At 67.5% G+C, this 96,595-nt stretch carries 89 protein-coding genes (1 of these 89 only partly in view); 42 read left to right on the top strand and 47 right to left on the bottom strand.

Translation table 11 applies throughout. The features are described from left to right. Positions 1 to 232 precede the first annotated feature (232 nt). Positions 233 to 403 carry a DUF1674 domain-containing protein gene (locus tag ACE3P6_RS05990; RefSeq protein ID WP_374392678.1) on the bottom strand — a complete coding sequence of 57 codons (171 nt, stop codon included), beginning with the start codon at positions 401 to 403 and terminating at the stop codon, positions 233 to 235. Positions 404 to 472: 69 nt separating this feature from the next. On the opposite strand from ACE3P6_RS05990, the gene ACE3P6_RS05985 reads away from it, so the two are divergent. Beyond that, positions 473 to 1,705, top strand: coding sequence for an RsmB/NOP family class I SAM-dependent RNA methyltransferase (locus tag ACE3P6_RS05985; protein WP_374392675.1), 1,233 nt, complete (start codon positions 473 to 475; stop codon positions 1,703 to 1,705). 319 nt (positions 1,706 to 2,024) lie between these two features. Here ACE3P6_RS05985 and ACE3P6_RS05980 read toward each other — a convergent pair whose 3' ends face one another. The 8 genes from ACE3P6_RS05980 to ACE3P6_RS05945 form a co-directional block, all read right to left on the bottom strand. Further along, on the bottom strand, positions 2,025 to 3,287 hold the full coding sequence (locus ACE3P6_RS05980; protein WP_374392672.1) for a lytic murein transglycosylase: 1,263 nt from the start codon (positions 3,285 to 3,287) through the stop codon (positions 2,025 to 2,027). Beyond that, positions 3,284 to 5,515, bottom strand: a complete 2,232-nt coding sequence (rnr, locus tag ACE3P6_RS05975) for a ribonuclease R (RefSeq protein WP_374392669.1) — start codon at positions 5,513 to 5,515, stop codon at positions 3,284 to 3,286. The genes ACE3P6_RS05980 and rnr overlap by 4 nt, the downstream gene beginning before the upstream one ends. 179 nt (positions 5,516 to 5,694) lie before the next feature. Further along, entirely contained in the window at positions 5,695 to 6,129 is a 435-nt protein-coding gene (locus tag ACE3P6_RS05970; RefSeq protein WP_374392667.1) for a GNAT family N-acetyltransferase, read from the bottom strand. Continuing rightward, a complete protein-coding gene (dapE, locus tag ACE3P6_RS05965; RefSeq protein ID WP_374392664.1) occupies positions 6,126 to 7,277 on the bottom strand; it encodes a succinyl-diaminopimelate desuccinylase in 1,152 nt (383 codons plus the stop codon). The genes ACE3P6_RS05970 and dapE overlap by 4 nt, the downstream gene beginning before the upstream one ends. A gap of 91 nt (positions 7,278 to 7,368) precedes the next feature. After that, entirely contained in the window at positions 7,369 to 7,710 is a 342-nt protein-coding gene (locus tag ACE3P6_RS05960; protein ID WP_374392661.1) for a hypothetical protein, read from the bottom strand. 5 nt (positions 7,711 to 7,715) lie between these two features. Continuing rightward, on the bottom strand, positions 7,716 to 8,540 hold the full coding sequence (dapD, locus tag ACE3P6_RS05955; protein WP_374392658.1) for a 2,3,4,5-tetrahydropyridine-2,6-dicarboxylate N-succinyltransferase: 825 nt from the start codon (positions 8,538 to 8,540) through the stop codon (positions 7,716 to 7,718). Between the two features lie 83 nt (positions 8,541 to 8,623). Then, positions 8,624 to 9,391, bottom strand: coding sequence for a hypothetical protein (locus ACE3P6_RS05950; protein WP_374392655.1), 768 nt, complete (start codon positions 9,389 to 9,391; stop codon positions 8,624 to 8,626). A 9-nt stretch (positions 9,392 to 9,400) separates the two neighbouring features. Beyond that, positions 9,401 to 10,033 carry a hypothetical protein gene (locus ACE3P6_RS05945; protein WP_374392653.1) on the bottom strand — a complete coding sequence of 211 codons (633 nt, stop codon included), beginning with the start codon at positions 10,031 to 10,033 and terminating at the stop codon, positions 9,401 to 9,403. 155 nt (positions 10,034 to 10,188) lie between these two features. Here ACE3P6_RS05945 and ACE3P6_RS05940 point away from each other — a divergent pair, with 155 nt between their 5' ends. Further along, positions 10,189 to 11,010, top strand: a complete 822-nt coding sequence (locus tag ACE3P6_RS05940) for an LOG family protein (protein WP_374392651.1) — start codon at positions 10,189 to 10,191, stop codon at positions 11,008 to 11,010. Between the two features lie 13 nt (positions 11,011 to 11,023). Here ACE3P6_RS05940 and ACE3P6_RS05935 read toward each other — a convergent pair whose 3' ends face one another. Then, positions 11,024 to 11,563, bottom strand: coding sequence for a hypothetical protein (locus tag ACE3P6_RS05935; RefSeq protein ID WP_374392648.1), 540 nt, complete (start codon positions 11,561 to 11,563; stop codon positions 11,024 to 11,026). Positions 11,564 to 11,807: 244 nt separating this feature from the next. Further along, entirely contained in the window at positions 11,808 to 13,016 is a 1,209-nt protein-coding gene (locus tag ACE3P6_RS05930) for a winged helix-turn-helix domain-containing protein (RefSeq protein ID WP_374392646.1), read from the bottom strand. A gap of 184 nt (positions 13,017 to 13,200) precedes the next feature. Between ACE3P6_RS05930 and ACE3P6_RS05925 the strand changes: the two genes are divergently transcribed. Beyond that, on the top strand, positions 13,201 to 14,574 hold the full coding sequence (locus ACE3P6_RS05925; protein WP_374392643.1) for a cation:proton antiporter: 1,374 nt from the start codon (positions 13,201 to 13,203) through the stop codon (positions 14,572 to 14,574). On the opposite strand, the gene ACE3P6_RS05920 is transcribed toward ACE3P6_RS05925, so the two are convergent. Next, a complete protein-coding gene (locus ACE3P6_RS05920; protein WP_374392641.1) occupies positions 14,510 to 15,739 on the bottom strand; it encodes an FAD-dependent monooxygenase in 1,230 nt (409 codons plus the stop codon). The two genes, ACE3P6_RS05925 and ACE3P6_RS05920, sit on opposite strands and share 65 nt — an antisense overlap. A 76-nt stretch (positions 15,740 to 15,815) precedes the next feature. Between ACE3P6_RS05920 and ACE3P6_RS05915 the strand changes: the two genes are divergently transcribed. Next, positions 15,816 to 17,147: an amidase gene (locus ACE3P6_RS05915; RefSeq protein ID WP_374392639.1), complete on the top strand. Its 1,332-nt coding sequence runs from the start codon at positions 15,816 to 15,818 to the stop codon at positions 17,145 to 17,147. Between the two features lie 75 nt (positions 17,148 to 17,222). Here the strand turns inward: ACE3P6_RS05915 and rlmH are convergent, their stop codons facing one another. From rlmH to ACE3P6_RS05900, 3 genes are all read right to left on the bottom strand, one after another. Then, positions 17,223 to 17,693, bottom strand: a complete 471-nt coding sequence (gene rlmH / locus ACE3P6_RS05910; protein ID WP_374392637.1) for a 23S rRNA (pseudouridine(1915)-N(3))-methyltransferase RlmH — start codon at positions 17,691 to 17,693, stop codon at positions 17,223 to 17,225. Next, positions 17,693 to 18,022 (bottom strand): ribosome silencing factor, encoded by a 330-nt coding sequence (gene rsfS, locus ACE3P6_RS05905; RefSeq protein ID WP_374374599.1) that lies wholly within the window; start codon positions 18,020 to 18,022, stop codon positions 17,693 to 17,695. Before rsfS ends, rlmH begins: the two co-directional genes overlap by 1 nt. Before the next feature lie 200 nt (positions 18,023 to 18,222). Continuing rightward, complete coding sequence (locus ACE3P6_RS05900) at positions 18,223 to 18,777, bottom strand: hypothetical protein (protein ID WP_374392635.1); 555 nt, start codon at positions 18,775 to 18,777, stop codon at positions 18,223 to 18,225. A gap of 69 nt (positions 18,778 to 18,846) precedes the next feature. Between ACE3P6_RS05900 and ACE3P6_RS05895 the strand changes: the two genes are divergently transcribed. Continuing rightward, the gene (locus ACE3P6_RS05895; protein ID WP_374392633.1) at positions 18,847 to 19,377 is read left to right on the top strand and encodes a DUF2975 domain-containing protein; all 531 of its coding nucleotides are present in this window, start codon (positions 18,847 to 18,849) and stop codon (positions 19,375 to 19,377) included. Further along, on the top strand, positions 19,377 to 19,586 hold the full coding sequence (locus ACE3P6_RS05890) for a helix-turn-helix domain-containing protein (RefSeq protein ID WP_374392631.1): 210 nt from the start codon (positions 19,377 to 19,379) through the stop codon (positions 19,584 to 19,586). Before ACE3P6_RS05895 ends, ACE3P6_RS05890 begins: the two co-directional genes overlap by 1 nt. Here ACE3P6_RS05890 and mnmD read toward each other — a convergent pair. Then, positions 19,547 to 20,248 carry a tRNA (5-methylaminomethyl-2-thiouridine)(34)-methyltransferase MnmD gene (gene mnmD, locus ACE3P6_RS05885; protein WP_374392628.1) on the bottom strand — a complete coding sequence of 234 codons (702 nt, stop codon included), beginning with the start codon at positions 20,246 to 20,248 and terminating at the stop codon, positions 19,547 to 19,549. The genes ACE3P6_RS05890 and mnmD overlap by 40 nt on opposite strands. A 45-nt stretch (positions 20,249 to 20,293) precedes the next feature. On the opposite strand from mnmD, the gene ACE3P6_RS05880 reads away from it, so the two are divergent. Then, the gene (locus ACE3P6_RS05880) at positions 20,294 to 21,349 is read left to right on the top strand and encodes an NAD(P)/FAD-dependent oxidoreductase (RefSeq protein ID WP_374392625.1); all 1,056 of its coding nucleotides are present in this window, start codon (positions 20,294 to 20,296) and stop codon (positions 21,347 to 21,349) included. Here the strand turns inward: ACE3P6_RS05880 and ACE3P6_RS05875 are convergent. Then, positions 21,328 to 21,786, bottom strand: coding sequence for a GNAT family N-acetyltransferase (locus ACE3P6_RS05875; RefSeq protein ID WP_374392622.1), 459 nt, complete (start codon positions 21,784 to 21,786; stop codon positions 21,328 to 21,330). The genes ACE3P6_RS05880 and ACE3P6_RS05875 overlap by 22 nt on opposite strands. Before the next feature lie 179 nt (positions 21,787 to 21,965). Between ACE3P6_RS05875 and smc the strand changes: the two genes are divergently transcribed. The 7 genes from smc to ACE3P6_RS05840 all read left to right on the top strand — a co-directional run bounded on the left by smc (position 21,966) and on the right by ACE3P6_RS05840 (position 31,802). Beyond that, a complete protein-coding gene (smc, locus tag ACE3P6_RS05870; RefSeq protein WP_374392619.1) occupies positions 21,966 to 25,421 on the top strand; it encodes a chromosome segregation protein SMC in 3,456 nt (1,151 codons plus the stop codon). 377 nt (positions 25,422 to 25,798) lie between these two features. Further along, positions 25,799 to 25,921, top strand: coding sequence for a hypothetical protein (locus ACE3P6_RS05865; protein ID WP_374392617.1), 123 nt, complete (start codon positions 25,799 to 25,801; stop codon positions 25,919 to 25,921). Positions 25,922 to 26,027: 106 nt separating this feature from the next. Further along, positions 26,028 to 27,278 (top strand): sarcosine oxidase subunit beta family protein, encoded by a 1,251-nt coding sequence (locus tag ACE3P6_RS05860; RefSeq protein WP_374392614.1) that lies wholly within the window; start codon positions 26,028 to 26,030, stop codon positions 27,276 to 27,278. Positions 27,279 to 27,291: 13 nt separating this feature from the next. Further along, positions 27,292 to 27,576: a sarcosine oxidase subunit delta gene (locus ACE3P6_RS05855; protein WP_374392612.1), complete on the top strand. Its 285-nt coding sequence runs from the start codon at positions 27,292 to 27,294 to the stop codon at positions 27,574 to 27,576. Next, positions 27,573 to 30,515 (top strand): sarcosine oxidase subunit alpha family protein, encoded by a 2,943-nt coding sequence (locus ACE3P6_RS05850; protein ID WP_374392609.1) that lies wholly within the window; start codon positions 27,573 to 27,575, stop codon positions 30,513 to 30,515. The genes ACE3P6_RS05855 and ACE3P6_RS05850 overlap by 4 nt, the downstream gene beginning before the upstream one ends. Further along, positions 30,508 to 31,068, top strand: coding sequence for a sarcosine oxidase subunit gamma (locus ACE3P6_RS05845; RefSeq protein WP_374392606.1), 561 nt, complete (start codon positions 30,508 to 30,510; stop codon positions 31,066 to 31,068). Before ACE3P6_RS05850 ends, ACE3P6_RS05845 begins: the two co-directional genes overlap by 8 nt. A 74-nt stretch (positions 31,069 to 31,142) precedes the next feature. After that, entirely contained in the window at positions 31,143 to 31,802 is a 660-nt protein-coding gene (locus tag ACE3P6_RS05840) for a helix-turn-helix domain-containing protein (protein WP_374392604.1), read from the top strand. Here ACE3P6_RS05840 and ACE3P6_RS05835 read toward each other — a convergent pair. After that, positions 31,799 to 32,440 (bottom strand): YceI family protein, encoded by a 642-nt coding sequence (locus ACE3P6_RS05835; RefSeq protein ID WP_374392602.1) that lies wholly within the window; start codon positions 32,438 to 32,440, stop codon positions 31,799 to 31,801. The genes ACE3P6_RS05840 and ACE3P6_RS05835 overlap by 4 nt on opposite strands. Positions 32,441 to 32,554: 114 nt before the next feature. On the opposite strand from ACE3P6_RS05835, the gene ACE3P6_RS05830 reads away from it, so the two are divergent. Continuing rightward, entirely contained in the window at positions 32,555 to 33,964 is a 1,410-nt protein-coding gene (locus ACE3P6_RS05830; protein ID WP_374392601.1) for an FAD-binding oxidoreductase, read from the top strand. A 37-nt stretch (positions 33,965 to 34,001) separates the two neighbouring features. Further along, positions 34,002 to 35,192 (top strand): MFS transporter, encoded by a 1,191-nt coding sequence (locus ACE3P6_RS05825; RefSeq protein ID WP_374392598.1) that lies wholly within the window; start codon positions 34,002 to 34,004, stop codon positions 35,190 to 35,192. A 60-nt stretch (positions 35,193 to 35,252) separates the two neighbouring features. Here ACE3P6_RS05825 and ACE3P6_RS05820 read toward each other — a convergent pair whose 3' ends face one another. Together ACE3P6_RS05820 and ACE3P6_RS05815 are read right to left on the bottom strand one after the other, a co-directional pair. Further along, complete coding sequence (locus ACE3P6_RS05820; protein WP_374392596.1) at positions 35,253 to 37,325, bottom strand: caspase domain-containing protein; 2,073 nt, start codon at positions 37,323 to 37,325, stop codon at positions 35,253 to 35,255. Next, positions 37,325 to 37,939 carry a hypothetical protein gene (locus ACE3P6_RS05815; protein ID WP_374392594.1) on the bottom strand — a complete coding sequence of 205 codons (615 nt, stop codon included), beginning with the start codon at positions 37,937 to 37,939 and terminating at the stop codon, positions 37,325 to 37,327. The genes ACE3P6_RS05820 and ACE3P6_RS05815 overlap by 1 nt, the downstream gene beginning before the upstream one ends. 152 nt (positions 37,940 to 38,091) lie before the next feature. On the opposite strand from ACE3P6_RS05815, the gene ACE3P6_RS05810 reads away from it, so the two are divergent. The 6 genes from ACE3P6_RS05810 (at position 38,092) to ACE3P6_RS05785 (ending at position 46,019) form a co-directional block, all read left to right on the top strand. Then, a complete protein-coding gene (locus ACE3P6_RS05810) occupies positions 38,092 to 39,402 on the top strand; it encodes a trypsin-like peptidase domain-containing protein (protein ID WP_374392592.1) in 1,311 nt (436 codons plus the stop codon). 11 nt (positions 39,403 to 39,413) lie between these two features. Next, positions 39,414 to 40,103: a response regulator transcription factor gene (locus ACE3P6_RS05805; protein WP_374392589.1), complete on the top strand. Its 690-nt coding sequence runs from the start codon at positions 39,414 to 39,416 to the stop codon at positions 40,101 to 40,103. Further along, positions 40,100 to 41,461, top strand: coding sequence for an ATP-binding protein (locus ACE3P6_RS05800; protein WP_374392585.1), 1,362 nt, complete (start codon positions 40,100 to 40,102; stop codon positions 41,459 to 41,461). The genes ACE3P6_RS05805 and ACE3P6_RS05800 overlap by 4 nt, the downstream gene beginning before the upstream one ends. Positions 41,462 to 41,476: 15 nt before the next feature. After that, positions 41,477 to 42,916, top strand: coding sequence for a patatin-like phospholipase family protein (locus tag ACE3P6_RS05795; RefSeq protein ID WP_374392582.1), 1,440 nt, complete (start codon positions 41,477 to 41,479; stop codon positions 42,914 to 42,916). A 95-nt stretch (positions 42,917 to 43,011) separates the two neighbouring features. Next, positions 43,012 to 44,967: a caspase family protein gene (locus tag ACE3P6_RS05790; RefSeq protein WP_374392578.1), complete on the top strand. Its 1,956-nt coding sequence runs from the start codon at positions 43,012 to 43,014 to the stop codon at positions 44,965 to 44,967. Positions 44,968 to 44,969: 2 nt separating this feature from the next. Continuing rightward, on the top strand, positions 44,970 to 46,019 hold the full coding sequence (locus ACE3P6_RS05785; protein ID WP_374392576.1) for a serine protease: 1,050 nt from the start codon (positions 44,970 to 44,972) through the stop codon (positions 46,017 to 46,019). 180 nt (positions 46,020 to 46,199) lie between these two features. Here the strand turns inward: ACE3P6_RS05785 and ACE3P6_RS05780 are convergent, their stop codons facing one another. Both ACE3P6_RS05780 and ACE3P6_RS05775 read right to left on the bottom strand, forming a co-directional pair. Continuing rightward, positions 46,200 to 48,176, bottom strand: a complete 1,977-nt coding sequence (locus ACE3P6_RS05780; protein WP_374392573.1) for an FAD-dependent oxidoreductase — start codon at positions 48,174 to 48,176, stop codon at positions 46,200 to 46,202. 143 nt (positions 48,177 to 48,319) lie between these two features. After that, entirely contained in the window at positions 48,320 to 49,765 is a 1,446-nt protein-coding gene (locus ACE3P6_RS05775) for an aldehyde dehydrogenase family protein (RefSeq protein ID WP_374392570.1), read from the bottom strand. A gap of 510 nt (positions 49,766 to 50,275) precedes the next feature. On the opposite strand from ACE3P6_RS05775, the gene ACE3P6_RS05770 reads away from it, so the two are divergent. From ACE3P6_RS05770 to ACE3P6_RS05735, 8 genes are all read left to right on the top strand, one after another. After that, entirely contained in the window at positions 50,276 to 51,133 is an 858-nt protein-coding gene (locus tag ACE3P6_RS05770; RefSeq protein ID WP_374392568.1) for a cyanophycinase, read from the top strand. A gap of 30 nt (positions 51,134 to 51,163) precedes the next feature. Then, a complete protein-coding gene (gene cphA, locus ACE3P6_RS05765; RefSeq protein ID WP_374392566.1) occupies positions 51,164 to 53,968 on the top strand; it encodes a cyanophycin synthetase in 2,805 nt (934 codons plus the stop codon). A gap of 177 nt (positions 53,969 to 54,145) precedes the next feature. Continuing rightward, complete coding sequence (locus tag ACE3P6_RS05760) at positions 54,146 to 55,723, top strand: Mur ligase family protein (protein WP_374392563.1); 1,578 nt, start codon at positions 54,146 to 54,148, stop codon at positions 55,721 to 55,723. 370 nt (positions 55,724 to 56,093) lie between these two features. Then, positions 56,094 to 57,518, top strand: a complete 1,425-nt coding sequence (locus ACE3P6_RS05755; protein WP_374392560.1) for a M20 family metallopeptidase — start codon at positions 56,094 to 56,096, stop codon at positions 57,516 to 57,518. 29 nt (positions 57,519 to 57,547) lie between these two features. Then, complete coding sequence (locus tag ACE3P6_RS05750) at positions 57,548 to 58,267, top strand: ABC transporter permease (RefSeq protein ID WP_374392557.1); 720 nt, start codon at positions 57,548 to 57,550, stop codon at positions 58,265 to 58,267. Continuing rightward, complete coding sequence (locus tag ACE3P6_RS05745; RefSeq protein ID WP_374392555.1) at positions 58,267 to 58,989, top strand: ABC transporter permease; 723 nt, start codon at positions 58,267 to 58,269, stop codon at positions 58,987 to 58,989. The genes ACE3P6_RS05750 and ACE3P6_RS05745 overlap by 1 nt, the downstream gene beginning before the upstream one ends. Further along, the gene (locus tag ACE3P6_RS05740; RefSeq protein ID WP_374392553.1) at positions 58,986 to 59,765 is read left to right on the top strand and encodes an ABC transporter ATP-binding protein; all 780 of its coding nucleotides are present in this window, start codon (positions 58,986 to 58,988) and stop codon (positions 59,763 to 59,765) included. Before ACE3P6_RS05745 ends, ACE3P6_RS05740 begins: the two co-directional genes overlap by 4 nt. Before the next feature lie 51 nt (positions 59,766 to 59,816). Continuing rightward, complete coding sequence (locus ACE3P6_RS05735) at positions 59,817 to 60,668, top strand: transporter substrate-binding domain-containing protein (RefSeq protein ID WP_374392551.1); 852 nt, start codon at positions 59,817 to 59,819, stop codon at positions 60,666 to 60,668. Positions 60,669 to 60,728: 60 nt separating this feature from the next. On the opposite strand, the gene ACE3P6_RS05730 is transcribed toward ACE3P6_RS05735, so the two are convergent. The 10 genes from ACE3P6_RS05730 to ACE3P6_RS05685 form a co-directional block, all read right to left on the bottom strand. Beyond that, a complete protein-coding gene (locus ACE3P6_RS05730; protein ID WP_374392548.1) occupies positions 60,729 to 61,358 on the bottom strand; it encodes a GntR family transcriptional regulator in 630 nt (209 codons plus the stop codon). Positions 61,359 to 61,914: 556 nt separating this feature from the next. Next, positions 61,915 to 62,511, bottom strand: coding sequence for a GNAT family N-acetyltransferase (locus ACE3P6_RS05725; RefSeq protein WP_374392545.1), 597 nt, complete (start codon positions 62,509 to 62,511; stop codon positions 61,915 to 61,917). Next, a complete protein-coding gene (locus tag ACE3P6_RS05720; RefSeq protein ID WP_374392543.1) occupies positions 62,502 to 63,356 on the bottom strand; it encodes a molybdopterin guanine dinucleotide synthesis in 855 nt (284 codons plus the stop codon). Before ACE3P6_RS05720 ends, ACE3P6_RS05725 begins: the two co-directional genes overlap by 10 nt. A 4-nt stretch (positions 63,357 to 63,360) precedes the next feature. Then, complete coding sequence (gene mobB, locus ACE3P6_RS05715; RefSeq protein WP_374376165.1) at positions 63,361 to 63,852, bottom strand: molybdopterin-guanine dinucleotide biosynthesis protein B; 492 nt, start codon at positions 63,850 to 63,852, stop codon at positions 63,361 to 63,363. Further along, the gene (gene mobA, locus ACE3P6_RS05710) at positions 63,849 to 64,439 is read right to left on the bottom strand and encodes a molybdenum cofactor guanylyltransferase MobA (RefSeq protein ID WP_374392541.1); all 591 of its coding nucleotides are present in this window, start codon (positions 64,437 to 64,439) and stop codon (positions 63,849 to 63,851) included. Before mobA ends, mobB begins: the two co-directional genes overlap by 4 nt. Before the next feature lie 62 nt (positions 64,440 to 64,501). Beyond that, positions 64,502 to 65,107 (bottom strand): hypothetical protein, encoded by a 606-nt coding sequence (locus ACE3P6_RS05705; RefSeq protein ID WP_374392539.1) that lies wholly within the window; start codon positions 65,105 to 65,107, stop codon positions 64,502 to 64,504. Between the two features lie 26 nt (positions 65,108 to 65,133). Next, positions 65,134 to 65,283, bottom strand: a complete 150-nt coding sequence (locus tag ACE3P6_RS05700) for an aa3-type cytochrome c oxidase subunit IV (protein ID WP_374376171.1) — start codon at positions 65,281 to 65,283, stop codon at positions 65,134 to 65,136. A 73-nt stretch (positions 65,284 to 65,356) separates the two neighbouring features. Next, a complete protein-coding gene (locus tag ACE3P6_RS05695; protein ID WP_374392536.1) occupies positions 65,357 to 65,812 on the bottom strand; it encodes a DUF6173 family protein in 456 nt (151 codons plus the stop codon). A gap of 63 nt (positions 65,813 to 65,875) precedes the next feature. Beyond that, positions 65,876 to 67,057, bottom strand: a complete 1,182-nt coding sequence (gene rlmN / locus ACE3P6_RS05690) for a 23S rRNA (adenine(2503)-C(2))-methyltransferase RlmN (protein ID WP_374392689.1) — start codon at positions 67,055 to 67,057, stop codon at positions 65,876 to 65,878. A gap of 113 nt (positions 67,058 to 67,170) precedes the next feature. Beyond that, positions 67,171 to 67,701, bottom strand: coding sequence for an invasion associated locus B family protein (locus ACE3P6_RS05685; RefSeq protein WP_374392534.1), 531 nt, complete (start codon positions 67,699 to 67,701; stop codon positions 67,171 to 67,173). A 179-nt stretch (positions 67,702 to 67,880) separates the two neighbouring features. On the opposite strand from ACE3P6_RS05685, the gene ACE3P6_RS05680 reads away from it, so the two are divergent. Both ACE3P6_RS05680 and ACE3P6_RS05675 read left to right on the top strand, forming a co-directional pair. Beyond that, on the top strand, positions 67,881 to 68,888 hold the full coding sequence (locus ACE3P6_RS05680) for an asparaginase (protein ID WP_374392532.1): 1,008 nt from the start codon (positions 67,881 to 67,883) through the stop codon (positions 68,886 to 68,888). A gap of 43 nt (positions 68,889 to 68,931) precedes the next feature. Next, positions 68,932 to 69,276 (top strand): DUF2794 domain-containing protein, encoded by a 345-nt coding sequence (locus ACE3P6_RS05675; RefSeq protein ID WP_374392530.1) that lies wholly within the window; start codon positions 68,932 to 68,934, stop codon positions 69,274 to 69,276. A gap of 88 nt (positions 69,277 to 69,364) precedes the next feature. On the opposite strand, the gene ACE3P6_RS05670 is transcribed toward ACE3P6_RS05675, so the two are convergent. The 3 genes from ACE3P6_RS05670 to ACE3P6_RS05660 form a co-directional block, all read right to left on the bottom strand. Then, on the bottom strand, positions 69,365 to 70,180 hold the full coding sequence (locus ACE3P6_RS05670) for an NlpC/P60 family protein (protein WP_374392528.1): 816 nt from the start codon (positions 70,178 to 70,180) through the stop codon (positions 69,365 to 69,367). A 72-nt stretch (positions 70,181 to 70,252) separates the two neighbouring features. Further along, on the bottom strand, positions 70,253 to 71,653 hold the full coding sequence (locus ACE3P6_RS05665) for a M17 family metallopeptidase (protein ID WP_374392526.1): 1,401 nt from the start codon (positions 71,651 to 71,653) through the stop codon (positions 70,253 to 70,255). A gap of 223 nt (positions 71,654 to 71,876) precedes the next feature. Then, positions 71,877 to 72,221: a hypothetical protein gene (locus tag ACE3P6_RS05660; protein WP_374392524.1), complete on the bottom strand. Its 345-nt coding sequence runs from the start codon at positions 72,219 to 72,221 to the stop codon at positions 71,877 to 71,879. 186 nt (positions 72,222 to 72,407) lie between these two features. On the opposite strand from ACE3P6_RS05660, the gene ACE3P6_RS05655 reads away from it, so the two are divergent. Further along, the gene (locus ACE3P6_RS05655; protein ID WP_374392521.1) at positions 72,408 to 73,055 is read left to right on the top strand and encodes a carbonic anhydrase; all 648 of its coding nucleotides are present in this window, start codon (positions 72,408 to 72,410) and stop codon (positions 73,053 to 73,055) included. A 46-nt stretch (positions 73,056 to 73,101) separates the two neighbouring features. On the opposite strand, the gene ACE3P6_RS05650 is transcribed toward ACE3P6_RS05655, so the two are convergent. The 7 genes from ACE3P6_RS05650 to ACE3P6_RS05620 form a co-directional block, all read right to left on the bottom strand. Continuing rightward, the gene (locus ACE3P6_RS05650; protein WP_374392520.1) at positions 73,102 to 73,890 is read right to left on the bottom strand and encodes a xanthine dehydrogenase family protein subunit M; all 789 of its coding nucleotides are present in this window, start codon (positions 73,888 to 73,890) and stop codon (positions 73,102 to 73,104) included. A 12-nt stretch (positions 73,891 to 73,902) separates the two neighbouring features. Continuing rightward, the gene (locus ACE3P6_RS05645; RefSeq protein ID WP_374392517.1) at positions 73,903 to 76,281 is read right to left on the bottom strand and encodes a xanthine dehydrogenase family protein molybdopterin-binding subunit; all 2,379 of its coding nucleotides are present in this window, start codon (positions 76,279 to 76,281) and stop codon (positions 73,903 to 73,905) included. A 9-nt stretch (positions 76,282 to 76,290) separates the two neighbouring features. After that, on the bottom strand, positions 76,291 to 76,776 hold the full coding sequence (locus ACE3P6_RS05640) for a (2Fe-2S)-binding protein (protein WP_374392514.1): 486 nt from the start codon (positions 76,774 to 76,776) through the stop codon (positions 76,291 to 76,293). Positions 76,777 to 76,814: 38 nt separating this feature from the next. Beyond that, positions 76,815 to 77,336, bottom strand: coding sequence for a CoxG family protein (locus ACE3P6_RS05635; protein WP_374392512.1), 522 nt, complete (start codon positions 77,334 to 77,336; stop codon positions 76,815 to 76,817). Positions 77,337 to 77,445: 109 nt separating this feature from the next. Further along, positions 77,446 to 79,647, bottom strand: a complete 2,202-nt coding sequence (locus ACE3P6_RS05630; protein ID WP_374392509.1) for a PAS-domain containing protein — start codon at positions 79,645 to 79,647, stop codon at positions 77,446 to 77,448. Next, positions 79,644 to 80,816, bottom strand: a complete 1,173-nt coding sequence (locus ACE3P6_RS05625) for an FIST N-terminal domain-containing protein (protein WP_374392506.1) — start codon at positions 80,814 to 80,816, stop codon at positions 79,644 to 79,646. The genes ACE3P6_RS05630 and ACE3P6_RS05625 overlap by 4 nt, the downstream gene beginning before the upstream one ends. 65 nt (positions 80,817 to 80,881) lie before the next feature. Further along, positions 80,882 to 81,580 (bottom strand): response regulator transcription factor, encoded by a 699-nt coding sequence (locus ACE3P6_RS05620; protein ID WP_374392504.1) that lies wholly within the window; start codon positions 81,578 to 81,580, stop codon positions 80,882 to 80,884. Between the two features lie 273 nt (positions 81,581 to 81,853). Here ACE3P6_RS05620 and ACE3P6_RS05615 point away from each other — a divergent pair, with 273 nt between their 5' ends. Further along, on the top strand, positions 81,854 to 82,744 hold the full coding sequence (locus ACE3P6_RS05615) for a hypothetical protein (protein ID WP_374392501.1): 891 nt from the start codon (positions 81,854 to 81,856) through the stop codon (positions 82,742 to 82,744). Here the strand turns inward: ACE3P6_RS05615 and gshB are convergent. The 3 genes from gshB to rsmI are packed head-to-tail and all read right to left on the bottom strand — an operon-like array spanning position 82,741 to position 85,032. Further along, positions 82,741 to 83,685 (bottom strand): glutathione synthase, encoded by a 945-nt coding sequence (gene gshB, locus ACE3P6_RS05610; RefSeq protein WP_374392498.1) that lies wholly within the window; start codon positions 83,683 to 83,685, stop codon positions 82,741 to 82,743. The genes ACE3P6_RS05615 and gshB overlap by 4 nt on opposite strands. 54 nt (positions 83,686 to 83,739) lie before the next feature. Then, positions 83,740 to 84,093, bottom strand: a complete 354-nt coding sequence (locus ACE3P6_RS05605) for a YraN family protein (protein ID WP_374392687.1) — start codon at positions 84,091 to 84,093, stop codon at positions 83,740 to 83,742. A gap of 48 nt (positions 84,094 to 84,141) precedes the next feature. Beyond that, a complete protein-coding gene (rsmI, locus tag ACE3P6_RS05600) occupies positions 84,142 to 85,032 on the bottom strand; it encodes a 16S rRNA (cytidine(1402)-2'-O)-methyltransferase (protein ID WP_374392495.1) in 891 nt (296 codons plus the stop codon). 71 nt (positions 85,033 to 85,103) lie between these two features. Between rsmI and ACE3P6_RS05595 the strand changes: the two genes are divergently transcribed. The 3 genes from ACE3P6_RS05595 to murJ are packed head-to-tail and all read left to right on the top strand — an operon-like array spanning position 85,104 to position 90,603. Then, a complete protein-coding gene (locus tag ACE3P6_RS05595) occupies positions 85,104 to 86,276 on the top strand; it encodes a penicillin-binding protein activator (protein ID WP_374392493.1) in 1,173 nt (390 codons plus the stop codon). Between the two features lie 17 nt (positions 86,277 to 86,293). Continuing rightward, positions 86,294 to 89,062: a [protein-PII] uridylyltransferase gene (locus ACE3P6_RS05590; RefSeq protein ID WP_374392490.1), complete on the top strand. Its 2,769-nt coding sequence runs from the start codon at positions 86,294 to 86,296 to the stop codon at positions 89,060 to 89,062. Further along, positions 89,059 to 90,603 (top strand): murein biosynthesis integral membrane protein MurJ, encoded by a 1,545-nt coding sequence (gene murJ, locus ACE3P6_RS05585; RefSeq protein WP_374392487.1) that lies wholly within the window; start codon positions 89,059 to 89,061, stop codon positions 90,601 to 90,603. The genes ACE3P6_RS05590 and murJ overlap by 4 nt, the downstream gene beginning before the upstream one ends. Here the strand turns inward: murJ and ACE3P6_RS05580 are convergent. Next, positions 90,594 to 91,283, bottom strand: a complete 690-nt coding sequence (locus ACE3P6_RS05580; protein ID WP_374392485.1) for a rhomboid family intramembrane serine protease — start codon at positions 91,281 to 91,283, stop codon at positions 90,594 to 90,596. The genes murJ and ACE3P6_RS05580 overlap by 10 nt on opposite strands. Positions 91,284 to 91,362: 79 nt before the next feature. On the opposite strand from ACE3P6_RS05580, the gene trpS reads away from it, so the two are divergent. The 5 genes from trpS (at position 91,363) to ACE3P6_RS05555 (ending at position 95,433) form a co-directional block, all read left to right on the top strand. Continuing rightward, positions 91,363 to 92,418 carry a tryptophan--tRNA ligase gene (trpS, locus tag ACE3P6_RS05575; RefSeq protein ID WP_374392483.1) on the top strand — a complete coding sequence of 352 codons (1,056 nt, stop codon included), beginning with the start codon at positions 91,363 to 91,365 and terminating at the stop codon, positions 92,416 to 92,418. Between the two features lie 383 nt (positions 92,419 to 92,801). After that, on the top strand, positions 92,802 to 93,305 hold the full coding sequence (locus tag ACE3P6_RS05570; protein WP_374392480.1) for a YbjN domain-containing protein: 504 nt from the start codon (positions 92,802 to 92,804) through the stop codon (positions 93,303 to 93,305). 27 nt (positions 93,306 to 93,332) lie between these two features. Beyond that, a complete protein-coding gene (gene proC / locus ACE3P6_RS05565; RefSeq protein WP_374392477.1) occupies positions 93,333 to 94,145 on the top strand; it encodes a pyrroline-5-carboxylate reductase in 813 nt (270 codons plus the stop codon). Then, the gene (locus ACE3P6_RS05560) at positions 94,142 to 94,477 is read left to right on the top strand and encodes a tRNA-binding protein (protein ID WP_374392475.1); all 336 of its coding nucleotides are present in this window, start codon (positions 94,142 to 94,144) and stop codon (positions 94,475 to 94,477) included. Before proC ends, ACE3P6_RS05560 begins: the two co-directional genes overlap by 4 nt. Next, the gene (locus ACE3P6_RS05555) at positions 94,477 to 95,433 is read left to right on the top strand and encodes a 2-hydroxyacid dehydrogenase (RefSeq protein WP_374392473.1); all 957 of its coding nucleotides are present in this window, start codon (positions 94,477 to 94,479) and stop codon (positions 95,431 to 95,433) included. Before ACE3P6_RS05560 ends, ACE3P6_RS05555 begins: the two co-directional genes overlap by 1 nt. A 140-nt stretch (positions 95,434 to 95,573) precedes the next feature. Here ACE3P6_RS05555 and ACE3P6_RS05550 read toward each other — a convergent pair whose 3' ends face one another. Beyond that, on the bottom strand, positions 95,574 to 96,595 hold the final stretch of the coding sequence (locus ACE3P6_RS05550) for a 3-hydroxyacyl-CoA dehydrogenase NAD-binding domain-containing protein (RefSeq protein ID WP_374392471.1). Its footprint extends 1,168 nt past the window's final position; 1,022 of the gene's 2,190 nt are visible here — the last part of the coding sequence; the start codon falls outside the window, past its right edge; it ends in the stop codon at positions 95,574 to 95,576.

Below are 96,595 nucleotides of genomic sequence, written 5' to 3'. Positions count from 1 at the left end.
TGTTCAGGTTTGACAATGGTCGGCAGACGAGCCCCAAGCTACGCGACGGGCTCAAACGCCCAAGGGTGGGTCGGGGTCTCGTCTGCCTCCTTCATCTTCCCACAGATCAAAGAGACAAGGGTGGGTGCCAACCCACCATCCCACCTGTCCACTCTCGCAGAACGGTGGGTTTCACCCACCCTACAGATGACCGGTAGGGTGCGTGTTTCCACACACCACCCGCGAGCACCCCTCAAAAATCGACCGCGAGGCCCTTCTTCTCCCAGTCGCCATAGCGCACCGGCTCCGGCCCGTCCCTTCCGCCCAGTTCCGGCGGCAAGGGCGCCTTGCCCTCGGCAACCTTCCGGCGCGCCTCGGCCTCGGCCAAAGCGCGTTTCGCGGCAGGTGGCAGATCGTCGTCCATGACCGACCCTTCCTTGTGTGGCACTCCACGGTGATATAACCCGCATCCCGAAGCAGCAAGGGGACCGCAATGGCCGAAGGCGTCGTGGCGCGCGCCACCGCAGTGGCAATTCTGGACGGGGTTCTGGGCGAAGGCCGGATGCTCTCCGACTTCTCGGGCGAGGGGCTGGCCCCCGCCGACCGCGCCCGCGCCCTGCGGCTGGCGGAAACCACGCTGCGCCACCTGGAACCGGCGGACAGGCTCCTCGACAAGCACCTCCGCAAATCCCCCCCGCTGACTGTCCGCAACACTCTCCGCCTCGCCGTCACCGAACGCGCCGAAGGTGCCCCCGCCCACGGTGTCGTCAACGCGGCGGTGGAGATCACCCGCAAGGGCGGCAAGCGCAGCCAGCATCTTGCGGGCCTCGTCAACGCCGTCCTCCGCGCGCTGCCCGATCCCGTCACCCTCGCGCCGCAGAAACTGCCCCGCTGGCTCCGCCAACCCCTCGTACACAGCTACGGTCGCGACATCGTCACCGCCATCGAAGCCGTCCAGGCTCAGGAACCCCCGCTCGACCTCACCCTGCGCGAAGGTTTCCCGCACCCGGAAGGCGACCTCCTCCCCACCGGCAGCCTCCGCCTCCGCAGCCCCGGCCAGCTTTCCGCCCTGCCGGGCTATGCCGAGGGCGGCTGGTGGGTCCAGGACGCCGCCGCCGCCCTCCCCGCCAAACTCCTGCAACCCATGCCGGGAGAACGCATCCTCGACCTCTGCGCCGCCCCCGGCGGCAAGACCCTGCAACTCGCCGCCGCCGGAGCACAGGTCACCGCCCTCGACATCTCCGCTCCCCGCATGGCCCGCCTGCAAGCGAACCTCGCCCGCACCGGCCTGACCGCTAGCCTCGTCACCGCCGACGCGCTGCACTGGCAACCCGACGCCCCCTTCGATGCCATCCTCCTTGACGCCCCCTGTTCGGCCAGCGGCACCATCCGCCGCCACCCCGACCTGCCCTTCGTCAAGGACGGCAGCGAACTCCCTTCCCTCACCGTCCTGCAAACCGCCCTGATCGACCGTGCGCTCACCTGGCTGAAGCCGGGGGGCCGCCTCGTCTTCTCCACCTGCTCGCTTTTCCCCGAGGAAGGCGAGGCGCAACTCACCGCCGCGCTCGCCCGGCACCCCAGCCTCACCGTCGACCGCCCCGATCTCTCCGGGCTCGACCCCGCCTGGTGGACCCCGGAAGGCGCCCTCCGCCTCCGCCCCGATCACTGGGCCGAACGGGGCGGCATGGACGGCTTCTTCCTCGCCCGCCTGAGAAAGCCGGGCTGACTGCCGAGCTAAACCTGCTCCATTCACATTTGCCCAAATATCCTCGGGGGTTTGGGGGTGGAAAACCCCCAACTGCCCGAGCCGGTTGCGCGTTCTTCACGCGCAGAGGCGAGACAAAGGCTTGCGCGTCAGCGCTCGATTCAGCAACCGCCCCTACCTGCGCAACGCTGTACCTCCCGGACCTGCCGGATCACCCTGCTCCCCCTCTCCCCGCAGAGGGGGGCCGGGGAGGGGCCTACATCAAAGACTAAGAAATCCCTAACGTCCGCAATCAACCCCTTGAATTCATTTAGTCGAAAAATCTGTCCACCGTGGACACCTACCGCAGCAGCCCCAGCACCTCCAGGCTCGGATAGCCGTCGGCGACCAGCCCCCGCGCCTTCTGGAAGGCCTTCACTGCCGCCACCGTCTTCGGTCCCATCCGCCCGTCGACGCCCCCCGGATCGAACCCGGCCCGCCCCAGCCGCTCCTGCAACTCCCGCCGCTCCTCCAGCGTCAGCGCCCGCAGCTCGCGCGGCCAGCCGTGCTGGATCGCCGGGCCCCCGGCAAGCCGGTCCGACAGCGACCCGATCGCCACCACATAGGCATCCGCCGTGTTGTATTTCTCGATCACCTGGAAATTCGGCCAGATCAGGAAGGCCGCCCCCCGATACCCCCCCGGCAAGAGGATCGACCCCGGCCCATGCTCCGGCAGGTCCGCCCCGCCGACCAGCCGCACTCCCAGCGCCTGCCAGTCGCTGACCGGCTTCACCACCCGCTCGGTGGTCTGGTCATAGTCGAACCCCTCCGGCAGCGCCACCTCCACCCCCCAGGGCTGCCCCTTGGTCCAGCCCCAGTGCCGCAGGTAATTCGCGGTCGAGGCCAGAGCATCCGCCGGATCATCGCCCCAGAGGTTCTTCTTCCCATCCCCGTCGAAATCGACTGCAAACTTCTCCCAGCTGGACGGCATGAACTGGGTGTGCCCGCTCGCTCCCGCCCAGGACCCCGCGAACTGCTCAACATGCCCGCCCTGAACGATCTTCAGGGCCGCGATCAGCTCCGCCTCGAAGAAGGCCCGCCGCCGCCCCTCATAGGCCAGCGTCGCCAGCGACCCCAGCACCGGCAGGTCGCCCCGGTAGGTGCCATAGGCGCTCTCCAGCCCCCAGACCGCCGCGACGACCTCCTTCTCCACCCCGTATTCCGCCTCGATCCGCTCCAGCAACGCCCGGTTCCGCTCGATGGCCTTCAGCCCCAAAGCCACCCGGTCCTCGGATACGGCGGTGTCCAGGTAATCCCAGATCGTCTTCGAAAACTCGTTCTGGTTCCGGTCGCGCTCCACCACCTTCGGGTCGAAAACCACCCCCCGCAGCGCCGCATCGAAGGTCGAGGCCTGCACCCCCGCCGCCAACGCCCGGGGCCGGAAGCCCTCCACCCAGGCGTCCAGCCCGGCCTGCGATCCCATGTCAACCTCCACGCCCGGTTCTGGATCAGGCAGGATCGTCTGCGCCTGCGCTGCAAGACCCAGCACCATGCCCGCCGCAAGAGCCACCAAAATCCTTCGAAGGATAAGCCACGACTTTTCGAAAAGTCTTGCGCCCCTCATCGCCGCTTGCGCACCAGCCGCCGTTTCGCCGCCGCCTGCGCGGGACGCCTCGGCTGATATTTCCCGCCCTTCCGCCGCGGCGGCCGCACCACCGCCCCCTCCACCGACAAAAGCTCCAGGATCAGCCCGCCGGTCACCGGCACCGCCTCGGAGAGCCGCACCACGACCTTCTGCCCGATCCCCAGCGTCAACCCTGTCTCGGCCCCCATCAGCGTCTGGCTGGCCTCGTCGTAGTTGAAATATTCCCGCCCCAAGGCCCGGACCGGGATCAGCCCGTCCGCCCCGGTCTCGTCCAGCCGGACGAAGACCCCGAAGCGCTGCACCCCGGAAATCCGCCCCGCGAACTCCGCCCCCACCCGGTCCGCCAGATAGGCCGCCAGATAGCGGTCCGTCGTATCCCGCTCCGCCGCCATGCTGCGCCGCTCGGCTTCCGAGATCAGCTTGCCCGTCTCCTCCAGGTTCTCCTCGTCCCAGGCCGACAGCCCGTCCTTGCCCCAGCCATGCCCCGAAATCAGCGCCCTATGCACGATCAGGTCGGAATAGCGCCGGATCGGCGAGGTGAAATGCGCATAGTTCCGCAACGCGAGGCCGAAATGCCCGAAATTCTCCGGGTGGTAATAGGCCTGGGTCATCGACCGCAGGGTGGAGAGGTTGATCAGCTCGTCGAACTCGGTCCCCTGCGCCTGCGCCAGCAGCCGGTTCAGGTGCTTCGTCTGCAACACCTGCCCCTTGGCCAGCGTCAGCCCCGCGCCTTCCGCCACCTCGCGCAAGCCTTCCAGCTTCAGGGGCGAGGGCTCCTCGTGCACCCGGAACAGCAGGGGCCGCTTCAGCCGGATCAGCTCTTCCGCCGCCGCTACATTGGCGAGGATCATCATCTCCTCGATCAGCTTGTGCGCCTCGAGCCGCTCCTTGAACGCGACCGACACCACCCGCCCCTCGGCGTCCAGCTCGATCCTGCGCTCGGGCAGCTCCAGGTCCAGCGGCTGCCGCGCCTCGCGCGCCCGCTTCAACGCGGCATAGGCGGCGTAGAGCGGCTTCAGCACCGGCTCGACCAAGGGCGCGGTCTTCTCGTCCGGCGCTCCGTCCACCGCCGCCTGCACCTGCGCATAGTGCAGCGACCCGACCGAGCGCATCATCCCCCGCACGAAACGGTGGTTGCGCTTGTGGCCTTCGTGGTCGATCACCATCCGCACGGCGAGGCAGGCGCGGTCCACCCCCTCGTGCAAGCTGCACAGGTCGCCCGAGAGGATATCCGGCAGCATCGGCACCACCCGGTCGGGGAAATAGGTCGAATTGCCCCGGCGACGCGCCTCGCGGTCCAGCGCCGAGCCCGGCGTCACATAATGCGCCACATCGGCAATTGCGACCCAGATCACGAAGCCGCCGATATTGCCGGGATCGCTGTCCGCTTCCGCGAAGACCGCATCGTCGCGGTCGCGCGCATCCACCGGGTCGATGGTCGCCAGCGGCAGGCCCCGCAGATCCTCGCGCCCCGCCATGCCCACCGGCTCGGCCCGGTCCGCCTCAAGGATCACCGCATCCGGGAAGACATCCGGGATGCCATGCTGGTGGATGGCGATGAGCGAAGCCGCCCTTGACCCCGCCGGATCGCCCAGCCGCGCCACGACCTGCGCCGCAGGCAGGCCCAGCCGCCGCCCGCCCACCGCCTCGGCCTCGACCAGCTCGCCATCCTTCGCGCCCATCGTCATGTCGGACGAGACACGCCATTCCTTGTCGTCGCCCTTCTCGATCGGCACGATCCGCCCGCCCTGCGCGCCCAGCCGGAACACCCCCAGCACCTTGCGCGGGTTCGACCCCAGCCGCCGGATCAGCCGCGCCTCATAGGCGTAATCGTCCAGATCGACCTTGCTGAGCCGCGCCAGAATCCGGTCCCCCGCGCCCAAAGCCGGATCGCCCTTCTTCGGGATGACCAGGATGCGCGGCCCCTCGTCCACGCCTTCCTCCAGCGGTTTCGCGTAGAGGTCCCCTGCCGCATCCGGCGCCAGCACCTGCAACACCGCGACCGGCGGCAACACTCCCGGCTCGCGGAAGCGGCGGGCGCTCTTCTCCACCACGCCTTCGCTTTCCAGCTCGCGCAGCAGCGCCTTAAGCTCGATCCGCGCGTCCCCCTTGATGCCGAAGGCCTTGGCAATGTCGCGCTTGGCCGAAAGGCCGGGGTTCTCGGAAATCCACTGCCGGATTTCATCCTTGGAGGGCAAAGCTTTCATGGCCGAAGACCTAGCACGCCGGACGGGCCAAGACTACCCGACAGGCCCTTTCACCTGGCAGCAAATATCCTCGGGGGGTTTGGGGGGCGAAGCGCCCCCAACGGCCGAGGAGGAGGGCGGTCAGTCCCGACGACGAGACAAAAGACTTGCGCGCCAGCGCTCAATTCAAAGGCCGCCCCTCACAAGGCGCGGCGCATGTGCCGGTGCAGGATGCCGGCGTCCAGGAATTCCTCGCCTTCCACGGCGAAGCCCAGCTTTTCGTAGAACCCGGTGGCATGGCTTTGCGAGCCGAGATAGGCCTCGCTGATCCCCGACTGCCGCCGCAACTCCTCCAGCGCGGCAAGGATCAGCGCCTCGCCGAGGCCGATGCCCCGCGCTTCCGGCAGCACGCAGACCCGGCCGATCTTGCCCACGCCGCCGTTCATCAGGATCCGCGCCGTGCCGACCGGGCAATCCCCGTCCCAGGCCAGAAGGTGAATGGCCTTGCCGTCCAGCCCGTCCACCTCCTCCGCCAGGCTCACGCCCTGCTCGTCGATGAACACCACCTTGCGCAGGGCCTGGCAGGTCGGGATGTCGCGCGTAACCTCGATGCGGATCGAATCGGGGCACGTCATGCGAAATAGTCCTGCAGGACCCGGGTATAGATCGCCTTCAGCTGGTCGATCTGCTCCACCGCCACCCGCTCGTTGACCTGGTGCATGGTCTTGCCGACCAGCCCGAACTCGATCACCGGGCAATGGTCCTTGATGAAGCGCGCATCCGAGGTGCCGCCAGAGGTCGAGGCCACCGGCTTCCGCCCGGTTTCCGCCTGCACCGCCTTGGCAACCATCGCCGACAACTCGCCCGGCGGGGTCAGGAAGCTTTCCCCCGCGACGCTGACCTTCAACCCGATGGTCGTTCCTGTCGCCTCGGCCACCGCTTCCGCCTCGTGGCGCAGCCAGGCCGACAGGGTGTCGCCGGAATGGGTGTCGTTGAAGCGGATGTTGATCCGCGCCGTGGCCCGCGCCGGAATCACGTTCCCTGCCGGGTTGCCGCAGTCGATGGTGGTGATGGCCAGCGTCGAAGGGTCGAAATGCTGCGTCCCCCGGTCCAGGGGCTCTGCCTCCAGCCGCGCCAGCAACTTCACCATCGCGGAAAGCGGGTTCTTCGCCCGGTGCGGATAGGCCGAATGGCCCTGCACCCCCTCGACCGTGATGTCGCAGGTCAAGGACCCGCGCCGCCCGATCTTCATCATGTCGCCCATTTCATGCGGGCAGGTCGGCTCGCCAACCAGGCAATGCGTCATCCGCTCGCCGTTGAAGGCCATCCAGTCCAGGATCGCCACCGTGCCGTCCTTGCCCTCGCCCTCCTCGTCGCCGGTGATCGCGATGATCACCGCGCCGTCGGGCGGGGTCTCGCGCACGAAATCCGCCGCCGCCGCGACAAAGGCCGCCACGCCGGATTTCATGTCGCAGGCACCCCGGCCATACATGAACCCGTCGCGGATCTCGGCCCCGAACGGGTCATAGGTCCAGGCCTCGGCATCGCCCACCGGCACCACATCGGTATGCCCGTTGAAGCCGAAGGCCTTGTTGGCCCCCGCCTTGCCCCAGCGTGCGTAAAGATTGGCGATCCCGCCCCGGTCGACCCGCGTGCAGCTGAAGCCCGCCTTGCCCAGCACGGTTTCCAGCAGCCTGATCGCCCCGCCCTCCTCCGGCGTGACAGAGGGGCAGCGGATCAGCTTGGCGGTCAGTTCCACCGGGTCAACGGGTTCGAAGGGCATCGTCGGGTCCAGAATTGCGCGCGAGACGATCCCTAACGGGTTGGACGCGCCCCTGCAACCGCAAGGCGTGCGGTGTCGCGCTGACCGGGCGTCAGTCGAAGAACGGCGTCATCTCGGCGACGATGACCGAATTCTCTTCCAGCGCCCGTTGCATCAGCGCCTGCTCGGCCTCGTCGATCTCGTCGCCCGCCTTCAGTCGTTCGTCCAGCGTGCCCAGGCCCTGCACCTCCAAGGGCGACAGGTCGGCTTCCTTCAGGATCGCCACCGTCTCGCGCACGGCTTCCGCCTCGTCCACGCCGGAGGCATAGCACAACAGCGCCGCGCCGGTGGCCTTCGGCGGCAGCCCGTCGCCCTCCTTGCGGCCGACCTCGACGATCAGCGAATAGACCTGTTGCGGGCGCTTGGGCTTGGCTTCACCTTCCGTTGCCGCCATCACTCTCAGTCCCGCAAAAGTTCGTTGATCGAGGTCTTCGACCGGGTCTGCGCATCGACCTTCTTCACGATCACCGCGCAGTAGAGGTTGATCCCCCCCTTCGACGGCATCGACCCCGCGACGACGACCGAACCCGGTGGAACCTCGCCATACATCACCTCGCCGGTTTCCCGGTCGACGATCTTGGTCGACTTGCCGATGAAGACCCCCATCCCCAGGACCGAGCCCTCGCGGATGATGCAGCCCTCCACCACTTCCGACCGCGCGCCGATGAAGCAGTTGTCCTCGATGATCGTCGGGCCCGCCTGCATCGGCTCCAGCACCCCGCCGATGCCCACACCGCCCGACAGATGCACGTTCTTGCCGATCTGCGCGCAGGAGCCGACCGTGGCCCAGCCGTCGACCATCGAGCCCTCATCGACATAGGCCCCGATGTTGACGAATGACGGCATAAGCACCACGCCCCTGGCGATATAGGCCGACCGCCGGACGATCGACCCGGGAACCGCCCGGAACCCGGCCTCGCGCCAGTCCTCGGCGGTCCAGCCCTGCCATTTCGACGGCACCTTGTCCCACCAGTTCGACCCGCCATTGCTGCCGGAAATCTCGTACATGTCGGTCAGCCGGAACGACAGAAGGACAGCCTTCTTCGCCCACTGGTTCACATGCCAGTCGTTGCCGCGCTTTTCCGCCACCCGCAGCGACCCGCCATCCAGCGCCGACAGCGTCGCCTCGATGGCGTCGCGCTGTTCGCCCCTCGTGGCAGGCGAAATCCCCTCGCGCGCCTCCCATGCGGCTTCGATGGCGGCTTCGAGTGCTGCGTTCGACATGGGCGGGCCTTTCCAGTGCAGATGGATCGGCTGAGCCTATAGCGGCAGGCGGCGCCACACACAATCACCGCCTGCCGCGCGCCTCATGCCGTCGCCTGCCGCCCGGCCCGCAGTGTCATCAGCCCCACGATCAGGGCGATGACCGCCAGGAAGATCGCGCTGGTGACGATGGTCCCGAACCCCAGCCCGCCATATTCCGGCGGCTGCGACAGGAGGTCCCCGAACGACGCCCCCAGCGGCCGGGTGAAGATGTAGGCCAGCCAGAAGCCCAGGATCGCGTCCAGCCCCATCAGATAGTAACCCACGGCCAGCGACAGGATGATCATCCCGAACAGGATGCCGGTCGCCAGGTAGCCCAGTCCGAACCGTTCGGCCATCAGGTCGCCCGCCGCAGTGCCAAGCGCGAAGGTGAACAGGATCGCCAGCCAGTAGTAGGCCTCGCGGCGGAAGGTCGTGACCTCGTGGATCGAGAGCGTTCCTTCCGCCCGGTACCAGGCCAGGAAGGTCGCGGCCAGCGCCAGGGTGAAGACGGCCGTGGTGACGGTCAGCGGCACGCCGAAATTGTCCACCAGGTTGTCCGTGACCAGGGTGCCCACGATGCTGATCATCACCACCGCCAGCCAGTAGGCCCAAGGCACATAACGCCTCTGCGCGAATTGCACGACCAGCACCACCACCAGCACCGCCGTCATCAGCAGCGACGTCGCGGTCAGCCCCAGGCCCAGGTTCACCGCCAGGTAGTCGGCGGCGGTTTCGCCCATCGTCACGGCCATCAGCTTGATCAGCCAGAAGTCCAGCGTGACCTCGGGCACCCGGTTCGCCGGGGCGTCGATCTGGGAAACAGTCATCATCCTACCTCGTCAGTTGCCGGACAGGGCCTGCAGCGCCTGCGCGCTGAAGCCGTCTGCGGTCTTGTCGTCGTCGGCGTTGCAGCGTTCGGTCGCCTTGGCGACCAGGTCGTCGATCTTCGCCACGGCCTCGGGCGCCAGCTTGACCACGTCACGCTTCGCCGTGATGTCCTTCAGCATCGCCTCGCAGGGCAGGGGATGCCCGCCCGCATCGGTCACGGCCACGCCGCCCACCATCTGCACCCCGCCGCCTGACCCCGAGGCAACTGGGTCCGCCAGCGCCACTTGCAACGCGGCCAGGGCCGTCTCGACCTCGCCCGCGTCGGGGGGCGCGGCCCGAAGCGCCGACAACGCGTCGTCCGCTGCCCCGTCGATCCGGCCCCAGGCCTCGGGGTCCCTGGGCTGCAACACCGGCTGGGCGTCATCCCAGGCGGTTTCCAGGTCCTTGATCCGCGCCTTGGCCTTGACCAGGTCGCCCGAGCTGGCGATGCCCTGCACGTCGGTCACGATGGCCGCCATCGCTGACAGGTCGCCCAGCGGGTTCGCCACAGCCGCAACCGGGGTCGGCACCAGATAGGCCCGGCCACCAAAGAAGGCCCCGACCGCTACCGCGATCAGCGCCGTCGCCAAAAGAAACTGCTTCACGTTGCATCCTTCTCGAGACTCGCCCCCGGAGCAGTGGGTTCGCCCGATATTCCCGAGCAATTCACTAAGGCGTGAGGGTGGGGAGTTTTGCGGAACTGGCCTCGGAAAGCGGGACAGGATAAGCCTGCGCTTACACCGGCAAGCCAAGGCATCCCATGAAAGACGAACCCCGCAGCCACCCGTTCCGCGACAGCGTCGAGGACATCGCCGCCGCCAAGCGTATCCCCGACACGCCGCAGACCCGTGCGCCCGCCTATCGCCTGGCCTTCGCCGACCGCGATTTCCTGACGCGCGAGGAACTGCGCCCGGTCCGGCTCCAGCTCGAACTCCTGAAGCCGCAGCTGATCATGGACGAACGCGGGATCGAGACGACCATCGTCATGTTCGGCGGCGCGCGCATCCCCGCGCCCGAACACCGCGACACCGCGCGCACCAGGGCGCTGGCCGACCTGTCGCACTACTACGAGGAAGCCCGCCGCTTCGCCCGGATCATGACCGAGCGTTCCCTGGAAAGCTACGGGCGCGAGAATGTCATCTGCCCCGGCGGCGGCCCCGGCGTGATGGAGGCCGGCAACCGCGGTGCCGACGAGGCCGGGGGGCAATCCATCGGGTTGAACATCGTCCTGCCGCACGAACAGGCGCCGAACATCTATGTGACGCCGGACCTGTCGTTCAACTTCCACTACTTCGCGATCCGCAAGATGCATTTCCTGATGCGGGCGAAAGCCGTCTGCGTCTTCCCCGGCGGCTTCGGCACGCTGGACGAGATGTTCGAGAGCCTGACCCTGATCCAGACCGGCCGGATGAAGAAGATCCCCTTCTTGCTCTTCGGCCGGGAATGGTGGGAGACGGTGGTGAACTGGAACCACCTTGCCGAGGCCGGAGTGATCTCGCCAGAGGACCTGACGCTGTTTGCAATGGTGGAAACGGCGGAGGAGGCGGTGTCGGTGATCGACGGGTGGCAAGTGCCGGAGTGACTCGTAGGGTGCGCTACAACGCACCTTCCTTTGCCGCCTCGACGGGCCGCAAGTCCTGCAACCACAGCGTGCCGTCGCGCATTCCGCCCCGGATCAGGAACCCGGGCTCCAACACCTCCGGGTGCGCCACGGCCCAATCCCGGTAACGGTCGTTGGTCACGATCCGCACCCCGAACTCCCGCGCGGTCTCCAGCAGGTAGGTGTCGGCCTGCGTCCCCTTCGGCACCACCAGCACCTGCCGGGTCTCCAGCCCGAGCAACCGGGCAAGATCGCCATCGTGCAGATAGCGCCCGGCCAGCTTCCAGCCTGCATTCGCGTCGAAGACCACGCCGGGCACATAACCCAGTTCTTTCAGCCGCCCGATCACTTCGGTCAGCGGGGCCAGAGCCACGACCCCGTCCTGCCAGTGCATGACGTTCGATCCGTCGATCAGGACCCAGGCTTCGTCCCGGGTCGTGACCACGGCCACCCGTGGCCGCCACGCCCAAAGGACAAGGAAGACGACCGCGAGAGCAACCGCAACCAGCATCAGGAAAACCGTCGTGTCGTCCATCAAATCGATTGATCCAATTGCGCTGTCCGTGAAAGACTATCGAGCCGCAGGCTGGGTGCAACCCACCTCGCAGGATGGAAGCGGGTTGGTGGGTTGGCACCCACCGTACTACTCCCCCGATTCGCCCCGCAGGGTTAACGCCCTCCCATCTCCACGCGCGTATGTACGGTTTCCATACGCACTCCATACCGAAAACATACGCCCATTCTTGCCGCGGACTGTCCAACTACCCCAGCGTTCCCAGTCACTTGGCGACCCGGATCGTCTCCCTCTCCCACCCGTCCAGAAACTCCACCCGCTCGCACCCCGCGAACCGCGCCAGCCGGTCCAGCTCTGCCTCCAGCTTCCCGCGCCGGGCCTTGGTCAGCCTCGCCCCGACCTCGGGCCAGAAGGCCTTGACCCGCAGGGCCCCGGCATCGCGGAAGGCCTTCACGTCGATCCGGCCCACCAGCCTTTCGCCCTCCAGAACCGGGAAGACATAGTAGCCCCAGACCCGCTTCGGCTCGGGCACGAAGACCTCGATCCGGTAGTAGAAGCCGAACAGGAACTCTGCCCGGTCGCGGTCGCGCAACGCCGGGTCGAAAGGCGACAGGATGCGCAGGCGGGGGGTGGGTTCGGGCGGCTCCTTGTCCAGACTCTCCGGGAAGATGAAGACCTTGCGGTGTTGACCCAAGGCGCCCTCGACTTCCGCCTCGATGATCTCGCCCCGCGCCAAAGCCTCCCGGCACCACAGCTTCGCCGCCTCCGGCCCGACGGCATTCCAGTAGGCCGCGATCTCTCCGCTCGTCCCGAACCCCAACTGCCGCAAGGCCGAACGGCAGGCCCACTCCGCCACCTCCTCCACCGGCACCGGCGCGCGGTGGGCCTCGGGGATCACCCGTTCCGTCAGGTCGTAGATCTTCGCGAAGCCATCCCGCCGCGTCACCGCGATCCGCCCCGTCCGCCACAGCCATTCCAGCGCGGTCTTCGAGGGATGCCAGTCCCACCAGCCGCCCTTGCCGCGCACCTCGCCCTCGCCGACATCCGCCGTTCCCACCGGCCCATCCTTGGCTATCCGGTTGAGAATGTTGTCGAATTGCGCCTCATAGCCCTCGCGGAACCAACGCTTCCAGTTCTTGTGCAGCCGATCTTCATCGCGCTTGAACCGATGCTGCCAGACCCCGTGCAACCGCGCCGGCAGGATCGAGGCGTCATGCGTCCAGTGCTCCCAGAGGCTGCGGTCCCGCTCCAGCAGCCGCTTCAGCGCCGGCGGCCGGAAGGCCTGCCGCCGCGACCACAGGATCATCTCATGCGCCCGCGCCACGGTGTTGATGCTGTCCACCTGCACGAAGCCGATCCGCTCGATCAGGTCATGCAAGGCCTGCCCGGTGGCCTGGCCCGAGGGTGTCTCGGACAGGGCGTGACGGTCCAGGAACAGGCGGCGGGCGCGGGGGTTGGGGATCAGCGGAAGCATCGCCAAGCGGTAACATTACAAAGTGTTTCCACGAAAGTCGGAAAAGTGACCAAATGCGTCAGCCCGCCCGGTTGCAAACCGAGAATCAGTGCCTACTATCCCCTTGTCTCCTGACACTTTTCTTCGATTACGCTTGGGCGCACCCGCAGGGCTGGGGGTGTGAGCCGGAAAGGATAATGAAGCATTGCCCCACGAAACGCCCCTGATCAGCATCCTTGTCGCCGGGTTCGGTCTGGCCTTCCTTTTCGGCCTTCTGGCGCAACGGCTGAAACTGCCGCTGATCGCGGGCTACCTCTTGGCGGGCGTGGTCATCGGCCCCTTCACGCCGGGCTATGTCGCCGACATGGGGCTGGCCACCGAACTGGCCGAGCTGGGCGTGATCCTGCTGATGTTCGGGGTCGGGCTGCACTTCTCGCCGCGCGACCTGATGGCGGTCAAGGCCATCGCGGTGCCGGGGGCGCTGGGACAGATCGCGGTGGCCACCATCTTCGGTACCGCGATGGGCTGGTTCCTGGGCTGGGGCCTCGGCGCCGCGCTGATCTTCGGCCTTGCGCTGTCGGTCGCTTCGACCGTGGTCCTGCTGCGGGCCTTGCAGGACCGCGACCTCGTCACCACCGACAAGGGCCGCGTGGCGGTCGGCTGGCTGATCGTCGAAGACCTGGTCATGGTCCTGTCATTGGTGCTGATCCCGCCGCTCGCCGGGCTTCTGGGCGGCACGGCCATGCCGGTGGCGGAAGAGGCCGAGGCGGTGGCCGAAGTCACCAGCACCATCGGTATGGGTCCCATCGCCGCGACAGTGCTGATCACGCTCGCCAAGGCCGCAGCCTTCGTCGCGCTGATGCTGGTCGTCGGCCAGCGCGTCATCCCCTGGGTGCTGCACCTGGTCTCGCAGACCCGCTCGCGCGAACTGTTCCGCCTCGCGGTTCTTGCCATCGCGCTGGGGGTCGCCTACGGCGCGACGCATTTCTTCGGCGTCTCCTTCGCGCTGGGGGCCTTCTTCGCCGGGATGGTGATGTCGTCCTCGACCCTGTCGCAGCAAGCCATGCGCGAGACGCTGCCCTTGCGCGACGCCTTCGCCGTGCTGTTCTTCGTCTCTGTCGGCATGCTGTTCAACCCCGGTGTCATCCTGGCCTCGCCGCTGGCGCTGATCGGGACGGTCGTGATCATCCTGTTCGTGAAGTCGGTGGCGGCCTACTACATCGTGAGGGCCTTCGGACGCTCGCACGACCAGGCGCTGACCATCGCGGCCAGCCTGGCGCAGATCGGGGAATTCTCGTTCATTCTCATCAGCATGGGGGTGACGCTGGACATCGTGCCTGCCGAAGCGCGCGATCTGGTCGTGGCGGGGGCGATGCTGTCGATCCTGGCGAACCCGCTGCTGTTCCACCTTCTTGACCGGCGCGAGGCGCGCAAGGCGGAAGCACTTCGTTCGACTTCGTCTCCTCATCGCGAGGACGGCGCGACGAGTGACAACGTCATCGAGGAGCAGACCGCTAGACCGGCCGACCCGTCAGCAGTTTCGGCAGCTCTCCCGTCAACCCCGCCGCCTGCCGGATGAAGCCACGTCGCAGGCCGGGCAGCGCGTTCACCACGCCCATCCCGAGGTCGCGCCCCAGACGCAGCAGCGGATTGTCGCTGGAAAACAGCCGGTTGACCGTGTCCATGCCCAAGGCAAGCGCGGTGGAATCGAACCGCCGCCAGCGCTGGTATTCCTCCAGCGCGGTCGGGCTGCCGGGTTCCTCGCCCCGGCGACGGGCCAGGATCAGTACCTCCGCCAGCGCCGCCACATCGCGCAGGCCCAGGTTCAGGCCCTGCCCGGCGATCGGGTGGACGCCATGCGCCGCGTCGCCCACCAGAGCCACGCGGGGGGCGATGAAGCGCTCAGCCAGGGACAGCGACAGGGGATAGGTGAAGCGGTCGCCCGCAAGGCTGATCTCGCCCAGGAAGTCGCCGAAGCGGGGCCGCAGCGCCTCCAGGTATTCCGCGTCCGGCAGCGCCTGGATCGCGGCGGCGGCGGCGTCGGTCTCGCTCCAGACGATGCTGGAATGATGCCCGCCCTTCAGCGGCAGTATCGCCAGCGGGCCGGAGGGCATGAAGAACTGGTGCGCGATACCTTCGTGGTCGCGCTCATGCCGGATCGCCGTCACCAGCGCGGTCTGGCCATAGCCCCAGCCGATCCGCCGGATGCCCGCCCGCGCCGCCACGCCCGAGCCGCGCCCGTCGCAGCCGACCAGCAGCCCGGCGGTAAGCCTGCGCCCCGAGGCCAGCGTCACCGTCACGCCGGAGGGGCCAACTTCTTGCGCCTGCACGGTTTCCCCGGACAGGAGCGTGATCCCCGGCGCTGCCGCCATCGCGTCGAGGAAGGCCGCATAGAGGTGCCGGTCCTCCAGCATGTGCCCCATCGGGCCTTCCTCGATCTCGGCGGCGTCGAAATGCAGGAAGAAGGGGGCAGCACCTTCGCCCGCGTGACCGTCCGAGGCCTTGATCTGCAGCATCGGCTGCGCCTGATCGGCGACACGCGGCCAGACCCCGATGGCGGTCAGCAGCCGCACCGAGGCGATGGCCAGCGCATAGGCCCTTCCGTCGAACCCCGCCTCGGCGCGGGCGCGGGCGGGGCGGGCATCGACCACGGTCACCCGGAATCCGCCCTGCGCCAGCGCCAACGCCAGCGCCGGGCCGTTCAGGCCCCCTCCAGCGATCAGGATGTCGGTGTCCCAGGTCATCCCCTCTTCTTAGTCCGCCGCGACGGATTGTCCATGCGTCGGCAAGCCGCTACCGTTCGGGAAAACGGGGGGCGGGATGAGCGGAACCTGGGCACATATGACGGCGGCGGACCTTGGCCGGGGGATCGGCGCGGGAAAGATCAACCCGGTCGAGCTGGCCGAGGCCTTTCTCGATCGGATCGAGAGCCACCCGCTCGCCCCCCGCATCTACGCCCGCGCCACGGCGGCAAGGGCACGGGGCGAGGCGATGGCGGCGGCCGCGCGGGCCAAGACGGGATTGCGCAAGGGCCTGTTGGACGGGGTGCCGGTCAGCTGGAAGGACCTGTTCGATACGGCGGGCGTGGCGACCGAGGCGGGTTCGGCGCTTCTGAAGGGCCGCACGCCGGGGCGCGACGCGGCGGTGCTGGAAACCGCGACGCTGCAGGGGCTGGTCTGCCTGGGCAAGACGCATATGTCGGAACTTGCCTTCTCGGGCCTTGGACTGAACCCGGTGACGGCGACGCCGCCGAACCTGAACGACGACAAGGCGGTGCCGGGCGGATCGTCCTCGGGCGCGGCGGCCTCGGTGGCCTTCGGGCTGGCGCCCGCCGCCATCGGGTCGGACACCGGCGGCTCGGTGCGGATTCCGGCGGCGTGGAATGATCTGGTGGGGCTGAAGACCACCGCCGGAAGCCTGCCGATGGCGGGAACGGTCCCCTTGTGCGAGCGCTTCGACACCATCGGACCGCTGGCCCATTCGGTCGAGGACTGTGCGCTGCTGCTGGCCGCGCTCAGCGGCGATCCGGTGGCGGACCTCGCGGGCGCGGACCTGTCGGGCACCCGGCTGGCCGTGCTGGAAACCGTGGCGCTGGACGAGTTGCGCGACCGCCCGGCGCAGGGCTTCGAGGATGCGGTCGCGCGGCTGGGCCGGGCCGGGGCGCGGGTCACCCGGATCACTGTCCCGGAAGTGGCCGAGGCGATGGCGCTGGCGGGGGTCCTTTTCACCTCGGAAGCCTATGGCATCTGGCGCGAGGTGATCGAGGCCGCGCCGCAGAAGATGTTCCCGCGCATCCTGGAACGCTTCCGCTCGGGCGCCGCGATCCCGGCGGTGGACTATGTCGCGGCCTGGCGGAGGCTGGAGGCGATCCGCCAGCTCTGGGCGGCGCGGACGGCGGTCTTTGATGCAGTCCTGCTGCCGACCTCTCCGATCCTGCCGCCCGACGCGAACCGGCTGATGACCGACGACCAGTATTATGTGACCGAGAACCTGCTGGCGCTGCGCAACACGCGGATCGGCAACCTGATGGGGGTCTGCGCGCTGACCCTGCCGACCTCGCAACCCTCCTGCGGGATCACGCTGATGGGTGGGGCCGGGCAGGAAGCGCGGCTTTTGCGGCTGGGATCGGCGGCGGAAACGGCGCTGCGCTAGGGGCTGCTCGTCGAAGCCCTTCGGGCACTCCTCGCCGGGGCGGCACCCGAGGAGCGACCGAAGGAAGCGACGAGGCTACACCCGATGATAGGGCGACCCGGCCAGGATCGTCGCCGCACGGTACAGCTGTTCGGCCAGCATCACCCGCACCAGCATATGCGGCCAGACCATCCGCCCGAAGCTGATCGCCAGATCGGCGCGGGCGCGAAGCGACGGGTCCACCCCGTCCGCCCCGCCGATGACAAACGCTGCATCCTGCCGCCCGCCATCGCGCCACTGGGCCAGCACTTGCGCGAATTCGGGGCTGGACAGCGTCTTGCCGCGCTCATCCAGCACGCAGAGGGCCGCGCCCTCCGGGACTGCGCGGGCCAGCAACAGGCCCTCCGCCGTCATCCCGCCGCCTTTCCTGTCCTCGACCTCATGCTCGGTCGCGGGGCCAAGGCCCAGCGGCCTGCCGGTCCGGTCCAGCCGTTGCAGATAGTCGTCCACCAGATCGCGCTCCGGCCCTGCCCGCAGGCGGCCCACGGCGCAGAGGTGCAGGCGCATCAGGCCTTGGCGGCGCGGGTCGCCCCCGCCGGGAGCCACATCTTCTCAAGCTGGTAGAACTCGCGCACTTCCGGGCGGAAGACGTGGACGATCACGTCACCCGCGTCGATCAGCACCCAGTCGCCGGTTTCCTTGCCCTCCATGCGGACCGAAATCCGCATCTCCTGCTTCAGCCGGTCGGCGAGCTTTTCGGAAATAGCCGCGACCTGGCGCGAGGACCGGCCCGAACAGATCACCATGTAGTCGGCCACATCCGACCGGCCGCGCAGGTCGATCTCGACGATGTCCTCGGCCTTGTCGTCGTCCACCGACTTCAGGACCAGGGCCAGGACGTCCTCGGAGCGATGCTCGCCTTCGGCGGTGTCAGGGGTTTTCGGGCGCGGACCGACGGGCAGGCCGGTGGCGGGATCAGAATGCGACAGGAGCTTGTCCTCCAGGAAAGCGCGGACAAGAGGCCCCCGCGCCGGGCCTTGCGGCCAAGCCTAGCACCGGGGCGGCGCAATCTCAACCGAAGGCGGGCCGTTACGCGCTATTCGGCGGCTTGGCAAGGCTGGATCGCCGCCAGCACCTTGGCGCCGAGCAGATCGGCCAGCCTGCCATCGGCGATCAGCGGCAGGAAGGGGCCGCCCTCGCGCACACGGATCAGCACCGATCCGGTGGCGTCCGGGGCGGGGCCATTGCCGATGGCGCAGCCGCCGATGCCAAGCCCCAGCGACCCCTTGGCCGCACCGGTGGCTTTCCAACCGGCGATCTCGGCCTGCAGGGCGCGCATCCGGGGCACATCGGTTTCGGCGATGACGAAGCCCCGCGCGGTCGCGCCCTTGGGCACCACGATGCCGGGCGCGGCATGGTCGGCCAGCTGGAAGCTGCCGCTGCGGTGTTCGGCACCCCGGTCGGCGGAAAGTGCCAGCTTCGCGCTGCCCGGGCTGACGGCAAGACCGGGTGGCAGGATCACCACCAGTTCGATCGCCGCAGGGTCGGCGGTCAGCGGGTCGAAACTGGCCAGCCGCGCGGCGGTGGAGGGGACGATGGCGGAACAGGCGGCCAGGGCCAGGCTGGCGGCAAGGGTCAGGGGGCGGAACATGCGAATCTCCTTTGACGGCGAAGATTTACTGTTATACAATAAATAATCATCACGAAAAGGGGTGACATCGTGCCAGACCACAACCGCCTGCAAAGCCTCTCCGGCCTGCTCTACTGGGTCGCACTGGCCCTGTCGGTCCTGCTGCCGATCATCGTGCTGGTCTATGCGGGGCAGGGCGTCAGCGATCCCGCCTCGCTCCTCTCGCGCGCGCCGATGGTCGCGGCGGGCACCCCCGTCACCACGGCGCAGGCCGGTTTGGTCGCGGCCGTAGCGCTGGTCTCGCTCCTCCCGATGGTCGCGGCCCTGCGCGGGATGGTCCGGCTCTTCGGCGCCTACCGCGCGGGCGAGGTGCTCAGCCGGGACAACGCCGACACCATCCTGCGGATCGGTCGCAACATGCTGCTGGTCGCGGCCTTCACCGTCCTGGTCCCGACGCTGCAGACCCTGATCCTCAGCTGGCACGCCAGCCAGAAGGTGCTTGCCATCGGGCTCGACACCGGCACGCTCGGCTTCCTGATGGCGGCGGGCCTTCTCACCGTGATCGGCTGGGCGATGCGCGAGGCCGCCGAGGTCAAGGCCGAGAACGAAGGGTTCGTCTGATGCAAATCGTCGTCCGCCTCGACGTGATGCTGGCCCGCCGCAAGATGCGCTCGCGCGAATTGGCCGAGCGGATCGGGATCACCGAACAGAACCTGTCGCTGCTGAAATCCGGCAAGGTGAAGGGCATCCGCTTCGACACCCTCGCCGCGATCTGCGCCGTGCTGGACTGTCAGCCGGGCGACCTGCTGGAGGCGGTATCCGAGGCCTGAAGCACGCCCACCGACATATGCCGCTTGCGCCCGAAGCCCGGCTGGCGGCTGACGGCGAACCCCGCCTCGGCCAGCGCCCGGCGGACATGGCCTGCAGCGGTGTAGGTGGCGAAGGTTCCCCCCGGCGCGGTGTGATGCGCCACTTCGGCCATCAGCTCCGCCGACCAAAGCTCCGGGTTCTTCGCCGGGGAGAAGCCGTCGAGGAACCAGGCGTCGGCGTTGCCCTCCCATCGGGCCAGCGTCTCGCGCGCGTCGCCCAGCACGATCTTTGCCGTCAGGTTCGGGAAATGCAGCGTGGTTTCGCCCGCTTCCCATTGCCGCAGGAAGGGCTCGGCCACCCCCAGGGCTTCGGGGAAGGCCGCAAGCGCCCTCGCGATGTCCGGCGCGGGCATCGGGTAGGCCTCGAAACTGGTGTAGGTCAGCTGCCCCGGCCCCCGGTGGGCCAACAGAACCGCCAGCAAATTCAGGCCCGTGCCGAACCCCAGCTCTGCGATCCGGAACCCGTCGCGGAACCGGTCCGGCAACCCGTTCCCGGTCAGGAACACATGCCGCGTCTCGTCCAGGCCCCCGGCCAGAGAGAAATACGGGTCGTCGAAGCGCTGCGAGACCGGGATCGTCTCGTCGCGCCAGTCGAGCGCGGGGGGCTGGTGGGGGCTGGTCATCGGGGGTAGTCCTTTGGCCGGATGTGATGGGCCTGGGGCAGCGGAATGGCAAGGGTAGACGTGACCGTGCGCGGCGGGGGGATCTTCGGCCTCTCGACCGCCTGGGCCTGCCTGAAGCGCGGTGCTGCGGTCCGGGTGGTGGAGGCCGTGGACTGGGGCGCCGGGTCTTCCGGCGGTCTGGTCGGCGCATTGTCGCCGCATGTGCCCGTGGCCTGGAATGCGAAGAAGGCCTTCCAGCTGGAAAGCCTGCTGCTGGCTGGCGACTGGTGGGCGGGGGTCGAGGCGGCTTCTGGCCTGCCTTCGGGTTATGCGCGGCTGGGGCGCCTGCAACCCTTGGCCGACGACCGCGCGGTGGAGGCTGCGCGGCGACGCGAGGGCGAGGCGGCAAGCCTTTGGCAGGGCAGGGCGGAATGGCGGGTGATCTGGGCAACGGGCGAAGCGTGGGAGCCGCAGACCCCCTCCGGCTGGCTGGTGCGCGATACGCTCTCGGCGCGGCTCTCGCCCCGGATGGGGCTGGCGGCCTTGCTTCAGGCGCTGAGGGCCAGAGGGGCCGAGTTGATCCTTGGCGACGGGCGCGACGAGGGCGCGGTCGTCCATGCCACCGGGGTCGCCGGTCTGGCCGATCTGACACAAGCCTTCGACCTGCCGCTCGGCTCTGGCGTGAAGGGTCAGGCCCTGTCCCTGCGCCACGACGCCCGCGACCAGCCGCAGCTGTTCGTCGACGGGCTGCACATCGTGCCCCATGCCGACGCGACGGTCGCCATCGGCTCAACCTCAGAGGCTACATGGACAGGGGACGGCCCCGACGCCCAACTCGACGCGCTGCTGGACAAGGCCATCGCTGCCCTCCCCGCCCTTGCCAAGGCCGAAGTCATCCAGCGCTGGGCCGGTATCCGCCCCAAGGCCGCCAGTCGTGCGCCGCTACTGGGTGCCTGGCCGGGGCGGGCAGGGCACTACGTCGCCAATGGCGGCTTCAAGATCGGCTTCGGCATGGCTCCGAAAGTGGCCGAGGTGATGGCCGATCTTGTACTGGAGGGGCGCGATACCATCCCGCCGGAATTCCGGCTGGACGCGCTGGTTCAGAAAACCGCCCGCCGGTAGGTGATCGAGGTCGGCCGGTCGTAACCGTCATGCGCCGTCCGCCCGACCTCCTCGAACCCCATCTTCTGAAAGGCGGTTTGGTTCTCCACCAGCTCGACCCGTGTCTCCAGTTCCAGCGCGGGAAGCCGCAGGGCGCGGGCGCGGTCCTCGGCGAGGTCGATCAAGCGCCGCGACAATCCCTGGCCCCGGTGGCTGGCCGCAACCGCCAGCTTGCCAAGATACAGCGCCCCCGGTTGCGGCGTCAGGAACACGCAGGCGACAGGTGCACCGATGATCCAGATTTCACCCGCGACCGCCTGCCGGGTCAGTGCCTCGGGCGTCAGCCTGCGCAGCGAGGAGGGCGGGTCGATCCGGCCCTCCATATAGGCAAAGGCCTCGTGCAGAAGCGCAAGGATCGGCGGCCAGAGGGCAGGGTCGGTGGCAAGCTGCGGGGTCATGACGCCAGACTGCGGCACGGCGCGTCCGGCGGCAAGAGTGAGTATTTGGACCAAGAGGAAGCCCGAGGCCCGCAACATCTTGGGGATAACGGGGCAGGGATCAGCCAGATACGGGGGGGCCGGGTTGACTCCGGCACCACCGGGCAGGAACATCGCGCACCCGACTCGTGAGTACCCGCGTGCGCCTGACCAAACTGCGTCTCAATGGCTTCAAAAGCTTCGTCGACCCCACGGATCTGGTGATCCACGAGGGGCTGACCGGCGTGGTCGGGCCCAATGGCTGCGGCAAGTCGAACCTGCTGGAAGCCCTGCGCTGGGTGATGGGCGAGAACCGCCCCAGCGCCATGCGCGGCGGCGGGATGGAGGACGTGATCTTCAACGGCGCCGCCACGCGGGGTGCCCGGCATTTCGCCGAAGTGGCCCTGGTGATGGACAACCAGGAGCGGCTCGCGCCCTCTGGCTTCAACGATTCGGACCAGATCGAGATCGTCCGTCGGATCACCCGCGACGCGGGGTCCGCCTATCGCTGCAACGCCAAGGATGTCCGCGCCCGCGACGTCCAGATGCTGTTCGCCGATGCCTCCACCGGCTCGCATTCCCCGGCTTTGGTGCGGCAGGGACAGATTTCCGAACTGATCAACGCCAAGCCCAAGGCGCGGCGCCGGGTGCTGGAAGAGGCTGCGGGGATCAGCGGGCTCTATGCCCGTCGGCACGAGGCCGAACTGAAGCTGGCCGGGACGGAGCAGAACCTGACCCGCGTCGATGACGTGCTGGAGCAACTGGCGCAGCAATTGTCGGTGCTGACCCGGCAGGCGAAACAGGCCGCTCGCTACCGCGAGATTTCCGAGGAGTTGCGGAAGTCGGAGGGGATGCTGCTCTGGCGGCGCTGGCGCGAGGCGGATGAGGCGCGGTCGGCAGCCGAAGGGGCCTTGCGGGAACGGCTGATCGCCCAGGGACAGGCCGAGGCGGCATCGCGGGGGGGCGGGAAGGCGCGGGAAGCGGCAGAGGATGCCCTGCCGCCGAAGCGCGAGGAGGAAGCGATTGCGTCCGCCATCCTGCAGCGGCTGGTCTTGCAACGCGATGCGTTGGGGGATCAAGAGGCGCGCGCCCTGGCGCAGATCGACGCCCTGCGCGGCCGTATCGACCAGCTTTCCCGCGACATGGAGCGCGAGGCCGGCCTCAACCGCGACGCGGGCGAGGTGATCGAGCGGCTGGACTGGGAGATCGAACAGCTTGCCCGCGCCCATGACGGGCACGAGGAGAAGCTCTCCGAAGCGGTGGAAGCCGCGCGCGAGGCTGGCGCGGTGCTGTCGGAGCGCGAAACCTCACTGTCGGAACTGACCGAGGATGCCGCGCGGCTGGCGGCGCGGCACCAGTCGACCCAGCGGATGCTGGCAGATTCGCGCTCGGTGCTGGACCGGGCGGAGGAGCAGGCTTCTGGCGCACGCGAGGCGGTGACGGCGGCTGCGGAAGCGGTGGAGGCGGCGGGTGAGGCCTTCGAGGCTTCGGAGGAGGCGCAAGAGGCGGCGCTGGCCGAGGGCGAGGCGACCGAAGCCGCGCTGGAAGCCGCCGAGGTCGCGCGGGCCGAGACGCAAGGGAGAGAGGCCGAGGCACGGGCGGCCCGGTCGTCTGCCGAGGGCGAGGCGAATGCGTTGCGGGCCGAAGTCGCCGCACTGGCCCGGCTGGTGGAGCGCGAGGCGCAGGCCGGGCACCAGTTGCTCGACCGGCTGGAGGTGGAGCCTGGCTACGAAAAGGCACTGGGCGCGGCCCTGGCCGACGACCTGCGCGCGCCCGAGGTCGGGGCCGCAGCGCGGTCGGGCTGGGCGGTGCTGCCGGGCTATGACGATCCGCAAGCCTTGCCGCAGGGGGCCGAGGCGCTGACCGCGCGGGTGAAGGCCCCGGCGGTGCTGGCGCGGCGGCTGTCGCAGATCGGGCTCGTCGGTCGTGAAAAAGGTTTTCAGCTGCAAGCTGCGCTACTCCCCGGTCAGCGCCTGGTCTCGGTCGAGGGCGACCTCTGGCGCTGGGACGGGTTCCGAGCCGGGGCCGAGGACGCGCCCTCTGCGGCTGCCCTGCGCTTGCAACAGCTGAATCGGCTGGTGCAGCTGAAGCGCGATCTGGAAGAGGTCGCCGCGCGGGCCGACGGTGCCCGGCAGGCGCATGAGGCGCTGCAGGCCCGGCTGGCGGAACTGGCGACGGCAGACCAGCGCGCCCGCGATGCCCGCCGTGCGGCGGATGCCCGGCTGGCCGAGGCGAACCGGGCGCTGGCGCGGGCCGAGGCCGATCGCTCCATCGCCGGGGGCAAGCTGGAGGCGGCGAAACTGGCGGTCAGCCGGTTCGAGGACGAGACGATGGCCGCCCGAGCCCGGCTGAAGGAGGCCGAGGCGGCGGTGACGGATCTTGGCGATCTGGACGCCGCGCGGGGCGCCGTGGAGGCGGCCAAGATCACGGTCGAAGCCGCGCGGATCACCATGATGACCCGCCGCTCGCATCAGGACGAGGTGCGCCGCGAGGGCGAGGCGCGGGTGCGTCGGCGGCAGGAGGCGGTGAAGGAACTGTCCGGCTGGAAGCACCGGCTGGAAACCGCCTCGCGCCGGACCGAGGAGCTGACCGAACGTCGGGCCGAGACCGGGGAGGAACTGGCCGAAGCGATGCTCGCGCCCGAGGAGATCGCCGCCAAGCGGGATGAGCTGGTCGAGGCGATCGAAGCCGCCGAGGCGCGTCGCCGCAAGGCGGCAGATGCCTTGGCAGAGGCCGAGGGTGCCCTGCGCGATGCCGCCTTGGCGGAACGCGAGGCCGAGCGGCTGGCGGGCGAAGCGCGCGAGGCGCGGGCAAGGGCCGAAGCGCGGCTGGACGCAGCGCGCGAAGGTGTCGCGCTGGCGGCGGAGCGGATTGCCGAGGAGGATGACCGCACGCCGGATGAGCTTCTCACGAGCCTCCGCACCGACCCCGACAAGATGCCCGATGCCGAGACGCTGGACCACGACGTCAGCCGCCTGAAACGCCAGCGCGAGGCCCTGGGCGCGGTGAACCTGCGGGCCGAGGAAGATGCGAAGGCGGTCGAGGCGGAATATGACGCGCTGGCCGCGGAGAAGGCCGATCTGGAAGAGGCGGTCAAGAAACTGCGCGCCGGGATCGCGGGCCTGAACAAGGAAGGCCGCGAACGCCTGCTGACCGCCTTCGAGCAGGTCAACGCCAACTTCTCCACTCTCTTCACCCACCTCTTCGGCGGCGGCGAAGCCCGTCTGGTACTGGTCGAATCCGACGACCCGCTGGAGGCCGGGCTGGAGATCCTCTGCCAGCCGCCGGGCAAGAAGCTGGCGACGCTCAGCCTGCTTTCCGGCGGCGAACAGACCCTGACCGCCCTGGCGCTGATCTTCGGCGTGTTCCTGGCGAACCCCGCCCCGATCTGCGTGCTGGACGAGGTCGACGCGCCCCTGGACGACGCCAACGTGACGCGTTTCTGCGACCTCCTGGACGAGATGACCCGGCGGACCGAGACCCGCTTCCTGATCATCACCCACCACGCCGTGACGATGGCGCGGATGGACCGCCTGTTCGGGGTGACGATGCAGGAGCAGGGGGTCAGCCAACTGGTCAGCGTCGACCTGAAGAAGGCCGAGGCGCTGGTCGCGTGAAGCACGCTATAGGTTTGTTAACCTCGAAGCCTCTACCAATGTCTTGCCGCAACCCTTTGCGGTGGACGGAGGTGAGGAAACTGAACGAAAAAGACTATCGTAAGTGGATGGTGCGGATAGCGGCGGGAACGCTTGCTGTCGCCGCCATCCGGCTTCTGATCGGGGGCTGACCCCGAAAAGAAAGGGACCCGGCGGAGCAGCAACTCCGCCGGGTCTTTTTCAAGGTGAGGACCCTGAACGATCAGAACTATCGCATGCCCAGAATGATGGGCATTCCCTACTAAATTGTAAAGCCCGAAGCGGGCGCATGGTTAACGGCTTGGCAAGCAGAATCAGCCAGAACAGGACGTGAACATACCGTTCTGCCGAGGCACCCCATGCAGATGCTTCTCTCCGCCACCACCATCCTCGTCCTCTTCGCCTGGGCGCAAGAACAGGTCGCAAAGCTCCCTCCCGCCTGGTCGCCCTTCGCCGCGGTCGAGGCTTCCTTCGCCCCCTGACCCCACGATCCTGCGCCGTGGCGAAAACCGCAGCGGCGATGGCGAAAACCGGCGACCCCCTCAGCCGCAACGGGCCTAGAACGGGCCCTGAAGCAGGAGGACCGCCGTGCGCTATTCTGGTTTCCGGGTCATTGCCGAGGCACTTACCGGCCACAAGGGCTGGAAGCCCGTCTGGCGCGACCCCACCCCCCAGGCCGAATATGACTACATCATCGTCGGTGGCGGCGGCCACGGCCTCGCCACGGCCTACTACCTTGCGAAGGAGTTCGGCCAGGCCCGTATCGCGGTGCTGGAGAAGGGCTACCTCGGTGGCGGCAACGTGGGCCGGAACACCACGATCATCCGCTCGAACTACCTCCTCGACGGCAACGAGCCGTTCTACGAATTCTCGCTGAAGCTCTGGGAGGGGCTGGAGCAGGACTTCAACTACAACGCGATGGTCAGCCAGCGCGGGATCATCAACCTCATCCACACCGACGCGCAGCGCGACGCCTTCACCCGGCGCGGCAACGGGATGATCATGCATGGCGCCGACGCGCGGCTTCTCTCCCGCGACGAGGTCCGCCAGATGTACCCCTGGCTCAACTTCGACAACGCCCGCTTCCCGATCAAGGGTGCGCTGATGCAGCCGCGCGGCGGCACGGTGCGGCACGATGCGGTGGCCTGGGGCTATGCCCGCGGCGCCGACCGGCGCGGGGTCGACCTGATCCAGAACTGCGAAGTCACCGGCATGCGGATCGAGAATGGCCGCATTCGCGGGGTCGAAACCTCACGCGGCTACATCGGCGCCAAGAAAGTCGGTGTGGCGGTGGCGGGGTCGTCCTCCAAGGTGATGGCCCATGCCGGGATGCGGCTGCCGATGGAAAGCCACGTCCTGCAAGCCTTCGTCTCCGAGGGGCTGAAGCCGCTGATCGACGGGGTGATGACCTTCGGGGCCGGGCATTTCTACGTCAGCCAGTCCGACAAGGGCGGCCTCGTCTTCGGCGGCGACATCGACGGCTACAACTCCTATGCCCAACGCGGCAACCTGCCGGTGATCGAGGACGTGGCCGAGGGCGGCATGGCCCTGATGCCCGCCATCGGGCGGGTGCGCCTGCTGCGGACCTGGGGCGGGATCATGGACATGTCGATGGACGGCTCGCCGATCATCGACAAGACCGGCATCGAAGGGCTCTATTTCAACGGCGGCTGGTGCTACGGCGGCTTCAAGGCCACCCCCGCAAGCGGCTGGGCCTTCGCGCATCTTCTGGCCAAGGACGCACCCCACAAGACCGCTACGGCCTATCGCTTCGACCGGTTCCTCAAGGGCCTGATGATCGACGAAAAGGGCCAGGGCGCCCAGCCGAACCTGCATTGACGGAAATTATCGAATGATCATTCACCATCCGATCCTCGGCCCCCGCGACGCGCAGGAATTCGTCTATCTCGGCGATGCTTCCCTCATCGACCGGCCCGATGGCATGACCGCGGGCGTCGAGGCGTTCCACGACTATCTCTACCAGCGGACAAACCCGGCGGGCGAACACCGCGAGCTTTGGTATCACGAACAGGGCGACCGGTCCTGGCTGGTTGTCACCCGCAACACGGTGACGCACGAGATCACCAAGGTCGAACTGGCGCGCGATGTGGCGCGCGGGAAGGGGCGGTCGAAATGACCCAGTCGCATCGGATCACAGGCGGCCAGATCGACCGCACCAAGACGCTCCGCTTCACCTTCGACGGCGTGCCCTATCAGGGTCATCCCGGCGACACGCTGGCCTCGGCGCTGTTGGCGAACGGCGTCCGTCTGATGGGCCGCAGCTTCAAGTATCACCGCCCGCGTGGGCCGATCTCCGCAGGCTCCGAAGAACCGAACGCGCTGGTCGAACTGCGCAGTGGCGGGCGGCAGGAGCCGAACACGCGGGCCACGGTGGCAGAACTCTTCGACGGGCTGGAAGCCAACAGCCAGAACCGCTGGCCCAGCCTCCGTTTCGACGCGATGGGGATCAACGACAAGCTCTCCACCTTCTTCGCGGCGGGCTTCTACTACAAGACCTTCATGTGGCCCAAGTCCTTCTGGGAAAAGCTTTATGAGCCGATCATCCGCCGCGCGGCGGGGCTTGGATCGCTGACCCGGCAAGAGGACCCCGACGAATATGACAAGGGCTTCCTGCATTGCGACCTGCTGGTGATCGGGGCCGGTCCCACCGGCCTGATGGCCGCGCTGACCGCCGGGCGGGCGGGCAAACGGGTGATCCTGGCGGACGAGGATTTCCGCATGGGCGGTCGCCTGAATGCCGAGACATTCGCTATCGGCCAGACGCAGGGCGCGGATTGGGCGGCGGGCGTTGTCGCCGAACTGGCCTCGCTGCCGAACGTCCGCCTGATGACCCGCACCACGGTGATCGGTGCCTTCGACCACGGCATCTATGGTGCGGTGGAACGCGTCAGCGACCACCTTGCCGTCCCCGCCAAGGGCAAGCCCCGGCAGATCCTGTGGCGCATCTACGCAGGCCGGGCGATCCTCGCCGCCGGGGCCACCGAACGCCCCGTGGCCTTCGAGAACAACGACCGTCCCGGCATCATGCTGGCGGGCGCGCTCCGCGCCTATGCGAACCGCTGGGGGGCGAAGGCCGGTGAGCGGGTCGCCGTCTTCACCAACAACGACGACGGCCTTCGCACCGCCAAGGACCTGCAGGCGAAGGGCGTCGACGTGGTCGCCGTGATCGACAGCCGCGAGGGTGGCGATCTGCTCCCCGGCGTCCGCCACCTGCGCGGGGCCGAGGTGATCGACAGCTCCGGCAAGCTCAATCTGAAGTCCGTCACCGTCCGCCAGGCGAATGGAAGTTCGGAAACGATTGCCGTCGATGCGCTGGGGATCTCGGGTGGCTGGAACCCGAATGTGAACATCCATTCGCATCATCGTTCCCGCCCACTCTATGACGAAACCATCGCCGCCTTCGTCCCAGGGCAGGACGGCCCGCCCGGCCTGTCCGTCGCCGGAGCCGCCGCCGGGGCTTTCTCCACCCATTCCGCTCTCAAGACCGGTCGCGATGCCGCCATTGCAGCGCTGAGCCTCACCGACACCGCGCCCGACCTGCCGGAAGCCGAGGACGCGCCGACCCGCGTCAGCCCGCTCTGGTTCGTCCACCACGGCAAGGGCCGCGCCTGGATCGACCAGCAGAACGACGTCACCGTCAAGGACGTGAAGCTGGCGCATCAGGAGAACTTCACCTCTGTCGAACACCTGAAGCGCTACACCACGCTCGGCATGGCCACCGACCAGGGCAAGACCGGCAACGTCATCGGCCTGGCCGTCATGGCGGAACTGACCGGTCGCTCGATCCCCGACACCGGCACCACGATCTACCGCCCGCCCTATACCCCCGTCGCCCTCGGCACGCTGGCTGGCCGCTCAAGAGGCAAGGAATTCAAACCCTTCCGTCTGACCCCCAGCCACCACTGGGCCAGCGAACAGGGCGCGATCTTCGTCGAAGTCGGCAACTGGCTGCGCACCCAATGGGTGCCGAAGGCGGGCGAAACCGAATGGCGGCAGTCGGTGGACCGCGAGGTGCTGGCAACCCGCAAGTCGGTCGGCATCTGCGACGTGACCACTTTGGGCAAGATCGACATCCAGGGCACCGACGCGGGCGCTTTCCTCGACCGCGTCTATGCCAACACCTTCAGCAGCCTCGCCGTCGGCAAATGCCGCTACGGGCTGATGCTGCGCGAGGACGGGATGGTCTTCGACGACGGCACCACCGCCCGGATGGGCGAGAACGAATACGTCATGACCACCACCACCGCCAACGCGGTCACGGTGTTCCGCCACCTGGAATTCTGCCGCCAATGCCTCTGGCCGGACATGGACGTGCAGCTCATCTCCACCACCGAGGCTTGGGCGCAGTTCTCGATCGCCGGGCCCAACGCGCGGAATCTGCTGGAGAAAGTCGTCGACCAGGACATCTCCGACGCCGCCTTCCCCTATATGGGCGCGGGCAACATCACCGTCTGCGGCGGCCTCCGCGCGCGGCTCTTCCGCATCAGCTTCTCGGGCGAACTGGCCTATGAAATCGCCGTCCCCACCCGCTACGGCGATGCGCTCCTTCGGGAAATGCTCGCCAAGGGCGCGGAATTCGACCCCATCGTCTACGGCACCGAGGCGCTTGGCGTCATGCGGATCGAAAAGGGCCATGTCGCAGGCGGAGAACTCAACGGCCAGTCCACCGCGCTGAACATGGGCCTTGGCAAGATGGTGTCGAAGAAGAAGGATGCCATCGGCATGGTTCTCAGCCAGCGCGAGGGGATGACCACCGACACCGGCTACCGCCTCGTTGGCGTGAAACCCGTGGACCCGCAGGCCAAGCTGACCGCAGGCAGCCATTTCCTTGAAAAAGGCGCGGCCCCGGTTGCGGCGAACGATGGCGGCTGGCTGACCTCCAAGGTCTACTCGCCGCATCTCGGCTGTGACATCGCGCTTGGCTACCTGAAAGCGGGCGATCAGAAGATCGGCCAGCGGATGCGGATCGTGAACCTGCTGGCGGGCCTCGATACCGAGGTCGAGATCATCTCGCCCCACATGTTCGACCCGGAAGGAGAGCGTCTCCGTGGTTAGTTTGCAGGCATTGACCGCGCTTGGCGCGCGCGGCGCGGCGGTGGTCGAGATCGGCCCGCTGCGCATCACCGAACGGACCGACCTGGCGCTCGCCTCCGTCGCCGCCCGGCGCGGGCGGAGGGCCGAGCTTGCCGCCGCTGCCGAAGCTGCAGGCGTGCCGCTACCCGACGCCGCCCGGCATCAGGCCGGTGCGCCCTACAGCGCCTTCTGGACCGCGCCCGAGATGTGGTTCGTCGAGGCCCCGTTCGGCAGCCACGAGCTGATTGCCGACCAGTTGAAAGCCGCCCTCGGCGATGCCGCCAGCGTCACCGAACAGACCGACGCCTGGGTCGTCTTCGACCTCGCCGCCGCCGACCTGGCGCCGGTGCTTGAACGACTCTGCAACGTCGATTTCCGTGCCGTGCCAAAGGGATACGCGACCCGCACGGTGATGGAACATCTGGGTATCTACCTCGTCAAGCTGGACCAGGGTGCCGTGCGGCTTTACGGCCCGCGCTCCTCGGCGCAAAGCCTGCTGCATGCGCTGGAGGGTGCGGCAGTTTCGACCGGCTAAGGCTTTCGCTTGATAGAGGCCATGTTTCCCGGTAGTGAAATCAATAGTATTGGTTTCATCCGGGATAGTTGTCCATGTCCGACGGCACCGAGATTCATTCGCTTCCGCGCGGCAAGCCTGCCTTCGATCAGGACCCGCACCGCGTCCGCGAGATCACCGAGCGCAATCTTGAAGCTGCCATCGGCCGCGAGGTCAGGAACTTCCGCCGCCAGCAGGGCATGACCGTTGCCGATCTGGCGAATGTCACCGGCCTCTCCATCGGGATGCTGTCGAAGATCGAGAACGGCAATACCTCGCCCTCGCTGACCACGCTGCAGGTGCTGAGCCACGCCTTCTCGGTCCCCGTCACCGCCTTCTTCCGCAGCTACGAGGAACGCCGCGAGGCGCAGCATGTCCGCGCCGGGGAACATGTCGAAATCGAACGCCGCGGCACCCGGGCGGGGCACCAGTACAACCTTCTCGGCCATATCGGATCGAACAATTCCGGCGTGGTGGTGGAGCCCTATATCATCACCCTGACCACCGAGAGCGACACTTTCCCCGCCTTCCAGCACGAGGGGCTGGAGCTTCTCTACATGCTGGAGGGCGAGGTCGACTACCGCCACGGCGACCAGGTCTATCCGCTGAAACCCGGCGACAGCCTGTTCTTCGACGCCGACGCCCCGCATGGGCCCGAAACGCTGGTCAAGCTGCCCGCGCGGTACATGTCGATCATCTGCTACCCGCAGGGCTAGGGTTTCGGCGCGTCCGGGTTGGTCATCTCGGTTTCGACGAAGATCTGCACCTCATCCCCCACGCCCATCTTGCTTCCCGGTTCGGGAATGCCGAAGTCGATCCCGAAGTCCGACCGCTTGATCGTGGTCGCCAGTGAAAACCCCGCCCGCGCGCCCATCGGATCCAGCGGCATGTGCCCCCAGCCGCCGTTATAGGTCGCGGCGAAGGTGGCCGGCCTGGTCACCCCGTTCAGCGTCAGGTCGCCGGTCACATTCGCCGTGTTCGCTCCCGTGACCTCCACTTTGGTCGATACGAACGTCGCTTCGGGATGTGCCGGTGCGTTCAGCAGGTCCACGCCCGAGACGATTGCGTTGAAGTCATAATCCGTCGCCGGGTTGTGCGTTTCCAGCGAGCCGACATCCACCACCGCCGTCACCGACATCGCCTCGGGATGATCCGGATCGAACTGCAAGGTGGCGTCGACCCTGGTGAACAGCGCCATGTATTTCGAGAACCCGAGATGATCGACGATGAACCACAGCCGGGTATGTGCCGGATCGGGCCGGTAGGTCCCGGCCGGAGGCTGGCCGAGGTCCATCTCCTCCTGCGCAAGGGCGGGAACGGCCAGGACGGCGGACAGGATCAGGGCGCGAAGCATGGGTGAACCTTTCGCCTGGAAAAGTTAGCAAGATAGCTAACCGATTTCCCTCCGTCAACCCGTTGCGGCCCCTCATGCAGGGTCATAGGCTGGCAGAAAGGGCAGGGGGGCACGATGGCACTGGTCGAAAGCTTGCAGGCTGCAGTGGGCGCGGCGAACGTGCTGACCGGCCCGGATATGACCCGCTACGCCCGGGACTGGATGGGTCGCTATGAAGGCCAACCCATCGCCGTCGTCCGCCCCGGCTCCACCGCCGAAGTCTCGACTTGCGTGAAGATTGCTGCGCAGCATGGCGTGCCCGTCGTCCCGATCTCGGGCAACACCGGCCTCGTCGGCGGCACCATGACGCGCGGGGGTCTGCTCCTCACTCTCGAACGGATGAACCGCATCCACAAGGTCAAGCGCGACGCCAGACTGGTCATTGCCGAGGCCGGGGTCATCCTCACCCGCCTGCACGAAGCCGCTGAAAGCGAAGGACTTTATTTCCCCCTCTGGTTCGGTGCCCGCGGCTCCGCCATGCTGGGCGGGGTGCTCTCGACCAACGCGGGCGGCTCCAACGTCCTGCGCTACGGCTCCACCCGCGGCCTCTGCCTGGGGCTGGAGGTCGTCCTCCCCGACGGGCGCATCCTCGACCTCATGTCGGAGCTGCACAAGGACAATTCCGGCTACGATCTGAAAAATCTTTTCATAGGCGCAGAGGGCACGCTCGGCATCATCACCGCCGCCGTGATGAAACTCGTCCCCGCGCCCAAGGCCCATGCCACCGCCACCCTCGCCACACGCTCGCTGTCGGATGCGCTGACCCTCCTCAACCGGATGCAGGAAGCCACCGGCAACCGGGTCGAGGCCTTCGAGTTCATGCCCCGCACCTATTCCGAACGCCTGCGCGAAGCGCGTCCCGATCTTGGCCTGCCGTTCGACCATATCCCCGAGGTCACCATCCTGATCGAGGCCGCCACCACCGTCCCCACCGAAGCCGCCCCCGACCCGACCGGCGAAATCCCCCTCGTGACCACGCTGGAAACCATCCTGTCAGAGATGATGGAGGCAGGCCTCGTCACCGACGCAATCCTCGCCCGCAGCGAGCAGCAGCGCCGGGCGATGTGGGCGCGGCGCGAGGCGGCGGCGGAAATCGGCGTCGGCCTGCACCCGGAAGTCGACACCGATGTCTGCCTGCCGCTCGACAAGGTGGAAACCTTCCTGACCGAGGCCCTGCGCCGCCTCGAAGCCCTCGACCCCGGCGCGCGCACCCTGACCGTCGCGCATCTGGGCGACGGCAACCTGCATTTCACCGCCTATCCGACCCGCGACGACAAGATTCTCAAGGACAAGGTGATGGAAACCATCGAAGATGTGGTGGCCGACCTGGGCGGCAGCTTCTCCGCCGAGCATGGCGTCGGGCTTTCCAAGCTGAACTCGATGGCCCGGCGCAAGGATCCGGCGGCGCTGGACGTCATGCGCGCCCTGAAAGCCGCGCTCGACCCCGACAACCGGATGAATCCCGGCAAGGTGATCCCCGGCTGACCTTGCGGCCCCCCGCCGCAGGGTTTAGCCAGTCGCCATGTCCGCCATCACCCTCTGCCTCCGCGACCCGGCCCTCCGCGCGGCTGGCCTCGTCCTTGCCCTGCAGGGCGCCATCGCCTGCTCTTTCGGCCCCTATGTCTCGACTCTCGCCGTCCACACCTTCGGCTTCGGCGACCGGGGCTATGCCACCCTGCTCGCGCTTTCCTCGCTGATCTCGGTCTCCGCCTCGGTCATCGGCGGCATCCGCGCCGACCAGACCGCCAACCGCAGGCAGGTGACGCTGCTCGCCGTGCTGTCGCTGATGCTCGGCACCTGCCTGATGACCGTGACCCCCGGCCCGCTGGTCTTCGCCCTGACCGCCGGGCTTCTGATTCCGGTCAGCAGCATCACCTTCGGCCAGGTCTTCGCACTGGCCCGCCTCGCCGCCACCCGCTACCCCGAGGACAGGCGCGACGGCATCATGGCCGTCATCCGCGCCCTTTTCGCCGCGCCCTTCGTGGTGGTGCTGCCGCTCTGGTCCCTTGCCTTCGCCGCCGGGGCCGAGATCACCCTGATCTTCCCCGTGGGCCTCCTCCTCTCCGCCATCATGCTGCTGGCTGTCCTCCGGCTCTGGCCCACCGACCGCGACGTCCCCTGGGACGACCGTCCCTCCGGCCTGACCTTCCGCGCCGCACTGGCCGAGATGGGCCACCCCCGCATCGCTGCCCGGGTCCTGGCACTGGGGGCCGTGACCGGGGCCTCGACGCTCTACATGGCGATCATCTCGCTGGTCATGGTCGCCGCCGTGGGGCGCGGAACGCAGGACGTGGCGCTCTATGTCGGCCTCGTCGCCGGGCTGGAGGTGCCCTTCATGCTCCTCCTCCCCAGCCTGACCCGGGGCATCCCCCGCACCCGGCTGATCCTGACGGGTGCCGCGCTTTACGGCATCCATGTCGCGCTCTTGCCCGTGCTGGCCGGATCGCCCCTCGTCTGGCTTCTGGTCCTGCCCGCCGCCGTGGGGGGCGCCGTGACCCTCACCGTGCCCATCGCCTACCTGCAAGACCTGCTCGCCGACCGGCCCGGGGCGGGGGCCTCGCTGATGGCGGTGCAGCGTCTGGCGGGCGACGTGATCGCCGCCACCTGCTTTGCCGCTGGTACCACGCTCGCAGGCTACGGTACCGTCGCGCTCCTTGGCGTTGCCGCCTCGCTGATCGGAGCCGCCGCGCTTTGGGCCGCCGACCGGCGCTGAATTGCTGCGCAGCGAAATGGTGAAAATGCTGCATCTTCGCTGCGCAGCAATACCGCAGTATCAATCCCTTACGGCCTGGTTCCCCGCCACCGTCCGCAACTCCAGCTGCAGGATCGCAGGCCCCGGCGCGCCCTCGTCCCCTGAATCATCCGTCAGCGCCACCGCGCCACGCGTCGTCTCGCCGAACCCGGCCTCGGCCAGCGCATCGTCGAAGGCCGTCGCCCCCACCTGCCGCGTCGTGTCCAGCGCGTCCTGCGCCAGATAGCTCAGGTCCTCCACCGGGCTCTGCGGCCTGGCGGGGGTCACCACCACCAGCATCCGCTCCTGCCCCAGCACATCCGCACTGATCTTGAACAACCCCTTCTTCAGCTCGTCCCCCGGCTGCAACCGGCCCGAGAACCAGTGGCTGATCGACCAGTCCGCCCCGATATACAACACATTCACGTCCACCGGCCCCTCGCCGTTGTTCTTCGCCAGCACATGCACCTCGTCCTCGGGGATCAGCACCGGCACCGGGGCGAAGGGCAGGGGGCGCAGGGTCCGGTCCTCGGGCGTGCGGGTCAGCAGCTCCACCTCGACATCCGGGCTCGAGGTGCCCACCGCCCCGGCCAGTTTCATCAGGTTCTGCGCCCGCGCCATCGTGGTCAGCGTATCCGCCAGCACCGCCGCCAGTTCCGCCCCGTCCTTGTCCCCGGTCGAGACCGAGGGCGTCGCCCCCAGGTCCTCGGCCAGCCCGGTCGCGGGCAGCACCCAGATCGCGTCCGGGCGCGGGCTGTCCGGCAGCACCGCGAGCCGCAGATCGGCCTCGGCCTCTGGCGCCACGAAGGCCAGCCGCGGGCCTGCCGCCTCGGTCAACGCGTCCAGCGCCGCCAGCAATTCATCCGCCGGGGCCGACCCCTCGGGCGGCAGCGCCACGGTCAGGGTGAAGTCCAGCGCCTCGTCCAGCTTGCGCAGCGTCACCCCCTTTGGCAGCTCGGCGGGCAGGGTCTTGCCGTCCTTCTCCACCGCCCGACCCACCGAAGAAAACGTCTCCACCGAGGTCAGTTCCACATATCCCAGCGCGTCGGAATCCGCATCCGCCGCCGATCCCATCACCGCCAGCACCGCGCCTTCCGACAATCCGTGCAAAGTCCCCGCCGGGATCACCAGCCCCGCCTCGGTCACTTCCGCCTGCCACTGCGAGACCCGCGCCCCACCCTCGCCACCGAAGACCACCTGATCCAGATCGCCCTCGAACAAGGGCGTCGATTTCGCCAGGTTCTTCACCGCATAGCGCCGCAGCACCTCCTGCCCGACCTGGCCGTAGGTCGCGTTCGGATATTCCGCCAGCACCTCCATCAGCGTCCAGGTGAACACGCCTTGCGGCTTCCGGCCCGGCTTGCCTTTAGGCAGGTTCTTCTCCGGCGTCACCTCGTTGGTCTGCGCCGCGAAGAAAGCCACGAACGACCCCTCGCCCTCGCCTTCATCGAAAGGCGCCTCCACGGCGCGCGGGTCCACCGACCGCGAGACCTCCACCGCATCGACGTCGATCCCCAGCGCCTCCGGCGGCAGTTGCCGCACCCGTACGTCGTCCTCCGCACTCTCCACCGCCCGCGTTGCCGTGCCCGAATGGCAGCTGTCGAACACCGCCCAGACATTCGCCCCCTTGGCGCGCAGCCCGTCGATCAGCGCCCCGATCTCGTCATCGACCAGCGCGTTCTGCACCTCGCCCACGGCGTCGGACCAAGGCCCGATGTCCACCGGCAGGAACAGCTCGTCCAGCCCGTCGAGTTCGGTGGAAGCGTCCTTCGCCGGGGCCTGCGTCCCGTGGCCCGAGAAATGCAGGTAGACGAAATCCCCAGGGCGAACCTCTGCGGTCAGATCGGCGAAGGCCCCCCGGATCGCCCCCAGGGTCGGCGCTTCCGCCCCCGCCACCCCGTCCGACAGCACCGTCACATGGTCCGCCGGAAACGGCACCGGCGCTTCGGTCGTAAGATAGGTCGCCACCAGCTGCACGTCATTCGCCGGGCCTTTCAGCCACCAGCGTTCCTCCAGCGACGGATACTGGTTCGCCCCGATCAGCAGGGCATAATTCTCGCGCGCGAAAGCGGGCAGGGCGGTCAGGCACAGGGCAATGGTGAAAAGTGTTTTCATCAGTTTGTCATCAACGCATAATCGGCCCCCACCGGGCCCTTGTTGTCCACCTTCAGCGTGAAGCTACCGCCCGTGGCCGGGGTCCAGCCGCAATAGGCGATAGGGCTGATATCGGTATCCGAACACACCAGCCGCCCCTTGTCGTCATAGACGCCAAGGTTCAGGTTCGTCGCCGCCTTCGCCTCGACATAGACCTCGGCATATTCCCCGCCCCGGAACTCGATTGGCGGATAGGTGTCGCCCTTGCCGTTGCTTAAGCTGCCGATGTTGTAGACCGGGCCAGAGGCGACGCCCTTGGTCGCCTCCACCTTCGCATCCTCGATCAGGCCCAGCAGCACGGCATCATCCCCCGCCAGCGCCTCGGCCGAGGCGAGCATCTCCTCCCACCCCAGCGGGGCACCCTCACCGGCCACCCCCTCCACCGCCGCCCGATCCCCCGCCACCGGCGCCAGCTCCTTGCGCAGCTTTGCCGCCGACAGGATCAGCAGCGGATCGCCCGCCTCCACCCCCGCCGCATAAAGCCGCGCTGACAGTTCGGCCACCTTCACGGGTGAGGGCGTTTCGGCGAAAGCGGGCAGGGTCATCAGGGCGGTGGCAAGCAGGAAACGGCGCATGGGGAAACTCGTCTGGCTTTTGTCAGCCCCGACCATGCGGCGCGGCTTCCCGCCTGTAAATGCAAGATTTCTTCATGACAGCCTTTGTCACGTGCCCCGCCAGACCCGCCCCGATACCAAGACCCCATCGAGGCAGTTCAAGGGTTTCACGAATGCAGGCGAAAGCAGAAAAGCGGCAAAGACCGCTCGTCATCGAGGCGCTGGCCGCGCTTCTGGTCCTGGTGCTGGCGGCGATTGTCAGCCCCGCCAGTGCCGCGCCGCTGGACGCGGCGATGGACAAGGTCTTCACCGTCCGCTCCAGTGACGCCGAGGACCGCTTCCTCGGCTCCGCCTTCGTCTGGACCGACGGCACCGTCGCCGTGACCAACGCGCATGTCGTGGGCCAAGCCGAGGAAGTCCGCCTGATCGACCGCCACGGCACCGAGACGACCGCCCTCGTCATCGCCCGCGACCCGGTGCGCGACGTGGCCGTCATCTCGCTGCCCACCGCCACGGCAGGCCTCCAACTCGCCTCTGACGCCCCGCAACTCGGCGACGAAGTCTTCGCCCTCGGCGCCCCCCTCGGCATCGAGTTCACCCTGACCGAAGGCCGCATCTCCACCCTCGCCCGTCAGACCGACATCGCCGTCCCCATGCTGATGCTGCAGCACGACGCCGCCGTGAACCCCGGCTCCTCCGGCGGCCCCCTGGTCGATGCCGAAGGCCGCCTTCTCGGCATGAACTCCCAGATCGCCGATGGCAGCCGGATGTTCGTCGGCATCGCCTATGCCATCCCGACCGCCGAGCTTGACCGCATCGTCAACGGCCTGATCGAGGAAACCCTGCCGCCCTTCCCGACCCTCGGCCTCACCGCCCGCCCGGTAGACCGCCAGATCGCCGAGGCACTGGGAACCGACGCCCAAGGCCTGCTGATCGACGCCGTCGCCCCCGGCGGCCTTGCCGAAACCTCCGGCCTGAAGCCGGGAGACATCATCACCCAGGCTTCCGGCACCACCTTCACCCAACCGGGAGACTTCGCCTTCGCCATCGAATCCGCCAGCGCCGACGGCGAGGCCACCCTCACCCTCCACCGCGCCGGGCAGGAACTGACCCTGACCCTCGCCCTCACCGCCCCCGAACCCACCGGCCTGCGCACCCGCGACATCGCCCGCGCCCCCGCCACCGTCGCCTCCTACACCCTCACAGCCCTTGGCGTGACGCTTGACCCGGCAGGCACCGTGACTGCCCTCACCGACAACTCCCCCGCGCTCCTGGCAGGCCTCGCGAAAGGCGACCGCATCCTCGCCATCAACGGCGCCCCGCAGGACCTTGCCGCCTACCAACTCACCGCCCCCGCCCTCCTCCTGCTGGAGGCACCCGGCGGCGCGACCCGCCACATCCGGCTCGACCCCTGGCACGCCCCCGAAGGCGTTCGCCCGGTCGGCGGGGCGAATGTGCTTGACCCCGACGTGGTCGTGTTTTGAATGGACCCGACATGGACCGCATCCTGATCATCGAGGACGACCCCGAGACCGCCGCCGCCGTCCGCGCCGAGGCCGAGGCGCTTGGCTGCGCCACCGACCACCGCGACACGCTGGACGCCGGGATCGAGGCCGCCACCTCCAGCCGCTACAACGTCATCGTCCTCGACCGCATGCTTCCCGGCGGCGACGGGGTGGACGCCATGGCCCGCATCCGCGCCGGGGGATCGACCGCGCTGATCCTGATCCTCTCGGCCCTCGGCCGGGCCGCGAACCGGGTCGAAGGGCTGGAAAAGGGTGCCGACGACTACCTGCCGAAACCCTTCGAGCCCGAGGAACTTCGCGCCCGCCTCCGTGCCTTGCTCAGAAGGGGCACGATCCAGGTCCTCGACAACGACCTTCTGGCCTTCGGTGACCTGGAAATCCGCATGAAGGCCCGCACTGTCCATGTGAAGCGCGCCCATGTCGCCGTCAGCCCCAAGGAATTCGAGCTGATCACCTATTTCGCCCGCAACGCAGGCCAGGTCGTCACCCGGATGCAGCTTCTGGAAAACGTCTGGAACCTGCATTTCGACCCCGGCACCAATGTGGTCGACGTCCATGTCGGTCGCCTGCGCCGCAAGCTGGAGGAAGCCGGATCGCAGGCGATCCAGACCGCGCGGGGCGAGGGCTACATCTTCGCCCCCCTCCCGGCCCCGGCGTGACCACGGCGAAACCTATCGCCGCCCGCGCCACCCTGCGCCTTGCCGCGGCGATGGCGCTGGCCGTGACCATCCTCTCCCTCGGCGCGATGGCCCTGCAATACCGGCTTGTCGAATCCCGCCTGATGGCCGCCCAACGCAGCCTCCTCGCCGCCGACCTCGACGGCCTCGCCGCCCTCTACGACCAGCGCCGGATCATCGCGCTGCGGCAAGCAATCGACTACCGCGCCACCGCCGCCACCGGCGACGAGATGCTGCTTCTGATGGACCGGACCGGCACAACCCTCGCCGGAACCCGGCAAGACTGGCCCGCCAACCTCGCCCCCGCAGGCGAAGGCTACACCAGCGACAACGCCACCACCTTCACCGAAGGCACGACCCGCTGGCTTGCCGTCGCCCGCACCCTGCCCGGCGGCTTCCCCCTCCTCGTCGCCCGCAGCCTCGCCCCGGTCGACGACACCCTCGCCGCCCTGCGCCGGGGAATGCTCGGCCTCCTCGGCGCGCTTCTCGTCGCTGGCGGCGTGGTCGGAGGCCTCGCCGCCCGCTCGGTCATGGCCCGCATCAACCGCATCAACGCCCTCGCCGACCGCGTGGCCGAAGGTCAACTGGACGCCCGCTTGCCGGGAGACCGCTCCGACGACGAATTCGGCCTCCTCGAAACCCATGTCCACGCGATGCTCGACCGCATCCAGAACCTGAACCGCGCCACGCATCGCCTCTCCGACACCATCGCCCACGAACTCCGCACCCCCCTGAACCGGATGCTGCAGAAGCTGTCGAAGATCGAAGGCCAACCCGACCTCACCGCCGACCTCAAGGCCGAGATGCGCCAGGCCATCCGCATGTTCGACTCGCTCCTCGACATCAGCCGCGCCGAGGCCGACCAGGGCACCGGCGGCGGCCTTGTCCCCGTCGACCTCTCCACCGTGGCCGCTGAAGTCTGGGACCTCTACGACGCCCTCGCCGAGGACAAGGGCCTGCAAACCGAAGCGCAGATCACCCCCGACCTGCAGATCCTCGGCGACCGCAACCTGATCGCGCAGGTCCTGTCGAACCTCCTCGACAACGCCATCAAATACTGCGCCCCCGACGACCGCCTGACCCTGACCGTCACCCCCGACGCCGACCGCATCCTGATGCGCGTCGCCGATACCGGGCCGGGCCTGCCCGACGCCCTCAAACCCGAAGCCTTCGACCGCTTCACCCGCGCCGAGCGCGACCGCAGCACCCCCGGCCACGGCCTCGGCCTCGCCCTCGTCCGCGCCATCGCCGCCCGCCACGGCGCCCGCCTCACCCTCCCCGAGACGCCGAAGGGTTTCGCGCTTGAAATCCGCTGGCCAAGGCTGCAGCAATCGGACTGAACCCCAGGACCCCAGATGCGCCGCGCCCTCCTTCCCTTCCTGTTCCTCCTAAGCTGCGCCCCCTGGAACCAGCCGCAGAACCAGCCCCTGCAGGGTGAGAACGCTGCCCTCGTCGAACCCCTCACCGCAGGCGACGGCGAGGTCTACATCGGCCTCGCCTTCTCCGGCGGGGGCATGCGCGCCACCGCCTTTGCCTATGGGATGCTCCAGGAACTCCGCGCCGCCGGGGTGGAGACCGGCACGCCAAACGGCCTTCTCGACCAGGTCCGCCTCGTCTCCGGCGTCTCCGGCGGCTCGGTGATGGCGGCGCAGCTTGGCCTCTACGGCCCCGAAGGCCTGACCGGCTTCCGCGAACGCTACCTGATCACCAATGCCGAAGCCTACATGACCACCTCGGCGTTGAATCCCCTGACCATCGTCAAGGGCATCTCCGGCGGGGTCAACGGGCGCGACACCTTCGGGCGCTACCTCGACGACACCCTCTTCCACGGCGCCACCTTCGCCGACCTCCGCCGCCACTCGCATATCAAGACCTGGATCAACGCCACCGACATGGCGAACAACACACCCTTCCTCTTCTCGCCCGAAACCTTCGACGCGCTCTGCTCCGATCTCTCCAAGGTCAAGCTTTCCGAAGCCGTCGCCGCCTCCGCCGCCTTCCCGTTGGCCTTCACCCCCATCGTGCTGGAAGCCCACCAGGGCGAATGCACCTACCGCGAGCCGGACTGGCTGACCGCCGCCCGCTACAACCCCGAAGCCACCGCCGCGATGCGCGCCCATGCCCGCGCGCTGGAAAGCTACACCCGGCCCGAGGAAGTGAAGTTCGTCAAACTCCTCGATGGCGGCATCACTGACAACTTCGGCACCACCGGTCTGGCCGTCGAACGCGCCCGCGCCCAGCAACCCTATGCGCCGCTCACCCCGGAAGAGGCGGTGAAGCTGAAGCGCATGCTCTTCCTCGTCGCCAATGCCGGGGTGGAAAAGGACTACGACTGGACGCAGAAGGTTGCCGGGCCGGGTGGCGTCAACCTCGCCATGTCCATTGCCACCTCCGCCATGTCCGCCGCCTCGCGCTCCGGCTACGATTCCATGCGCGGCGAGATGCGGCTGTGGGAAAGCGAACTCATCGAATGGCGCTGCGCCCTTCCCCTCTCCGAAGTCCGCCGCCTGCGCGGTACGACCGAGGGCTGGGACTGCAAGGACGTGAAGCTTCTGGTGGGCGAGGCCAGCTTCGCCGCGCTGCCCACCGACATGCGCGACAAGCTTGATGCCGTGCCCACCCGCCTGAAACTGCCGACCGATCAGGTCGACATGGTGATCGAGGCCGGTCGCATGGCCACCCGCCTCTCGCCCGAATTCAACGGCCTCCTCGCCTCGCTGACCGGCAACGACATCGACACCCGCATCCAGACCGGCATCGCCGCCGGAGGCCGCCGGGTCACGCCGCTGAACTGATCGACCGACCCGCCAGCCCCCGCCCGATGACAAATTCCGTCACTCGCTTGGGCCCCACTTGCCCCATGCCGAACCGGCAGTATCCTGCCGCCATCATGCGCACGGGCTTTCCCACACTCACCCTGACTCTGGCCCTCCTGGCCCCGCCCGCCCATGCCGAAATCCGCGCCGTGGTGGTGGGCGTCTCCGACTACCTCACCCTCGACGCCGACCTGAAAGGCCCCGCCAACGACGCCCGCCTGATGGCTGAAACCCTGATCGCCCGCGGCGTCGTTCCCGCCCGGATCACCGTCCTCACCTCCGACCCCACCGGCCTGCCCGAGGGCACGACCACCGGCCAACCCACCCACGACGCCATCCTCGCCGCCCTCGCCGCCGCCACCGAAGCCTCCGCCAAAGGCGATACCGTCGTCTTCACCTTCTCCGGCCACGGCGCGCAGGCCCCCGACCTGTCCGGTGACGAGGGCGGCGGCTATGACGAGCTTCTCCTGCCCGCCGACGCGACCGGCTGGAAAGGCGCCATCGGAGCCGTCGAGAACGCCCTCGTCGACGACGACCTGCAAGCCTGGGCCCAGACGGCGCTCGACAAGGGCGTGCAGGTGATCGGCCTGATCGACGCCTGCCACTCCGCCACTGGTTTCCGCGCGATCGGCGGGCAGGGCGTCCCCCGGGTGATCGACGAGGCGCAACTCGGCATCCCCGACGACATCACCCCCGTCGCAGGCACCCCCGCCCCGCCACTCTCCGGGGACTTCGTCTTCCTCTACTCCTCGCAATCCGACCAGCGCTCTTTCGAATATCCGATGGCGGATGGCAGCTGGCACGGCGAATTCACCCTCCGCCTTGCACAAACCCTGCGCGAGGCCCCCGAAGCCAGCTGGGCACAGGTCCTCGCCGCCACCACCGAGGCGATGGTGCAAGGCCCCGCTCGCCAGATGCCCGACGGCGAAGGTCCGCTCCTTTCCGCGCAAGTCTTCGGCACCGGTAGAACCACCGACCGCTTCCCCCTGAAGGACGGCAAACTCACCGCCGGTCTCCTCGAAGGCCTGAGCGAAGGCGCCGAACTCACCCTCTACGCCACCCCCGCCGGAGGCGACCCGCTCGCCACTCTGACCCTGACCAAAGTCACCGCCCGCGAGGCCACCTTCTCCGCCCCGCCCCCCGAAACCGCGCAATGGGCCGAACTCACCGCCGCCCCGCCTCCAGCCCCGCTGATCCTCGCCGCCCCGGTCCTCGCCGACCCCGCCGACGCCCATGACTACGCCGCCTGGACCGAAGCCCTCCAGCCCCCCGGCCCCAACCCCGACCTCGTCCCCATCCTCACCGACGGCACCATCGCCCTTGCGCAAGCCGACGGCACCCTCGACCCTCAAGGCCCCGGCTCCACCCCCCGCATCCGCCCCGAACCGGGCGAGACCCCTGCGCAAGCCGTTGCCCGCACGCTCGATCTGGCCGCCCACGGCCTCGCGCTCCGCAAGGTCCTCGCCGGGGCCACCGGCCGCAGCCTCACCGGCAAGGCCCCCCTTGCCATGACCATCGACCGCCGCCCCGCCGGGGCCGACTGCGCCAAGCCCGGCCCGGAAACCCCCTTCGACCCCGCAACCGCCGTCTCCCCCTGCGACCAGATCTGGCTCACCCTGACCAACACCTCCGGCACCGCGCAGGACGTCTCGGTCCTCTACTTCACCGCCGATTTCCGGGTGCAGCCGATCTTCCCGGCGCAGAACCTGTCGAACCGCCTCGCCCCCGGCGAATCCACCCGCGTCGGCCTCATGATCGAACCCGGCAGCACGGCGGGGCTTGAAGAAATCTGGGCTCTCGCCGTCCCCGCCGCAGCCGACACCCCCCGCGTCGACCTGACCCGCCTTGCCCCCCTGCAAGGCACCCGCGCCTATGCCGGGGCCTCCGACCCGATGACGCTCTGGCTGGAGGCCCGGATGGACCCGGACGCGCAAAGCCGGGGCTTTACACTGAAACCCGCGCCGCTGACGATGCTGCGCCAGGTCCTGCACCTGACCCCGGGGGCCACCCCCGCACCGATGGAGAACTGACGATGCCCCTCCGCCTCCTCCGCGCCGCCGCTGTCCTTGGCCTCCTCGCCGCCCCGTCGCTGGCGGAAGACACGGCCTTCCCCAAGGCCGGCGAAACCACCGCCTCGCCCTATCTCTACGCCAAATCCGGCGCCAAGGCCGAACGCGCCAGACATGCCGGAGAGGCCGGGGCCAAGGTCATCGGCGGCGAGCTTGCCGCCCCCGGCGCCTGGCCCTGGCAGGTCGCCCTCCTCGTCGGCGGCGCGCCCGTCAGCACCGATGCGCAATTCTGCGGCGGCAGCATGGTGATGGACCGCTGGGTCCTGACCGCCGCCCATTGCGTGCACATGCCGCAGGCGGACGGCAGCTTCGCCGATCTCAAACCCGAAGACGTCGCCGTCCTTGTCGGCACCAACACTCTCGCCCCCGGCCAGGGCGACCTGATCCCGGTCGAGGCTGTCTTCCGCCACCCCTCCTACTCCGGCACCCAGTTCGATTTCGACATCGCGCTGATCAAGCTCTCCCGCGCGCCGCAGGTGCCCTACCAGACCATCGAGGTCCCGGATGCCGAATACGGCGACCTTCTGAACAAGCAGGGCGTCACCACCATCGTCACCGGCTGGGGCCTGACCGAAGGCGCCACCCCCTCGCCCGACCTGCGCCAGGCCGAAATCCAGGTCCTCGACCGCGACCTCTGCAACACCGCCATGCTGGAAGCCAAGGCCGAGGACGCGGCGAACGGCTTCGGCTATGCCGTCCAGACCCTCGGTGTGGCCGAGCCCGACGCCTATGCGATCTGGGACGAGCTTATGGCCAAGGCCCCGAACCCGGTCAGCGAGAACATGATCTGCTCCGGCACCTTCGAGGGCGGCAAGACCTCGTGCAACGGCGATTCCGGCGGCCCGCTGGTCGTGCCGGTGGAAGGCGGCGGCTACATCCAGGCCGGCATCGTCAGCTGGGGCCTCTCCGCCAGCGCCGGCCAGGGCTGCGAGGAAACCGCGCTCTTCTCGGCCTATACCAACATCTCGAAATTCGTGCCGTGGCTGAACCAGACCATCGAGGCGAATCCCTAGAACAGAATGTGCCTTGTCGGGAATGGCGTGCCCGGCTGGCATCTTAAGAATTTTCTAGAAAATTCTTTGGCTTAACCCAGAGAAAGCGCACTCGATCTTGCCTCGACCGCGCTTCTTGCAAAGGCTCATCAGCCCTAGGCACCCGCTCGCCCGGCACGACGCGCCGGACGAGCCGCCGCCTCAAATCCCCAACCCCAGCTTCCGCCCCTCATGGAACGCATAGGCCGCCAGCCTCGGCGCCGTGCAATCGCCGATCCGGTGCATCACCTTCCCCGGCATCGTCTCCGGCAACAGATCGAAGGCCCGGTTCGTCGTCGCCATCACCAGCCCCGAGGCCGGAATCACCTCTTCCTCGCCGGTCAGGAACGACCGCACCGTCACCCCGTTGCCATGCCAGCGCACCAGCCGGTGCTCCGCCAGCATCCGCACCCCCAGCGCGCCCAGCCGCCGCCGCACCACACCATCGGCAGCCGTCCGCGCGATCTCTTTCCCGACGAAGGCCTCCGGCGTGACGATGGTCACGCGCTTGCCCTGCTCGGCCAAAGCCCAGGCCGTCCCGACCCCGCGCCAGTTCGAGCCCTCGTCATAGACCACCACCGCATCCCCCAGCCGCGCCTCGCGCCGCAGCACGGCTTCCGGGGACCACACGCCCCCCGCCTCGATCCCCGGCAGCGAGGCCTCCTGCGGGACCCAGCGCTGGAACCCGGTCTCGTCCGGCAGCGACCCCGTCGCCACCACCACGACCTCCGCCGGGTGATCCGCAATCTCCTGCTCGTCGAGGAACGTGTTCAGCCGCAGCCTGACCCCCAGCCTCCCGAACTGCCGCTCGTACCAGTCCATCAACTCCAGGATCTGCCCCCGCCGCGGCTGCATCCCCGCCAGCCGGAACTGCCCGCCCACCACCGGCAGCGCCTCGACCACCTCCACCCGATGCCCCCGCTCCGCCGCGACCCGCGCGGCCTCCAGCCCCGCCGGACCCGCCCCCACCACCAGCACGTCCTTCGGCGCCGGAGAGGCCACGAACCGGTCCCCGCCCCACTCGAACTCCCGCCCCGCAGACGGGTTGATCAGGCAGGAAATCCAGTAATCCCGCGACCGCCGCCCCCAGCACATCTGGTTGCAGGAGATGCAGCCCCGGACATCCTCCGCCCGCCCCTCGGCCACCTTCCGCGCCAGATGCGGGTCGGCGATCTGCCCCCGCACGATCGACACCAGATCGGCCAGCCCCGAGGCGATGATCGCCTCGCCATTCTCCGGCGTCCGCACCCCGGCCTCGGACGTCACCACCGCATGTTTCAGCACCCCCTTCAGGGCTTGCGTCAACGGAGTCGTCAGCTTCTCGGCATGGGTGAACGGCGGGATGATCGCCTCGAATTCCAGATAGGACCCGGCCCCGACCGTCACATAGTCCACATGACCCGTCCGGTCATGCAGCTCCAGGATTTCGCACAAGGCCTCGGCCCCCAAGGTCACCTCATAGGCCGTCGAATAGCTGACCGCGAGCCCGACGATGAACTCCTCGCCGCAAGCCCGCCGCACCCGCTCAATCAACTCGCGCGAGAACCGCGTCCGGCCCTCCAGCGACCCGCCCCACTGGTCCGTCCGGTGGTTCGACCAGGGCGTCCAGAACTGGTCGATCAGCGAGTGATAGGCCCCCCAGACCTCCACCCCCTGGAACCCCGCCGCCTTGGCCCGGATCGCCGCCGCGACATGGGCCTGCAACAGCTCCTCGACCTCCGCCCCCGTCATCGCGTGGCTACCGTCCGAGTCGTGGTAGGACGGCCCGCCCGAGGGCGACCAGTGCGGCGCGAAGCTCAGGTCGGAATCGCCATGCGCGCCGATGTGGTAAAGCTGCTGGATGATCACCGCGCCGGCATCCTTCACCTCGTCGGTGATGGTGCGATAGGCCGGGATCACCCGGTCGTCGGAATGCAGGATGTTGCCCCGGGTCAGCACCCCGGTCCGATGCACCGGCACCGGTTCGGCCACCACCATCGCTGCGCCCCCCAGCGCACGTTCCAGCAGGTATTTCCCGAAGCGGGGACCGGGCATGCCCTGGTCGGACATGTTGTTGGTATGCGCGCCAAAGACGATGCGGTTCCGCAATGTCTGGTCGCGCAGTTTCAGGGGGGACATCAGGCGTGGGTGCTGGGTCATGGCTGCCTCCGTTCGCCGCCATGCCAACAGGAATCGACACAGGTGTCAAGTTTCTCGCGCGGGTTCTGCGAGGCCCAATTTTCTTCGAAGAAAATTGCAAAACTCTTCGAAGAGTTTTGGCCCCCTTCCCGGCCGTGCCGCCCCTACTCCGCCGCCACGTCCCAGCCCGAGATCGCCTTGACCTCCAGGAACTCCTCGATCCCCCAGGCGCCACCTTCCCGCGCACGACCCGAGGCCTTCACGCCCCCGAACGGCGCACCGGCCCCGCGCGACTTGCCATTCATCTCCACCATCCCCGCCCGCAACGCCCTCGCCAGCCGGTTCCGCCGCGCGCCGTCCTGCGACTGGACATAGTTGGTGAGCCCGTAGGGCGTGTCATTGGCGATCCGCACCGCCTCGGCTTCCGAGTCGAAGGGGATCATGCACAGCACCGGCCCGAAGATTTCCTCGCGCTCGATGGTCATCCCCGGCACCACATCGGCGAACACCGTCGGGCGGACATAGAAGCCCTTGTTCATCCCCTCCGGCAACCCAAGGCCCCCCGCCACCAGCCGCGCGCCCTCGTCGATGCCGGTCTGGATATGGCCCTGGATCTGATCCCACTGCCGCTGGTTCACCACCGGCCCGATATGCCTGCCCGGCTCGCTGGCGGGGCCGACCTTGATCGACGACGCCACCTCCGCCGCAATCTCCACCGCCCGGTCGTAGAAGCCCCGCTCCACCAGCATCCGGCTCGGCGCATTGCAGGACTGGCCGGAGTTGTTCATCAGATGCCGCACCCCGCGTTCCACCGCCTTGGCATCGGCATCGGCGAAGACCAGGTTCGCCCCCTTGCCGCCCAGTTCCAGCGTGACCCGCTTCAGCGTCTCGGCCGCGGCCTTGGAAATCGCCCGCCCGGCCCGCGTGCTGCCGGTGAAGCTGATCATCTCGACATCCGGGTGGCTGGACAGCCGCGTGCCGACCCCCAGCCCGTCGCCGTTCACCAGGTTGAACACGCCCGGCGGTACGCCCGCGTCATGGCAGAATTCTGCAAAGAGCATGGAAGAAAGGGGGGATTCCTCCGACGGTTTCAGCACACAAGTGCAACCGGCCAGCAGCGCCGGGATCACCTTCAGCGTCACTTGGTTCATCGGCCAGTTCCAGGGCGTGATCAGGCCCACGACGCCAATCGGCTCCAGCGCGATCTTCGTATCCGGGGCATGGGGGCCAAGCGGCCTGATCCATTCGACATGATCGAAGGCCGTCAGGAAATTCCTCAGGTGCCAGGGCAGGCATTCGGCCTGGCTGTCCCGCGCCATGTCGATGGGTGCGCCCATCTCCAGGCTGATCGCCCGCGCCATCTCTTCCTTGCGCAGGAGGTACTGCTCAAGGATGCCTTCCACGGCTTTGCGGCGCTCCAAGGGATCGGTCGCCGCCCAGCCCGGAAACGCCGCCTTCGCCGCCGCCACCGCCCGGTCGGTATCGGCCTCGGACCCCAGCGAGATCACCGCGCAGACCTCTTCGGTCGAGGGGTCGATCACCGCACAGTCCCGCGCCTCCAGCGGCGCGACCCATTGACCGTCGATGTAGAATTCACGCTTCGTGATCATGGCTGGCCCCCCCGAGTGGAATTTGATCATATTCTGACAGGTGCCGCGCCGTCCGGCAAGGGCAGCGTGGTGTTGTTGATCAACCCGGAATGCTGCCGATCAGGCCGGAAGAGGCCGTCTGATGCCGGATGACCCCGGAAGGAACGCGATCAGGTGGGCGATTGGCCTTCCACCAGCGGCTGAGGGCGGACATGCGGGTCCGGCGCTTCGGCGGAAAGCATCCCGCGACCTCATCGCCACCGGCCCGCGCGATCCGCGCCCGGATCGGCCGAACCTCCTCTCCCGGGTGCCTTGCGCGCAGCGCGGTGTGCTGCGGAGGTAGGTGGTGGAACGGGTCCACAGCGGCCAGATGCAGCAAACTGCTTGCGGCAAATCAATTGCTTCGCCAGACTGCGGGGAAATCGGGGGGAGGCGCGCGATGCGAATGAATCGGTCGTGCGCCTTGGGGGGAAATGCCACACGCCTTTTGGCCACACACTAGAGTCGCCCCACGAAATGTGCCCTGCACCATTGCCTGACGAAGCATCCCGCGGCTTTATCATCCCGATCGGCGGCGGCGAGGATCGCGTCAAGGAACGCCAGATCCACCGCCGCTTCGTCGATCTTGCTGGCGGAAAAAGCGCCGACATCGTCGTCATCCCGACCGCATCCGAGCTGGAGACCACGGGCGCCGACTACAAGCGCATTTTCCAGGGCCTCGGCGCCTCGGCGGTGGATTTCCTGCCGATCACCAAGCGCGCCGATTGCGACAACCCGCGCTATGTCGACATGCTCGACAGCGCTACCGGCATCTTCCTGACGGGCGGCAACCAGCTTCGGTTGTCGACCATCCTCGGCGGCACCGGCATCGCGCAGAAGATCCGCCGTCGCAATGCCGCCGGTGTGCCCGTCGCGGGAACATCCGCCGGGGCCTCGATCATGTCGGAACACATGATCGCCGGCGGGGAAAGCAATTCGGCGCCGGTCGTCGGCTCCGTCAGTCTGGCGCCGGGCCTCGGACTGACCAATGCCGTGATCATCGACCAGCATTTCACCGAACGGAACCGGCTTGGGCGCCTCCTGACGGCATCATCCTACAATCCCTTCCTCATCGGTCTTGGCATGGACGAGGACACGGCAGCCTTCATCGGGCCGGATGGCGTGTTCGAGGTCGTCGGGTCGGGCACCGTCACGGTGGTCGATGCCTCGGGCCTGACCTATTCGTCGATGTGGGATGCGTCGCCGGGGCAGGCGCTGACGCTGCTGGGGCTGAAGGTCCATGTGCTTGGCGAAGGGTGCCGGTACGATCTGGTCGGCCGTCACGCCTATCCGCCGGATCAACACGCGGCGTTCTGCTCGCTGCCGGACGGTAAATCAAGAGTTGGCTGAAAAGTAAGCCGACAACAGGGGGGAAGCGCAATGAAGATCGTTTCAACGAATGTCTTTGTCGGCCCGAACGTCTGGGCGAGTTTTCCCGTCATCCGCCATGTCATCGACCTTGGCGTCCTGGAGGACTGGCCGTCGGCCCGTATCGGCGAGTCCTGGATCGAGGCGCTGGTCGAGGCGCTGCCGGGCCTGCGCGAACATGGCTGTTCCTACCGCGAGCCCGGCGGCTTCATCCGCCGCCTGCGCGAGGGTGAGGGGACGTGGCTTGGCCATGTTGCCGAACATGTCGCGCTTGAAATCCAGGGCGTTGCGGGATCGGACGTGACCTTTGGCCGGACCCGCTCGACCGGTGTTCCGGGGCAGTACAACCTCGTCTACGAATATCGCCAGCGCGATGTCGGGCTTGATGCGGGCAATCTTGCGATCCGCCTGTTGATGCATACCCTGCCAGAGAGCCTGAAGGCGCAGACAGGATACGAGTTCGACCCGGAGTTCGATTTTCCCGCCGAGCTGAAGGACTTTGTCCTCTCGGCGCAGCGGCGCGAGTTCGGGCCGTCGACCGCGTCGCTTGTCAAGGCGGCGGAAGAGCGGGATATCCCGTGGCTCCGGCTCAACAACAATTCGCTTGTGCAGTTCGGCCACGGCAAGTTCCAGCAGCGTATCCAGGCGACGATCACCAGCCAGACCAAGCATATTGCGGTCGAGATTTCCTGCGACAAGGAAGACACCCACAACATGCTGAACGACCTGGGCCTGCCGGTGCCCCAACAGCGTCTTGTCTATTCGCCGCGCGAGGCGGTGCGGGCGGCGCGGCGGATCGGCTATCCGGTCGTCGTCAAGCCGCTTGATGGCAACCACGGGCGCGGCGTCTCGATCAACCTCACCGACGACGCGGCGATCGAGACGGCGTTCCACGAGGCCAAGGCCCAGTCGAAAAGCCGGGGCATCCTGGTCGAACAGTTCATCACCGGGATGGATCACCGCATGCTGGTGGTCAACGGCGAGCTGGTCGCCGTGGCCAAGCGCGTGCCCGGCCATGTGATCGGCGACGGCAAGCACACCATCGCCCAGCTGATCGACATCGTGAACAGCGATCCCCGCCGCGGCATCGGCCACGAAAAGGTGCTGACCAACCTTGAACTGGACAGCCAGGCAGAGCGGTTGATGGCCGATGCCGGCCATAGCGCGGACACCGTGCTGCCGAAGGGCGAGACCTTCTTCCTGCGCTCGACCGCCAACCTGTCGACTGGCGGCACGGCCATCGACATGACCGATGTCTGCCATCCCGACAACAAGGACATGGCGGAGCGGACGATCAAGGCCGTCGGCCTCGATGTCGGTGGGGTGGACTTCCTGACCTCCGACATCACCTCAAGCTACAAGGATATCGGTGGCGCCATCGTCGAGGTGAACGCAGCACCAGGCTTTCGCATGCATGTCGCCCCCTCCGAGGGCAAGCCCCGCGATGTCGCCGGCAAGGTGATGGACATGCTCTTCCCGAAGGGCACGCAGTCGCGCATCCCCATCGCCGCGATCACCGGCACCAACGGCAAGACGACCACCTCGCGCATGATGGCCCATATCATGAAGTCTTCCGGCAAGATTGCCGGGCTGACCTCGACCGACGGGGTCTATGTCGATGGCAAGCTGACCGTGAAGGGCGACATGACGGGGCCCGCCTCGGCGCAGATGGTGCTGCGCGACCCTTCGGTCGATTTCGCGGTGATGGAGACGGCGCGTGGCGGGCTGGTCCGCGCGGGCCTTGGCTATCAGCGCTGCGATGTCGCTGCCTGCCTCAACGTCACGTCGGACCATCTCGGCATGGGCGGGATCAACACGCTGGAGGAGCTTGCCGTCGTCAAGCGCGTGGTGGTCGAAACCGCGACCGACACGGTGGTGCTGAATGCCGATGACCTCCTGTGCCTGCGCATGGCGGATTTCTGCCACGCCGCGCACATCTGCTATGTGACGACGAATTCGGATCACCCGCTGGTCAAGGAACACATCCGCGCCGGTGGGCGCGCGGTGGTTCTGGAAAAGGCGATGAACGGCGACATGATCACGATCTATGCCAACGGGCTGCACATGCCCGTGCTCTGGTCGCATCTCATCCCGGCCACGCTGGAAGGCAAGGCGCTCTACAACGTCCAGAACGCGATGTTCGCCTGTGCTATGGCGCATGCCTTCGGCCTTGACCTCGACAACATCCGCCACGGATTGCGGACCTTCGACACCTCCTTCTTCCAGGTGCCGGGCCGGACCAACGTCTATGACGAACATCCGTTCAAGGTCATCCTCGACTACGGCCACAATTCGGCGGCCATCGCCGCGATGGCGGGCCTTGCCGACCGGCTGGACGTGAAGGGGCGGCGTCTGGTGGTGGCGGCCATGCCGGGCGACCGGCGCGACGAGGATATCCTCGCCTCGGCGCGGGAACTTGCCGGCCATTTCGACCACTACTTCCTCAAGCCCGACGACGACCGGCGCGGGCGCGGCGAGATGGAAGTGCCGCAGATGCTCCGCGATGAACTCTTGAAGGCGGGCGTGCCTGCCGACCAGATCACGCTGGTGCCAAGCGAGATGGAGGCGATCGACCTCGCCCTGTCCAGCGCGCAGCCGAACGATCTTCTCGTCATCCTGGCGGATGAACTCGCGCGGTCCTGGAAGCAGATCATCTATTTCCAGAAGGCGGAACGCGAGGCCCTGTTGTCGGCCAAGCCAAAGCGGCCCGAACCGCAACCCGCCGGGTTCGAGGAGTTGCTCTCTGTCGGCGACCAGCTCATCCGCGACGAACGCGGCGTGAGGCTGGCGCGCGTCGAAGTCGAACAATCCGACTGACAGAGGCAGGCCTTGGCGCGATCCGATGAGCTTCAAGATGCGCTGGTCATTCCGGTTCCCGAAGATCCGGGGCTGATCCTTGACAGTTGCCGCCGCCTGCTTGGCCCGAACCTCTACGGTGTGGGGCCAGGGGCGGTTGGCGACTGTCTGGTCAACTCGCATGAACCGGCAGATGTCGTGGCCCTCTGGCGCGGCAATCTTGCCCCGATCCTCGACGCGCTGGGTCTTGCCGGGGCGGACATCCAGACGCGTCCCTTCGACGGCGGTGCCAGCCTTTTCGTTCCGGCGCCGATAGACCAGCTTTTCACGACGGCCTATGCAATCGAAGCGGCGTGGTACTTCACCGCGACCGGGCTTCTCGGCCAGGCGCAAACGCCCTTCGATGATCTGGCGGCCGCGTTGCGGAAGGTCAGCGCCCTTGAGCGCCAGCCCCGGCTTGTCTCCCTTGTGGCTGAGGCCGCGAAACGTGGTGTGGACCGTCTGCTTGACGATGACGCGCTGACGCTTGGCCACGGCGCAGGGTCCGAAACCTGGGCAACCGACCGGCTTCCCGAAGCGCCGGACTGGGCGCGCCTTCATGACATACCGCTCGCGCTCGTCACCGGAACCAACGGCAAGACGACAACGACACGCCTGATCGCCGCGATGGGCGCGGCGTCGGGCAAGGTCGCCGGCCTGTCCTCGACCGAGTTCGTCAAAGTCGGCGACGAAATCCTCGACCGCGGCGACTATTCCGGGCCCGCGGGCGCCCGGCTTCTGTTGCGCGACAAGCGTCTGGAACTTGGGGTGCTTGAGGTTGCGCGCGGCGGCATCCTGCGCCGGGGATTGCCGGTCAGCCGCGCGCGCGTGGCGGTTGTCACCAACGTCGCGGCGGACCATCTCGGCCAGTACGGGATCAATACCGTCCCCGATCTGGCGCAGGTCAAGCTCTCCGTTCGACGGGCGGTCGTTCCGGGCGGGCAGCTTGTCCTGAACGCGGACGACCCCGTTCTCGTGGCAGCGGCAGACCTGACGGACGCTCGCCCAATCTGGTTTTCGCTCGACGCCAGCGCGCCGCAGATCGTCCGCGCGCGGGCGCAAGGCGTGCCCTGCGGCTGGCTTGAGGACGGCCGGATCGTTCTTTCGGACGGAGCAGGAACAACATCGCTCGTGGCGGTCGGCGACGTGCCTCTCACTCTCGGCGGCGCCGCGCGCTACAATATCGAGAACGCGCTGGCCGCAGCACTGGCCGCACGCGGCCTCGGCTTGCCCGATGACGCGATCCGCAGCGTCCTCAGGAACTTCCGCAGCGATCCGGTCGACAATCCGGGACGCGCCAACGAGTTCTCCGTGAACGGCGCCCGCGTCTTCGTCGACTTTGCCCACAATCCGCATTCCATCGCGGCGGTTACCTCGGCGCTGGCTGCCCTGCCTGCCAGGCGCCGCTTCGCGCTGATCAGCCACGCGGGCGACCGCTCCGATGCCGACATCCGGGCGTTGACGCAGGGCCTTTTCGCGCTGAAGCCGGATACCGTCGTGGTGGCTGAAATCACCGCCTATCTGAGGGGGCGTCAGACCGGCGAGATCCCGGCGCTGATCCGTCAGGCGAGCCGGGAGTGCGGCCTGCCTGACGACCATATCCTGTCCGCGGCTAGCCCTCTGGACGGCGCGAGGCAGATCGTTGAACGTCTCGAACCCGGCGACCTTGCGCTGCTTCTGGTGCATGACGAGCGCGCGGCAATCTTCGAGATGCTCGGTTCTCGGATCAGCAGTTAGCTTTGTCGGGATAGCGCGCGGGGGGCGTGCGAGTGGCGGTTTTCTCCGGCGACGCGTCCAGCCCGACAAACAGCCGCTTTCCACGGTGCTTCCTTCCATCCCTGCGAAAGGATCGCACCCTCAAAGCATGGGATCAAACACCTGGACGAAAGGCTAGCTCGCCCCGCTGGCCGAGGCTGTGCTCATCGCTGAAGTGATTGCTGATCGAGGCGTTCCGAACGCCCCCTCGGCCTCATCGGCATGACTCCAATCCGCTTTTGACCCCGCCAATTCTCACCATGACCCGTGCCCGCCAACACACACTTGCGTGAATCAAATTATTATCATAAATTGGCGCCAATCGTGGATACAGCGAAGAAGCAAACCCGACATGACCAACGCCGACGCCATCTGGACCCTTGTCGAAGCCAAGCGGGAGATCTTCTTCGGCCTCAGCGACCGGGTCTGGGACACGCCCGAGACCAACTATATGGAGTTCGCTTCCGCCGATGCGCATGCGGCCATCCTTGCGACCGAAGGCTTCCGTGTTGCGCGTGGCGTTGGCGGCATGCCCACAGCCGTCATCGGCGAGGCGGGCGCAGGCGGGCCGATCATCGCCATCCTTGGCGAATTCGATGCCTTGCCGGGTCTGAGCCAGGAAGCGGGTATTGCACAAGAACGGCCGCTCGAGGCGGGCGGGAACGGCCACGGTTGCGGCCACAACCTGCTTGGCGCCGGGGCAATGATGGCTGCCACCGCCGTCAAGGACTATCTGGCGGCGCATGGTCTTGCCGGGCGCGTCCGCTACTATGGCTGCCCCGCCGAGGAAGGCGGCTCCTCCAAGGGCTTCATGGTGCGGGCGGGTCTTTTCGACGATGTCGATATCGCCATCTCCTGGCACCCGGCGCCCTTTGCCGGCGTCAACAACCCGGTCTCGCTGGCCTGCAACGAGATCGACTTCCATTTCACCGGCAGGGCCGCCCATGCTTCCGCCGCGCCGCATCTGGGGCGCAGTGCGCTTGATGCGCTGGAATTGATGAATGTCGGCGTCAATTTCCTGCGCGAGCACATGCCGTCGACCGCGCGGATCCACTATGCCATCACCGATGCCGGCGGCAATGCGCCGAATGTCGTGCAGGCCCGCGCCACCGCACGCTATCTGGTGCGGGCCCGCAGCCTGCCGGAACTGCATGCCCTTTCCGCCCGTGTCAGCGCCATTGCCGATGGTGCTGCACTCATGACGGGCACGACAGTGCAAAGCCGCATCGTCAGCGGCGATGCCAATCTTGTCGGCAACACGCCGCTTGAAGACCTGATGCATGCGCATCTCGAACGGCTCGGCCCGCCGGTCTTCGACGATCAGGATCGCGCGACGGCCGAGGAATTCCAGAAAACTCTTTCCGCCGAGGACGTTGCCTCTGCCTTCGAACGCTTCGGCATGAAGTTGCGGAAGGGTGTGGCACTCTGCGATGCGATCTTTCCGCCCGAGAGCGGCGCCGGCACGCTGGTCGGCTCCACCGATGTCGGCACGGTAAGCTGGGTCGTGCCGACCGTGCAGATGCGCGGCGCCACCTATGCGATCGGCACGCCCGGCCATTCCTGGCAGCTTGTGGCGCAAGGCAAACTGCCCGCCGCCCACAAGGGCATGGAGCATGCCGCCAAGGTCATGGCCGCAACCGCGCTTGATCTGATCCGCAGCCCCGACCTCATCGCGGCTGCCAAGCACGATCATGCCGCCCGGCTTGACGGCACCCCCTTCGTCAACCCGATCCCCGACGATGTCGATCCGCCGATCCCTGTCGCGGCGCTGCGCTGAGGCCCTCACCGGATGGAGACGCTACCGTCATGAACCCGCCCAGTTTCCTTGACATCCTCAGCTTTGGCCCGGACGGCTGGGGCCAGATGCTCGCCACCGGCGCGCTGATGACGATCCTGATCGCGCTTGCCGGTTTCGCCATCGGCGGCATCATCGGCACCTTCGGCGCCTGGGCCAAGGTTTCCGGCGGGCCGGTCCTTCGCGTCATGGCCGAAACCTATACGACGGTGCTGCGCGGCATACCGGACCTGCTGGTCATCTATCTCTTCTACTTCGGCGGCAGCGCGGTCGTCAGCGCCATCGGCCACCTGTTCGGCGCCGAGGGTTTCGTCAGCTTTCCCGGCTTCATCGCGGGGGCGCTGGCGGTCGGGGTCACCTCGGGCGCCCAGCAGACCGAGGTCTTCCGCGGTGCCTTCCGCGCCGTGCATCCGGGCGAGCTGGAGGCGGCAACCGCCTGCGGCATGGGCCGGGCGCTGAAATTCCGCCGGATCATCGCGCCCCTGACGCTGCGCCATGCCCTGCCTGGCCTTGGCAATGTCTGGCAGGTCGTGCTGAAGGAATCCGCCCTCGTCTCGGTCACGGGCGTCGTCGAACTGTTGCACCAGGCGCAGACCGGTGCAGGCTCCACCGGCCTGCCCTTCGACTTCTACCTGGTCGCGGCCCTCATCTATCTCGCCATCTCCACCCTGTCCGGCTTGCTGCTCCACGCCTCCGAGCGCCGGTTCTCGCGCGGCGTCAGGAGGAGCTGATGGACATCGCCTTTCTCGCCGAGACCTTCGTCAGCCTCGTCGGCGCCCTGCCGCTGACGCTGGAACTGGCCGCAACCGCAATCCTGCTTGGCGCCGGGCTTGCGCTGGCGTTGGCGCTGTCGCGTCTCTCGGGCATCCTCATGCTCGACTGGCTCGCCCGCCTCTACGTCTTCGTCTTTCGCGGCACACCGCTGCTCGTCCAGATCTTTCTCATCTACTACGGCCTCAGCCAGTTTCCCGCCGTGCGGCACAGTTTCCTGTGGCCCGTCCTGCGCGAACCCTACTGGTGCGCGGTGCTGGCCCTGATGCTGAACACCGCGGCCTATGCCAGCGAGATCATCCGCGGCGGCCTCCTTTCGGTGCCGCACGGGCAGATCGAGGCGGCGCGGGCCTGCGGCATGCCGCGCATGATGATCTTCCGCCGCATCACCCTGCCGCTTGCCATCCGCCAGGCCTTGCCCGCCTACGGCAACGAGATGATCGCGATGGTGAAGGCGACCTCGCTCGCCTCGATCATCACCCTCATGGAGATCACCGGCGTCGCCGCCCGGATCATCTCGGAAAGCTACCGGGTGATCGAGGTCTTCGTGGTCGCCGGCACGCTCTATCTCGCCATCAACTTCATCCTCACCCGGCTCATCGCCCGGCTCGAACGCCGGCTGAACCCGGCCGAGCGCCGACCGCTACCTCTCGCACTGCCGCTCACGGGAGAACCCCATTGACCGCGTCCGCCTCATCCACCCCCGTCGCCATCCGCATTCGCGACCTGCGAAAGCACTTCGGCTCGCTGGAGGTGCTGAAGGGCATTTCCATCGACGCGCATGAGGGCGAGGTCATCTCCATCCTCGGCTCGTCGGGTTCGGGCAAATCCACCCTGCTGCGCTGCATCAACCTGCTGGAAACCCCGAATTCCGGATCGATTTCCATTGCCGGTGAGGAAATCCGCCTGAGGGAGGCCCGCGACGGTCGCAGCCGTCCCGCCGATCCCCGCCAGGTGGACCGCATCCGGTCCGAGCTTGGCATGGTCTTCCAGAGCTTCAACCTCTGGTCGCACCGCACCGTGCTGGAAAACGTCATCGAAGCACCGATCCATGTGCTGAAGCGACCGCGCCGGGAGGCCATCGAGGAGGCGGAGGCGCTGCTTGCCAAGGTCGGCATCGCCGACAAGCGCAACCATTATCCCGCCCATCTCTCCGGCGGCCAGCAGCAGCGCGCCGCCATCGCCCGCGCGCTCGCCATGCGGCCCAAGGCCATGCTTTTCGACGAGCCGACCTCCGCGCTTGACCCCGAGCTTGTCGGCGAGGTGCTGCGCGTCATGCGCGGGCTCGCCGAAGAGGGGCGCACCATGCTGGTCGTCACCCACGAGATGGGATTTGCCCGCGATGTCTCGAACCGGGTGGTCTTCCTGCATCAGGGCGCCATCGAGGAGGAAGGCCCTCCGGAACAGCTATTCACCCGCTCCAACTCCGCCCGTTTCCGGCAGTTCATCACCGCCTGATGCGGGGCCGTTGCCGAAAAATCCGTCAATCACCAAGAAGGGAGAAGACCTATGAAGAAGACGACCATCGCAACTGCGCTTGCCGTTGCCGCCAGCCTGCTCACCGGCGCCGCCGGCGCGGAGGAAAAGGCTTGGACCAAGATCACCATCGCCACCGAGGGCGCCTTTCCCCCCTACAACCTGACCAAGCCGGACGGCACGCTTGACGGCTACGAGATCGAGCTCGCCCACTATCTCTGCGCCCATATGAAGGTGGAATGCACCATCGTGCCGCAAGCCTTCGACGGGATGATCCCCGCGCTCGATGCCGGCAAGTTCGACGCGATCATGGCCGGCATGTCGGCGACGGAAAAGCGCAAGGAGGTCATCGACTTCTCGATCTCTTACGGCAGCACTGGCCAGGCCTTCGCCGCCCTGAAGGGCAGCGATCTGGAGAATCTGCCGCTCAAGGGCGAACTCTTCTCGCTCGCGACCAACGAGGCAGGCGCCCGCAAGGCCGCCGAGGACCTGAAACCGCTTCTTGAAGGCAAGACCATCGGCGTGCAGACCGCCTCGATCGCCGCGCGCTTCGTGGACGAATACCTGAAGGACGCGGTCGCGGTCCGGGAATACAAGACGACCGAACAGCATGACCTCGATCTTGTCGCGGGCCGCGTCGATCTTGTCATGGCCTCTATGGGCTATCTGATGACCGCCGTGGAGAAGCCGGGCAATGCCGACATGGCCATTGTCGGCCCACGCTTCCAGGGTGGCATGCTTGGCGCCGGCAGTTCCGTCGGCCTGCGCAAGAGCGACCCGGAACTGAAAGCCCTCTTCGACGACGCGATCACCGCCGCCAAGGCAGACGGCACGATCAAGCGGCTCTCCGAGAAGTGGTTCGGCTTCGACCTGACGCCCCAGTGACAGGTTTCACCAAGTGACGCGGCCGCGCGGTCATGGGCTGCGCGGCCCCTTTCCGCAACTTCATGCCTTTGGCGGCGCTTGCCTGATGTGGATTTCGATCAGGCGCTTCAACTCGGCCAGATCGCCCGCCTCCAGCGCATCGACCATCAGATGATGCTCGCGGGCGGATTGCTCGATGCGCGCGCGGGTGCGCCATTGTGACACCGGTGCCGAAACCGTGCGCTGGCGGATTTCCGAAACAAGTTCGACCAGCTCGCGGTTGCGGGCAAGCTCCAGCAATGCCCGGTGGAAGGCGAGGTTGGCGTCGTAGTGTTCCAGAATCGAGCCGCGGAAGGACATATCGTCAAATTGCCGCGCAAGCGCGCGCAAGGCCTCGATGGCCTCGGGTGTGGCATGAGCGATCATCAGATGCGCGACGGAGGTTTCCAGGATCACCCTGATGTCGCTGATGTCCTGCGACCGCCGCTCGTCCACCACATGGACCTGATAGCCGCGATTGGGAATATGCTGGACCAGCCGCTTCTGCGTCATTCGATCCAGCGCGCGGCGAACTTCCGGCCGCGTGCAGTCGTAGCGTTCCTCCAGATCGATCTGCTTCAGCCAGGTGCCGGCAGGCAGGGTGCCGGTCAGGATATCCTGCAGCAGAAGATCCGTGACATCGCGCGTGTCTACACTCTGATTTGCCGCCATCTCATCCCGCTGCATCTTCCACGTGACGCCCAAAATTGGCGCCATTATGGAGTGCTATGATGACATGGTCTGAAAATCAAGGCAGATTGGCCGCAAGGATGCCATGACGGCTCGCCTGCAAGGTCCTGGACGAGACCGACGATCCTTCTTCACCGATCCACATCCCCTTGTCGCAGGTTCAGTATTCTTTGCCCGCATCGGTGCTGTCAGACGACCAGGCACCCATCATGCGCCTTGGCCGTCATCGGCCTGCCGTCGGTAGGCCCGCGTTTCGTCCTCGGGAAGCGCCTTCCAGATCGGCAGCAGAAGTCCTTCCAAGTTGTGCAGGGTGGATTCCGAAAGACTCGGGCACCTCGGCGGGCTCGGCAGTCCATGCAGAGGCGATGCGAACATGCTTCGACAGGGAAGCCTTCTCTTGAAACCCTTGCCAGTCGGCGCGCCATCTTCCGGCGCAACCGCTTGCAAGCCAGCAGGGGGCAATCCTTGCCAAATCCCTAACGTCCGCGACCAAGCCATTGATTTCATTTGGTCGAAAAATCTGTCCACCGTGGACAGCCTATTTTCCCACCCCCTCCAGGGGCCGCACCATCGTCGTCGACGAGGCGAATCCGAACAGGAACCGCAGCACCCCCAGCTCCTCGGTCCTGACCGCCCGGAACCCCTGCCGTTCATACAAGGCCCGCGCCCGGAAGTTGTCCTGGATCACGTCCAGCCGGACCGAGCCATACCCCCGCTCCGCCGCCTCCCGATACAGCGCCCCCAGCAGCATCGACCCGATCCCTTGGCCCCGGTGGGCCTTCCCCACGCAGATCCCGTCGATCAGGAAGCGGTCGTTGTCGACCTCCCGCCCCAGCGCCCAAAGGACGCCGCCCCGCCACCTCCCGCCCCATCTGCCGTAGACCTCGGTCAGGTCGTCCCAGGACCCGCCAGCGAAACTTCCCGCCGGGGTCTTGTAGCCCGCGATCCCGACCAGCTTGTCCCCATCGACGGCGGCAAAGCAGAGGTCCCCCCGGATCACCCGCTGGAAGAACCGCAGCGCCCGCTCGTCCGGCCCCAGCACCCGGCCCAGCTTGCCGCCGAAGGCCTCCCAGTACAGCCGCGCCGCCTGCGGGCGCAGGCTGGAATGCAGGCCCCGGAAGATCGTCACGCCCATGACAGCGCCTCGGCCAGCAGGGGGGCGTGGCCCGCACCGAGGATCCAGCCTTCTTCCGCCGCCTCGGGCGGGGCATCGAACAGGGGCGCAAGCCGGTCGGCCCGCGCCAGCCGGTGCAGGGCCCGCGACAGGAGCCGCACCTGCGCCTGGTCGGCGGTCAGCCCCTCGGCATTGGCCAGGATCGCCACCGGACCCGCCAGCAGCGACGGATAGACCTCGGCCAGCACCACCGGAGCATCCGGCGCAACGAAGGGCCAGACCGCGACGCCGGGCAGTTGTGACAACCGGTGGATCATCGGCAGGCCCAAGAGGCTTTGCGACCCGACCGAGCCGGGGTTGAACAGCATCCAGGGGCTTTTCGCGCGCGGCACTGCCGCTTCCGCCGCGCGGGCCTCAGCCAGCCCCAGCGCCGCATAGTCGATCCCCGCCCGGCGGAAGGGGAGACCGGGCCAGGACTGGTCCGTCGGGTGGCTCCAGAAGGGTCCGGGGCCTTCGGGGAAGGCGGCGTTGATCCGGGTGGCGACCTCGAAGCGGTTGTTCCGGTTGCCCTCGTCGGTGATCGCCGCCGCCAGCCAGCGCCAGACCGCTTCGGCCCGGGCTTCGCCGGTCAGCCGCGCGGCGAAGCCCGCCGGATAGCCCATCGCGAAGTCGAAGCCGATCAGCAGCCGCATCCCGGCGGCTCGCGCGGTCTCGATCAGCGTCCCCAACTGCGCCTCGGCCCCGGCGCGGGTGCGGTGGTGCCATTCCGCGCCGCCCTCGGCGTCGTGACAGCCGATCCAGACGGAATTGGCCCGGTTGGTCGCGCTGGTGGGCAGGTTCGCCGCCGACCAGTCGACCACGATCACCCGGTCAAACAAGCCCGACCTCGCCCAGGATGAAACCGGCCACGGCGCCGGTGTCGTTCAGGTCCAGCACCGGCACCTTCAGCCTCAGCGCCGCATCCGTCGCCACCGCGCGGACCAGCGGGTCATGCGGCTGGATCAGCGGATGGCCCGTCTCTTCGCGCCAGACCTCGACCTTCGGATGGGCGTCGCGCTTGTAGCCTTCCACCAGCACCAGGTCGACCGGAGCCAGCCGCGCCAGCACCGCCGGAAGCTCCGGCTCCGCCTCCCGGTGTTCGACCATGATCGCCAACCGACCGGCCGAGGCCAGCACGACCTCGCGCGCCCCCGCGATCCGGTGGCGGTAGGTGTCCTTGCCCGGATGGTCCAGGTCGACATCATGGTGCACGTGCTTGACGGTCGAGACGGAGAACCCCCGCCCGGTGATCTCGGCCACCAGGCGTTCCATCAGGCTGGTCTTGCCCGAATTCTTCCAGCCGATCACGCCATAGACCCTCATGCCGCGCCTTTCAGCAGGGCCTCGGCGGCGACAAGGTCTTCGGGGCTGTTCAGGTTCAGGAAGGCGCGCGGATCGGAAAACACCGCGCGGGCGGCATCGTGCGCCTCGGTGAAGCGCCTGACGCGGGCCTCGCCCCCGGCCAGGAAGGCGGCAAGCGCCGGGGCCAGCCCCACCGGCCAGATCGCCGTCACCGGATGGTCGCCGCCCGCATCCGACGCCAGCGCCAGCCCACCCGGCGAGGTTTCGGCGGCCAGAAGCAGTTGCGGCACCAGGTCGCCGGGCAGGAACGGCGTGTCGACCGGGGCCGAGACGACATGCGTCGCCCCCAGCGCCGCCGCAGCCGTCAGCGCCGAGAGCACGCCCGACAGCGGCCCCTGCGACCGGTCGTCGGCCAGCACCGGACAGCCGAGCCCGGCAAACCGCGCGGCATCGCCGTTGGCCGAGATCAGCACCCGCTCCACCTGCGGCTCCAGCCGGTCCAGCACATGCGCGATCAGCGGGCGCCCGGCGAGAGGCAGCAGAGCCTTGTCCGCCCCGCCCATCCGTCGACCCTCGCCCCCTGCCAGGATGACTCCGAAAATCCGCAAATCGCATGCCTTTCTACCGCAGGCGAAAGCCTACCGCATCGCGTGGCCGGTTCAAGGGAGGCTCACTCCAGCGGCGTGCCGTCGTGCTGCACCAGGAGGATGCCGTGGTTGTTGTCGTCATCGTCGTCGGTGATCACGCGGGTGGTGACGCCCGGCAGCTTGCCGAATTCCTTCGACAGTTTCTTCGGCGCGAAGGTGTGCCGCAGCGATTCAAAGCCCGGCAACCCGCTCAGGATCGACGAGGTCGCATTGGTGCACATCGCCTTGCCGACCGCGCCGTAATTCTCGACCCGCTGCAGCGCCAGCTCGGCCACTTGCGGAGAGACGTAGATCTTCTGCTCGATCGTGTCGTAGGTCTCGCGGGTGTGGTAATCGATGTAGAAGGCCAGGGCCTTGTCGTTCATGCCGAAGGTGACGTCGTTCCGTTCCGGCAGCTTGGGGTGATACCAGGTGCCCGCCGGGTCGAAGATCACCCGTTCGGAGGCATTGACCAGAATGGCCGAATGCGCGCCCGAGCCGGTCGACTTGTTCACCACGGTATAGAGCGTGATGTAGTTGGGCGGCCCCTCGACATAGCGGACGGCATCCACCTGTTCCTGCGGCGCCCATTTCGGCTCGGCACAGGCGGTCAGGCCCAGAAGGGCGATCAGGCACAGAAGGATGCGCATCGGCCCGGGTCCCACTCTGCCCGGGATCAGGAATTCGCCAGCGCGAGGAAGATCAGGACGCCGATCGCAATGCCGGCCACCCAGATCGACACATGGATGAACCCCGCGAAGGTCTTTTCCTTGTCGCGGATGTCCATCGTGCCCTGGACGTGTTCGGCGTGGTGGTGATCGGCCATGATGCAGGTCCCTGAATTTCGGTCGTTCCCAGCCCCATAGCCTATTCGCCGGGGCCTGTCACGGGGTAGCGGCCTAGCCGGCCGAGGCGTCGCCGGAATCGCCACCGATCCAGCCCGAGTTCAACTGGAACCCGATCCGGCGCGGCGGCTCCAGCTTTTCCTCTTTCGGCACGGCGCGCAGCGTGACGGAAAGCTGGGTCACATGCTGGATCAGCTGGGTCTTCGCCCCGTCCTCGTCGCGACCGTAGAAGGTGATGATGTCGGGCTCGAAATAGCCCAACCCCTCGATTCGCAGGACCCCGGATTCGTCCGATGCGAAGCCCATCGCGATCTCGTGCTCGGCGTCCAGCTCGCTTTCGAAGTTGCGGATATACATGACCAGCCGGTCATGCGCCCATTCGGCAGGGCTTTTCGGACGGTTGGTCGCCACTGTCTTCGCGCCTGCCTTCTTGGCCGCAGGCTTCTTCGGCAGCGGAGCCTTCTCGGCCGGGGCCTTCGGGGCTGGGGTCTTGGCTGTGGCCTTGGCCATCGGACGTATCCTTCGCTTCGGGGTCCGGCCAGAGAACGAAATCCCGCCCGGACCCGCAAGGGGTCAGGACAGGCCTGCCTCGGCCTCGATCCGGGCTTTCGACTTCCGCTCGCGCTCGGTGGCGGATTTCAGCTGCCCGCAGGCGGCCATGATGTCCTCGCCGCGCGGGGTGCGGATCGGCGAGGCATAGCCCGCGTGATAGATGATATCGGCGAAGGCGTGGATCCGGTTCCTCGACGACCGTTTGTAGGGTGCGCCGGGCCATTCGTTGAACGGGATCAGGTTCACCTTGGCCGGGATGCCTTCCAGCAGCTTCACCAGCCGGTGCGCGTCTTCCTTGCTGTCGTTCACCCCGTCGAGCATCACATATTCGAAGGTGATCCTCTCGCTGTTCGACAGTCCGGGATAGGCCTTCAGCGCCTCCAGCAGCGTGGCGATGTTCCAGCGCTTGTTGATCGGCACCAGCACGTCGCGCACCGCGTCCGTGGTGGCGTGGAAGCTGACCGCCAGCTGGCAGCCGATCTCGGTCGCGGTCCGGGCGATTTCCGGTACGACGCCGCTGGTCGACAGCGTGATCCGGCGACGGCCAAGGGCGATCCCCTCGCCGTCCATCACGATCAGCATCGCGTCGCGGACATTCTCGAAATTGTAGAGCGGCTCGCCCATCCCCATCAGCACGATGTTGGAGATGAGCCGCACCTCTTCCTTCGGGGCGCCCGGCACCGGCCATTCGTCCAGATCGTCGCGCGCCATCATCACCTGGCCGACGATTTCCGCCGCGGTCAGGTTGCGCACCAGCTTCTGCGTACCGGTGTGGCAGAAGGAACAGGTCAGAGTGCAGCCGACCTGCGAGGAGATGCACAGCGTCCCCCGGTCGGTTTCCGGGATATAGACCACCTCGACCTCATGACCCCCGGCGATGCGGACCAGATACTTGCGGGTGCCGTCTTCCGAAACCTGCCGGGTGACGACCTCGGGAATCTCGATGGTGAAATTCTCGGCCAGGAGTGCGCGGTAATCCTTGGCCAGATTGGTCATCAAGGCGAAATCGCGGACGCCCCAGTGGTAGACCCATTGCCAAAGCTGGCCTGTGCGCATCTTCGCCTGCTTCTCCGGCGTCCCGGCAGCAATCAGCGCCGCCCGCAGTCCATCGCGCGTCAGGCCGACGATGTTGGTCTTCCCACCCACGGGCAGCTTGCGCGGGATCGTCAGCACGTCTTGCGTGATGGGGGCGGTCATGGGCAGATCCTTTGGTCGGGCCTTGTCACAGGCGATCTGGTGTGGAGGCGGATATAGGCGAGGCGCGGCAAAAAGAAAAGCGCCCCGCAATCGGGGCGCCTTCCGCAATGGTCAGTGGCCTACTGGCAGCGCTTCCCGGCGTCTTCCATCGCGGCGGTGAAGCCGCGCAGGGAGAAGGTGTCGACCGTCTGGGTGCCCCGGCCCGACCGCGCTGTCAGCGTGGCGTTCGTCCCCGCTTTCAGCGCCGCCAGAAGCTTCGCATCATCCTCGGTGCTGCCCGGCCAGGCCCATTCGCCATCGGTGAACAGCTGGAACGCATTGCCATCCACCGAAACCTCGACGGTCGAGCCGCCCGCGAACGGGTAGCCGCCGGTAAAACTGATCTCGCCCGGTTTGCCGGGACGGAAGGTCACGAACAGAAGGATGTCACTGCGAGTAACCGCTGCCGGTTTGCCATCTCTGGTATTCACCGATTCCTTCGGCTTCGAGACGCCCCAGCATTCCTTGGGGCTTTCCTCGGTGAAGACGTTCCAGTCGGTCATCGTGGCGACACGATTGGTCGATTCCTGAGCCGAAACGGGGGCCTGGGCCGCAGCCCCGGCAAGCGTGATCGCGGCAACCGCAAGCGTGCGACCGAAAAGGGATGTCATGGTTGACGAGAGCCTCCAAGCTGTCTTCGTGCCTTGCCGTCTGCTCTGCCTTTGCGGCCCTTTTGACTGGCGCGGCGCCGTTCTACCCGATATTCCAGCCATAATCAAAACCGCCATTCCGCGAAAGCCCTCTGGGCGACAATTCGCGCATACGTGACGAAGGATCAAAGGGGGAATAGATGGCGAAGGTCAGCGAAGGGGCGGTTCCGGTGCTGGAAGTCTGGCGCGGTGGCCTTCTGGAATGCGTGCATCAGGCCCATGCGGTGATCTGCGACGCCAAGGGCGTGGTCGCGGCCTGGGGTAACCCGCAGGCGGTGATCTTCCCGCGGTCCTCGGCCAAGATGATGCAGGCCCTGCCATTGCTGGAAACCGGGGCGGCGGATGCGCGGGGCCTGAGCCAGGCCCATCTCGCGCTCGCCTGTGCCAGCCACCGGGGCGGGCATGTCCATGTCGACCTTGCGGGGCGCTGGCTGGCCGACCTTGGCCTTGGCGAATCCGACCTGCGCTGCGGCGCGCATGAACCGGGCGACCTGACCGAACGCAACCGGCTGATCGAGGCCCACGAAAAACCCTGCCAGCTGCACAACAACTGCTCGGGCAAGCATTCCGGCTTCCTGACCGTGACCCAGCACCTGAAGGCCGGGCCGGAATATGTCGAGATCGACCACCCGCTGCAAAAGGCCGTCCGTGCCGCGACCGAGGAAGTCACGGGCGAGACGGTCGCGGGCTGGGGCGTCGACGGCTGCTCTGCCCCGAACTTCGCGATGACGGTGGAAGGGCTGGCCCGCGCGATGGCGAAATATGCGGTCGCCCGCGAAGGCCACGGCGCGCGGGAAGACGCGATGTTCCGCCTGACCCGCGCGATGGCGGCCCACCCGCACCTCGTCTCGGGCGAGGGCGAGACCTGCACCGAACTGATGCGCGCGATGGGCGGCAAGGTGGCGATCAAGGGCGGGGCCGAGGCGGTCTATGTCGCCATCGTGCCGGAAAAGGGCCTGGGGATCGCGCTCAAGGTGGTGGACGGCGGCTACCGCGCGGCCGAGGCTTCGATCACCGCGCTGCTGGCCAAGGTCGGCGCTCTCGACCCGGCGCATCCGGCGGCGGTCAAGCGCATGGCCGGCGTGCAGCGCAACTGGCGCGGGCTGGAGACCGGGTTCTACCGCATGGCCGACGGTTTTCCGGGCTGAATTGCCGGGTTGATTAAAGGGGGGAAGCGGGTAAGCTTTCCCCATGAACGCCGAAGCGCCGATCCCGTTTCCGCAGTCCAGCCGCCTCGCGGAGGATGTCCGCTTCGACCGCAGGGAGCTTGGCCTGATCCTGCGGGTCTATGGCCGGATGGTCGCCGCCGGGGAATGGCGCGACTATGCCATTGCCGCGATGCGCGACCTTGCGGTCTTCGCCATCTTCCGGCGTACAGCCGAAACCCCGCTCTACCGGATCGAGAAGCGCCCGAAACTGCGGGCACGGCAGGGGCTTTATGCCGTGGTCGGCATGGATGGCCGGGTGCTGCGCCGGGGCCAGGACCTGGATCAGGTGCTGAAAGTGCTGGAAAAGCGGCTGATCGGCCCGGTCTGACCGCCCCGCTCCTCGTTCGGCTTCGCCTCCTCGTCGCAAGATATGCGCCCGGAAAGAAGGTCAGAAGGTCCCGAAAGCGCCGACCAGGTCACACCCTCTGCCGCGCCAGAACCAGCCCGCCGCCGCCCGCCGAAATTCTCCCGACGGCATCCTTGATCCCCTCATAGGCCACCGACATCGTGTGCCCGTTGGCATGGATGATCCGGTCGCGGTCGGCCACCAGCGCCACATGCCCCTTCCACAGGATCAGGTCGCCCCGCCGCATCGGCTCGTTCGCGGGCAGCAGGCGACCCAGAGCCATCTGCATGTCGCTGTCCCCGGGGCAGGGCTTGCCGCAGCAATGCATCGACAGTTGCACCAATCCCGAACAATCCAGCCCGAAACGCGAATTCCCGCCCCAGAGGTAGGGCGTGCCGAGCAGGCTTTCCGCCACCGTCACCGGATCCTCGGCCCAGTCGCCCAGAGCCCGCAGGTGGCGCAAGGGCACAAAGCCGTGCGGCGTGTTGGCCCAGGCTCCCCAGGACCCCACCACCGCCAGCCGCGTCCCCAGGCTCAGCGCCATCTTCTCGCGCGCCTGGACCTGTGGCTCGGTATAGAGATGCGTCCCCGGTGCTGCGACCCAATGCGTCGGCGCCGGGCCTTGGCCCAGATCGCCCTCGGCCATCCAGCCGCAATAGCCGTCCTTGGCCGACATCACGAAGACATGGCCCTTGTCGCGGTCGATCACCGTCGCCGCCTCGCCCATCAGCAACTGTCGGTCGCGCGCGCCGCCCGGGCTGTCGCACAGGTTCGCCACCGGGACCGTGACCTGGGCCTGCAAGCCCTCGGTCAACGGGGCGTTCACCACGCCTGACAGCGAGACATGCGCCACCCGGCCGGAGTAAGGCGTCAGCCGTCTGTCCATCGCTTGCTCCTCACCTCGCACCGCACTGCGGACCTCTCTACCACACCGGATCCCGGCCTCTGCCGGGAGTACCTAGACCTTCATCATCGCGGGCAGGCCTTCCAGGATCGCCCGCGCGCCCTGTCCCACACCGCCCTTCGGCCGCGCCGGCTGGTCGGTCGGGGTATGGCCGTAGATATCGAAATGCATGTAGCGCGGCCCCTCGACGAAGCGCCGCAGGAACAGCGCCGCCGTGATCGACCCCGCGAAGCCGTAGCCCGGCGCGTTGTCAAGATCGGCGATCCCCGGCTCGATCACGCTGTCATAGGCGTCGTGGAACGGGAGCCGCCAGACCGGGTCGAAGCCCGCCTTCGCCCCCGCCTCAAGCGCGAGCGAAAGACCGGCGTCGTCGGTGTAGTAGGGCGCAAGGTCCGGCCCCACCGCCACCCGTGCCGCGCCCGTCAATGTCGCCATGCTGATCAGCACGTCCGGGTGGCCCTCGCAGGCATAGGCCAGCGCATCGCCCAGGATCAGCCGCCCCTCGGCATCGGTGTCGTTGACCTCGACCGTCAGGCCCTTGCGGCTGGTCAGGATGTCCTTCGGCTTGATCGAGCTGCCCGAGACCAGGTTTTCCACCGCCGGGACCAGCACCCGCAGCTGGACCGCCAGCCCCAGGCCCATGATCATCCGCGCCAGCCCCATCACCGTGGCGGCACCGCCCATGTCCTTCTTCATCAGGCTCATGCCGGTGGACGGTTTCAGGTTCAGCCCGCCGGTATCGAAACAGACCCCCTTGCCGACCAGCGTCAGTTTCGGCCCCTTCTTCCCCCAGTGCAGGTCCAGCAGCCGGGGCGCGCGCGGACTGGCGCGGCCGACGGCATGGATCATCGGGAAATTCTGCGCCAGCAGGTCGTCGCCCCGGATCACCTGCGTCTCGGCTCCGAACTCGCCTGCCAGGGCCAGAAAGGCGGCTTCCAGCTCTTCCGGCCCCATGTCCTCGGCCGGGGTGTTGATCAGGTCGCGGGTCAGCGCCTCGGCCTCGGCCATCGAGATCAGGCGTGCGGCATCCAGCCCCTCTGGGCAGACCAGCCGGGGCAGGGTGGCGGCCTTACGCCCCGGGCGATAGCGGTCGAAGCGGTAACCCGAAAACAGCCAGGCCAGCGCCGCTTCGGTCTTTTCGGAAGGATCCAGCGCACCCTCAAGCACCCAGTCGCCGCCAGGCAGGCCCGCCACCGCCTTGGCGAGGCCAAAGCGCAACCGCCGCCGGGCCTGGGCCGAGCCGTAGCCCGCCACCGCGCCCGCGACGCCGCCATCTTTGCCCGGCAGAAGCCGAAGCTCGCCCAGCCCGGCCTCGAACCCGGTGGCGGTCAGCCATCCGGCCCAGGGCGCACCGGCCCCGGCAAGAAAGGCCGCCATGTCTTCGGGCCGCAGGACATGCAGCGGCCGTGTGGCGGGCGAACGGTTGGCAAAGGCGAAAGTCTGGGCGCTTGGCATCGGTGATCGGGCGTTGTTTCCTGTCCTCAATTGCCGGAAATTCCGGCCAGTTAGCAAGCCTTTCCAGAGGATTGCGGTGATTTGCCGGAAATTCCCCGCCAATCCGCTCGGCCCGGCGCCCACTGTCGCATGGGAGCAATCCCGCCCTTCGCCATCCGGTTGCGAGCGCAACTCGTTCTGCAACCGGATGCTGTGCGATTCCGCGCCCGTGCAGTTGTAAGCTTCAGACCGACTGGTCGACCAGCCCGGCATCGGTGGCCAGCGACCGTTCGGCCACGCGAAGAAGCCGCGCCCAGACCGCCGAAAAGGCCGTGCCTTCCGCCCGTTCCAGGCAGGTTCGCGCGTCCCCCGCGACCGTGGCCAGCGTCAGCAGCCCCAGGTCTGCCGCCAGCCTGCGCAGTCGACCCAGTTGCCGCGCCAGGTCGCGCAATTCCTGCGCTCGGACCTTTTCGGCGATCCCCGCCATCGTCAGCGCCAGTTCCCCCAGAGCTCGCGTCACCATCTGTTCGGCCACCGGCGCGCCGAGGTTGCGGTAGATCAGCGCAATCGCCTCGACATCCTGGCGCACGACCTCTCGTGGCCTGAGAGGGACAATCTCTCCCATCATTCACACCCAAGTTACATCACACCCAGCGCCAGCCTGGACCCTCTTGCTGAAGAATTGGTTGCCCGCCGCCCGCTCGGCCCGGATTTTGCCCCTCGAATTTTCGGCAAATGCAGCATAGGGAAGGGGCGACACCAGAGGACGATGCCCATGAACTCCATCCGCCCCCTGCCTGCCTACCTGGTCCAGCGCTTCCACGGCTGGCGCGCGACCACCTACCAGGACAACCGCGCCTGGTATCGCCGCCTGGCCGAAAGCGGCCAACATCCCCGCGCGATGGTGATTTCCTGCTGCGACAGCCGGGTCCACGTCACCTCGATCTTCGGCGCTGATGAAGGCGAGTTCTTCATCCACCGCAACATTGCCAACCTGGTGCCGCCCTACACCCCCGACGGCGAACGCCACGGCACCTCGGCGGCGGTGGAATATGCCGTCACCTCGCTGGGTGTCGCGCATATCGTCGTCTTGGGCCATTCCAACTGCGGCGGGGTCAAGGGCTGCCATGACATGTGCCGCGGCCATGCCCCCGCGCTGGAGGAAAAGACCAGCTTCGTCGGTCGCTGGATGGACATCCTGCGCCCCGGTTTCGACAAGGTCTCGCACCTGCCCGACGCCGAGATCCTGCAGGCGCTGGAGAAAGAGGCGGTGCTGACCAGCCTGGAAAACCTGCTGACCTTCCCCTTCGTGAGACAGGCCATCGACAACGACCTTCTCACCCTGCACGGGCTGTGGAACAATACCGGCGAGGGGCTTTTGGAAAACTACGACCCCGCGCGCGGTGGTTTCTTCCCGGTGTGACGCGAAAAGGCCAGGCGGAGCGATCCGCCGGGCCTTTCGTATTGCGTCACGCTGCCGCCGTCACCGCGCGCCCGGTCAGCACCTTGACCAGGTTCGCCCGATAGGCAGCCGAGCCATGCAGGTCGGCGATCATTCCCGCCGGATCGACCTTCAGCCCCGACAGCGCCGAGGCCGAGAAGTCCGCCGACAGCGCGCGTTCCGCCTCGGCCCAGCGGAAGACGCCATCGTTGCCCGCGCCAGTCACCGCCACCCGCACCCCGCTCGGGAACTTCGCCACGAAGACCCCGGTCAGGGCAAAGCGGCTGGCGGGCTGGTTGAACTTCACATAGGCGGCCTTCTGCGGGATCGGGAAGACGACGGACGTCACGAACTCGCCCTCCTCCAGCGCCGTCGAGAACAGGCCCTGGAAGTAGTCGTCCGCCGCGATCTTCCGCTTGCTGGTCACCACCGTCGCACCCGAGGCCAGCACCGCAGAGGGATAGCACGCCGCCGGATCGTTGTTGGCGATCGACCCGCCGATGGTGCCGCGCGACCGCACCGCCGGATCGCCGATCCCCCCCGCCAAAGCCGCCAGCGCCGGGTAATGCGCGCGGGCTTCCCTTGCGACAACCGCATGCGGCGTCGCCGCGCCCACATGCAGCCCGCCATCGCCCGTGCAGACCCCCCGCATCTCGGCGATGCCGGTCAGGCTGACCAGCACCCCCGGCGCGGCCAGCCGCTGCTTCATCGTCGGGATCAGCGTCTGCCCGCCCGACAGCGCCTGCGCCCCATCCGCCGCCAGCGCCTTGGCCGCATCGGCAATCGTCGAGGGTTTTGCGAACTCGAAGTTGTGCATGATGTCCTCCCCTCAGCCGTTCACAGCCTGCCAGACCCGCGACGGCGAGACCGGCATGTCGATATGCGTGACGTGGGTATGCCCACCTCTCTGCAAGGCGTCGATCACCGCGTTGACCACCGCCGGGGGCGACCCGATGGCCCCCGCCTCGCCGCAGCCCTTCACCCCCAGGGGGTTGTGCGTGCAGGGCGTCTGGCAGGAATAGTCCACGTTGTAGAACGGCACGTCCTCGGCCCGGGGCATCGGATAGTCCATGTAGGACCCGGTCAGAAGCTGCCCGTTCTCGTCATAGGTGGTGAACTCGCACAGGGCCTGGCCGATCCCCTGGCCCACGCCGCCATGCACCTGGCCCTCGACCACCATCGGGTTCATCACGTTGCCGAAGTCGTCGGCGCAGTGGAAGGCCACCACGTCGACCTTGCCGGTGCCCTCGTCCACCTCGACCTCGCAGATATAGGCGCCTGCGGGATAGGTGAAGTTGGCCGGGTCGTAGAAGGCGGTCTCTTCCAGCCCCGGTTCCAGCGTCTCCAACGGGTAGTTGTGCGGGACATAGGCGCTGAACGCGATCTCGCCGAAGGTCTTGGCCTTGTCGGTCCCCGCCACGCTGAACTTGCCGTCCGCGAAGGTGATATCGCCCTCCGACGCCTCCAGCATATGCGCGGCGATCTTCTTGCCCTTGGCGATGATCTTGTCCACCGCCTTGGCCATCGCCGTGCCGCAGACCGCCAAGGACCGCGAGCCGTAGGACCCCATCCCGAACGGGATCTTCGAGGTGTCGCCATGCACGATCTCGACTGAGGTCTCCGGTATCCCCAGCTTCTCTGCCACGATCTGCGCAAACACCGTCTCGTGCCCCTGGCCGTGGCTGTGCGCGCCCACCATCACGCTGAGGTTCCCGGTCGCGTTCACCCGCACCGTCGCCGCATCGTAAAGCCCGACCCGGCTGCCCAGGATGCCCACCAGATGCGACGGCGCGATGCCGCAAGCCTCGATCCAGGTCGAAAGCCCCATGCCCCGCAGCTTGCCGCGCGCTTTTGACTCCGCCGCCCGCTTGCCGAACCCGGCGACATCGGCCATCGCCATCGCCCGGTCCAGCGTCGCCTGGTAGTTGCCGGTGTCATACACAAGGCCCACCGGCGTGGTGTAGGGGAACTGGTCCGGCGTCAGCAGGTTCTTCCGCCGCACCTCGAACGGGTCGAGGCCCAACTCGCGGCACATCTTGTCGATCACCCGCTCCAGGCTGAAGGTCGCCTCGGGCCGACCCGCCCCCCGGTAAGCGTCCACCGGCGCCGTGTTGGTGAAGACCGTCTTCACGTTCACATAGACATGCGGCACCTTGTAGGGCCCGGCCATCAGCGTGCCGTGCAGGAACGTGGGCGTCGCGGTCGAGAAGTTCGACAGATACGCCCCCACATTCGCCAGCGTCTCGGTGCGGATCGCCAGGATCTGCCCGTCCCTGGTGCAGCCCAGCTCGATCTTCGTCACATGGTCGCGGCCATGCGCATCGGTGAGGAAGCTTTCCGACCGCTCCGCCGTCCAGCGCACCGGGCGGCCCAGCTTCTTCGCCGCCGCCAGGACCAGCGCCTCTTCGCCATAGTGATAGATCTTCGACCCGAAGCCGCCGCCCACGTCGGGTGCAACCACGGTCAGCTTGTTCTCCGGGATACCCAGCACGAAGGCCGCCACCAGCAGCCGGGTCAGGTGCGGGTTCTGGCTGGTCGTCGTCAGCTTGTAGTCGCCCGTGCCGGGGAAATACTCGCCGATCGACGCGCGCGGCTCCATCGCGTTCGGCACCAGCCGGTTGTTCACCAGGTTCAGCGTCACCACATGCGGCGCGGCCTTCATCGCCGCATCCACCGCCGCGCGGTTGTCCTCGATCCAGCCCCAGTCGAAGCAGAGGTTGTCGGGAATCTCGTCATGCACCCGGTTCGAGGCATCCGCCACCGCCGCCTTCATGTCGACGATGGCCGGCAATTCCTCGATCACCGAATCCTCGGCCAGCTGCTCGGCGGCATCCTTGGCCTGTGACAACGTTTCCGCGATCACCGCCGCATAGGCGTCGCCGACATGGCGCACCTTGCCATGCGCCAGAACCGGGCGCTTCGGCTCGCGCATCGGGGTGCCGTCGCGGCTGTTGATCAGCCAGCCCGCCGGGTTGCCGCCGACATCCTTGAAATCCTCGCCGGTGAAGATGGCCAGCACGCCCGGCATCGCGGCGGCCTTGGCCGTGTCGATCTTCTTGATCCGCCCATGCGCGACAGTCGAGCGGACGAAGACCGCCGCCGCCTGCCCGTGCAGCGCCATGTCATCGGTATAGACCCCGCGTCCGGTCAGGAAGCGGATATCCTCGCGGCGCTTCTGGGGCGCGCCGATCCCGTGATCCTTCGGCATCTCTCCCCCCTATTCCGCAGCCAGCGCGCTGACGTCCTGCCCAGAGGCAGCCATCACGGCCTTGACGATGTTGTGGTAACCCGTGCAGCGACAGATGTTGCCGTCAAGGTAATGCCGCACCTCGGCTTCCGTGGGCTTCGGGTTCTCCGCCAGCAGCGCGGCAGAGGACATCACCATCCCCGGCGTGCAGAAGCCGCATTGCAGCCCGTGATGATCCTGGAACGCCTGCTGGATCACCCCCAGAGAGCCATCGGCATTCGCCATCCCCTCGATGGTCTTGACGTTCGCCCCCGCCACGTCCTGCGCGAAGACGGTGCAGCTTTTCACCGGCTGGCCGTCGACATGCACCACGCAGGCGCCGCACTGGCTGGTGTCGCAGCCGACATGGGTGCCGGTCAGCGCCAGCCCCTCGCGCAGGAAGGCGGACAGAAGCGTCCGCCCCTCCACTTCCCCGGAAACGGCCCTGCCGTTCACGGTCATCGAGACCTTGGTCATGCTTCTCCCTCCCTGGGTATTCCTGGGTTTGCGCCGGTTCAGCCAAGCAGTCGTCTGAACCAACCCTTCGTCTTTTCCCCCGAATCGGCAACAGCTTCTTCGGGCGCCTCCTCCGCATCCGGCTCCTCCACCGCGGCCTGGAAGCGGGTGAAGAACTCGTCCGCCAGCTTCTTCGCGAAACTGTCGATGATCCGGCTGCCCAGCTGCGCGATCTTGCCGCCGACATTGGCCTCGGCGGCATAGGTCAGCCGCGTGCCGCCCTCCATCGGCTCGAAGCTCACCTCCGCGCCGCCCTTGGCAAAGCCCGCGACGCCGCCCTTGCCCTCGCCGCTGATCTTCAGCGACTTGCCCGGCACGATGTCGGAAAGCTGCACCAGCCCGGTGAAGGTGGCGCTGACCGGCCCGACTTTCTGCTTGACCACCGCCTCATAGCCCCCGGCGACGGATCCGGTCAGGCTTTCGCAGCCGGGAATGCATTCCTTCAGCACCTCGGGGTTCAGGATCGCGTCCCAGACCACTTGCGGGTTGGCCTTGATGTCGCGGGTGTCGGTCAGCTTCATGGAAAGTCCCCCTCTTGGCACCAGCCTAAGGGGCGACCCGACCCCCGCGCTATGCTGCATAAGTCGTATGCCGCCGAAGCACGCAGGAAGGCATGCCGCGAGGCAGGCGCTAAAGCCCGGTCATGACCGCTTCCAGCGCCTGCGGGTCGATGGGCTTGTACAGAAGCCCGATCCCCGCCGCGGTCGCCGCCGCCCGCAGGTCCCAGCCCCGGTTCGCTGTGATCAGGCGGGCGGGAACCGGGCCATGCCGGGCGCGCAGGCGAGTGACGAACTCGATTCCGCTGATTCCGGCGCCAAGCTGGTGGTCGACCAGGAAGATGTCCGGCAGGATGCCGATCTCTTCGATCAGCGCCAGAGCCTCCTCGCCCGAAGAGGCCTCCAGCACCGTCATCCCCCATTTCTCCAGGATCAGTCCCAGCGCCCGCCGCATGTCCGCGTCATTCTCGACCAGGAACACGATCCGGTCCGCGGCAAGCGCCTTGCCGTCCTGCCGCTCCGGCGGATCGCTTGGCCGGGGCCGGTCGGGCCCGACCGCGCTTCGTGGCACCTGCACCATGAAACAGCTGCCCCGGCCCACCACCGACCGCAATTCCAGCGGATGCCCCAGCAGCGCGCAGGCCCGCTCCACGATGGCCAGCCCCAGCCCCATCCCCTCGCTGGCCGAGGCGCGGGCGTTCAGGCGGTGGAACTCCTTGAAGATGTCGTCCTGCGCCTCTTCCGGGATGCCCGGCCCGGTGTCCCAGACCTCCAGCCGCAGCCCCGACCCGCGCCGCCGCGCGCCGACCAGCACCCGGCCCCGCGCCGTATAGCGGATCGCATTGCCGATCAGGTTCTGCAAAATCCGCCGCAGATAGGCCGGGTCGCTTTCCACCGCCAGCCCGCAGGGCACCACCGTCAGCGCCAGCCCCTTCGCCGCCGCCAAAGGCGCGAACTCATCGGCCAGCGTCCGCAACAGCCGGTCCAGCGCCACGCTGCCCACGCTGACCGCCGCCTTCCCGCTTTCCAGCTTCGAGATGTTCAGGAGCGCATCCAAGAGCCCCTCGACCGAGACCAGCGCATTCTGCGCCTTCTCCAGCGCCAGCTGCGCCCCCGGCTCCAGCCCCTCGCCGCCGATCAGGCCGATGAACAGCTTCGCCGCCGACAGGGGCTGCAACAGGTCATGGCTCGCCGCCGCCACGAACCGCGAGCGGCTGGCATTCGCCCGCTCGGCATCACCCAGCGCATCCTCCAGCTCCAGCGTCCGCTCGATCACGCGGGCCTCCAGCGTCTCGTTCGCCCGGCTCAGCGCCTCCAGCGCCGCGCGTTCCGCCGTCACGTCGGTGAAGCTCAGCACGAATCCCCCGTCCGGCGTGCCCTGGGCAAAGACGTCGAGGATCAGCACATCCCCGCGCCGGACCTCGAATTCCAGCGGCGACCGGAGGCCATCGGCCCGCACCCAGTCCAGAAGCTGCCCGGCGGACATTCCGGCCTCGAACCGCATCTCGCTGCGGAACCGGCTGAACAGCGGCTCGAACGAGGCCCCGATCCGCAGCCGCCCCATCGGCAGCGACAAAAGCGTGCCAAGACGCTGGTTCCAGCCCACCAGCCGCGCCTCGGCATCGAAAATGCCGACCCCCTGGTCGATATGGTCCAGCGTCGCCCGGATCACCCGCGCCTGATCGTCCAGAAGCTTGCCGCGTTCATGCCGCTCCGCCCGGATGATGTCGGTCACGTCGGTCTGCAGGATCACCGTGCCGCCATCCGCCGTGCGATGCTCGCTCACCTGCACCCAATGCTCGCCCGCCAGCCGCACGTTGAAGCTGACATGGCGGTCCGCGTGCCGCCCCATCCGACCCGCCGCCCAGTCGCGCGCGCCCTCCGTCCCCGGCAGCGCCAGATGCGGCGAGCGGCTGACCATCGCCACATAATCTGCAAAGGCGAGACCGGGTCGCAACTGCCCGTGAACATCCGGCATATGCATGGCAAAGCGCGAGTTGCACATCACCAGCCGCTCCTCGCGGTCGAACAGGGCAAAGCCCTCCTGCACCGTCTCGATCGCGTTCGACAGGTTCTGCCGCGCGGTCTCTGCCTCGCGCATCGCTTCAGCCAGCCGCCCGTTCGATTCGTTCAGAAGATCCAGCGCCCGGCCCAGATCATGCGTGCGCTCGCGCACCTGATCCTCCAGCAGCGCCGCGCGCTGGAACTGGGCATAGGCGGCACCGCTGTCATCCGTCGCCTGCTCCACCCGCCGCATCAACGCCTCGGCGATGGTCAGAAGCTTCTCTGCCCGCCGCTCGGCACTGTCCGCCGGGTTGATCAGCGACTCGATCATTCCGCAGCTTTCGGCGGATAGATCGCCACCCCGGTCATGGTCTGGTTTACATGCATCGAATTCAGCTGCTCGCCATAGGTGGAAAAGCCCACCACCCCATGCCGCTTCAGCAGGGCCGAAACCGCCCCGAAAAGCTGGTTCTCCTGCGCCTCGATCCGCCGCAGGATGCAGTCGCAGGCGAGGATCGCCGCAGGACTGCCGCCCGCCGAAAGCTCCGTCAAGGCCCGGTCCAGATGCGCCGCCATGTCCTGCGGTTCGGCAAGCGTCAGCACCAGCCCCTCGTCGATGGCCGAGAAGAACACCAGATCGCCGTTCGGTTCCATCCGTTGAATGGCGCGGACATGGTGGCTGCCACCCAGCCGCACCACGACCGGATGCGCCGCGAAGGTGAAGGTCGTCAGCTGCGCCGGGTCCTTGCCCAGAAGCCGCGCATATTCCTGTGCTGCGGGTTCCGCGTTGATCTGATGCACCACACGCCGGGCCGGGTCCGCGCCGGTCACCACCATGCGCCGGTCGGTCGGGATCAGGTGGTTCAGGCTAAACACGCGCACCTTGCAGGCGGTGCGCACCAGCAGCAATGCGGCCCAGCCCTGCCGAAACCGCCCGTCCTGCAAGATGAAGGTCGCCTTGAACCGCGTGCCGTCCCCGGCCGAACCACCAAACAACGGCACCGGCCCCAGCCCCGGCCCCAGCGCCGCCGTCAGCTCGTCCTCGCGGATCGACAATCCGTCGACCATCACGAAGGCGAACTCGTCCTCCCAGCCGCCATGCCGCCGCGCCAGCCCGGCCCGCGCCCGGATCAGCCGCCCGATCAGCGCCTGCCCGTCCAGATCGGTCAGGTCGATCCCCAGGCAATCGACCGCGAAACTGTCCCGGGGCAGGGCGACCGCGACGATCTCGCCCTCGCAATAGCCCTCGGGCGAAATCTCCCCCGCCGTGGTGCAGCCGATCACGGTAACGCCGGGGAAGGCCGCGCCGAGCCCTGCTTCCAGCGCCGCGCGGTCGGCCTGAGGCGAGACGAACAGGATGACCGCAGCAAAAGGCCCCGGCCCCAGATCGCGCGCCAGCTTCACCAAGGCTTGCGGATCGCCCGCCTCGGCATGGGCACGCGGCATCAGCGGCAGGGCGTCGGGGAAGGCCCCCGGCAAGGTGCGGCTTTCTGCGGTCATCGGCGGCTTCTCCCGGCGCCGATGCTACGGCGGCGCTTCCGGGCAGGGCAAGGGCCAAGGCCGCGTCAACCGCCTTCCGGCATCAGGCTGGCGAAATTCGTCTCGCGCGCGATCAGCACCGCCTGGGTCCGGCTTTGCACCCCAAGCTTGCGCATGATCGCCGTGACATGCGCCTTCACCGTCGTCTCGGCAATCGACAGCTCATAGGCGATCTGTTTGTTGAGCAACCCCTCGCAGATCAGTTGCAGGATCTTCGCCTGCTGCCGCGTCAGCAGCGCCAGCCGTCCGATGGCCTCCTCCCGCGCCGTGGTCTGCGACTTGCCCTCGGGGGGCGAGACATAGCCTTCCGGCAGGAAGCGCCTGCCCGCGCGCAGCGCCTCGAAGGCCGCGCGAAACACCTCGCGGCGCGAATGCTTCGGCACAAATCCCGCCGCCCCGGCAGCCATGCAGGCCCCGATCACCCGGTTGTCGGCCAGCGAGGACACCACCACGACCGGCACCCCCGCCGCTGCCTGTCGCAGCCGGATCAATCCGTCGATCCCGTTCACATCTGGCAGGTTCAGGTCCAGCAGGATGACGTCCGGCGCCGGGGTCAGGTCGACCCGGTGGATCGCCGTCTCCAGCCGGTCGGCGGTCTCGATCTCGGCGATCCCGGCCACCGATTTCAGCGTCATCGACAGGGCATCGCAGAACAAGGGATGGTCGTCCACGATCAGGGCCGAAGCGAAGGGCCTTTCCGTCTCGGGCTGGGAAGCCATCGTCATCTTGCGCCTTCGGGATCGCGTCTGGGACAAGTCTAGCCCAGCCCGCTTCCGCCTGAAACTGGCCAAAAGTCCTATGGTCAGGGCATCGGGCAAGGTTAACCAATCGTGAATTTCAAAAATCAACACTCTGATTTCACATGATATTATTTTCTGTCCACGGTGGACACCTCCAACCCTTCGGCCCTTTTGGTTCGGGCTTTCCCGACCCATCGCCGGACTGTAGGCTGGGCAGGTGCCCGCCCCACCCCCGGGTTTTACAGAAAGGTGCCCGTCATGACCCTCCGCCCCGACCGCCGCTCCGTCCTCACCGGTCTGGCCGCCCTGCCGGTCCTTGCCCGCACCAGCCTCGCGAAGACGGGAACCGAGCGTCCCTTCGATCTGCGGGTGATCATGTCCGGCCACAGCCTGACCGACCCGATTCCCATCCCGCTCACCGCGATGGTGCAGGCTGCCGGCGGGGCCGCGGCCGAGGGCATGCGGATCGACGCCGACACCGTGCCCGGCAGCCCGATCGAAATCCGCTGGAACGAACGCGGCCGCTCCCCCGACTCGCGGGAGGACCTTGCGAACTACGACGTCCTCGTCCTGACCGAGCGCGTCCCCGTCCGGTCGGCCATGCAATGGCATCGCACGAAGGAGCTCTCGCTGGACTGGTTCAACCTCGCCTGGACCAGCGGCAACGGCGGGCGCGGCGCAGAGACGGTGCTCTACGCCTCGTGGATTTCCACCACCAGCGGCCCCGGCAATCAGGATTCCTATGATTCCGAGGAACAGACCATCCCCTTCCGCGAAAGACTGGAGCTGGAGATGGGATCCTGGCAGGAGATCGTGGACCATGTGAACCGGAACCGTGTGGAAGGCAGCCCGCCGATGCGCGCGATTCCGGGGCCGCTGGTCATGGCGGCGGCCTACGACGCGATCGCAGCGGGCACCTCCCCCGGTCTCACCGCGATGACCGATCTTTTCGAGGACAGCATCCACGTCAATTATCTTGGCGGCTTCCTGATCGCACTGGCCCATTTCGCCGTGATCTACGGGCGCGACCCGCGCAGCATTCCCGACCTGCGCGGCGAGGGAAACTGGCCCAGCCGGGACCAGGCCGACTGGATGAAGCAGCTCGTCTGGGACGTGGTGCGGGCCTATCCCGACAGCGGCCTGACCTAACCGCGCCGCTTCGCCTCGATCACCTCCCAGATCCGCGCGGCGGCATTGGTGCCGTCGAACCGCTCCAGCTCCTGGATGCCGGTGGGGGAGGTCACGTTGATCTCGGTCAGCCAGTCGCCGATCACGTCGATGCCGACGAAGACCTGCCCCTTCTCGCGCAGGACCGGGCCGATGGTGCGGCAGATTTCCAGGTCGCGCTCGGTCAGGCCGATCTTCTCCGGCCGCCCGCCGACATGCATGTTCGACCGCGTCTCGCCCGCCTGTGGGACGCGGTTGATCGCGCCCACCGGCTCGCCGTCGACCAGGATCACCCGCTTGTCGCCCTTGGCCACGTCGGGCAGGAACTTCTGCACGATCAAGGGCTCGCGGTTGATGCCCATGAACAATTCGTGCAGCGACGAGAGGTTCCGGTCGTTCGGGTCCAGCCGGAAGACACCTGCACCGCCGTTGCCGTACAAGGGCTTCAGGATGATGTCGCCATGCCGGGCCTTGAAGGCGCGGATCGTGGCCAGGTCGCGGGCGATGGCCGTGGGGGGCGTGAGCGTCGGGAAGCGCAGGACCAGAAGCTTCTCGGGGCTGTTCCTGACCCAGAACGGATCGTTCACCACCAGGGTCTTCGGGTGGATCATCTCCAGCAGATGCGTCGTGGTGATGTAACCCATGTCGAAGGGCGGATCCTGCCGCAGCCAGACGACATCGAAATCGCCAAGGTCGACCTCGGTCTCCGCCCCATAGGTGACGTGGTTGCCGACCTCACGCCGAACCTCGATGGGCCAGCCACGCGCCAGGACCCGACCCTCGACGAAGGCCAGCCGGTCGGGCGTGTAGAAGAAGAGGCTATGCCCGCGCTCCTGCGCCTCAAGCGCGATGCGGAAGGTCGAATCCGCGTTGATGTTGACCGACCCGATCGGGTCCATCTGCAGGGCTACCTTCAGCGACATGGCTCACTCCTTCGTGTTGGGGAAGTGATGGCCGATGCCGCCGGAAGATGCAATTCAGCCTGCGAAGGCGTTTTCCACCACCTCGATGCGACCCAGGCCATCGACCAGCGCCAGATCGATGCGCAGGTCGGTCAGAAGCCCCTTGGGTTCGCCTGCCAGGAATTCGTCGACGGTGGCGAAGATCCGCCCGATCTGCGCCTGCGAGATATGGCTGGCCGCCATGTCATGCGTCCGGCTTTGCTTCACTTCGACGAAGATCACCTCGTCGCCGCGACGGCCGATCAGGTCGATTTCCCCGGTGATCCCCCGCCAGTTCTTCGCGCAGATCGCGATGCCCCGATCTTCATAGAGCCGCGCGACCGAGGCTTCGGCGGCATGACCGGCAATATGGTTCTTGAGCCCGCGCAGCTTGCGGGTCTGACGGGCGGGCGAAGGGGAGAAATCGAACGGCATGGCCTATCCCTGGCTGCGATCAAGCGCGATCCGGTACACGATCTTGCGCGATACCCCCAGAGTTTGCGAGACAAAGGTTGCAGCATCCTTAACGGACATGCTCTGCAGTGCGGCATCGAGGGCTGCGCCGATGCTTTCCTCTGTCGCTTCGGCGGGCGCGGCCCGGTCGACCAGCACCACGATCTCGCCCTTGATCTCGCGGGTCTCCACGTCGGCAACGAGCGTCGCCACTGTCCCGCGCAGCACCTCCTCGAAGCGTTTGGTCAACTCGCGGCAGACGACGACCTGCCGGTTGGCGCCCAGTGTCGAAGCCATGTCGGAGAGCAGTGCGCCCAGGCGTTTCGGACTTTCATAGAGGATCAGCGTCGCCTGCACCCCTGCCAGTTCCTCCAGGAAGCTGCGCCGCGCGCCCTGGGCCGAAGGGGGGAAGCCCGCGAAGAGGAAGCGGTCCGAGGGCAGGCCCGACAGCGTCAGGGCGCAGATCGCGGCGCAGGGGCCGGGGGCGGCGGTCATCGGCAGGCCCGCTGCCGCCACCGCCCGCGCGAGTTCGAAGCCGGGGTCGGAGATCAGCGGCGTGCCCGCCTCGGAGGCGTAGGCGAGGCTCTTGCCCTCGGCCAGCAGCCCGACCAGCCGCTGCATCTGTCCCTCTCCCGAATGGTCGTGGTAGGCGATGACCGGGCGGCCGTTCAGCGGGATGCCGTGGATCTCCATCAGGTGCCGGAGCGTACGGGTGTCCTCGGCCACCAGCACATCCGCCCCGGCCAGCACATCCAGCGCCCGAAGCGTGATGTCGCGGGCCGCGCCGATGGGTGTCGAGACGAAATGCAATCCCGGCGAAATCGCGCGCAGAGCGGGTTTGTGGCCGCCATCACCGGGGTCCGCGCCCTGCCTCACAAGTTTACTTCCCCTGCCGAACCCATTACCCTTCCGGGCAAACGCAGCGCGCTGCCACAGTGAGGAAACCTATGTTGTCCGTTATTCGTCGGGCCCGCAAGTCGCTGGGTCGGTTCTGTGTTGGCCTTGGGGCTCTGGTGCTGTCTGCTTGCGTGGCGACGGGTCCCGGCACGGCGCCTCCGGGCAAGGGCGGGTCGGTGCAGGTGGCGCTGCTGGTTCCCTCGGGTTCCGGCCAGTCGCAGGATGAACTCTTCGGCGCGAACCTGGAGAATGCCGCCCGCTTGGCGATGAATGACCTTTCCGGCGTGAACATCGACCTGCGGGTCTACAAGACCGGCGGCAGCCCGGCACAGGCCGCCGCGCTGGCGAAACAGGCGGTGGACGAGGGCGCACAGGTGATCCTGGGGCCGTTCTATTCGGAAGAGGCCAATGCCGCAGGCGTGGCCGTGGCGAACTCCGGGGTGAACGTGCTCGCCTTCTCGAACAACGCCGCCATCGCGGGCGGCAACGTCTTCGTCCTGGGCCAGACCTTTGAGTCCACCGCCCGGCGGCTTGCCGGATACGCGGTGCGCAACGGCAAGTCCAAGGTCCTGATCGTGCATGACCGCAATGTCGCGGGCGAAGTCGGCAAGTCCGCCATCGAGCGGGGCGTCGCCTCGGCCGGGGGGTCGGTCGTCGGCGTGACCTCCTACGAATTCTCGCAGAACGGCATCATGCAGGCGGCGCCGGGCATCGTCAGCACTGCCCGGTCCTCGGGTGCGACCGCGCTGTTCCTGACGGCGGACACCGCGGGGGCGCTGCCCTTGCTCAGCCAGCTTCTGGTCGACAACGGGATCGACAAGGCCACCACCCAGTTCATCGGCCTGACCCGCTGGGACATCCCGCCCGCCACACTGGCGCTGCCCGGCGTGCAGGGTGGCTGGTTCGCCATGCCCGACCCGGGCCTGCAGGCGCAATTCCGCGACCGCTACGCCGGCGCCTACGGCAGCCAGCCGGTGCCGGTCGCGGGCCTGGCCTATGACGGGATCGCGGCGATCGGGGCGCTGGCCAACCGGGCCAAGGGTGGCGCGCCGCTGTCTAAGGGCGACCTGACGCAGTCGGCGGGCTTTGCCGGGGTGTCGGGCATCTTCCGCCTGCTGCCGAACGGCACCAACGAGCGCGGCCTTGCCGTGGCGACGATCCGCGCCAACCAGGTCGTCGTGGTCGAGGCCGCCCCCCGCAGCTTCGGCGGCGCCGGGTTCTGAGCGTAGGTTCCGCCATCGTGACAGGGCCGGTCGAGGTTGAAGCTCTCCCCTCGGCGGCCCCGTCCGGCTATCCCGTGCCGGACGCGGGTGCGCTGACTGCCCGCATCCTGTCCCGCCTGCAAGGGGCGACCGACCCCAAGACCGCCCGCGCACTGGTGGTGCAGGACCTGCAGGCCGCCAAGGCCGAGGCCACCGCCGCCTTCCAGGCCGCTTTCCTGCAATCCCCCCGCCAGTCCCGCGCGCTGATCACCGCCCAGGCGGCGCTGACCGACGTGCTGGTGCAAGTGACGCTGGCTGCCGCCATGCGCCTGCATCCGCTGGCCAACCCGACCGAGGCCGAGCGCATCGCGGTTCTGGGCGTCGGCGGCTACGGGCGCGCGGAAATGGCGCCGCAATCCGACGTCGACCTGTTGTTCCTGACGCCGTGGAAGATCACGCCCTGGGCGGAAAGCGTCATCGAGACGATGCTTTACATGCTCTGGGACCTGAAGCTGAAGGTCGGCCATTCCAGCCGCACGGTGAAGGATTGCATCCGCCTCGGGCGTGAGGACATCACCATCCGCACTGCGCTCTTGGAGCACCGCTTCATCTGCGGCCACGCGCCCCTCGCCGAAGAGCTGGACACGCGGCTCTGGGGGGAGCTGTTCAAGAATTCCGGCCCGGAATTCATCGAGGCGAAGCTGGCCGAACGGGCCGCGCGGCACAAGCGGCAGGGTGGCCAGCGCTATGTGCTGGAGCCGAACGTGAAGGAGGGCAAGGGCGGGTTGCGCGACCTGCAGACGCTCTACTGGATCGGGAAGTACCTGCACCGGGTGCCGTCTTCGGAGGGGTTGGTGGGGGCAGGCCTTCTTAGCCGCGACGAGTTCGAGGGTTTCGCGCAGGCCGAGGATTTCCTCTGGGCCGCGCGCTGCCACCTGCACTACATCACCGGGCGCCCGACCGACACGCTGACTTTCGACCTGCAGGTCGAGGTGGCGGCCCGGATGGGCTATCGCGACACGGGCGGGCGCCGGGCGGTCGAGCATTTCATGCAGGACTACTTCCGCCTTGCGACCCGGGTGGGCGAGCTGACACGCATCTTCCTGACCGAGCTGGAAGCCCGCCATGCCAAGCGCGAGGCGAGCCTTTTCGGCATCTTCAAGCTGACCAAGCGGGTGAAGCCCGGCTACAAGCTGGTGCAGGGCCGGATCGACGTGAAGGACCCGGTGGAGTTCCTGAAGGACAAGTTGAACCTCCTCCGCGTTTTCGAGGAAGGGCTGCGGACCAAGTACCTTTTGCACCCCAATGTCATGCGGATCGTCACCTCGCATCTCGACCTGATCGACGACGACATGCGTGAGGACCCGGAAGGGCAGCGCATCTTCCTGGACCTGCTGCTGAAGCACGGGAATCCGGAACGCTCGCTTCGCCGGATGAACGAGCTGGGGGTTCTGTCCACCTTCATCCCGGAATTCGAAGCCATCGTCGCAATGATGCAGTTCAACGTCTACCATCACTACACGGTCGACGAGCATATCATCCAGACCATCTCCTGCCTCGCCCAGATCGAACGCGGCGAGCTGGTCGAAGACCTGCCGCTGTCGTCGTCCATCCTCAAGGAAGGCGTGAACCGGCGGGTCCTTTATGTCGCGCTCCTGCTCCACGACATCGGCAAGGGGCGGCCGGAGGACCATTCCATCCTTGGCGCGCAGATCGCCCGGCGGGTCTGCCCCCGGCTGGGGCTGGATGCCGAGGAATCCGAGACGGTGGAATGGCTGGTGCGCTACCACCTTCTCATGTCCGACATGGCGCAGAAGCGTGATATCGGCGACCCCCGCACGGTGCGCGATTTCGCCAAGGCGGTGAAGACCCGCAAGCGGCTGGACCTGCTGACGGTGCTGACCGTCTGCGACATCCGCGGCGTCGGGCCGGGGACCTGGAACAACTGGAAGGCCATGCTGCTGCGCCAGCTTTACAAGCTGACCGCCGATGCGCTGGAAGGTGGGCTGGAAACCCTGAACCGCGAGAACCGGCAGGAGGAGGCCACCCGCGCCCTGGCCGAACGGCTGGCGGGCTGGGACCCGGCGGCTGTCGAACACGAGATGACGCGGCATTACGCGCCCTATTGGCAGGGCCTGTCGACCGACACGCATGAGGTTTTCGCGCGACTGCTGCAAGGCCTCGGCGACGACGAGATCCGCATCGACCTGCACCCCGACGCCGACCGCGACGCCACCCGCGCCTGCTTTGCCCTGGCCGACCATCCCGGCATCTTCAGCCGTCTTGCCGGTGCCCTGGCGCTGGTCGGCGCGAACGTGGTGGATGCGCGGACCTATACCTCCAAGGACGGATACGCCACCGCCGTCTTCTGGGTGCAGGACATCGAGGGCCATCCCTACGAAGTCAGCCGCCTGCCGCGCCTGCGGGGGATGATCGACAAGACGCTGCGGGGCGAGGTGGTGGCGCGCGACGCCCTGAAGGACCGCGACAAGATCAAGAAACGCGAGCGCGAGTTCCGCTTCCCGACCCATATCACCTTCGACAACGAGGGCTCGGAAATCTACACCATCATCGAGGTCGACACCCGCGACCGGCCCGGCCTGCTGTATGACCTGACCCGGACGCTGGCGGTGAACAACATCTACATCGCCAGCGCCGTCATCGCGACCTATGGCGCGCAGGTGGTCGACACCTTCTACGTCAAGGACATGTTCGGTCTGAAGCTGCACCAGAAGCACCGGCAGGAGGCGCTGGAAAAGAAACTGCGCCAGGCCATCGCGGAAGGGGCCGAAAGGGCCAGCGCATGAGCAGTTCGCGCGGGATGATCCGCAGCATCGTGGCGCTGGGCGGCTGGACTCTCGTCTCGCGCGGGGCGGGACTGGTGCGCGAGCTGATGATGGCCGCCTATCTGGGCGCGGGGCCGGTGGCGGATGCGTTCAACGTCGCGTTCAGCCTGCCGAACATGTTCCGCCGCTTCTTTGCGGAAGGGGCCTTCAACCAGGCCTTCGTGCCCTTGTATGCCAAGAAGCTGGAAGCGGGCGAGGATGCCGAGGATTTCGCGCAGAACGCGTTTTCCGGCATGGCCGCCTTCCTGACTGTCTTTTCCCTGATCGGCACGCTAGCCATGCCTTTGCTGGTCTGGGCGATGGCGGCAGGCTTCGTCGGGGACGGGCGCTTCGACATGGCGGTCGACTTCGGGCGGATCACCTTCTGCTACGTCGGCTTCATCTCGCTCTTCGCGCTTCTCTCCGGCATCCTGAACGCGCATGGGCACTTTGCCGAGGCCGGGGCGGTGCCGGTGCTGATGAACCTTGTCTTCATCGCCGCGATGTTCCTTGCCAGCCGGATGGGCTGGGACATGGGGCAGACGCTGGCCTGGACCACGCCGGTCACCGGCCTCGCGCAGCTTCTGTGGACCATGTACGCCGCCCGACGGATCGGGTTCATTCCCCGCCTGCGCTGGCCGCAGCTGACACCGGACTTCAAGCGCCTGATGGTCAACATGGGGCCGGCGCTGCTGGTCGGGGGCGTGGTGCAGATCAACCTTCTCGTCTCGCGCCAGGTCGCCTCGGGGACCGAGGGCGCGATCTCCTGGCTGGTCTACGCTGACCGGCTGTACCAGCTGCCGCTGGGGGTGGTCGCCATCGCCGTCGGCACCGTCCTCCTTCCCGAACTCAGCCGCCGCCTGCAGGCCGGGGACCATGCCGGCGGCCGCGAGGCCTTCAACCGCGGCACCGAATTCGCCCTTCTCCTGACCCTCCCCGCCGCCGTGGCGCTGGTGGTGATCGCGCTGCCCATCACCGAGGTCCTTTACCAGCGGGGGCTATTCGACGCCGAGGATACGGCCGCCACCGCCCTTGCGCTGGCGATCTACGGCCTCGGCCTGCCCGCCTTCGTGCTGCAAAAGGCGCTGCAACCGCTGTTCTACGCCCGTGAGGACACCCGCAGCCCGTTCCGCTATGCCGTCTGGTCGATGGCGCTGAACGCCGCCCTTGCCTTTGGCCTGATGCCCGTCATCGGCTTCTCCGCCGCCGCCTGGGCCACGACGCTGTCGGCCTGGGTCATGGTCGGCCAGCTCTGGTGGGGCGCACGACGGCTGGGCGAGGAGGCCCGCTTCGACGCCCGCTTCCTGTCGCGCTTCTGGCGCATCTGTGCGGCTTCGGCCCTGATGGGGGCGGCACTCTGGGGCGGTTGGATGCTGCTGCAACCGATGCTGGACGCCAAGGCCTACCGCATCCTTGCGCTCGTCCTGCTCATCGCGCTTGGCATGGCCAGCTACGCGCTTGCCGCCTTCGCGCTCAAGGCCGTGCGGCTGTCGGACCTCAAGGCGCTGAGACGTCAGCGCTGACGGATCATCTGCACCACGCGGCTGAACCCGCCGGGGCTGACCACGAAAGACAGAAGGAACCCGGTGGCGAAGCCTGCGACTTCGGCCACCCAGTCCCAGCCGCCACCGAAGAGCAGGCCAAAGACCAGCTGCACCGCCAGAAGCATCCCGATCAGGCTGAAGGCCCGCAGCCGGTTCGCCCCCACCAGCGCCAGCTTGGTCCAGATCAGGAAGGTGAAGGCTCCGATAAGGCCATAGACCCCGGGATAGGCCCCGATCAGCTGCGTCCGAAGGCCCGGGACCAGAAGCCCGTAGGCCGCACCGCCCACGAGGGCCGAGCCGAGGAACACCGCCAGCACCCCCCACCAGCGGAAGACCTCACCCACCATCTTGCCAAGCGCCAGCACCATGACCACGGCGAAGAGCGCGTTGGTGAAGCTGGCGTGCACGGTGACGTAGCTCAGCAGCCGCGGCAGCTCCTCTACCGGATTGCCGCCGTTCACCCATTGATACTTGAGCAGCTCCGGGAAGAGGCCGAACCGCTCCACTGCCTGCAGGCGCCAGCCGATCGCCTCAGGGCCGCCGACCACCCCGGCCTCGCCCAGCGACAGCACCACCTCCATCGCGATCAGCGGCAGGGCCAGCGCCCAGACCACCCAGGGCAAGGGGTTCAACGGGGCTGCGTTGTGATCGGGGTCCATGCCAGTCCTGTGTGATTGACGCCTGTTGCCCCTTCGATTACGCGGGTTTGCAAGCTTAATCCAGACGGAGCCACGCCCCATGTCTTCCGCAGCTTCGGCGGTCCAAACGCCGAAAACCTTCAAGCCCCGCATCTTCTCGGGCATCCAGCCCTCGGGCGGGCTGACGCTTGGCAACTACCTCGGTGCCTTGAAGCGCTTCGTGGAAAAGCAGGACGAGGGGATCGAGACGATCTACTGTCTTGTCGACATGCATGCGATCACCGTCTGGCAGGACCCGGAAAAGCTGCGCCAGCAGACCCGCGAGGGCGCTGCCGCCTTCATCGCGGCGGGGATCGACCCGGTCCGTTCCATCCTGTTCAACCAGAGCCAGGTCTCGGCCCATGCCGAGCTGGCCTGGATCTTCAACTGCGTCGCGCGCATGGGCTGGATGAGCCGCATGACCCAGTGGAAGGACAAGACTGCCGGCAAGAACGCCGAAGCGGCGAGCCTGGGCCTGTTCGCCTATCCCGCCCTGATGGCGGCCGACATCATGGCCTACCACGCCACGATGGTCCCGGTGGGCGAGGATCAGAAGCAGCACCTGGAGCTGACCCGCGACATCGCGATCAAGTTCAACAACGACTACAAGGTGGATTTCTTCCCGGTCGTGGAACCCTTGATCGAGGGCGCGGCGACGCGGGTGATGTCCCTGCGCGACGGCACCAAGAAGATGTCGAAGTCCGACCCTTCAGATCAAAGCCGGATCAACCTGACCGACGATGCCGACACCATCGCCGCCAAGATCCGCAAGGCGAAGACCGACCCGGCGCCGCTGCCCGAAACGGCGGAGGGCCTCAAGGACCGGCCCGAGGCGCGCAACCTCGTCAACATCTACGCCGCCCTTGCGGGCCATACGGTCGACCAGGTGATCCGCGATTTCGCCGGGGCGCAGTTCGGCACCTTCAAGCCCGCGCTCGCGGACCTTGCGGTGGCCAAGCTTGCACCGATCACCACCGAGATGAACCGCCTGATGGCCGACCCCGGAGAGATCGACCGCATCCTTGGCGACGGGGCCGATCGCGCCGATGCCCTGGCCCGCCCGATCCTGGAGCAGGTCTACGACATCACCGGCATGATCCGCTCGCGCCGGGGCTGACTGTCACACTCCCGTTGCACCCCGGCCCTAGGGTCGGGGCGTTCGGAGATGCGATCTGTCCCCATCGCCGGTCCGGCCCGCTGCCCCTGAAAGGCCCGACCATCCCGACATGCCCCTGTGCTTCCCCGCACGGGGGCTTTTTTCTGCCTGGGCGTGTGGCGTTGCCCAAGTCGCTCTCGCCCGATGCCAAGTCTTTGACTCTACAGACTCTCCCGGATGCGCAATCCGCTTGTCCACAGCTATTTTCGTAAGAAATCGCTTTACAGACTTCCGTGCGGCCCGCACTATATCTAGTAAGGGCTGCGTCGGGCAAACGCTGATCCTTGCCAGACACCCAGCCGCTGGGGTCGAACCGCCCCAATGGCATCAAAATGAGGCCGGGCATGTCGCTTTCCGAAGACTACGCTGCGATGGAGGACCTCCATCCCATCGATATCGTCGAGACCCTGGCCGAACACCATGCCTGGGAATTCGACCGCGTGACCGACGACCAGATCGCCATGGCGGTCGAGGGCCAGTGGCGCACCTATTCGCTGACCTTGGCCTGGTCCGAGCAGGACGAGACGCTGCGCCTGATCTGCACCTTCGAGATGGAGCCACCCGAGGAAAAGATCGGCGCGCTGTATGACGTGCTGAACCGCTGCAACGACATGGTCTGGTCCGGCGCCTTCACCTGGTGGTCGGAGCAGAAGCTGATGGTCTGGCGCTATGGGCTGGTGCTGTCGGGCGGGCAGGTGGCAGGGCCGGAGCAGATCGACCGGCTGATCGCGGCGGCGGTGATGGCCTCGGAGCGGTTCTACCCGGCGTTCCAGCTTGTCTCCTGGGGCGACCAGACCCCGGCGCAGGCGATGAAAGTCGCCATTGCCGAGGCTTACGGGCGCGCCTAACCTTGCCCCCGGTTGAAGGGGGTATCCATGACTTTGGAACGCGTGGCCCGGGACGGGCTGGTGCTGCTTGGCTGCGGCAAGATGGGGACGGCTTTGCTGACCGGCTGGCTGGCCGCCGGGGTGCCTGCGGCATCGGTCTGGGTGATCGAGCCCAATCCGACCGACTGGCTGAAGGGCAGTGGAGTCCATCTGAACCAGGGGGTTCCGCCTGCGCCTGCGGTGGCGCTGCTGGCGGTGAAGCCGCAGATGATGGGCGCGGCCTTGCCGTCCCTGCAGGCCTTGGGCAATGGCAAGACGCTTTTCGTCTCCATCGCCGCCGGGACGCAGATTTCCACCTTCGAGGACGTGCTGGGCACCCGCACCCCCATCGTCCGCACCATGCCGAACACGCCCGCGATGGTGGGCCGGGGGATCACGGCGCTGGTCGGCAATGCTCATGTGTCCCCTTCCGACCTTGCCTTGGCGAAAAGCCTGATGGCGGCGGTCGGGCAGGTGGTAGAGCTGACCCATGAAGATCAGATTGACGCGGTGACCGCCGTCTCCGGCTCGGGCCCGGCCTACGTCTTCCACCTGATCGAGACGATGGCGGCGGCAGGCGAGGCCGAGGGGTTGCCTGCCGATGTGGCGATGCAACTCGCGCGCGCCACAGTCTGCGGGGCGGGGGAGCTGGCGTTCCAAAGCCCTGAAAGTGCTGCACAACTGCGGATCAACGTGACCTCGCCCGGAGGGACAACGGCTGCTGCCTTGGGGGTGCTGATGGATGCGGAAACCGGCTTTCCGGCCCTGCTGAAACGCGCGGTGAAGGCTGCTGCCGACCGGGGGCGGGAGCTGGGGAAATGACCATCACCTATGCCGATTTCGAGAAGGTCGACATCCGCGTCGGCCGCATCACCCGCGCCGAACCCTTCCCCGAGGCGCGGAAGCCCGCCTACAAGCTCTGGGTCGATTTCGGAGCGGAGATCGGCGAGAAACGCTCCTCGGCGCAGGTGACGAAGCACTATACGCTGGACCAGCTGATCGGGCGGCAGGTGCTGGGCGTGGTCAACTTCCCGCCGCGCCAGATCGGGCCGGTGAAGTCCGAGGTGCTGGTGCTGGGGGTTCCCGATGAAGACGGCGCGGTCGTGCTGATCGGGCCGGGGCATGAGGTTCCGCTGGGAGGAAAACTGTTCTGATGCAAAGGCTTCTGATCACCCGCCGCCTGCCCGACCGCGTGTTGGAAGCCGCCCGCGCCCGCTTTGACGTGACCCTGCGCGACCGGACCGAGGTGCTGTCACCCGACGAGTTGCGCGCTGCGCTGCGCGACTACGATGCGGTGCTGCCGACCCTGGGCGACCGCTTCCAACCCGATGTTTTCGCGGATGTTTCCGTGCCTCGCGCCAAGATCCTCGCCAACTTCGGCGTGGGCTACAACCACATCGACGCCGGGGCCGCCAGGGCTGCCGGGCTTGCCGTGACGAACACGCCCGGGGCGGTGACGGATGCCACGGCGGATATTGCCGTCAGCCTGATCCTGATGACCGCCCGGCGGTTGGGGGAGGGGGAGCGTGTCCTGCGGGCCGGGGGCTGGGAGGGCTGGGGGCCGGTGCAGATGCTGGGCACCCATGTCACCGGAAAACGCCTTGGGATCATCGGCTTCGGGCGGATCGGCAAGGCGATTGCCAGGCGCTGCCACTACGGCTTCGACATGGAGGTGGTGTTCCACAACCGCTCCCGCGTGGAAGACCCCGGCCTGCCCGCGCGGCAGGTGGAGATGGCCGAGGCGATGGCGGCGGATTTCGTGGTGGTGGCGGTGCCGGGCAGCCCGGCGACGCATCACCTGATCGACGCCAAGGCCTTGGGAATGATGCAGAAAACCGGCATCTTCGTGAACATCTCGCGGGGCGATGTGGTGGACGAACGCGCCCTGATCGACGCGCTGCAACAGCGCCGGATCGCGGGGGCGGGCCTCGATGTCTACGAGTTCGAGCCGAAGGTTCCGGTGGCGCTGATGGCGATGGAGAATGTCACTTTGCTGCCCCATCTCGGCACCGCCAGCCTGGAGGTGCGCGAGAACATGGGGATGATGGCGGTGGAAAACCTGATCGCCTGGGCCGAGGGCCGAACCCCGCCAAACCTGGTTAATCCATAGCCGGATCGGAACCGGAAGCGGCGTCTGCGATCCGTCTGGAGTCGGTATGGAAACCATACATACGCGCGTATGGGCTGAAATCCGTTAACGTTTTGAAGGGCGGGCAATCTGCCCACCCTCCGACGCCGCAGACTACCGGACTACGCCGCTGCCTTCTCGCCCCCGAAGCGGCCGTAGAAGGTCTCGCCCTTCTCGGCCATCTCGCGCAGCAGCGCCGGGGCATGGAAGCGTGGCCCGAACTGGGCGGTCAGGCCGCGGCAAATCTCGACCGCGCGGCCCGCCCCAAGAATGTCGAGCCAGCTGAACGGCCCGCCCGACCAGGGTGCGAAGCCCCAGCCGAGGATCGCGCCCACGTCGCCTTCGCGGATGTCGGTCAGCACGCCTTCCTCCAGCGCGCGGACCGCCTCCAGCACCTGCGCAAAGAGGAGGCGGTGCTGCACGTCGGCCAGCGAGGGCTGCATCTTGTCCTGCGGATACTTGTGCGCCAGCCCGTCCCACAGGCCCAGCCGTTCGCCCTTGTCGGAATAGGCGTAGAAGCCCGCGTTGGATTTCTTGCCCAGACGGCCCTGGTCGGCCATCCAGAACAGCACATGGTCCACCGCCTCATCCGGGTAGTCGGCACCCATCGCGGCCTTGGTCGCCTTGGCGATCTTCACGCCCAGGTCGATGGAGGTTTCGTCGACCAGCTGCAGGGGGCCAAGCGGCATCCCGACCAGTTTCGCCGCGTTCTCGACCAGCGCCGGTTCCACCCCTTCGGCGACCATGCGGATGCCTTCGTTGATGTAGGGGATGATGCAGCGGTTGGCGTAGAAGAAGCGGGCGTCGTTGACGACGATGGGGGTCTTGCGGATCTGCCGGACGAAATCCAGCGCCTTTGCGACGGCGCGGTCGCCGGTCTTCTTGCCCCGGATGATCTCGACCAGGTTCATCTTGTCGACCGGGCTGAAGAAGTGGATGCCGATGAACTGCTCGGGCCGTTTTGACGCGGCGGCGAGGCCGGTGATCGGCAGGGTGGAGGTGTTGGTGGCGTAGATGCAGCCCTCGTCTACCACGGCCTCGACCTTGTGGGTCACGTCGGCCTTGACCTTCGGGTCCTCGAAGACGGCCTCGACCACCAGATCGACGCCTTTCAGCGCGGCATAGTCGGTGGTCGCGGTGATGC

It is taken from the genome of Tabrizicola sp. (genome assembly GCF_041911175.1).
In the GTDB taxonomy this organism is placed as follows: domain Bacteria; phylum Pseudomonadota; class Alphaproteobacteria; order Rhodobacterales; family Rhodobacteraceae; genus Tabrizicola.
The sequence above is the reverse complement of the archived record's forward strand: the minus strand, read 5'-3'. Positions and strand labels throughout refer to the sequence as shown.

What these genes read in the sequence shown, in the direction of transcription:
- ACE3P6_RS05935 (WP_374392648.1), bottom strand. Translation starts at nt 11,563, where the DNA reads ATGGACGACACGACGGTTTTCCTGATGCTGGTTGCGGTTGCTCTCGCG.
- ACE3P6_RS05655 (WP_374392521.1), top strand. Translation starts at nt 72,408, where the DNA reads ATGAACTCCATCCGCCCCCTGCCTGCCTACCTGGTCCAGCGCTTCCAC.
- ACE3P6_RS05900 (WP_374392635.1), bottom strand. Translation starts at nt 18,777, where the DNA reads ATGTTCCGCCCCCTGACCCTTGCCGCCAGCCTGGCCCTGGCCGCCTGT.
- ACE3P6_RS05570 (WP_374392480.1), top strand. Translation starts at nt 92,802, where the DNA reads ATGTCGCTTTCCGAAGACTACGCTGCGATGGAGGACCTCCATCCCATC.
- ACE3P6_RS05790 (WP_374392578.1), top strand. Translation starts at nt 43,012, where the DNA reads ATGCGCACGGGCTTTCCCACACTCACCCTGACTCTGGCCCTCCTGGCC.
- ACE3P6_RS05650 (WP_374392520.1), bottom strand. Translation starts at nt 73,890, where the DNA reads ATGCACAACTTCGAGTTCGCAAAACCCTCGACGATTGCCGATGCGGCC.
- ACE3P6_RS05825 (WP_374392598.1), top strand. Translation starts at nt 34,002, where the DNA reads ATGTCCGCCATCACCCTCTGCCTCCGCGACCCGGCCCTCCGCGCGGCT.
- dapD (WP_374392658.1), bottom strand. Translation starts at nt 8,540, where the DNA reads ATGTCGAACGCAGCACTCGAAGCCGCCATCGAAGCCGCATGGGAGGCG.
- ACE3P6_RS05750 (WP_374392557.1), top strand. Translation starts at nt 57,548, where the DNA reads ATGAACCCGCCCAGTTTCCTTGACATCCTCAGCTTTGGCCCGGACGGC.
- ACE3P6_RS05615 (WP_374392501.1), top strand. Translation starts at nt 81,854, where the DNA reads ATGACCCTCCGCCCCGACCGCCGCTCCGTCCTCACCGGTCTGGCCGCC.
- ACE3P6_RS05890 (WP_374392631.1), top strand. Translation starts at nt 19,377, where the DNA reads ATGCAAATCGTCGTCCGCCTCGACGTGATGCTGGCCCGCCGCAAGATG.
- ACE3P6_RS05725 (WP_374392545.1), bottom strand. Translation starts at nt 62,511, where the DNA reads ATGGGCGTGACGATCTTCCGGGGCCTGCATTCCAGCCTGCGCCCGCAG.
- ACE3P6_RS05830 (WP_374392601.1), top strand. Translation starts at nt 32,555, where the DNA reads ATGGCACTGGTCGAAAGCTTGCAGGCTGCAGTGGGCGCGGCGAACGTG.
- ACE3P6_RS05985 (WP_374392675.1), top strand. Translation starts at nt 473, where the DNA reads ATGGCCGAAGGCGTCGTGGCGCGCGCCACCGCAGTGGCAATTCTGGAC.
- ACE3P6_RS05880 (WP_374392625.1), top strand. Translation starts at nt 20,294, where the DNA reads ATGGCAAGGGTAGACGTGACCGTGCGCGGCGGGGGGATCTTCGGCCTC.
- ACE3P6_RS05680 (WP_374392532.1), top strand. Translation starts at nt 67,881, where the DNA reads ATGGCGAAGGTCAGCGAAGGGGCGGTTCCGGTGCTGGAAGTCTGGCGC.
- rnr (WP_374392669.1), bottom strand. Translation starts at nt 5,515, where the DNA reads ATGAAAGCTTTGCCCTCCAAGGATGAAATCCGGCAGTGGATTTCCGAG.
- cphA (WP_374392566.1), top strand. Translation starts at nt 51,164, where the DNA reads ATGAAGATCGTTTCAACGAATGTCTTTGTCGGCCCGAACGTCTGGGCG.
- rlmH (WP_374392637.1), bottom strand. Translation starts at nt 17,693, where the DNA reads ATGCGCCTGCACCTCTGCGCCGTGGGCCGCCTGCGGGCAGGGCCGGAG.
- ACE3P6_RS05930 (WP_374392646.1), bottom strand. Translation starts at nt 13,016, where the DNA reads ATGCTTCCGCTGATCCCCAACCCCCGCGCCCGCCGCCTGTTCCTGGAC.
- ACE3P6_RS05640 (WP_374392514.1), bottom strand. Translation starts at nt 76,776, where the DNA reads ATGACCAAGGTCTCGATGACCGTGAACGGCAGGGCCGTTTCCGGGGAA.
- ACE3P6_RS05665 (WP_374392526.1), bottom strand. Translation starts at nt 71,653, where the DNA reads ATGCCAAGCGCCCAGACTTTCGCCTTTGCCAACCGTTCGCCCGCCACA.
- ACE3P6_RS05735 (WP_374392551.1), top strand. Translation starts at nt 59,817, where the DNA reads ATGAAGAAGACGACCATCGCAACTGCGCTTGCCGTTGCCGCCAGCCTG.
- ACE3P6_RS05625 (WP_374392506.1), bottom strand. Translation starts at nt 80,816, where the DNA reads ATGACCGCAGAAAGCCGCACCTTGCCGGGGGCCTTCCCCGACGCCCTG.
- ACE3P6_RS05915 (WP_374392639.1), top strand. Translation starts at nt 15,816, where the DNA reads ATGAGCGGAACCTGGGCACATATGACGGCGGCGGACCTTGGCCGGGGG.
- ACE3P6_RS05695 (WP_374392536.1), bottom strand. Translation starts at nt 65,812, where the DNA reads ATGGCCAAGGCCACAGCCAAGACCCCAGCCCCGAAGGCCCCGGCCGAG.
- ACE3P6_RS05795 (WP_374392582.1), top strand. Translation starts at nt 41,477, where the DNA reads ATGCGCCGCGCCCTCCTTCCCTTCCTGTTCCTCCTAAGCTGCGCCCCC.
- ACE3P6_RS05920 (WP_374392641.1), bottom strand. Translation starts at nt 15,739, where the DNA reads ATGACCTGGGACACCGACATCCTGATCGCTGGAGGGGGCCTGAACGGC.
- ACE3P6_RS05950 (WP_374392655.1), bottom strand. Translation starts at nt 9,391, where the DNA reads ATGATGACTGTTTCCCAGATCGACGCCCCGGCGAACCGGGTGCCCGAG.
- ACE3P6_RS05645 (WP_374392517.1), bottom strand. Translation starts at nt 76,281, where the DNA reads ATGCCGAAGGATCACGGGATCGGCGCGCCCCAGAAGCGCCGCGAGGAT.
- ACE3P6_RS05875 (WP_374392622.1), bottom strand. Translation starts at nt 21,786, where the DNA reads ATGACCCCGCAGCTTGCCACCGACCCTGCCCTCTGGCCGCCGATCCTT.
- ACE3P6_RS05990 (WP_374392678.1), bottom strand. Translation starts at nt 403, where the DNA reads ATGGACGACGATCTGCCACCTGCCGCGAAACGCGCTTTGGCCGAGGCC.
- ACE3P6_RS05840 (WP_374392604.1), top strand. Translation starts at nt 31,143, where the DNA reads ATGTCCGACGGCACCGAGATTCATTCGCTTCCGCGCGGCAAGCCTGCC.
- ACE3P6_RS05685 (WP_374392534.1), bottom strand. Translation starts at nt 67,701, where the DNA reads ATGACATCCCTTTTCGGTCGCACGCTTGCGGTTGCCGCGATCACGCTT.
- ACE3P6_RS05780 (WP_374392573.1), bottom strand. Translation starts at nt 48,176, where the DNA reads ATGACCCAGCACCCACGCCTGATGTCCCCCCTGAAACTGCGCGACCAG.
- ACE3P6_RS05855 (WP_374392612.1), top strand. Translation starts at nt 27,292, where the DNA reads ATGATCATTCACCATCCGATCCTCGGCCCCCGCGACGCGCAGGAATTC.
- ACE3P6_RS05595 (WP_374392493.1), top strand. Translation starts at nt 85,104, where the DNA reads ATGTTGTCCGTTATTCGTCGGGCCCGCAAGTCGCTGGGTCGGTTCTGT.
- ACE3P6_RS05745 (WP_374392555.1), top strand. Translation starts at nt 58,267, where the DNA reads ATGGACATCGCCTTTCTCGCCGAGACCTTCGTCAGCCTCGTCGGCGCC.
- murJ (WP_374392487.1), top strand. Translation starts at nt 89,059, where the DNA reads ATGAGCAGTTCGCGCGGGATGATCCGCAGCATCGTGGCGCTGGGCGGC.
- ACE3P6_RS05805 (WP_374392589.1), top strand. Translation starts at nt 39,414, where the DNA reads ATGGACCGCATCCTGATCATCGAGGACGACCCCGAGACCGCCGCCGCC.
- ACE3P6_RS05670 (WP_374392528.1), bottom strand. Translation starts at nt 70,180, where the DNA reads ATGGACAGACGGCTGACGCCTTACTCCGGCCGGGTGGCGCATGTCTCG.
- ACE3P6_RS05785 (WP_374392576.1), top strand. Translation starts at nt 44,970, where the DNA reads ATGCCCCTCCGCCTCCTCCGCGCCGCCGCTGTCCTTGGCCTCCTCGCC.
- ACE3P6_RS05635 (WP_374392512.1), bottom strand. Translation starts at nt 77,336, where the DNA reads ATGAAGCTGACCGACACCCGCGACATCAAGGCCAACCCGCAAGTGGTC.
- trpS (WP_374392483.1), top strand. Translation starts at nt 91,363, where the DNA reads ATGTCTTCCGCAGCTTCGGCGGTCCAAACGCCGAAAACCTTCAAGCCC.
- ACE3P6_RS05730 (WP_374392548.1), bottom strand. Translation starts at nt 61,358, where the DNA reads ATGGCGGCAAATCAGAGTGTAGACACGCGCGATGTCACGGATCTTCTG.
- ACE3P6_RS05810 (WP_374392592.1), top strand. Translation starts at nt 38,092, where the DNA reads ATGCAGGCGAAAGCAGAAAAGCGGCAAAGACCGCTCGTCATCGAGGCG.
- mnmD (WP_374392628.1), bottom strand. Translation starts at nt 20,248, where the DNA reads ATGACCAGCCCCCACCAGCCCCCCGCGCTCGACTGGCGCGACGAGACG.
- ACE3P6_RS05755 (WP_374392560.1), top strand. Translation starts at nt 56,094, where the DNA reads ATGACCAACGCCGACGCCATCTGGACCCTTGTCGAAGCCAAGCGGGAG.
- ACE3P6_RS05835 (WP_374392602.1), bottom strand. Translation starts at nt 32,440, where the DNA reads ATGCTTCGCGCCCTGATCCTGTCCGCCGTCCTGGCCGTTCCCGCCCTT.
- ACE3P6_RS05775 (WP_374392570.1), bottom strand. Translation starts at nt 49,765, where the DNA reads ATGATCACGAAGCGTGAATTCTACATCGACGGTCAATGGGTCGCGCCG.
- gshB (WP_374392498.1), bottom strand. Translation starts at nt 83,685, where the DNA reads ATGTCGCTGAAGGTAGCCCTGCAGATGGACCCGATCGGGTCGGTCAAC.
- ACE3P6_RS05580 (WP_374392485.1), bottom strand. Translation starts at nt 91,283, where the DNA reads ATGGACCCCGATCACAACGCAGCCCCGTTGAACCCCTTGCCCTGGGTG.
- ACE3P6_RS05960 (WP_374392661.1), bottom strand. Translation starts at nt 7,710, where the DNA reads ATGGCGGCAACGGAAGGTGAAGCCAAGCCCAAGCGCCCGCAACAGGTC.
- ACE3P6_RS05850 (WP_374392609.1), top strand. Translation starts at nt 27,573, where the DNA reads ATGACCCAGTCGCATCGGATCACAGGCGGCCAGATCGACCGCACCAAG.
- ACE3P6_RS05620 (WP_374392504.1), bottom strand. Translation starts at nt 81,580, where the DNA reads ATGACGATGGCTTCCCAGCCCGAGACGGAAAGGCCCTTCGCTTCGGCC.
- ACE3P6_RS05700 (WP_374376171.1), bottom strand. Translation starts at nt 65,283, where the DNA reads ATGGCCGATCACCACCACGCCGAACACGTCCAGGGCACGATGGACATC.
- ACE3P6_RS05815 (WP_374392594.1), bottom strand. Translation starts at nt 37,939, where the DNA reads ATGCGCCGTTTCCTGCTTGCCACCGCCCTGATGACCCTGCCCGCTTTC.
- ACE3P6_RS05555 (WP_374392473.1), top strand. Translation starts at nt 94,477, where the DNA reads ATGCAAAGGCTTCTGATCACCCGCCGCCTGCCCGACCGCGTGTTGGAA.
- mobB (WP_374376165.1), bottom strand. Translation starts at nt 63,852, where the DNA reads ATGAGGGTCTATGGCGTGATCGGCTGGAAGAATTCGGGCAAGACCAGC.
- ACE3P6_RS05970 (WP_374392667.1), bottom strand. Translation starts at nt 6,129, where the DNA reads ATGACGTGCCCCGATTCGATCCGCATCGAGGTTACGCGCGACATCCCG.
- ACE3P6_RS05865 (WP_374392617.1), top strand. Translation starts at nt 25,799, where the DNA reads ATGCAGATGCTTCTCTCCGCCACCACCATCCTCGTCCTCTTCGCCTGG.
- ACE3P6_RS05560 (WP_374392475.1), top strand. Translation starts at nt 94,142, where the DNA reads ATGACCATCACCTATGCCGATTTCGAGAAGGTCGACATCCGCGTCGGC.
- dapE (WP_374392664.1), bottom strand. Translation starts at nt 7,277, where the DNA reads ATGCCCTTCGAACCCGTTGACCCGGTGGAACTGACCGCCAAGCTGATC.
- ACE3P6_RS05820 (WP_374392596.1), bottom strand. Translation starts at nt 37,325, where the DNA reads ATGAAAACACTTTTCACCATTGCCCTGTGCCTGACCGCCCTGCCCGCT.
- ACE3P6_RS05630 (WP_374392509.1), bottom strand. Translation starts at nt 79,647, where the DNA reads ATGATCGAGTCGCTGATCAACCCGGCGGACAGTGCCGAGCGGCGGGCA.
- ACE3P6_RS05675 (WP_374392530.1), top strand. Translation starts at nt 68,932, where the DNA reads ATGAACGCCGAAGCGCCGATCCCGTTTCCGCAGTCCAGCCGCCTCGCG.
- proC (WP_374392477.1), top strand. Translation starts at nt 93,333, where the DNA reads ATGACTTTGGAACGCGTGGCCCGGGACGGGCTGGTGCTGCTTGGCTGC.
- ACE3P6_RS05980 (WP_374392672.1), bottom strand. Translation starts at nt 3,287, where the DNA reads ATGAGGGGCGCAAGACTTTTCGAAAAGTCGTGGCTTATCCTTCGAAGG.
- ACE3P6_RS05705 (WP_374392539.1), bottom strand. Translation starts at nt 65,107, where the DNA reads ATGCGCATCCTTCTGTGCCTGATCGCCCTTCTGGGCCTGACCGCCTGT.
- ACE3P6_RS05940 (WP_374392651.1), top strand. Translation starts at nt 10,189, where the DNA reads ATGAAAGACGAACCCCGCAGCCACCCGTTCCGCGACAGCGTCGAGGAC.